Source organism: Nostoc sp. FACHB-110 (genome assembly GCF_014697425.1).
Classification (GTDB): domain Bacteria; phylum Cyanobacteriota; class Cyanobacteriia; order Cyanobacteriales; family Nostocaceae; genus Nostoc_B.
Window position 1 is genome coordinate 115,344 of record NZ_JACJRU010000004.1, and the last position, 115,343, is coordinate 230,686.

The 115,343-nt window shown below is 41.2% G+C and carries 111 protein-coding genes and 1 tRNA gene (2 of these 112 cut by a window edge); 53 read left to right on the top strand and 59 right to left on the bottom strand.

Annotated elements, in window-relative coordinates:
• On the top strand, positions 1-300 hold the 3' end of the coding sequence (locus H6G69_RS06245; RefSeq protein WP_190683260.1) for a glutamyl-tRNA reductase. It extends 987 nt beyond the left edge of the window; the window shows 300 of its 1,287 coding nt (coding positions 988-1,287); its start codon lies beyond the left edge, outside the window; it ends in the stop codon at positions 298-300.
• A gap of 86 nt (positions 301-386) precedes the next feature.
• Here H6G69_RS06245 and H6G69_RS06250 read toward each other — a convergent pair whose 3' ends face one another.
• Together H6G69_RS06250 and H6G69_RS06255 are read right to left on the bottom strand one after the other, a co-directional pair.
• Complete coding sequence (locus H6G69_RS06250) at positions 387-1,859, bottom strand: FG-GAP repeat protein (RefSeq protein ID WP_190683264.1); 1,473 nt, start codon at positions 1,857-1,859, stop codon at positions 387-389.
• 519 nt (positions 1,860-2,378) lie between these two features.
• Positions 2,379-2,699: a helix-turn-helix domain-containing protein gene (locus tag H6G69_RS06255; RefSeq protein ID WP_313950126.1), complete on the bottom strand. Its 321-nt coding sequence runs from the start codon at positions 2,697-2,699 to the stop codon at positions 2,379-2,381.
• A 70-nt stretch (positions 2,700-2,769) separates the two neighbouring features.
• Between H6G69_RS06255 and H6G69_RS06260 the strand changes: the two genes are divergently transcribed.
• Positions 2,770-3,369 (top strand): metalloregulator ArsR/SmtB family transcription factor, encoded by a 600-nt coding sequence (locus tag H6G69_RS06260; protein WP_190683271.1) that lies wholly within the window; start codon positions 2,770-2,772, stop codon positions 3,367-3,369.
• Between the two features lie 105 nt (positions 3,370-3,474).
• On the opposite strand, the gene H6G69_RS06265 is transcribed toward H6G69_RS06260, so the two are convergent.
• Positions 3,475-4,257, bottom strand: coding sequence for an ABC transporter ATP-binding protein (locus H6G69_RS06265; RefSeq protein WP_190683274.1), 783 nt, complete (start codon positions 4,255-4,257; stop codon positions 3,475-3,477).
• Complete coding sequence (locus H6G69_RS06270) at positions 4,247-5,380, bottom strand: branched-chain amino acid ABC transporter permease (protein ID WP_190683277.1); 1,134 nt, start codon at positions 5,378-5,380, stop codon at positions 4,247-4,249. Before H6G69_RS06270 ends, H6G69_RS06265 begins: the two co-directional genes overlap by 11 nt.
• Before the next feature lie 172 nt (positions 5,381-5,552).
• On the opposite strand from H6G69_RS06270, the gene H6G69_RS06275 reads away from it, so the two are divergent.
• The 3 genes from H6G69_RS06275 (at position 5,553) to H6G69_RS06285 (ending at position 7,874) form a co-directional block, all read left to right on the top strand.
• The gene (locus tag H6G69_RS06275) at positions 5,553-5,750 is read left to right on the top strand and encodes a hypothetical protein (protein ID WP_190683280.1); all 198 of its coding nucleotides are present in this window, start codon (positions 5,553-5,555) and stop codon (positions 5,748-5,750) included.
• A gap of 175 nt (positions 5,751-5,925) precedes the next feature.
• Positions 5,926-6,183, top strand: a complete 258-nt coding sequence (locus H6G69_RS06280; protein WP_313950127.1) for a cytotoxic translational repressor of toxin-antitoxin stability system — start codon at positions 5,926-5,928, stop codon at positions 6,181-6,183.
• 104 nt (positions 6,184-6,287) lie between these two features.
• Positions 6,288-7,874: a glucose-6-phosphate isomerase gene (locus H6G69_RS06285; RefSeq protein WP_190683282.1), complete on the top strand. Its 1,587-nt coding sequence runs from the start codon at positions 6,288-6,290 to the stop codon at positions 7,872-7,874.
• 118 nt (positions 7,875-7,992) lie between these two features.
• Here H6G69_RS06285 and H6G69_RS06290 read toward each other — a convergent pair whose 3' ends face one another.
• Positions 7,993-8,649, bottom strand: coding sequence for a Nif11-like leader peptide family natural product precursor (locus tag H6G69_RS06290; protein ID WP_190683285.1), 657 nt, complete (start codon positions 8,647-8,649; stop codon positions 7,993-7,995).
• A gap of 499 nt (positions 8,650-9,148) precedes the next feature.
• On the opposite strand from H6G69_RS06290, the gene H6G69_RS06295 reads away from it, so the two are divergent.
• The 4 genes from H6G69_RS06295 to H6G69_RS06310 all read left to right on the top strand — a co-directional run bounded on the left by H6G69_RS06295 (position 9,149) and on the right by H6G69_RS06310 (position 10,837).
• Positions 9,149-9,643, top strand: a complete 495-nt coding sequence (locus H6G69_RS06295; protein WP_190683288.1) for a hypothetical protein — start codon at positions 9,149-9,151, stop codon at positions 9,641-9,643.
• A gap of 30 nt (positions 9,644-9,673) precedes the next feature.
• On the top strand, positions 9,674-9,925 hold the full coding sequence (locus H6G69_RS06300; RefSeq protein WP_190683290.1) for a translation initiation factor: 252 nt from the start codon (positions 9,674-9,676) through the stop codon (positions 9,923-9,925).
• A 235-nt stretch (positions 9,926-10,160) separates the two neighbouring features.
• Positions 10,161-10,478, top strand: a complete 318-nt coding sequence (locus H6G69_RS06305) for a hypothetical protein (RefSeq protein ID WP_190683293.1) — start codon at positions 10,161-10,163, stop codon at positions 10,476-10,478.
• The gene (locus tag H6G69_RS06310) at positions 10,475-10,837 is read left to right on the top strand and encodes an aspartyl protease (protein ID WP_190683296.1); all 363 of its coding nucleotides are present in this window, start codon (positions 10,475-10,477) and stop codon (positions 10,835-10,837) included. The genes H6G69_RS06305 and H6G69_RS06310 overlap by 4 nt, the downstream gene beginning before the upstream one ends.
• Positions 10,838-10,930: 93 nt before the next feature.
• Here the strand turns inward: H6G69_RS06310 and H6G69_RS06315 are convergent, their stop codons facing one another.
• The 8 genes from H6G69_RS06315 to H6G69_RS06350 form a co-directional block, all read right to left on the bottom strand.
• Entirely contained in the window at positions 10,931-12,385 is a 1,455-nt protein-coding gene (locus tag H6G69_RS06315; protein WP_190683299.1) for a DUF1802 family protein, read from the bottom strand.
• 29 nt (positions 12,386-12,414) lie between these two features.
• Positions 12,415-14,277, bottom strand: a complete 1,863-nt coding sequence (locus H6G69_RS06320; RefSeq protein ID WP_190683300.1) for a hypothetical protein — start codon at positions 14,275-14,277, stop codon at positions 12,415-12,417.
• A 45-nt stretch (positions 14,278-14,322) separates the two neighbouring features.
• Positions 14,323-14,976, bottom strand: coding sequence for a hypothetical protein (locus H6G69_RS06325; RefSeq protein ID WP_190683303.1), 654 nt, complete (start codon positions 14,974-14,976; stop codon positions 14,323-14,325).
• Positions 14,977-15,200: 224 nt separating this feature from the next.
• Positions 15,201-16,163 carry a malate dehydrogenase gene (gene mdh / locus H6G69_RS06330; protein WP_190683306.1) on the bottom strand — a complete coding sequence of 321 codons (963 nt, stop codon included), beginning with the start codon at positions 16,161-16,163 and terminating at the stop codon, positions 15,201-15,203.
• A 190-nt stretch (positions 16,164-16,353) separates the two neighbouring features.
• Entirely contained in the window at positions 16,354-16,569 is a 216-nt protein-coding gene (locus tag H6G69_RS06335; RefSeq protein WP_190683309.1) for an NAD(P)H-quinone oxidoreductase subunit O, read from the bottom strand.
• A 140-nt stretch (positions 16,570-16,709) separates the two neighbouring features.
• Positions 16,710-17,546: a DNA-formamidopyrimidine glycosylase gene (locus H6G69_RS06340; RefSeq protein WP_190683312.1), complete on the bottom strand. Its 837-nt coding sequence runs from the start codon at positions 17,544-17,546 to the stop codon at positions 16,710-16,712.
• Between the two features lie 240 nt (positions 17,547-17,786).
• On the bottom strand, positions 17,787-17,999 hold the full coding sequence (locus H6G69_RS06345) for a photosystem I reaction center subunit IV (protein ID WP_190683315.1): 213 nt from the start codon (positions 17,997-17,999) through the stop codon (positions 17,787-17,789).
• Between the two features lie 325 nt (positions 18,000-18,324).
• Positions 18,325-18,909, bottom strand: coding sequence for a PAP/fibrillin family protein (locus tag H6G69_RS06350; protein WP_190683318.1), 585 nt, complete (start codon positions 18,907-18,909; stop codon positions 18,325-18,327).
• 251 nt (positions 18,910-19,160) lie between these two features.
• Between H6G69_RS06350 and H6G69_RS06355 the strand changes: the two genes are divergently transcribed.
• From H6G69_RS06355 to H6G69_RS06380, 6 genes are all read left to right on the top strand, one after another.
• Positions 19,161-19,403, top strand: coding sequence for a DUF3134 domain-containing protein (locus H6G69_RS06355; RefSeq protein WP_190683320.1), 243 nt, complete (start codon positions 19,161-19,163; stop codon positions 19,401-19,403).
• Between the two features lie 79 nt (positions 19,404-19,482).
• Complete coding sequence (gene mraY / locus H6G69_RS06360; protein WP_190683324.1) at positions 19,483-20,586, top strand: phospho-N-acetylmuramoyl-pentapeptide-transferase; 1,104 nt, start codon at positions 19,483-19,485, stop codon at positions 20,584-20,586.
• A gap of 131 nt (positions 20,587-20,717) precedes the next feature.
• Complete coding sequence (locus tag H6G69_RS06365) at positions 20,718-21,101, top strand: DUF433 domain-containing protein (protein WP_190683356.1); 384 nt, start codon at positions 20,718-20,720, stop codon at positions 21,099-21,101.
• Entirely contained in the window at positions 21,094-21,267 is a 174-nt protein-coding gene (locus H6G69_RS06370; protein WP_190683759.1) for a hypothetical protein, read from the top strand. Before H6G69_RS06365 ends, H6G69_RS06370 begins: the two co-directional genes overlap by 8 nt.
• A 19-nt stretch (positions 21,268-21,286) precedes the next feature.
• Complete coding sequence (locus tag H6G69_RS06375; RefSeq protein WP_190683359.1) at positions 21,287-21,478, top strand: DUF433 domain-containing protein; 192 nt, start codon at positions 21,287-21,289, stop codon at positions 21,476-21,478.
• Between the two features lie 48 nt (positions 21,479-21,526).
• On the top strand, positions 21,527-21,718 hold the full coding sequence (locus H6G69_RS06380; protein ID WP_190683362.1) for a DUF5615 family PIN-like protein: 192 nt from the start codon (positions 21,527-21,529) through the stop codon (positions 21,716-21,718).
• Positions 21,719-22,072: 354 nt separating this feature from the next.
• Here H6G69_RS06380 and H6G69_RS06385 read toward each other — a convergent pair whose 3' ends face one another.
• From H6G69_RS06385 to H6G69_RS06410, 6 genes are all read right to left on the bottom strand, one after another.
• Positions 22,073-24,775 (bottom strand): tetratricopeptide repeat protein, encoded by a 2,703-nt coding sequence (locus H6G69_RS06385; protein ID WP_397326891.1) that lies wholly within the window; start codon positions 24,773-24,775, stop codon positions 22,073-22,075.
• A 78-nt stretch (positions 24,776-24,853) separates the two neighbouring features.
• Entirely contained in the window at positions 24,854-25,249 is a 396-nt protein-coding gene (locus H6G69_RS06390) for a hypothetical protein (RefSeq protein ID WP_190683363.1), read from the bottom strand.
• Positions 25,250-25,300: 51 nt separating this feature from the next.
• On the bottom strand, positions 25,301-25,804 hold the full coding sequence (locus H6G69_RS06395; RefSeq protein ID WP_190683366.1) for a molybdenum cofactor biosynthesis protein B: 504 nt from the start codon (positions 25,802-25,804) through the stop codon (positions 25,301-25,303).
• A 158-nt stretch (positions 25,805-25,962) separates the two neighbouring features.
• Positions 25,963-26,298: a photosystem II reaction center protein Psb28 gene (gene psb28 / locus H6G69_RS06400; RefSeq protein ID WP_190683369.1), complete on the bottom strand. Its 336-nt coding sequence runs from the start codon at positions 26,296-26,298 to the stop codon at positions 25,963-25,965.
• Positions 26,299-26,496: 198 nt separating this feature from the next.
• A complete protein-coding gene (dtd, locus tag H6G69_RS06405; RefSeq protein WP_190683371.1) occupies positions 26,497-26,940 on the bottom strand; it encodes a D-aminoacyl-tRNA deacylase in 444 nt (147 codons plus the stop codon).
• Between the two features lie 69 nt (positions 26,941-27,009).
• Entirely contained in the window at positions 27,010-28,158 is a 1,149-nt protein-coding gene (locus H6G69_RS06410; RefSeq protein WP_190683374.1) for a GTP-binding protein, read from the bottom strand.
• Positions 28,159-28,434: 276 nt separating this feature from the next.
• Between H6G69_RS06410 and cysS the strand changes: the two genes are divergently transcribed.
• From cysS to H6G69_RS06425, 3 genes are all read left to right on the top strand, one after another.
• Positions 28,435-29,904, top strand: a complete 1,470-nt coding sequence (cysS, locus tag H6G69_RS06415) for a cysteine--tRNA ligase (RefSeq protein WP_190683376.1) — start codon at positions 28,435-28,437, stop codon at positions 29,902-29,904.
• 807 nt (positions 29,905-30,711) lie between these two features.
• On the top strand, positions 30,712-32,151 hold the full coding sequence (locus tag H6G69_RS06420) for a TldD/PmbA family protein (protein ID WP_190683379.1): 1,440 nt from the start codon (positions 30,712-30,714) through the stop codon (positions 32,149-32,151).
• 80 nt (positions 32,152-32,231) lie between these two features.
• A complete protein-coding gene (locus tag H6G69_RS06425; RefSeq protein WP_190683382.1) occupies positions 32,232-33,575 on the top strand; it encodes a TldD/PmbA family protein in 1,344 nt (447 codons plus the stop codon).
• Between the two features lie 135 nt (positions 33,576-33,710).
• On the opposite strand, the gene H6G69_RS06430 is transcribed toward H6G69_RS06425, so the two are convergent.
• Together H6G69_RS06430 and H6G69_RS06435 are read right to left on the bottom strand one after the other, a co-directional pair.
• Entirely contained in the window at positions 33,711-33,893 is a 183-nt protein-coding gene (locus H6G69_RS06430) for a DUF6887 family protein (RefSeq protein WP_190683384.1), read from the bottom strand.
• A 62-nt stretch (positions 33,894-33,955) separates the two neighbouring features.
• Positions 33,956-35,626: a DNA repair helicase XPB gene (locus H6G69_RS06435; protein WP_190683387.1), complete on the bottom strand. Its 1,671-nt coding sequence runs from the start codon at positions 35,624-35,626 to the stop codon at positions 33,956-33,958.
• A 156-nt stretch (positions 35,627-35,782) separates the two neighbouring features.
• Here H6G69_RS06435 and H6G69_RS06440 point away from each other — a divergent pair, with 156 nt between their 5' ends.
• Complete coding sequence (locus H6G69_RS06440) at positions 35,783-36,376, top strand: Uma2 family endonuclease (RefSeq protein WP_190683390.1); 594 nt, start codon at positions 35,783-35,785, stop codon at positions 36,374-36,376.
• Positions 36,377-36,390: 14 nt separating this feature from the next.
• On the opposite strand, the gene H6G69_RS06445 is transcribed toward H6G69_RS06440, so the two are convergent.
• The 5 genes from H6G69_RS06445 to H6G69_RS06465 all read right to left on the bottom strand — a co-directional run bounded on the left by H6G69_RS06445 (position 36,391) and on the right by H6G69_RS06465 (position 40,197).
• Complete coding sequence (locus H6G69_RS06445; protein ID WP_190683393.1) at positions 36,391-36,723, bottom strand: Ycf66 family protein; 333 nt, start codon at positions 36,721-36,723, stop codon at positions 36,391-36,393.
• 8 nt (positions 36,724-36,731) lie between these two features.
• Positions 36,732-38,570, bottom strand: a complete 1,839-nt coding sequence (locus tag H6G69_RS06450) for a helicase-associated domain-containing protein (RefSeq protein WP_190683396.1) — start codon at positions 38,568-38,570, stop codon at positions 36,732-36,734.
• Between the two features lie 164 nt (positions 38,571-38,734).
• Positions 38,735-39,418 (bottom strand): DivIVA domain-containing protein, encoded by a 684-nt coding sequence (locus H6G69_RS06455; protein WP_190683399.1) that lies wholly within the window; start codon positions 39,416-39,418, stop codon positions 38,735-38,737.
• The gene (coaD, locus tag H6G69_RS06460) at positions 39,307-39,879 is read right to left on the bottom strand and encodes a pantetheine-phosphate adenylyltransferase (RefSeq protein ID WP_190683402.1); all 573 of its coding nucleotides are present in this window, start codon (positions 39,877-39,879) and stop codon (positions 39,307-39,309) included. Before coaD ends, H6G69_RS06455 begins: the two co-directional genes overlap by 112 nt.
• Before the next feature lie 144 nt (positions 39,880-40,023).
• The gene (locus H6G69_RS06465) at positions 40,024-40,197 is read right to left on the bottom strand and encodes a hypothetical protein (RefSeq protein WP_190683407.1); all 174 of its coding nucleotides are present in this window, start codon (positions 40,195-40,197) and stop codon (positions 40,024-40,026) included.
• A 693-nt stretch (positions 40,198-40,890) separates the two neighbouring features.
• Here H6G69_RS06465 and H6G69_RS06470 point away from each other — a divergent pair.
• A complete protein-coding gene (locus tag H6G69_RS06470; RefSeq protein WP_242071994.1) occupies positions 40,891-42,975 on the top strand; it encodes a cytochrome-c peroxidase in 2,085 nt (694 codons plus the stop codon).
• Positions 42,976-43,276: 301 nt separating this feature from the next.
• Positions 43,277-43,465, top strand: coding sequence for a hypothetical protein (locus H6G69_RS06475; protein ID WP_190683414.1), 189 nt, complete (start codon positions 43,277-43,279; stop codon positions 43,463-43,465).
• A gap of 147 nt (positions 43,466-43,612) precedes the next feature.
• Here H6G69_RS06475 and H6G69_RS06480 read toward each other — a convergent pair whose 3' ends face one another.
• From H6G69_RS06480 to H6G69_RS06490, 3 genes are all read right to left on the bottom strand, one after another.
• Positions 43,613-44,824: a M20 family metallopeptidase gene (locus H6G69_RS06480; RefSeq protein WP_190683417.1), complete on the bottom strand. Its 1,212-nt coding sequence runs from the start codon at positions 44,822-44,824 to the stop codon at positions 43,613-43,615.
• Between the two features lie 61 nt (positions 44,825-44,885).
• The gene (gene bioD, locus H6G69_RS06485; RefSeq protein WP_190683737.1) at positions 44,886-45,563 is read right to left on the bottom strand and encodes a dethiobiotin synthase; all 678 of its coding nucleotides are present in this window, start codon (positions 45,561-45,563) and stop codon (positions 44,886-44,888) included.
• A 177-nt stretch (positions 45,564-45,740) separates the two neighbouring features.
• Entirely contained in the window at positions 45,741-47,441 is a 1,701-nt protein-coding gene (locus tag H6G69_RS06490) for a serine/threonine-protein kinase (protein WP_190683420.1), read from the bottom strand.
• 865 nt (positions 47,442-48,306) lie between these two features.
• On the opposite strand from H6G69_RS06490, the gene H6G69_RS06495 reads away from it, so the two are divergent.
• The 3 genes from H6G69_RS06495 (at position 48,307) to H6G69_RS06505 (ending at position 50,698) form a co-directional block, all read left to right on the top strand.
• Positions 48,307-49,323, top strand: coding sequence for a ribose-phosphate pyrophosphokinase (locus H6G69_RS06495; protein WP_190683423.1), 1,017 nt, complete (start codon positions 48,307-48,309; stop codon positions 49,321-49,323).
• 191 nt (positions 49,324-49,514) lie between these two features.
• On the top strand, positions 49,515-50,090 hold the full coding sequence (locus H6G69_RS06500; protein ID WP_190683425.1) for a Uma2 family endonuclease: 576 nt from the start codon (positions 49,515-49,517) through the stop codon (positions 50,088-50,090).
• 38 nt (positions 50,091-50,128) lie between these two features.
• Positions 50,129-50,698 (top strand): Uma2 family endonuclease, encoded by a 570-nt coding sequence (locus tag H6G69_RS06505; RefSeq protein ID WP_190683428.1) that lies wholly within the window; start codon positions 50,129-50,131, stop codon positions 50,696-50,698.
• A gap of 76 nt (positions 50,699-50,774) precedes the next feature.
• Here H6G69_RS06505 and H6G69_RS06510 read toward each other — a convergent pair whose 3' ends face one another.
• Positions 50,775-51,062, bottom strand: coding sequence for a protein kinase domain-containing protein (locus tag H6G69_RS06510; RefSeq protein ID WP_199335781.1), 288 nt, complete (start codon positions 51,060-51,062; stop codon positions 50,775-50,777).
• Between the two features lie 289 nt (positions 51,063-51,351).
• On the opposite strand from H6G69_RS06510, the gene typA reads away from it, so the two are divergent.
• From typA to H6G69_RS06530, 4 genes are all read left to right on the top strand, one after another.
• On the top strand, positions 51,352-53,142 hold the full coding sequence (gene typA, locus H6G69_RS06515) for a translational GTPase TypA (RefSeq protein ID WP_190683431.1): 1,791 nt from the start codon (positions 51,352-51,354) through the stop codon (positions 53,140-53,142).
• A 212-nt stretch (positions 53,143-53,354) separates the two neighbouring features.
• Entirely contained in the window at positions 53,355-54,044 is a 690-nt protein-coding gene (locus H6G69_RS06520; RefSeq protein ID WP_190683433.1) for a GIY-YIG nuclease family protein, read from the top strand.
• A gap of 42 nt (positions 54,045-54,086) precedes the next feature.
• Positions 54,087-54,362 (top strand): YgiT-type zinc finger protein, encoded by a 276-nt coding sequence (locus H6G69_RS06525; RefSeq protein ID WP_190683436.1) that lies wholly within the window; start codon positions 54,087-54,089, stop codon positions 54,360-54,362.
• Between the two features lie 28 nt (positions 54,363-54,390).
• Positions 54,391-54,612, top strand: a complete 222-nt coding sequence (locus tag H6G69_RS06530; protein ID WP_190683740.1) for a hypothetical protein — start codon at positions 54,391-54,393, stop codon at positions 54,610-54,612.
• A 181-nt stretch (positions 54,613-54,793) separates the two neighbouring features.
• Here H6G69_RS06530 and H6G69_RS06535 read toward each other — a convergent pair.
• The 4 genes from H6G69_RS06535 to H6G69_RS06550 all read right to left on the bottom strand — a co-directional run bounded on the left by H6G69_RS06535 (position 54,794) and on the right by H6G69_RS06550 (position 56,451).
• Positions 54,794-54,867 (bottom strand) — tRNA-Pro (locus tag H6G69_RS06535).
• A gap of 50 nt (positions 54,868-54,917) precedes the next feature.
• A complete protein-coding gene (locus H6G69_RS06540) occupies positions 54,918-55,283 on the bottom strand; it encodes a DUF1818 family protein (protein WP_190683438.1) in 366 nt (121 codons plus the stop codon).
• Between the two features lie 22 nt (positions 55,284-55,305).
• Complete coding sequence (locus H6G69_RS06545) at positions 55,306-55,860, bottom strand: hypothetical protein (RefSeq protein WP_190683441.1); 555 nt, start codon at positions 55,858-55,860, stop codon at positions 55,306-55,308.
• Between the two features lie 354 nt (positions 55,861-56,214).
• Positions 56,215-56,451 (bottom strand): DNA-directed RNA polymerase subunit omega, encoded by a 237-nt coding sequence (locus tag H6G69_RS06550; RefSeq protein ID WP_190683444.1) that lies wholly within the window; start codon positions 56,449-56,451, stop codon positions 56,215-56,217.
• A 233-nt stretch (positions 56,452-56,684) separates the two neighbouring features.
• Between H6G69_RS06550 and H6G69_RS06555 the strand changes: the two genes are divergently transcribed.
• Entirely contained in the window at positions 56,685-57,104 is a 420-nt protein-coding gene (locus tag H6G69_RS06555; RefSeq protein WP_190683447.1) for a fasciclin domain-containing protein, read from the top strand.
• Positions 57,105-57,413: 309 nt separating this feature from the next.
• Here H6G69_RS06555 and H6G69_RS06560 read toward each other — a convergent pair whose 3' ends face one another.
• Both H6G69_RS06560 and H6G69_RS06565 read right to left on the bottom strand, forming a co-directional pair.
• Positions 57,414-58,268: an amino acid ABC transporter substrate-binding protein gene (locus tag H6G69_RS06560; protein WP_242071998.1), complete on the bottom strand. Its 855-nt coding sequence runs from the start codon at positions 58,266-58,268 to the stop codon at positions 57,414-57,416.
• 590 nt (positions 58,269-58,858) lie between these two features.
• Positions 58,859-59,281, bottom strand: coding sequence for a BON domain-containing protein (locus H6G69_RS06565; RefSeq protein ID WP_190683453.1), 423 nt, complete (start codon positions 59,279-59,281; stop codon positions 58,859-58,861).
• Between the two features lie 561 nt (positions 59,282-59,842).
• On the opposite strand from H6G69_RS06565, the gene H6G69_RS06570 reads away from it, so the two are divergent.
• Entirely contained in the window at positions 59,843-60,187 is a 345-nt protein-coding gene (locus H6G69_RS06570) for a DUF760 domain-containing protein (protein WP_190683456.1), read from the top strand.
• A gap of 75 nt (positions 60,188-60,262) precedes the next feature.
• Here H6G69_RS06570 and H6G69_RS06575 read toward each other — a convergent pair whose 3' ends face one another.
• Positions 60,263-60,757 carry a pentapeptide repeat-containing protein gene (locus H6G69_RS06575; protein WP_190683458.1) on the bottom strand — a complete coding sequence of 165 codons (495 nt, stop codon included), beginning with the start codon at positions 60,755-60,757 and terminating at the stop codon, positions 60,263-60,265.
• A gap of 151 nt (positions 60,758-60,908) precedes the next feature.
• On the opposite strand from H6G69_RS06575, the gene gcvT reads away from it, so the two are divergent.
• The 9 genes from gcvT (at position 60,909) to H6G69_RS06620 (ending at position 73,587) form a co-directional block, all read left to right on the top strand.
• A complete protein-coding gene (gene gcvT / locus H6G69_RS06580; protein ID WP_190683461.1) occupies positions 60,909-62,024 on the top strand; it encodes a glycine cleavage system aminomethyltransferase GcvT in 1,116 nt (371 codons plus the stop codon).
• Positions 62,025-62,198: 174 nt separating this feature from the next.
• The gene (gene gcvH, locus H6G69_RS06585) at positions 62,199-62,585 is read left to right on the top strand and encodes a glycine cleavage system protein GcvH (protein WP_190683464.1); all 387 of its coding nucleotides are present in this window, start codon (positions 62,199-62,201) and stop codon (positions 62,583-62,585) included.
• Between the two features lie 128 nt (positions 62,586-62,713).
• Positions 62,714-65,632 carry an aminomethyl-transferring glycine dehydrogenase gene (gcvP, locus tag H6G69_RS06590; RefSeq protein WP_190683467.1) on the top strand — a complete coding sequence of 973 codons (2,919 nt, stop codon included), beginning with the start codon at positions 62,714-62,716 and terminating at the stop codon, positions 65,630-65,632.
• Between the two features lie 1,089 nt (positions 65,633-66,721).
• A complete protein-coding gene (locus tag H6G69_RS06595; RefSeq protein WP_190683470.1) occupies positions 66,722-67,222 on the top strand; it encodes a DUF2231 domain-containing protein in 501 nt (166 codons plus the stop codon).
• Entirely contained in the window at positions 67,219-67,824 is a 606-nt protein-coding gene (locus tag H6G69_RS06600; RefSeq protein ID WP_190683474.1) for a DUF2231 domain-containing protein, read from the top strand. The genes H6G69_RS06595 and H6G69_RS06600 overlap by 4 nt, the downstream gene beginning before the upstream one ends.
• A 73-nt stretch (positions 67,825-67,897) precedes the next feature.
• Positions 67,898-68,815 carry a cytochrome c oxidase subunit II gene (locus tag H6G69_RS06605; RefSeq protein WP_190683742.1) on the top strand — a complete coding sequence of 306 codons (918 nt, stop codon included), beginning with the start codon at positions 67,898-67,900 and terminating at the stop codon, positions 68,813-68,815.
• 53 nt (positions 68,816-68,868) lie between these two features.
• Positions 68,869-70,539, top strand: coding sequence for a cytochrome c oxidase subunit I (gene ctaD, locus H6G69_RS06610; RefSeq protein ID WP_190683476.1), 1,671 nt, complete (start codon positions 68,869-68,871; stop codon positions 70,537-70,539).
• Positions 70,540-70,656: 117 nt separating this feature from the next.
• Entirely contained in the window at positions 70,657-71,268 is a 612-nt protein-coding gene (locus H6G69_RS06615) for a heme-copper oxidase subunit III (protein WP_190683479.1), read from the top strand.
• Between the two features lie 240 nt (positions 71,269-71,508).
• On the top strand, positions 71,509-73,587 hold the full coding sequence (locus H6G69_RS06620; protein WP_190683481.1) for a cation:proton antiporter: 2,079 nt from the start codon (positions 71,509-71,511) through the stop codon (positions 73,585-73,587).
• A 74-nt stretch (positions 73,588-73,661) separates the two neighbouring features.
• Here H6G69_RS06620 and H6G69_RS06625 read toward each other — a convergent pair whose 3' ends face one another.
• Entirely contained in the window at positions 73,662-75,200 is a 1,539-nt protein-coding gene (locus H6G69_RS06625) for an NAD(P)/FAD-dependent oxidoreductase (RefSeq protein WP_190683484.1), read from the bottom strand.
• A gap of 35 nt (positions 75,201-75,235) precedes the next feature.
• On the opposite strand from H6G69_RS06625, the gene H6G69_RS06630 reads away from it, so the two are divergent.
• The 4 genes from H6G69_RS06630 (at position 75,236) to H6G69_RS33635 (ending at position 78,800) form a co-directional block, all read left to right on the top strand.
• Positions 75,236-76,018, top strand: a complete 783-nt coding sequence (locus H6G69_RS06630; RefSeq protein ID WP_190683488.1) for an ABC transporter ATP-binding protein — start codon at positions 75,236-75,238, stop codon at positions 76,016-76,018.
• Positions 76,019-76,032: 14 nt separating this feature from the next.
• Positions 76,033-77,469, top strand: coding sequence for an MlaD family protein (locus H6G69_RS06635; protein ID WP_190683490.1), 1,437 nt, complete (start codon positions 76,033-76,035; stop codon positions 77,467-77,469).
• Positions 77,470-77,946: 477 nt separating this feature from the next.
• Entirely contained in the window at positions 77,947-78,657 is a 711-nt protein-coding gene (locus tag H6G69_RS06640; protein ID WP_190683493.1) for a hypothetical protein, read from the top strand.
• Positions 78,654-78,800 (top strand): hypothetical protein, encoded by a 147-nt coding sequence (locus H6G69_RS33635; RefSeq protein WP_206757638.1) that lies wholly within the window; start codon positions 78,654-78,656, stop codon positions 78,798-78,800. Before H6G69_RS06640 ends, H6G69_RS33635 begins: the two co-directional genes overlap by 4 nt.
• A gap of 71 nt (positions 78,801-78,871) precedes the next feature.
• Here the strand turns inward: H6G69_RS33635 and recG are convergent, their stop codons facing one another.
• From recG to sufB, 9 genes are all read right to left on the bottom strand, one after another.
• A complete protein-coding gene (gene recG, locus H6G69_RS06645; protein ID WP_190683496.1) occupies positions 78,872-81,361 on the bottom strand; it encodes an ATP-dependent DNA helicase RecG in 2,490 nt (829 codons plus the stop codon).
• A gap of 3 nt (positions 81,362-81,364) precedes the next feature.
• Complete coding sequence (locus tag H6G69_RS06650; protein ID WP_190683499.1) at positions 81,365-82,213, bottom strand: hypothetical protein; 849 nt, start codon at positions 82,211-82,213, stop codon at positions 81,365-81,367.
• Between the two features lie 245 nt (positions 82,214-82,458).
• A complete protein-coding gene (gene tsf / locus H6G69_RS06655) occupies positions 82,459-83,403 on the bottom strand; it encodes a translation elongation factor Ts (RefSeq protein WP_190683502.1) in 945 nt (314 codons plus the stop codon).
• Positions 83,404-83,569: 166 nt separating this feature from the next.
• Positions 83,570-84,367, bottom strand: a complete 798-nt coding sequence (gene rpsB, locus H6G69_RS06660) for a 30S ribosomal protein S2 (RefSeq protein ID WP_190683505.1) — start codon at positions 84,365-84,367, stop codon at positions 83,570-83,572.
• A 216-nt stretch (positions 84,368-84,583) separates the two neighbouring features.
• Positions 84,584-85,543 (bottom strand): alpha/beta fold hydrolase, encoded by a 960-nt coding sequence (locus H6G69_RS06665; protein ID WP_199335782.1) that lies wholly within the window; start codon positions 85,541-85,543, stop codon positions 84,584-84,586.
• Positions 85,544-85,781: 238 nt separating this feature from the next.
• Positions 85,782-87,044 (bottom strand): cysteine desulfurase, encoded by a 1,263-nt coding sequence (locus H6G69_RS06670; protein WP_190683508.1) that lies wholly within the window; start codon positions 87,042-87,044, stop codon positions 85,782-85,784.
• A gap of 164 nt (positions 87,045-87,208) precedes the next feature.
• Positions 87,209-88,615: a Fe-S cluster assembly protein SufD gene (sufD, locus tag H6G69_RS06675; protein WP_190683511.1), complete on the bottom strand. Its 1,407-nt coding sequence runs from the start codon at positions 88,613-88,615 to the stop codon at positions 87,209-87,211.
• Positions 88,615-89,403, bottom strand: a complete 789-nt coding sequence (gene sufC / locus H6G69_RS06680) for a Fe-S cluster assembly ATPase SufC (protein WP_190683513.1) — start codon at positions 89,401-89,403, stop codon at positions 88,615-88,617. Before sufC ends, sufD begins: the two co-directional genes overlap by 1 nt.
• A 118-nt stretch (positions 89,404-89,521) precedes the next feature.
• Positions 89,522-90,961, bottom strand: a complete 1,440-nt coding sequence (gene sufB / locus H6G69_RS06685; RefSeq protein ID WP_190683516.1) for a Fe-S cluster assembly protein SufB — start codon at positions 90,959-90,961, stop codon at positions 89,522-89,524.
• A gap of 221 nt (positions 90,962-91,182) precedes the next feature.
• Here sufB and sufR point away from each other — a divergent pair, with 221 nt between their 5' ends.
• Both sufR and H6G69_RS06695 read left to right on the top strand, forming a co-directional pair.
• On the top strand, positions 91,183-91,899 hold the full coding sequence (gene sufR, locus H6G69_RS06690) for an iron-sulfur cluster biosynthesis transcriptional regulator SufR (RefSeq protein ID WP_190683519.1): 717 nt from the start codon (positions 91,183-91,185) through the stop codon (positions 91,897-91,899).
• 252 nt (positions 91,900-92,151) lie between these two features.
• On the top strand, positions 92,152-92,412 hold the full coding sequence (locus H6G69_RS06695) for a hypothetical protein (RefSeq protein ID WP_190683521.1): 261 nt from the start codon (positions 92,152-92,154) through the stop codon (positions 92,410-92,412).
• A 222-nt stretch (positions 92,413-92,634) separates the two neighbouring features.
• Here the strand turns inward: H6G69_RS06695 and H6G69_RS06700 are convergent, their stop codons facing one another.
• Entirely contained in the window at positions 92,635-93,627 is a 993-nt protein-coding gene (locus tag H6G69_RS06700; RefSeq protein ID WP_190683524.1) for a glycosyltransferase family 2 protein, read from the bottom strand.
• A 535-nt stretch (positions 93,628-94,162) separates the two neighbouring features.
• Between H6G69_RS06700 and H6G69_RS06705 the strand changes: the two genes are divergently transcribed.
• On the top strand, positions 94,163-94,615 hold the full coding sequence (locus H6G69_RS06705; protein ID WP_190683527.1) for a hypothetical protein: 453 nt from the start codon (positions 94,163-94,165) through the stop codon (positions 94,613-94,615).
• A 43-nt stretch (positions 94,616-94,658) separates the two neighbouring features.
• On the opposite strand, the gene H6G69_RS06710 is transcribed toward H6G69_RS06705, so the two are convergent.
• The 3 genes from H6G69_RS06710 to H6G69_RS06720 form a co-directional block, all read right to left on the bottom strand.
• Positions 94,659-95,057 carry a nuclear transport factor 2 family protein gene (locus H6G69_RS06710; RefSeq protein ID WP_190683530.1) on the bottom strand — a complete coding sequence of 133 codons (399 nt, stop codon included), beginning with the start codon at positions 95,055-95,057 and terminating at the stop codon, positions 94,659-94,661.
• 89 nt (positions 95,058-95,146) lie between these two features.
• Positions 95,147-97,822, bottom strand: coding sequence for a calcium-binding protein (locus H6G69_RS06715; protein ID WP_190683532.1), 2,676 nt, complete (start codon positions 97,820-97,822; stop codon positions 95,147-95,149).
• 1,078 nt (positions 97,823-98,900) lie between these two features.
• The gene (locus H6G69_RS06720) at positions 98,901-99,461 is read right to left on the bottom strand and encodes a DUF411 domain-containing protein (protein WP_190683535.1); all 561 of its coding nucleotides are present in this window, start codon (positions 99,459-99,461) and stop codon (positions 98,901-98,903) included.
• A 247-nt stretch (positions 99,462-99,708) separates the two neighbouring features.
• Here H6G69_RS06720 and H6G69_RS06725 point away from each other — a divergent pair, with 247 nt between their 5' ends.
• Positions 99,709-100,290 (top strand): HdeD family acid-resistance protein, encoded by a 582-nt coding sequence (locus H6G69_RS06725; RefSeq protein ID WP_190683538.1) that lies wholly within the window; start codon positions 99,709-99,711, stop codon positions 100,288-100,290.
• A 187-nt stretch (positions 100,291-100,477) separates the two neighbouring features.
• On the opposite strand, the gene ppsA is transcribed toward H6G69_RS06725, so the two are convergent.
• Both ppsA and H6G69_RS06735 read right to left on the bottom strand, forming a co-directional pair.
• Positions 100,478-103,006, bottom strand: coding sequence for a phosphoenolpyruvate synthase (gene ppsA / locus H6G69_RS06730; protein WP_190683541.1), 2,529 nt, complete (start codon positions 103,004-103,006; stop codon positions 100,478-100,480).
• A 427-nt stretch (positions 103,007-103,433) separates the two neighbouring features.
• The gene (locus tag H6G69_RS06735; RefSeq protein WP_190683544.1) at positions 103,434-103,775 is read right to left on the bottom strand and encodes a class I SAM-dependent methyltransferase; all 342 of its coding nucleotides are present in this window, start codon (positions 103,773-103,775) and stop codon (positions 103,434-103,436) included.
• Positions 103,776-103,940: 165 nt separating this feature from the next.
• On the opposite strand from H6G69_RS06735, the gene H6G69_RS06740 reads away from it, so the two are divergent.
• The gene (locus H6G69_RS06740; protein ID WP_190683548.1) at positions 103,941-104,396 is read left to right on the top strand and encodes a DUF29 domain-containing protein; all 456 of its coding nucleotides are present in this window, start codon (positions 103,941-103,943) and stop codon (positions 104,394-104,396) included.
• Positions 104,397-104,424: 28 nt separating this feature from the next.
• On the opposite strand, the gene H6G69_RS06745 is transcribed toward H6G69_RS06740, so the two are convergent.
• The 5 genes from H6G69_RS06745 to H6G69_RS06765 all read right to left on the bottom strand — a co-directional run bounded on the left by H6G69_RS06745 (position 104,425) and on the right by H6G69_RS06765 (position 109,968).
• Positions 104,425-104,580 carry a hypothetical protein gene (locus tag H6G69_RS06745; RefSeq protein WP_190683551.1) on the bottom strand — a complete coding sequence of 52 codons (156 nt, stop codon included), beginning with the start codon at positions 104,578-104,580 and terminating at the stop codon, positions 104,425-104,427.
• 348 nt (positions 104,581-104,928) lie between these two features.
• Positions 104,929-105,360, bottom strand: a complete 432-nt coding sequence (locus H6G69_RS06750) for a CAAD domain-containing protein (protein ID WP_190683554.1) — start codon at positions 105,358-105,360, stop codon at positions 104,929-104,931.
• Positions 105,361-105,533: 173 nt separating this feature from the next.
• Entirely contained in the window at positions 105,534-105,995 is a 462-nt protein-coding gene (locus H6G69_RS06755) for a BON domain-containing protein (RefSeq protein ID WP_190683556.1), read from the bottom strand.
• A gap of 84 nt (positions 105,996-106,079) precedes the next feature.
• Positions 106,080-107,312: a general stress protein gene (locus tag H6G69_RS06760; RefSeq protein WP_190683560.1), complete on the bottom strand. Its 1,233-nt coding sequence runs from the start codon at positions 107,310-107,312 to the stop codon at positions 106,080-106,082.
• A 292-nt stretch (positions 107,313-107,604) separates the two neighbouring features.
• Positions 107,605-109,968: a WD40 repeat domain-containing protein gene (locus tag H6G69_RS06765; RefSeq protein ID WP_190683564.1), complete on the bottom strand. Its 2,364-nt coding sequence runs from the start codon at positions 109,966-109,968 to the stop codon at positions 107,605-107,607.
• A 397-nt stretch (positions 109,969-110,365) separates the two neighbouring features.
• Here H6G69_RS06765 and H6G69_RS06770 point away from each other — a divergent pair, with 397 nt between their 5' ends.
• Entirely contained in the window at positions 110,366-111,358 is a 993-nt protein-coding gene (locus H6G69_RS06770; RefSeq protein WP_190683566.1) for a zinc-dependent alcohol dehydrogenase family protein, read from the top strand.
• 198 nt (positions 111,359-111,556) lie between these two features.
• On the opposite strand, the gene H6G69_RS06775 is transcribed toward H6G69_RS06770, so the two are convergent.
• Complete coding sequence (locus H6G69_RS06775) at positions 111,557-111,709, bottom strand: hypothetical protein (protein WP_190683569.1); 153 nt, start codon at positions 111,707-111,709, stop codon at positions 111,557-111,559.
• 407 nt (positions 111,710-112,116) lie between these two features.
• Between H6G69_RS06775 and H6G69_RS06780 the strand changes: the two genes are divergently transcribed.
• The 4 genes from H6G69_RS06780 to H6G69_RS06795 form a co-directional block, all read left to right on the top strand.
• The gene (locus H6G69_RS06780) at positions 112,117-113,541 is read left to right on the top strand and encodes a nicotinate phosphoribosyltransferase (protein WP_190683571.1); all 1,425 of its coding nucleotides are present in this window, start codon (positions 112,117-112,119) and stop codon (positions 113,539-113,541) included.
• A 3-nt stretch (positions 113,542-113,544) separates the two neighbouring features.
• Entirely contained in the window at positions 113,545-114,144 is a 600-nt protein-coding gene (locus tag H6G69_RS06785; RefSeq protein WP_190683573.1) for a nicotinate-nucleotide adenylyltransferase, read from the top strand.
• Entirely contained in the window at positions 114,105-114,851 is a 747-nt protein-coding gene (locus tag H6G69_RS06790) for an NrtR DNA-binding winged helix domain-containing protein (protein ID WP_190683576.1), read from the top strand. The genes H6G69_RS06785 and H6G69_RS06790 overlap by 40 nt, the downstream gene beginning before the upstream one ends.
• Before the next feature lie 164 nt (positions 114,852-115,015).
• Positions 115,016-115,343: the 5' portion of an NAD+ synthase gene (locus H6G69_RS06795; RefSeq protein WP_190683578.1), read on the top strand. 1,448 nt of this gene lie beyond the right edge of the window; the window shows 328 of its 1,776 coding nt (coding positions 1-328); the start codon lies at positions 115,016-115,018; the stop codon falls past the right edge of the window.

A 115,343-nucleotide genomic window follows, 5' to 3' on the forward strand; every position in this document is an offset into this window, starting at 1 on the left:
GTAGAAGCTTTTGATGTTTGGTGGCGCAGTTTAGAAACTGTCTCTACTATTAGTTGTCTGCGAAACAAAATCGAAACTATCCGCGAGCAAGAATTGGAAAAAGCTTTGTCGCGCTTGGGTTCGGAATTTGGTGACAAACATCAAGAAGTAATTGAGGCTTTAACAAGAGGCATTGTTAACAAAATTTTACACGATCCGATGGTGCAATTGCGAGCGCAACAGGATGTAGAGGCAAGACGACGTTGTATGCAGACGTTACAAATGTTGTTTAATCTGGATGTGGAACAGCAGTTTGGTTAATTGAGATTGTAGGGGTGTGTGATGCGATCGCATCACACACCACTGATAAGTGTTAGAGGTAAAATCCCCTTTTTTCAGCTAGATAATTAGGCTGTTAGTCCTATAGCTGAACCATAGAGAATATTGACTATACCTGCATTGCTAATTGAACCAACATCTTCACCAGGAACACCTATAGCTAAGTCAGCAAAGCCATCGTTATTAAAATCACCAACTGTCAAACTAGATCCAAAGTAATCAGAGGCTTCTGCCACATCCCCAATGCCAGGGCTGTCTTGATGCCAAATTTGGTTACCTATACTAGTTAGCCCAGTGTTTGAGCCGTAGATGACATTCACCGCGCCAGCACCGCTAATTGTACCAACTGTCTCATAAGGTACACCTATAGCCAAGTCATCCTTACCATCACCATTGAAATCACCCACTGCAAGACTGGTTCCAAAGCCATCAAATGCTTCTGCTGCACCCTGAATGCCTGGACTGTCTTGATGCCAAATTTGGTTACCTGTACTAGTCAGACCAGTATTTGAGCCGTAGATCACATTCACTGCACCAGCATTGATGATTGTACCAATATCTTCATAAAGTACACCTATAGCCAAGTCATCCTTACCATCACCATTGAAATCACCTACCGCCAAACTGTTACTAAAGTAATCAGATTTTTCTGCTACACCCTGAATGCCAGGGCTGTCTTGATGCCAAATTTGGTTCCCACTACTAGTTAGACCAGTATTTGAGCCGTAGATGACATTCACCGCACCAGCACCAATGATTGTACCAACTGTCTCAAAAAGGACACCTATAGCCAAGTCATCCTTACCATCACCATTGAAATCACCTACCGCCAAACTGTTACTAAAGTAATCAGATTTTTCTGCTACACCCTGAATTCCAGGGCTGTCTTGATGCCAAATTTGGTTACCTGTACTAGTCAGACCAGTATTTGAGCCGTAGATCACATTCACTGCACCAGCATTGATGATTGTACCAACATCTTCATAAAGGACACCTATAGCCAAGTCATCCTTACCATCACCATTGAAATCACCTACCGCTAAACTTCTACCAAAGCTATCGTATGCTTCTGCTACACCAGCAATGCCAGGGCTGTCTTGATGCCACAATTGGTTCTTAGTACTAGTCAGACCAGTATTTGAACCGTAGATGACATTCACCGCACCAGCATCGATGATTGTACCAACATCTTCATAAAGTACACCTATAGCCAAGTCATCTTTACCATCACCGTTAAAGTCTCCCACCGCTAAACTTTTACTAAAGTAATCAGATGTTTCTGCTACACCCTGAATGCCAGGGCTGTCCTGATGCCAAATTTGGTTCCCACTACTAGTCAGACCAATATTTGAGCCGTAGATCACATTTACTGCACCAGCATTTTTGACCGTACCAACTGTCTCAAAAAGGACACCTATAGCCAAGTCATCCTTACCATCACCATTGAAATCACCTACTGTAAGACTGGTTCCAAATTGATCATATGCTTCTGCTACGCCCTCAATGCCAGTAATGTTTTGATGCCAAATTTGGTTTTTCATCAATAGTCAACCTCTAAAAAATAGTGGTGGGATCTGCAAATTGCTGCTTTATATAGCACACGACTTACGCAAAAATGACGTAACTCCGTCATTACGAGCGATAGCGAAGTAATCCCCCCTGACGTTGGGATAGCTTCACTACAACTCCTTTCCGGTCGCCATGACAATATCGGCATTGCGTAAGTCCCATAGCAGAGTGAATACTTCATGAACACCTTTTGTTTTCTCTTTGTGCCTCCGTATTCACAAAGTTCTGATGCCCACAGCAAGCCAACCGTATTAAACACAGGCACTTACTTCGCTAAAGTAAGTCTCTGTAGCCTCCACGGCTGTAGCCGCATAGGATACTTCTCTGTATGGTTTGTTAAAAAATAAATTTTTACTGTTGAGATAAGATTGCTATGTCAGCAATTCTCTTCTGTAATTGGTAATTTTACGGAATTTTCTAGCTATATCTACGAAATTAACAATTTTTAACTGTAATAACCTGCAAAAAGGTATTTTTTTCGGGAAAATCCTTTATAAAAGAGGTCTAGTTCTTGCCTGATAATCCATTAACGCGCCTTGACTAATTACAGTCCGCCCATTCCTTCTGTAGGTGGGAATTTTTCCTTTTTGCAGAGCCAGATATAAAGTACTTTGGTCTACACCCAAGAATCGCGCAGCTTGTACTAGTGAAGTACCCTGCCTGAGCCTACTCCCTTTCCGTCTCTTTCTGCTTGATAAGGGTCGCATCATGGCTAAATGTAAAGAACAACTTAAGAAATCACGACTTGTTTTGAAACAAATCGCAAAATTAACAATAATTAAAAATGCACAGAAAAGTGACCTCTGCTGCATCACAGGAGGACAGCAATACTAATTTGATTTCGTTCTAATTAGATCGGGGTCGAATTAATTATAACAAATTATGAAAAAAGAGCAATTTCAGACTCTACTGCAATTTTTCAAAGTTTTGGCGGACGAAAGCCGATTGAAGATTGTAGGTATTCTGGCAAATCAGGAGTGTAGCGTGGAAGAATTAGCAGCACTCATGCAACTTAAAGAACCGACGGTATCTCATCATTTAGCGAAACTAAAAGAAGTAAATTTGGTGACTATGCGTCCTGATGGTAACAGCCGATTGTATCAGCTTGATAATAAAGCCTTAGAAAACATGAGCAAGGAGATTTTCACGCCCGAGAAGATAGCTTCGATAATTGAGCATATCGATACTGAAGCTTGGGAAAGCAAAGTTTTGCATAATTATCTAGAAATCAGCCCAAACAGTTTGGAGGTAGTTCCGCGCCTCAAGGAAATCCCCACTAATCGTAAAAAGCGTTTAGTAATTCTCAAATGGTTAGCGAGTAAATTTGAGCCAGGCGTTAAATACTCAGAACAGATGGTAAACGAAATTCTGGGTCGTTATCATCCTGACTACCTGACGTTGCAACGGGAATTAATTAGTTACAAATTAATTCGGCAAGAAGATAGGATTTATTTAAGTAATCGACAGACAGGAGAAAGATAACTTTTATGTCGTGTCTGTTGAGGCTAGGTGTAGGGATAAAAAAAGGTGTATAAACACCCTTTTACTCTTACCTAAACCCGCCGCAAAAATATGCTTATAGGTACTTCACTTTCCTAAATAAGCTTCTAGTACTTGGGAATTGGTTTGAATTTCGCTGGGAGTACCATCAGCTAAATTTTGACCTTCAGCCAGTACCCAAACGCGATCGCACAAGGACATAATCACGTCCATATTGTGTTCAATAATTAAAAAGGTGAGACCTTCTTGACGGTTCCAAGTGATAATGCGATCGCATATATCATCAATTAACCTGGGATTCACCCCGGCTGCTGGTTCATCTAACAAAATTAACTTGGGATTCGTCATCAACGCCCTACCCATTTCCAGCAGCTTGCGCTGTCCACCAGACAAACCCCCAGCGTATTCGTGGGCTTTATGCGCCAACCCCACAGACTCTAACAAAAACATTGCCCGTTCTTGCAATTCTTTTTCTTCTTTAGCGATGATGTGGGGTTGTAATTGCACTTGCCAAAAGCTTTCGCCTGTTTGCTTTTGCGCTGCCAATAGCATATTTTCTAACACCGACAACCGCGAAAGAGTTCGCGCTACTTGAAAAGTGCGGACTAATCCCTGCTGGGCAATTTGGTATGGCTGTAACTGCTGAATTTGTTCCCCGTCAAACATGACTCGTCCTTTATCTGGCCGAATGAAGTTGGAAAGTAAGTTAAATAAAGTCGTTTTACCCGCACCATTGGGGCCAATCAACCCAGTAATGCTACTTTTAGGAACTTCAATTTTTGCCTCATTGACTGCTTTGATACCGCCAAAACTTTTACAAAGTCCAGAGGCTGCTAATAAAGGAAGTGGCGATGATTGGTTATTTACCAAGGGTGAGTTCCTCCTTTTTCCCTAAGATACCTTGAGGTCGCCAAATCATTAGCACCATCAAAATCAAACCAATTACCATAATCCGAAATGCACCTAGACGCGCTGTATCGAGGGGAATAATTCTGGGTAGAACTTCTCTGGTAATAGCATCGTAAGCAAAGTAAATAACTGCACCTAAAATTGTGCCGATATTATTACCAGAACCGCCTAAAATTACCATAATCCAAGCATCGAATGTTAGCTGCGGTTGGAAGTTATCAGGATAAATTGCACTTAATTGCCAAGCAAAGAAAGCACCTGCCACACCTGCGATCGCACCTCCCAACATTAAAGATTGAATTTTGTACCAAAAAACATTTTTACCCAAAGCTTTTGGGATTTCTTCATCTTCGCGGATTGCTTTTAATACTCTTCCCCAAGGCGATCGCACTAATATTTCTAATCGCCAAAAAACAAATGCTAATACTAATAGCGACAACAACATAAAACCAGCTTTTGGGTTGTAATTATACAAACCAATTACGCCAGAAATATAAATAGCTGTCGTTAACAAACCAAAAATAATTCCCACACCAAAGCGTGATGCAAGTTCTTGCTTAGTCCTAGTTTTTTTAGATGTATCAGCAGCTAATAACCTTTGGGCTGTCCGAATCCATCGCCACAGAACGAAAAAAGTTAAAGCCGCCAACAAAGTCAGCAACCCAATCATCACCAAGCGAATTACTAAATTTGGTTCTGATGAAAAAGGAATGGTATAACTTTGTACTCCAAACGCCCCAGATTGCCAAGTATCACCTACAGGTAATTCTTGGTTATTCACCACCAAGCGAATTAGTTCACCTGTACCAATAGTCACGATCGCCAGATAATCTTCGCGGAGGCGTAAAGTAGCAAAACCAATGATCAAACCTAACAAAGCCGCTACCAACGCGCCAATAATGACTGCTATCAGTAACGGAACACCTTTTAAACTTAACAATACTGTTGTGTAAGCTCCCAAGGTCATAAAAGCAATATGACCAAAGTTAATTAACCCCGTAAAGCCCCACTGTAAATTCAGCCCTAAACCAAACAGGGCAAAAATAGCCGTCGAAATTGCCAAAAAAATTAAATAATCAACCATCTTTAATCAATACTCATAAGTCAATAGTCAAACAGCAGCAACTAATAACCTCACACTTCACACTTCATACTTCATACTTCACACTTTTCCCCAAGATACTACCTCTTCCCGTTCACCATTGCCAATTTTTGGGAACAATAGCCTTGACTTTTGGAACATAGTTTACTGATATATGAATTTGCTGCGGATAAGAATCCATCATTTAATCGAACAATTAGCTGATGAACAACTCCAAAGTGTTTGGGATGACATTCACGCTTTACATTGCGACTTTTATATGCTAGATGCCATTAAAAAAGTCAAGCGATCGCAGCAACCTTGGGATATTTTGACCCATGAAGAAGCGATACAAATCTTAATGTTTTACTGATGCAGCGATGGAAAAGGGGCTAGAGGCTAGAGGCTAGTATCTAAGTGACAAGCCTTTGTTTTGCACAAAGGAGTGAGCAATGGCTATCAAAACAACACAAAAATTATCATTTCTTACACCCTACACCCCTACACCCCTACACCCGTCAGCTAGTCCCTTATAGAGGTGATGCTGAGTGAGTTTAGAAATGCGCTATGCCAGGTCTTTTTTGGTAGACCTGAAGAGTTTAGAGCCTGCTGCCTATCAGAAGGTGTACGATTTTGTTTTTTTTGAGTTTGCAGAAAAATTGTCGCTACATCACCTGCCTGAATTGCGACAGCTTGATGGTGATGGCATTTTTCACCGTTTTACCCTCGATGAATATTTAATTGGCATAGAAATTAGAGGAGAAATTGTGAAGTTTCTCCGGGTCATACCTATGCCGGATGTGTAGATTGGGGATTAGTTGAACACTTAAAACTGTATAAGGCTAGGCAGGGATGGGTCTGTCCTTACATTAAACTTGTGTTGGAAGAACAATTTACTTGAGATTTCCCTATGGATGCAAAGGCACTTTGGCAACGATACCAAGATTGGTTATATTTCCACGAGGGATTAGGACTTTACTTAGATGTAAGTCGGATGCGCTTTGATGATGCCTTCGTGGAGACGTTGCAGCCGAAGTTTGACAAAGCGTTTGCGGATATGGCGGAATTGGAGAAGGGTGCGATCGCTAATCCCGACGAAAACCGCATGGTTGGACACTATTGGCTGCGAAACCCTGATTTAGCTCCCACTCCAGAACTGACACAAGAGATTGTCCAAACCCTGGAACAGATTGAAGCCTTTGCAGAAAAAGTCCAAACAGGTGCAATTCATCCTCCCCGAGCCAATCGCTTCACCGATATCATCTCTATTGGTATTGGTGGTTCTGCCCTTGGCCCTGAATTTGTCGCTGAAGCCCTGGCCCCTGACTTCCCTCCTCTCAAAATTCACTTTATTGACAATACCGATCCGGCTGGTATTGACCGCATTCTTAATCACTTACGTAACAACCTTGCCAGCACTTTAGTTGTCGTCATCTCCAAATCTGGAGGTACACCAGAGCCTCGCAATGGCATGATTGAAGTCAAGAAAGCCTACGCCGGGCAAAATCTTGACTTTGCTCAATATGCTGTAGCAATTACCAGCACTGGTAGCAACTTGGATAAAGTCGCCCAATCAGAAGGTTGGTTAGCTAGATTTCCTATGTATGACTGGGTGGGAGGTCGTACCTCAGAAATGTCTGCTGTTGGTTTAGTACCTGCAGCATTGCAAGGCATTGATGTGCGTGCCATGCTAGAAGGCGCAAAAGAAATGGATGATGCCACCCGCATTGCCAATATCAAAAATAACCCTGCCGCATTGTTAGCCTTATCTTGGTACTATGCTGGCAAAGGCAAGGGCGAAAAAGATATGGTTGTTCTGCCCTACAAAGACAGCTTGCTGTTATTCAGCCGCTATTTGCAACAGCTAGTTATGGAGTCTTTAGGTAAAGAACAAGACTTAGACGGCAATACAGTTTATCAAGGCATCGCTGTTTATGGCAACAAAGGTTCCACCGACCAACACGCCTATGTTCAACAGTTGCGTGAAGGTGTGCCGAACTTCTTTGCTACTCTCATCGAAGTTTTAGAAGACCGTCAAGGCCCATCTCCAGAAATCGATCCTGGTGTCACCTCTGGCGATTATCTCTCTGGTTTTCTGCAAGGAACCCGCAAAGCACTGTATGAAAATCAGCGTGACTCAATTACAGTCACTATTCCGCAAGTTAATGCCCGTACTGTCGGCGCGTTAATTGCTTTGTATGAACGTACTGTTGGTTTTTATGCCAGTTTAGTTAACATTAACGCCTACCACCAACCAGGGGTAGAAGCTGGTAAAAAAGCTGCTGCTGCCATTCTAGATTTGCAAACTAAAGTAATTGGTGTTCTGCAAGCAGAAAAAACACCTCTTTCCTTAGAAGAAATCGCTAATAAAGCTGGTGCTGCTGAAGAAGTAGAGTCAATTTACAAGATTTTGCGTCACTTATCTGCCAATCAGCGGGGAGTGATATTGCAAGGTAATCTTGGTCAACCAAGCAGTTTAAAAGTTTCTCTTAGTTGATTTCTTCTGAGTGTTTGTAATTGATCGCAACCAAAAATAAAGCATCCTGAAAATGGCAGGATGCTTTATTTTTAATTAATAAAACTTTTAATGCTGTCACCTGTCACCTATCACTGATTTACACCACACTCATCAATCTTTGGTTGAAGTAGCTTTTAGGTAAAAAGCATTGATCGAGTAAAAATGGATTGCGGATATTTTTGTTGGCTAAATTGCCTGTCTTATTCAAATGACAGAATGGTGGGACAATTCCCCAGTCTTCAGCCAACCAAATCCAATATCCTATTTCAATTCTGCCGTAATGGGATGCGGTGAGGATTTCTCCCACACTATTATTGATAGACACTAATTCTGGAGAAGATTTAACTTCAATCAGTAACCAAGCCAATTCATCTACAGTAAATTCATAGCCATAATCGGCAGCTATTTTAATAAACTGTTGTGGATTTTTAGATGCTAGTAATTTCTCTTTTAAATATGGTATTTTTTGTGCCATATCAAACAAATCCCAAATCTGCTTTCTTGTGACAACAAACCATGCAAATGCTTCTGGGGTTAATTTGTAACCCCTGGCATTGGCTAATTGAAAAAACGGTTCAATACTGTCTGTCTCTTCTAATTGTGCTTTGAGGAAAAAGTTCTGCTCTATTAGTGATAAAAAATCAATAATTTTTTGCCATGTATAATGGTCATATCTTTGGTTAAATTTAACTTTTTCTTGCCAATAGAAATACCTGTCTTCTTTTAAGAAGAAGTTCCAAAGTTGATAATACATAAGTTATGGGTTTTTAATTTTAATATTTGTAAGGATGATCACTAGTTTAGTAAGTATAAATCGAGATCATCGACAGTACAGAAGAGACTAATTAGTGTAAATGAAGTTACACAGTAATTAAGTATAAAATTTTTGTAAATTTTAGAACAAGTAAACTTTACCATTACTTAGCTTGTTAGCATTTTAGGCCAAGCGATCGCCCTAATTTCTGAATTAAAGTAACTTATCAGCAAAATACTGTAACTTCTGTATTTAAAACTTAGTAATTATCTTGACATATTTTTGTATATCAACATACAAGCAAAATAGCCGTATCTTTGCAGACTTACATCAATAGATACACAAAATATTCTTAACTCAGTTAACAGCATATTTCTAGAGAATGAATACTATTTCTCTCAAAGGCAAGATTAAATCTGGCAATGATTACTGCATGATTTTAATCATGAAAATTCCCAATAACACAGCATTTTTCAGATGCAAGGTGATGAGGAAATAAATGAAAACCATATATCAAAAGCATAAAAAAGCTCCATTATCTGTAGCTGTATTTCTTTCGGCTTTATTATCAATTCCTTTTTTAAGTAGCTGTGGCGATAACTCCCGCACAGCATCACCTCCACCGCCTGTAGATGACACTGTTGGTAGAAATGTCAATTATCCCACTGCTACCAACCAACCCCAAGCGAAAAGAGGATTATCAACAGGGCAGAAAGTTGCAATTTTAGCTGGAGCGGCTGCTCTTTATTACCTCTATCAACAGCGAAAAAATGCCCAAGGAGCAGGGCCAAACGGTAAGTATTATCTATCCAAAAATGGGCGGGTTTATTACCGCGATAGTCAAGGCCGCGCCCACTGGGTAACGCCACCCCAAGAAGGAATTCGAGTTCCCGAGTCGGAAGCACAGCAGTATCAAGACTTTCAAGGCTATAACGGGCGTTCTACAGGTCGTGATTTAACAGGTATCTCTCCCCAAGAAGCCCCAGCTTACTAGATTTAACCCAAAAATTTCCGGAGAAGAATTATGGTAGACGGATTTTTTCAAAAAGCAAAAGAGTTTTTCACTGGTTCAAATAATGACGAGTTTGACCAAGATTTAGACCGCGAGGTAAGTCCAGCCAGCGAAGATCCCTACGGCGACCCCGCAGATCAATATTCCGGCGATGTTACCCCCGCTAGTCAAGACCCCTACGGCGACCCTGCTGATGAGTACAGCAACATAGCTTCCGCAGACCAAGATCCTTACGGCGATCCTGCTGATGAATATGGTCGTTAGTAATAAATAATGTCGTGACGATAGATTAAACTGGTGTTGATTTAAGGTGGTGGTAATTTATATCACTGCCTTTTTTTTATTTTTATCGAACCACAGAGGCGCAGAGAAGCGAGTGCGATGGGCGGGTTCCCCAACTTGTAGCAACTGGCGCAACGCAGAGCTATTGGCTTAGGAATTAAGGAGCGATCGCAGCTATCTTTTTATAATAGGAAATGAATACATCTTCCTAATTAACATGGCTGAATCAACCGCAAAACAACCCGCACGCCGAGGCCGAATATTTCCAGAACGAACTTTATCACCGGAAGAACTTGCTAGACGCAAAGCTGAGGATGAAGCATTTTATCAGCGTTGTCTTACAATATTTGAGCGCGTGCGTCCTGAGTTAATCAAGGAACATTATGGTTGGTATATTGCCATTGAGCCAAATAGTGGCGATTACTTTATTGATACTGAAAATATGCAAGCTCACAAAAAAGCATTAGAAAAATATCCAAATACTGACCATTGTGTTTTCTGTATGAATGAAACGGGAACTACAGGCACAATATGATTCACGGTAGCTTTGGAGAAAATGGGCAACTGTTTTTTGCAATTGAATTAATTACTGACTATGGATTAAACTTGCCTGTGGATAGTATGTTAGATACTGGCTTCACAGGCTTTTTAGCTATTAACCAACAAGATATAGAGAGTCTAGGTTGGTCTTATATTGGTAGAGACACTTTGCGAACTGCACAAGGTGAAACCTTGTTCAAAATATATTTAGGAAAGTTAATCTTAAATGAACAAGAGTATGAAATTCCTGTGTATGCAGGGAATGAGATTACAGAAGTTTTGTTAGGTTCGGAGTGGTTAAAAATATTGCCGTTGTTGGTTAATTATGAGGCTGGTATTTTGACTTTGGGCTAATGGGATACTTAAATAAAACTTAAAATTATGCCTCTGTGTAATTAGTAAATAACAACAGAGGCGCAAATATTAAAACCAATAATAAAGACTTAGCTATCTTGAGTATATTTCTAAGTCTCGCAGAAAATAAAAGCGATCGCTCTTCCAATCAGTTCCTTTTTCTCTACCTAAATATCCTGTTAATGGTGAAGAAAGCTCTATCAATAAATCATGCACTACTTCATCAGTTAGTTTAGGATTATATTTGGCGTTATAATGCACACGAGTTTCTGTGACTGTAAACTTTTGATGTATAGCTTTTGAACTTTCATTATCTTGTTCAGCTAGTTCTTTTACTGCTTTGATAATATGCGATCGCAAATTTATGTCCGTATAAATTTGTTCGATATATTTTTCAACTTCTTCATCAGATTGACCAGGTTTTAGATATTGCCTGAGTTTAAATAAGTCTACTGAGTTGCGATAAGTGCTTTGGAGTTTGACAAGTTTTTCTAGTGTTTCTGGATTAATAATAGCCATACCATGTACTTTAGCAGCGTCTTTAAGTTGGTTTGTTGGTTCGCCAGGGCCAATGATTAATTTAACAGCTTGATTAAAAACATCTAAGCGATGTAAGCTGCCTAAGTTTAATAGTTGTACTGCTGTATCATTGGGAATTTTTTTTCCTGCTTTACATTCCCCAAAAAGTGGATATGGTTCAGAACAAAATAAATCTAAACCACCAGCACCACCTTTATGAGTATGATCAACGGTAAACCCTAGAAAATTGAGACTATCGCGCACCACATTTTCAAAATCTGTCCCTGCTTGATAGTTACTTTTACCTTCATCTTCTTGTTTACTACGATTACCCAATGCTGCAATATCATTAATCCATGCTAAAGCTGTTTCAGGTTGATAAATATTCTGAATACTGCTCCAACCTAAAAATACTTTAATATCATCATCTAAATTTTTAGCGTCTTGGTTAGTCATTGCAAGAGAAGCTAACGCATTCTGTAATTCTTGCAATTCAGGATGAAGTGGTGGTTCTAATTTCTCTAGTTGCTGTTTGCGTTGGGTAAAAGTTTGATCGCTTAATACTGCTAAGTCTTCAGTTACAGATATAGAAGGTTGTAAGCTTACAAATTTGCCTATTTTATCTTGAATGTTAGAGTTAGCTGTTAATTCTTGAGAATTAGATAAATTATAGACACGTAAGTAAGCTATAAAAATGTGCTGTTGTCGCTGAATTATTTCCTTTAAAGCTTCTAGTGAAAATATTGTTAGTTTAGACAAAATATCTAATGGTTTAGTTTCATCTAAAATTTGGCAAAGTTCACATTTAGCCCAAGCTTTAATGGTAGATGGTTGACCATTGAGATTTAAACGATAGTATTTATCGAATGGTAATGAACTCTGTAAACTTTGTGCTGGATAAAGAGCAAATCTCTGTCCAGGACGAATAAACATTTTGGGCATAGCTGCAATTGTCTGCCCCTGTATTAAAGCTTCAATCTCAGGGGCAGGTAAACACAATGCTGTCGGAATTGAAAACAGCTGACTCATGTATAGTTAGTGATCAGTTTAATAAAATACTATTCTGCGTTAACCATAGGCTGAGGAATGGCAATAGGGAATTCATTATCAATCCAATGATCATAAGAAGGAGGCTTCAAAATTTCTCTAATAAGAGGATTATTTACAGCTATTTTTTTCTCATCCATAAAATCTAAAACTTGATTTTGAAACTCTAAAATTTCATTTTCGCCTGTGATACCGTAATTCTCACTACCCCAGTAAACCCATGTGATAGCGATAAGGCTTTGAATATCTACACTCTGTAATGCTACCCACTTTCCACCCTTTCTCCTATCTAATAATAGTTTTAATTTCTCTTTAGCTACTGTTGCACCTGGCCTAATAACGTTTGAGCGAACTAAGCAACCACGAGTTAAGTTAAATGTTTCATAGTCAATAAGTCGTTTCAATGCTGCACCTATATTTGCACCGTCTTGCTGGACTACATCTACTCCAATTTTTTCTCTTCTTCTTCTGCCAACTAATTTTCCAATGATTTTGAAATCCATAAAGCCATTATTAGCTGCACTAGGTTCTATATCTTCAATTGATTCAATTGTAAATTCATCTATAGTTTGTCCAATTAAGCTAGAAAAAGATAACCAAAGGGCATTGGAAATTGTTTCTTCATCTTCTAATATTTCGTCAATATCTTCATTCACCTCTGCTAACTCCTGCTGATAGTAGCTTTCAATTTTTGTCTTTGGAGGTGGGGGATCACTAAAATTTTCTGCACACCATTTTAAAACTGACCTAACAGTAGGCCTTTCTTTACCCAGTTCTCGAAGTTGTTTTTCATCAAATGGATATAGAGGATGAGGAGGAGTTTGTTTATGTTCTTGATAAAAATCTTGTAACCATTGACGAGTTATTGCAACTACATCATCAGAGTTTAAAAAATTTAATCGTATAGGTAGTCTATCAACTTGATTACTAGCTAATCTATCCATCACAGCCTCAGCTTGGGGTAATAACTTAATTTGCTCCTCCCAAGTTTCGCGGTACATTGTCAAAACAAAAATTCCTTTTTTCAGACTGTTATACATATCCTTAACTAGGTTTGCTATAACCTGTGCTGTCGTAAAACCAGAGTCTGAAACTTCCAAATTGTCTAATTCATCAAAGCAAATAATAGGTATTTTGTAATCACTAGTTATATCCAAAATTTGGCGAACGAGATTTAATGCCTCAACTTCTCTATTCTCATTTTTATGATTTACTAGACCCATAAATTCAGCTTGTTTTGGATCTAATTCCAATCCTGATAACCAATGACTTGCGTAATTAACATGGTTTGGAGAAAGCGTCCACAAAATTGCTTTAATGATATAAGGATTAGTTATTTGAGGCTTAATTGGTTGAATAAGCTTCGTAAATTGTTCAATTAATTCATTTGAGTATTTGTTTAACCAAGCTGGATATTGGCTGATATAATATTCTGCTGTGTAATTCCATGATTTTAATTCGTTGATTAAAGCGGCTGCGATTTCTTGCCATTGCATTACTTGTTTGCTGCCAAAAGCTCTAAGACTTGAGGCAATACTTAGCAAAAATTGAGATTTAATTATATTTAAGTCATCATATTTACTCATGTAAATAAATAAACTATCATTTTGAGCTTGAAGACGGTGACGAATTCGACTAATAATATGGCTTTTACCAGCACCCCTCTCAGATGCAATTGTGATACCTACAGTTTCGCCTTGTCCCTTACGAATTTTTTCAATTGCGTTAAAAACGGCATCAGAAGCATGAGCATTAATTGAAGGCACATCAGGAAAACTTTTACCCCATATTTGTTGAGTTCTAACAACTATATTCCCAGCAAAAGGGTTGTGATTTCTAATCAGTTCGTCAATGGTAGATGTGTTTGCAAGCATATTTTTATGACATTAATGTTTGAAAGGTCGAAATCAAGTCTAAGCTTATAAACGTATGGCATAGCAGCGTAATCCATTCAGCCTGGTACTGATGGAATCTTCTATTTTGTCAGGTGCGTTATCTTCTATCGTTCCGCCTTGTAGTTGTAAAATATCGTCAGCTTGCATTTCTAGCAGCCAATCATTAAATTCTGTACGGCTTAAGCGATCGCCTACTTGTCTTCTAATCCGATAAATTGGTACTAGATGATTGAAGTTGTATTCATAATTCAATTTGTCGTAGACTTCTAGCATTGTTGACTTAAACTCTTCATAAGAAGCGATCGCACTCTTCCTACCATTATTTGATGCAGATGTACTAGCAACTGTGCCACTGATTCCACTAATCCATTTCACTAGTGCATTTGCAGCCCAAGTTCCAACAATAGTTCCATCAAACCTAAAGTCAGAACTTCTCAAACCTTCACCTAGTACCTCTAAACCTTTGGGATATGCCAGAGAGTACCCAGTTTTGGAAATTGCGATTGCTCCCTGGTTCCGTAATTCCTCAAACACACCCTGGTAATCTGCTGCTTTATTGCCTTTAGAAACTATCCGCTTGGTCAATTGACCTTTTTTAACTTCTTGCTGCGATCCTCCCAAATCCCACAAAGCTAAAAGAAGGCGAGTTTTCGTTTGAGCTAAATTGTTTGTTGGCATATTGAGTATTTTTATTGGCAAAAAACATCGTAGTGACTGTTTATTTTTAAATTATTGCAAGAGTAAAAAATAACCGCGTAATTGCTGAATATTCCAGAAAAATAGCTAATACAAAAAACGCCACTATGAGTACAGTGACGTTTGTATATATGTCAATCAAATTACATTTTGAGAAATGTCATGATTGAAAATTTGTTGATTACTAATATCTGTATAAAGTAAAATCACTTCACCACTAACATTTCTTGCGATCGCTCGATATTTTTCCGCACAGATTTAGCTGAAGTATGCAAAGCTTCTCTTTCGTTATCGCTGAGATTTAACTCTACAATACTTTCAATACCACTGTAACCCAAGCGGCAAGGCACACCAATCACGACATCTTCTAAACCATATTCACCTTGCAAATAAGTTGCAATTGGTAACAGCCGCGATTGATTTAATAATATTGATTCTACCATCACACTTGTCGCAGATGCAGGAGCAAAAAAAGCACCACCTGTCTGCATTAATTCCACAATTTCTGCGCCACCGTTGCGGGTTCTTTCTATTAAGCGATTAATTGTACTTTCATCTAATAATTCAGTAATCGGAACCCCATTAACTGTGGCATAACGAGATAATGGAACCATCAAATCGCCATGACTACCTAATACCATCGCCTTGACATCCGCAGGTAAAACTCCCAATTCTAAAGCAATGAAAGTTTCAAACCTGGCTGAGTCTAACACGCCAGCCATACCCATGATGCGATCGCGTGGTAAACCTGTAGCTTGCCAAGCTAAATAAGTCATCACATCTAAAGGGTTGGTGACAATAATAAAAATTGCATTAGGCGAATATGCGATCGCATTTTTCGCAGCTTCGACTACTATCTTGGCATTGGTTCTCAGCAAATCATCCCGACTCATTCCCGGTTTACGCGGAATTCCGGCGGTAATCACGACAATTTCCGAATTAGCCGTATCAGCATAATCATTCGTACCGATAATCTGACGATTATGCAGTTCAATTCCTCTAGCTTCTAATAAATCCAGTGCCAACCCTTGCGGTATACCCTCGACGATATCGAGTAACACAACATCCGCTAAATTTTTCTCAGCAATACGTTGGGCGAGAGTGCTACCAACTCTACCAGCACCAACAATAGTGACGCGCGGTAAATGGCAAGGTATAAAAGAAGCCATAAATTTAATTCCTAATTCTTAACTTAGGTTGTAGCACTCATTACACCAAAGAGAATTGGGGATCACTACTATATATATAGTGAAAAACTGCGATCGTAACTTTCAAACTAAAAAGGTGGGCATAACCCACCTAAAATTGTGATTTGTCTAAACTGCGTCAACCACAACCTTTCGTCAGAACATGGAAGCGTTACTTAGCTCCTGCTAATTGATCTAAGCGTAGCCAAATATTAGGTGTAGGTACTTGTCCAAACTTCACGAGGGCATAATCACCTTTGATATCTACAACTTCACCCTCAGTTTCAAATAAATAGGCAGGAAAACGAGTATCACTAGCCTTAGCTTCTAAACTATTTTCTAACTTCTCACGTACAGCACGAACTACATCGCCTCTTTTAACTGGCATAAATACCCCTCTCAAGTTTTCAGGTAGTCTCATAGAGGATTTTAGCTTGCTATAAGAAAGGGGTATAGGGGTAAGGGTGTAAGGGTGTAAGTTTTTTAATACCTACACCCTTACACCCTGACACCTAGCCGTAAGGCTGACTAACGCTGACACTGCGGGCAGAAATGACTAGAACGCCCACCTAATCTAATTCGCTGGATAACATTGCTACAAACCCGGCAAGGTTCCCCAGCACGGTTGTAAACCCAGGCGACACCACCATAGTTACCGTTTATCCCCTTAACGTTGAGAAAGTTGCTAAAGGTTGTACCACCAGCAGCAATACTGGTTTCTAATACTTCAATGATGACTTGGCGTAATTGCTGAATTTGCTCTAGTTGCAAATCTGTACACAGAGTTTCTGGTAACACGCCACATTTAAATAATGCTTCATCAGCGTAGATGTTACCTAACCCGGCGACGACAGATTGGTCTAGTAATGCGGTTTTAATCGGACGGCGGCGGTTTTTTAGTTTATCAGCGAGATACTCAACTGTGAACTCTGGTGAAAAGGGATCAGCCGCTAATTTGGCTAAACCAGTCATCACCTTTTCTACTGCAACTTGAGGGGGAACCCACCACATTTGACCAAAGGTGCGTTGGTCTACAAAGCGTAATTCCTGTTGATCCCCAAAAAATATTCTGACTCTTGTGTGCTTGTGCAGTGGTTCATCACGATGCAGCCACAACAATTGGCCTGTCATCCTCAGATGCACTCCAAGGTAGCCAGCAGAAGGGGAAAATTCAGCAAGTAGATATTTACCGCGACGATGCCATGTTGTGATGGCACTGTCTTTAATTCCGTGAATAAACTCATCAACAGAAAACGGGTAGGCGATGGTGCGATTTAGCAACACATCTCCACCCGCGATTGTTTGATTCAGGGTCAATTGATTAAGACCCCGACGGACTGTTTCAACTTCAGGCAGTTCAGGCATTCAAACTGATTAAGCAAGCAATTTATTTAGGGGTCAGGAAAGATGAAAGGAAGTGTTGTACACAACGATCGGTGGATATCTATCCTAAGATAAAGAAACCGTAAATACCCGCAGGGCAGTTTCTTTTACTTAGAGTAGGCTGAGATGAAGTATTGGAGAATCGAATCTTTATGCTTCGTTCTACATACTTAAAGCTTCCCTTCATCATCCCATTAAAGAATCCCCTTTTGGCTTTGCTGCTTATTTTTTAGGTTTAGCCTTGGGTGCTTCTGTTTCGACTAATTCATCTAAGGCAAAGTTATTGGTATTAATACCAGAGTAATTTACCTTTTCAAAACGGACAATTACTGGGTACTTGATGCCGCTTTGATCGATTGAAGCTACAGTTCCAACATCTTGGAACCAGTAGGATTCTGGGCGGAGAATACGAACTTTAGAACCACGTTGAACCATGATTATCTTCCCTTTTAGTTATCAATGGCCGATATATATGGCTAATTGATTTCACTCTACAACCTGAAGGTCGCTGCTAGAAGGTTTGTTAAGTTATTTATCTGATTTGTTATTGGTCAACAGGCAAGAGGCAGCACTCAGCAGGTAGAAGGCAGAAGGTAAAAGGATGAAATTCCATACTTCATCAGTTTTTTTTCCAGCTTGATATCTTCCTCATGTTAGGTTCTCTAAGAAGGGTTCATCTCTAAAATAGGGTTAGACCCTACTTGACAAAGCGCACATGATGGAATAACTTCGTTCGCAAATACACAATTTCACAAAAATGTTATGTTCTTCTCAAAACAAACACACTACCCTCGTTACCCCTGCCAATACGCAGGTTGTCATCTATATACGTAATGTCTAACCAACCTTGTTGGTTTTCGCTGCTGATGGGCAGATCGATTCCCGTAAACTTTTTACCTGATTCAATTTGGTGAATAAAATATTCGGGAGAATTGTAGTCAATTAGACGTTGCAAACTTATAATAGAGCGATTAAATTTTACCTGGACACGCCGACCTGATACTGGCTCAAATTTAGCTGCTACGCTGACTAATCCTTCGAGATAAGGTAAGCCATAAATTTCAGCAATATTGTAAACGCTAGTAGTTTCTGAGCGAATACATTGATAAATTTGACCAAGTTTACAAAAAGGTAAACGATCTAGGTTTAAAAGGGCTTTGCTAGTGGTATAAAGTAATTGCCAATTGCCATCAAGCAAATTAGCAGCCTCCACCGGACGTGGTGTAGGATTGAGGTCTTCTAAATTGGCGATCGCCGCTAAAATGGCTTGTCTTTGTAGCTCATTAGCCAGCAAACCGCGATTTGTTGGAGCGATCGCATCAATTAAAGCCGCCTTTCCCATCATTGTTTATTACCCCCAATCAAGAATGTGTGAAATTCATCCACCCTAGGTTTAATATTGATGCCCTATGTATAAAGCTAGAAAAATTTTTAAGAATTTATTTCTACCTGTATTACCACTATTAAATAAAATATTTTGGCTAGCTTACGGATTTAAGCTGCCACGACTTGAATTGATAAATAACTAAATTATTCCTTTTCAAGTGATAGACTGCTTAATGTCTGGTAACATAAACATTTTGTTTCTCCGTCGATATGTTGAATTCTCCCTTACGTGAAGAACCCCGCAATCAACGCGCTGCTGTTATTCCATTAAAACAAGAGTCCTCCCTTTTAGATTGGTTGCAATCAAATGGTCGTCTGATAGCGCGTGATATTCATGAACCTGATTTTTCTGAAGAAGAAAACGAAGAAATTTCAGATTTTCTCGGTGGAGAAGATGGCATTGCTGACTACCTTGATGATGATGATGACGATATAACTATTGACGAAGATTAGCCCCCTGCGGCTAGGGACTTGGTGATAGCTGTCGTCCCTGTATGGAAATTTATGTAGTGTGGAGTGAAGGGAAGATTCTGTGGACGCTAAAATATCTCCTAACCAAGGATTGAACATTTCTGGTATCGGTCTGGCTTCTACCTTAGCCACCGGGCTAGGTTTAGCAGCAGTGATTTTTGATTGGATGGGCGGTAGATTGCCTTGGCAAGGTACATCACTCACCATGCCTTTGTTGTTGTGTGCGGTGATTTCGGCGGCTGTGGGCTATGTAGTAGTGCCTTTATTACAAGCACTGAAAACTGGACAAATTATCCGCGAAGATGGCCCGCAAGCCCATTTGAAAAAAGCAGGCACACCAACAATGGGTGGAATCTTCTTCATCCCTGTTGCTGCGATCGTTGCTTGTGTAATGTCTAACTTTGCCACAGAGGTTGTTGCTGTCTCCGCATTAACCCTCAGCTACGGTTTTATCGGTTGGATTGATGACTGGCAAATTCTCCGCCGCAAATCAAATAAAGGTATTTCTCCTAAGATGAAGCTAGCTTTGCAAATTGGTTTTGCAGCGATGTTTTGTCTATGGTTAATGTTTAATCAACCTGCTAATGTTACAAGTATTGCTTTGCCTTGGGTGAGCTTTGCACTGCCTTTAAGTTTCCTGTTTTGGCCCTTGGCTGGTTTTGTTCTGGTGGCAGAGAGTAATGCTACTAATTTAACTGATGGTATTGATGGTCTTGCTGGTGGAACTGTAGCGATCGCACTTCTAGCTTTAGGTGCTATAGTTGCCCCAACTTCCCTACCATTGATGGTTTTCTGTGCAGCTTTAAGCGGCAGTTGCTTAGGTTTCTTGGCACACAACCGCAACCCAGCCCGCGTATTTATGGGTGATACTGGTTCCCTGGCTTTGGGTGGTGCGTTAGCGGCGGTGGCACTGTTAACTAACAGCTTGGTAGCGTTATTTATTCTTAGCGGTATCTTCTTTGTGGAAACCCTGTCTGTAATGGCCCAAGTAGCTTATTACAAAGCGACAAAAGGCCCAGATGGTAAAGGCAAGCGCTTGTTTAGAATGGCTCCTCTACATCATCATTTAGAGTTGGGTGGCTGGTCAGAATTACAAGTTGTGGCTGTATTTTATGTAGTAGCTGCGATTTTAGCGGTAATTTGTTTAGCGATCGCACCTTTCTAAATTCTTTAAAAAACTGATTTAACAAAAAGAACCCTCGAAGTTTTGGGGGTTCTTTTTTATTGATTTGAATAACAATCTTTTATCTAGATTTACAATATGATGTTTCTAGAGCCAGAAACTAGAGATTAAAAATGACAGTATATGCTCTAAATCTACCTGACCAATTGAAGTATGAAGTTGAGCAATTAGCGCAAAGTCAGGGCGTTTCCCTTGACCAATTTATTCTTTGGGCTGTAACAGAAAAAGTAAGTACCCTCAAAGCATCTTTTCCACAAATTGCTTATCGCCAGGGGACAGATGGACAACTTGTGCCAATTATTAAAGGAACAGGAATTAGGGTGCAGACTGTAGTCATCGCTTCCCAAAAATGGGGTATGAATCCCAGCGAAATTACTAATGAGTATGAACTTACCGAAGCACAGGTAAGAGAAGCTTTAAGTTTTTATGCAGTAAATAAAGAGCAGATTGACGCGGCGATCGCATCTGAGCAATCCTTAGAAATTGCGAATGGTTAAACTCAAGCTTCATCTAGATGCAGATACCTCAAGTAAATCGCTGCATTCAGCATTAGTAACTAGAGGGCATGATGTCACTCGCACTCCCAATGATTGGATGCCTTTGGATGCTAGTGATGAAACTCAATTATTACGCTCAACTGCTCAGGGAAGATGTATCTTTTAGAAAGAATTTAAGTAATTTTATGTTAAATCTGAGCAGAATTACATTTGACCGTAACATTATGGCAGGACAAGCTTGTATTCGTGGTATGCGGATTCCGGTTTCTCTTGTCGTTAATTTAGTAGCTAATGGCAAACCTGTAGAGGAAATTTTAGAAGAATATCCAGATTTAGAACCAGAGGATATCCGTGAATCTCTACTTTATGCAGCATAGTTGACTCAAGAGCAAGTTTATCCCTTCAAAAGTGCTTAGTAAGTCAGAATGAAGTTTTTAGCAGATATGGGAATTTCACTACGTACTGTATCTTGGTTGTGTAGTGGTGGTTATGATGTTGTGCATTTGCGCGATGAAGGTTTGCAAAGGCTACCAGATAACGAAATTTTAATTAAAGCTCGTGCAGAAGGGAGAATTTTATTAACTGTAGATTTAGATTTTGCCCCTCTAAACTCTTGAAGAGCGATCGCGCATCATTCTATAATTTAAGTTTGGATTTTACTGTTGTAAGTTGAGACGATCGCCCCCAGAACACCACCATTCCACCTGCGAACGAGAAACTTCGAGCTAAAAGGTAGAGAGATCGCCCTCATAACACCATCATTTCACCTCAGAACAAGAATATTCTCGTTTGGAACAAGAAGATTCTCGCTTGAAACAGGAACGTTCTCACTTGAAACAAGAACGTTCTCACTTGAAACAGGAATGTTCTCACTTGGAACAGGAACATTCTTGTTTAAAACATGAAACTTCGAGTTCGGAACGCGAACCTTAGAGATAAAAGCTTGATTGATGAGGCTGAGAACTTGAATTTTACTGTTCTGAGGTGAGGCGAGCGCGCAAATATGCTAAATTTCCACGCACAGCAACAGTATTTGGATGATTTGCGCCTAACCGTCGCTCAAAAATATCTAATGCTTGTATGTACAAAGGTTCGGCTTCGTTGTATTTTCTTTGGGAATCGTAGAGTAACGCGAGGCAGTTGAGGGTTTTTGCGACATCCGGATGTTCTTCGCCCAGAAGTTTGCGCCGCAGTGTCAAAGCTTGGATGTACAAGGGTTCGGCTTCGCTGTATTTGCCTTGGGAACCGTAGAGTCCCGCTAGGTTGTTGAGGCTAAGTGCAACATCAGGATGTTCTTCACCCAGGAGTTTGCGCCACAGTGCCAAAGCTTGGATGTACAAGGGTTCGGCTTCACTGTATTTCCCTTGGGAGTAGTAGAGATAGGCTAGGTTGTTGAGGCTAAGTGCGACAGATGGATGTTCTTCACCCAGGAGTTTGCGCCACAGTGCCAAAGCTTGGATGTACAAGGGTTCGGCTTCACTGTATTTCCCTTGGGAGTAGTAGAGTGTCGCTAGGTTGTTGAAGCTAGTGGCGACAGATGGATGTTCATCTCCCAGCAGCTTGCGCCTGAGTGCTAAAGCTTGGATGTAAAGGGGTTCGGCTTCGCTGTATCTGCCTTGGTAGTTGTAGAGTGCTGCTAGGTTGTTGAAGCTAGTGGCGACATCTGGATGTTCATCTCCCAGCAGCTTGCGCCTGAGTGCTAAAGCTTGGATGTAAAGGGGTTCGGCTTCGCTGTATCTGCCTTGGTAGTTGTAGAGTGCTGCTAGGTTGTTGAAGCTAGTGGCGACATCTGGATGTTCATCTCCCAGCAGTTTGCGCCACAGTGCCAAAGCTTGGATAAAAAGGGGTTCGGCTTCGCTGTATTTGCCTTGGGAACCGTAGAGTCCCGCTAGGTTGTTGAGGCTAAGTGCGACAGATGGATGTTCTTCTCCCAGCAGTTTGCGCCACAGTGCCAAAGCTTGGATAAAAAGGGGTTCGGCTTCGCTGTATTTGCCTTGGGACTTGTAGAGTGCTGCTAGGTGGTTGAGGCTAAGTGCGACAGATGGATGTTCTTCTCCCAGGAGTTTGCGCCTGAGTGCCAAAGCTTGGATGTAAAGGGATTCGGCTTCGCTGTATCTGCCTTGGGACTTGTAGAGTGTCGCTAGGTTGTTGAAGCTAGTGGCGACATCTGGATGTTCATCTCCCAGCAGCTTGCGCCAGAGTGCCAAAGCTTGGATGTAAAGGGATTCGGCTTCGCTGTATCTGCCTTGGTAGTTGTAGAGTAACGCTAGGTTGTTGAAGCTAGTGGCGACATCTGGATGTTCTTCTCCCAGCAGTTTGCGTGAGAGTGCCAAAGCTTGGATAAAAAGGGGTTCGGCTTCGCTGTATCTGCCTTGGGAGTTGTAGAGTAACGCTAGGTTGTTGAAGCTAGTGGCGACATCTGGATGTTCTTCTCCCAAGCGTTTTTTGATAACTTCTAGACACTGCTCATACCAAGGTGCTGCCTGCTCATACAATCCCTGACCACTGTAAAATCGAGCATTACCAATGAATGCCCAAGTTAAATCTTCATCGGCTATATATTGAATGAGATTGTTTGCTACCTCAGCTAAATGAGGTATTGCGAGGGTGGCGGCGGTGATTTGCTCAAGAATGGGAGTTTTAGGAATATCTTTAGCAACCTCTACCATTACGCCGCAGAGCAATCGCTTTAATTCCTCTACTTTATCTAACCCTGTACACTTATATTGGAAAAACTGCCGCAACAGTGGATGCAATTGGTAAACTCCCTCACCTTTGCGCTGGAGTAAATGTAGATTCAGCAAGCTATCGTCTCTAATCTCTTCTAAATCTTCGACATCTTCTTCTGGTAAACACTGTTCTACCAACTTCCAAGGTATGGGTGCGGCGGCAAATAAACTCAATAAACAGCCCAGTTGCTTATCGTCGTCTTCTAATTCTTGCCAACTCAATTCAAAGGCTGCTAACACACCTCGTTGTGCTGTCATATCGGCTTCCGACTTAGATTTAGACAGGGAACGCTCATCTAGTCGCTTGTTCTGCAACCGCCGCAACATTTCTGTTAGAGATAAATCCTGTTTCCGCGCCAGATAGCGCCCCACTAATTCCACACCCAAAGGTAAATATCCTAGCCATTCACACAACTGATTTGCTACAGCTAATTCTCGCTCAATTCGCTCTGGTGTTTCTTTGAGTAAAGACCTCAACAACTCTAGCGCCGCCTCTGGTTGCAGTACATCCAAAGATAACTGTGGGATGCGTCCCAAGTTCTGGCGTGTAGTCATCAACACTTTAAACCGAGAAGGTAGGGACTGAAAGTAAGGCTTAACTTCCTCGTAGTCGCTGACATCATCCAGCACTAGCAGCACATCACCTTCACGCCAACGCCGCCAGCAATATTGCACTTGGGCGAGTATATCAAAATCTTCTGGCGGCTTTAAGTCAAGCTGCGTTCTGGCAAACTGCACAACTTGAATGCCTATATCCCCAGTTTTTGCCAGCAACCAACAAAGCCCACCGTTATATGTTTCGCGTTGCTGAATGGCATATTGCAGGGCGAGTTCTGTTTTCCCAACTCCACCCATACCAGCAACAGTAGCAATGGCTACTTGTTTATTCTCCTGCAAAATTTGGTGGAGTTTTTGCAATTCTGCTTCACGTCCAACAAATTCCACCACCCCACTCAGGGGCAAATTTTGCGGTATTTCAGTAGAAGGATTTGACTTTACCCGTTCCTGTTCGGGCGGCTGTATTCAAATGTTAAAAGTTTGGGTTCGGTTGTCATTAGCAACGTTCCCAACATTCCCGCCATAATTTTTATCAACTGTGTTCGTAAAATTCTGAATAATAGAGGGTTGAGATTTAACAGCATTAGCCACCGTCTCAACAGCTTGAGCAATTTCTGGGTCTTTGTTTGCCGCTTCCTCTACCTGCTGCCCAATAAGATGAGCTTGACTATAATCTAAAGGTTGTGTTTTAGCCTGTTCGATAATCTCCGCCGTGCTAGGTTCCTTGCGTTTCAGCAGAACTAACAACTTTTCGCCTTCGTCCCAAGCCTTTTCGCCGATGATTTCACCAGTTTTTTCAAAAGCTTTAGTAATAACCAAGGTTGCGATCGCTGCTGCTGTCAGTGATACTACAGGCTCCATAGTTTTATCAATAATTGCGCGATTATACTTAGATATTCACCAGTCTAAACTCTATTTCCGCATTTGGCTGACTAAATGAGTCAGTTCAGGCAAAATCAGCTTTTCCATACCTAATCGCACAGCATTGCTGGAACCAGGGAGAGAAAAGATTAATTTATTTTGATAAACACCTGCAACGGCGCGAGATGCGATCGCCCGGGAACCTATTTCTTGATAACTTAAAAATCTAAATATCTCTCCGAATCCCGGTAGAGTTTTTTCTAATAATTTTTCAATAGCATCATAAGTGGTATCTCTTGGTGCAATACCAGTACCACCATTAAAAATTATTGCGTCTAAATTAGCAGTTTTACCCAGCGATTCTATCTGTGCTTGAATCTGCGTTGGTTCATCTTGAATAATTGCGTAGGCGGCAATGCTATGATTTGCTTCTAATAATAATTGCTTAATTAGTTGCCCACTTTTATCTGTTTCTGGGGTGCGTGTGTCGCTGACGGTAACTATAGCGCAAGTTACCGACATTGCATCTGTATCTGGATGGGGTTGTTGGGTCATCCGATTTAAAATTTTGACTTTTAGATGAGTTTTATCGATAAATATGGAATTTTTTACTATTCCCAAATTATGGTTTACGTTGCGAAAAAAAAGAAGGATGAAGGCTAAAGCGTTTATTTCAGACTTCACACTTCACACTTCATACTTCAGTAGTTTGCTTAAGATTTACTCAATCCCAAACCATTTTCTTCAGCATATCGCTCCATGAAGCGCATAAAGCGATCCCACTCATCAGAAGATTTCATAATGTAAGTAGCTTCTAAGGCTTCTGCTCTACCGTTGATGAATTTTACCTTAACTTCGCGGGTAACTATTTCGCCTTCTTCGTCCAGCATATACATCCCGGTGACTTCATCTGTATTGCCTTGGTCTAGAATTTTGGGATTTGTAAAAACAAATGTTGCTGTACCAGTATCTCCACTACGCGATCGAGTTAAACGTACATCTGGTACTACTTCTTCGTTAATACCTCTAGAAAACTGGATTTTTGCCATGATAAAAGAATTTAAAGTTTTGTGATCGTCGATTTAATATTCTCTCATCATTTAGAACTCAGTAGTCTATGAAGTATGAAGTGTGAAGTGTGAAGTCTGAAGTGTGAAGTCTGAAGTGTGAAGTCTGAAGTATGAAGTCTGAAGTATGAAATTTTGTCCTTCTGGCTTCTGCCTTTTGACTGTTGACCATTGACCAAGTTACCTTTCTAGTAATAAGGTTACAGGGCCGTCGTTTTCGATGGAAACTTGCATCGTTGCGCCAAATTTGCCTGTTTCGACTCTTAAACCACTGGCGCGTAACTTATTAACAAAGCTGTTGTATAAATCTTCTGCGGTTTGAGGCGGTGCGGAACGGTCAAAAGACGGACGGCGACCTTTGCGACAGTCACCATAAAGGGTGAATTGACTCACAACCAACAATTCACCGTTAATTTCTTGCACAGATTTTTGCCATCTGTCTCCACCTGCGTCATCGGGAAATAGGCGCAATTCTAAGCATTTACGCGCCATCCAGTCGAGTTCTGCATCTGTATCTGTATCAGCAATACCTACGAGTAAATTTAAGCCTCGGCCGATTTTGCCAATGATTTCACCGTTAACAGTGACTTGGGATGATTTCACTCGCTGGATGATAACGCGCATAAAAGTCTGAAGTATGAAGTATGAAGTCTAAAAACTAATATTTCATACTTCAGACTTCACACTTCATACTTACTTCCCAAAGCCTTTACCACGACTGACGGAAGGTAGACATATGCAGTTTTCTATTTGCTTGGTTAAAGTTTCGCGGTCGAGATTTTGACCAATTAGCACCAGCTGGTTTTTGGGTTCGCCTTTCCACTCGTCATCATCTAAGGTGAAGCGTTTACCGCAGAGGTGGAAAATGTGGCGTTTGGGACTTTCATCAAACCACATCACACCCTTAGCGCGGAAAATGCTGGTGGGTAGTTGGTTATCTAGGAAATATTGGAACTTCCTAATAGAAAATGGCTTGTCGCTTTGGAAGGAGATGGAAGTGAAGCCATCATTTTCTAAATGGTCGGAATGATGGTGGTGATGATGGTCGTGGTCGTGATGGTCGTGACCGCAGGTAGAATGGTCATGGTCATGGTGGTCATGACCGCAGGCTGAATGGTCATGGTCGTGGTCATGGTCGTGATGGTCATGATCATGATGATCATGCTCATCCACGGTGTCAAAATATTTGTCAGTCTCAAATAATCCTACACTGAGAATTAAAGCGAGTGGTACTTGCGATCGCTTGGTACGCAAAATTCTCGCACCTTCTTTGACTTCGTTGATTTTTGCTTCTAACTGAGTCAAAGTGGCTTCATCAACCAAATCTGTTTTATTCAACAAAATCACATCCCCGTAAGCAATTTGGCTATAAGCTGCTTGGGAGTTGAATAAATCTAAGCTGTAATTAGCTGCATCTACAACCGTGATAATCGAATCTAGGCGAGTTAAATCTCGCAGTTCTGTGCCTAAAAATGTTAAGGCTACTGGTAGCGGATCTGCTAGTCCGGTGGTTTCTACGACTAGATAATCTAGTTTTTCTTCCCGTTCTAATACTTTATAAACGGCATCCACTAAATCATTATTAATTGTGCAGCAGATACAACCGTTACTTAATTCCACCATATTGTTATTATCATCGGTGGCAATAATTAACTCGTTGTCAATGCCAATTTCACCAAATTCATTCACCAACACGGCAGTTTTTAAACCTTGTTGGTTTGTGAGAATATGGTTTAGTAAAGTCGTTTTGCCGCTACCAAGAAATCCAGTAATAATTGTGACTGGTAAACCTTGTTTTGGCGCATCCATTGATTGAGATTCAGAATTCACTGCTGATTGCATAACGCGATTATCAAACAAATCAAAAAATATCAAACTTCTCTAAGTTGCGGCTACCCGTTGGGGTCGGGTGTAAGGAAATCAGGGTGTCGGGATGTAGGTGTTTAAAATCATTACACCCTTATACGCCTTATCCAAACTCTTTTCACTCATATTTCTCTAACATTTACAAAAGGTAGCGCAGATAGGCCAGAAAACACTAGCATAGGGATGCTGGATAAACTTTCCAGCGACTTAACCCTATTATTGCGTATCCCTCTATTGCAGCATTACTCTGTTATGACCCTAACTGTTTACAATACCCTCACCCGTCGTCAAGAACCGTTTGAAACAGTCGAACCAGGCAAGGTTAAGATGTATTACTGCGGCGTGACGGTCTATGACTACTGTCATTTGGGTCATGCTAGAGCTTGCATTGTTTGGGATGTTGTGCGCCGCTATCTCCAGTTTATCGGTTATGAAGTGCGCTATGTGCAGAATTTTACTGATGTTGATGACAAAATTCTCAACCGCGCTCGACAAGAACATTCATCAATGGAAGCTGTAGCGGAACGGTTCATCAAGGCATATTTTGAAGATATGGCACGCTTAGGAATTAAAGAAGCTGATGAATATCCCCGCGCGACACATACAATGAACGGGATTCAGCGATTAATTCATGAGTTGGAAAATAAAGGTTTTGCTTACCCTGCTGATGGGGATGTTTACTATGCTGTGCGCCAGTTTGGTGAGTATGGTAAGCTTTCTGGTCGCAAGTTGGAAGATATGCAGGCGGGGAAAAGCGATCGCGTTAATATAGAAGACCCAGAGTATCAAAAGAAAAAAGACCCCTTTGATTTTGCCTTGTGGAAAGCCGCCAAACCCGGAGAACCTGCTTGGGAATCACCTTGGGGCGCTGGCCGTCCGGGATGGCATATTGAATGCTCGGCGATGGTGCGCGATCGCTTGGGTGAGACAATAGATATTCATGCTGGTGGTGCTGACTTAATTTTCCCTCACCACGAAAACGAAATTGCCCAATCAGAAGCCGTCACAGGTAAACCCTTAGCAAATTACTGGTTACACAACGGGATGGTCAAGGTTGATGGTGAAAAAATGTCCAAATCTTTGGGCAACTTTACCACCATCCGCGACTTACTTGATCGTGGTGTTCATCCAATGGCATTACGCCTGTTTGTCCTGATGGCACAATATCGTAAGCCTCTTGATTTTACCGATGATGCGATCGCTGCTGCCACCAACGGCTGGCACACTCTCAAAGAAGGTTTACTGTTTGGTTATCAATACGCCAAACAACTCGGCTGGGAAGATATTTCTATTAATCAACTCAGCACTCAGCACTCAAAACTCAGCACTCAATACATCGAACGTTTCAAAGAAGCTGTCAACGATGACTTTAATTTCCCTGGTGGGGTCTCGGTGTTGTTTGAATTAGCCAAAGAACTCCGTCGTGAAGGAAATATCCTGGTTCATGAAGGCAAAACTGACACACCCGCCGAAGAACTGCAAAAACAATGGCAAACACTCGTTACTCTAGCAGAGGTTTTAGGTTTAACCGCCCAGCCAGAAGCCGAAACTACTGTAAATGATGGTTTAAGTGATGCGGAAATTGAAGATTTAATTCAACAACGCCAAGCTGCTAGGAAAGCGCGGAATTTTGCCGAAGGCGATCGCATCCGCAATGAACTACAAGCCAAAGGTGTTACCTTAATTGATAGTCCTGAAGGTACGCGCTGGCATAGGAGTTAATTTAAGTGCTGAGTGCTGTTAGCGGTAGCGGGGCGTTTAGCCCGTGCTGAGTACTGAGTTGGAACTAGTGATCATCGATGTTTAGATTGCTATACCAATTCAAAAAAGTAGAGACGTTGTATACAAAGTCTCTACTGAGAATGGGAATAGTTTTCACGATGAAGGTTTTAATCTTAAAAAACCCGTACACCCCTACACCCAGTCTCAAGCAATAATTAATCAGCGCAATAGACTAATTAGATAGCAATCTATCTAGTAATTGTCACACAGAATTCAATTCTGAATTCTGACTCGCCAATTCTGTGTGATCAATTACTGTATTTTAGCTTTTATAAACCTCTCATTGCAATTTTTTGAGGAAAAAAATCAAATACAAAAGCTATTCTTTTGGTAAACTGTCATCACTAAAAATTTATGTTTCTGAGTAATGTTATGTTTCTATGACATTACTTACCAACCAATTTTTTATTGAATTTCCTAGTTTCTTAATTAATTACTGGTTTCTGCATTATTGCACTAAATTTATCTTTGAGACTGTATGGTCAGAACAGTCTTGAAAAAGCAGGTCAGGTCTGATAATTTACATCGATTAGGGTAAAAGTTAAAGGATACAAATTAGTATCAAATACAACCAATTTTGTTAAAAAACATCAAAATTTTCCGGCTTTAGAGAAAAGCAGAGTATATTACAGAACTTGCATAATATATGGTTAGTTGATAGCCAATATAGAATTTACAAAGCAGAAAAAGTTCATAAAAAACCGCAATTGTCAATTACAAAATCAGGAAATTTACCTTTAAATTATTATGTGGTCTGAATTAACAAAAGCGATCGCTAGTTTTCATATTCCGGCTGATTGGATTGGTATCAGAGCCGTCAGAGAAACAGCCGCAAACCGTTATGTGCGCGATGGTATACCCCAAGCGAACGGTAAATCTACCACGGAGGGAGCCATGATTGAAGTTTTGGTGAATGGCTGTCTGGGTTATGCGGCTACCAACTCTTTAGAACTAGAATCTTTAGAATCTGCGGCGAAAATCGCCTATAAACAAGCACTCGCCGCTAGTAAATGGTGGATATATCCATTTAAAGAAACCGAACGTCCGAAAGTTGTTGGTGAATACAACTCGCCATTTTTGGAACCCTTAGACACGCTAAGTCCCGGAGAAATCAATGATTTATTGGTGCGGATGTGCCGGACGCTAAAAGTACACGACAAAATTGTGCAAACTACAGCCAGTATCAGCACAAGTGAGCGAGAAAGCTGGTTTGTCAGCAGCAACGGTTCGGAAGTATATCAAAAGTTTATCTCTTTAGGAAACAACTATGGTGCGATCGCTCAAGACGGAGCAATTGTCCAACAACGTACAAACAACGGTTGGCAAGCACACTGCTATCAAGGTGGATGGGAACTTTTAAGACAAGAACATCTATGGCAACGAGTACAGCAAGTAGGAGAACAAGCCCTAGAACTGTTGACAGCAGAAGAATGTCCCAATACCTGCACTAACTTGGTCTTAGCCCCAGACCAAATGATGCTGCAAATTCATGAAAGCGTCGGGCATCCCCTAGAACTTGACCGGATTTTAGGCGATGAGCGCAACTATGCTGGCGGTAGCTTTGTCACCACCCAAGATTTTGGTCAGCTAGTCTACGGTTCGCCATTAATGAACATTACCTTTGACCCCACAGTGCCGGGTGAGTATGCCAGCTATGGTTTTGATGATACTGGCGCAGTTGCCACCAGGGAATATGTGATTAAAGAAGGCATATTACAAAGGGGTTTAGGCAGTTTAGAAAGTCAAGCGAGAGCCGGAGTGCCTGGAGTAGCTTGCGCTCGTGCTTGTTCCTGGAATCGACCAGCAATTGACCGCATGGCAAACTTAAACCTAGAGCCAGGAAACGCCACATTTCCAGAAATCATCAGCGATATAGAACACGGCGTTTACATGGAATCGAATCGTTCTTGGTCAATTGATGACCGACGTTATAAATTCCAATTTGGCTGCGAATATGCCAAATTAATTGAGAATGGCAAACTCACAAAAACCCTCCGCAACCCCAACTATCGTGCCACAACCCCAGAATTTTGGCGCAGCTTAATCAAAATCGGCAATCAAGATAGCTGGCAAATGTACGGCACTCCATACTGTGGTAAAGGTGAACCAAATCAAGCAATTTGGGTAGGACATGGTTCACCCGTTTGTGTATTTGCTAATGTTGAAGTCTTTGGGGGAGGGAGTTGAAGAAGTCAAAAGTTAAAAGTCAAAATTCAAAAGTGTGACTTTTGTAGCTTTATTCCGAATTACGAATTAATAATCTACCAATGAAACAAGAATTAACTGCTTTAGAATCTAGCTTTAATCAGTTGTTAGAAACTCTGCTCATTAAGAAATTAGAGCATGAGGCATTTACCCTGAAACTCAGCAGTGAACAAAGTCAATTTACGCGGTTTAATCATGCGAAAGTTAGACAAACTGGCTGTGTAGCTGATGGGTCGATTGAACTAACATTAATGGCAGAACAACGCAGTAGTTCTAGACAGTTTCCCTTTACCGGAAATTGGGAAAAAGATTGGCAAAAAGCACATCAAGCTTTACAAGAATTACGCGATGAAATAACTATATTACCAATTGACCCTTATTTAGTTTTGCCTTCCGGCAACAATACGAGTCGGGAAGTTCATCATAGTAATTTATTAGCGCAAGATGACGTAGTTTCTAGCATCTTAGCAGAAGTAGCAGAACTAGATTTTACAGGCATTTATGCGGGTGGAATAGTAATTAAAGCCTATGGTGATTCAAGTGGACAAAAACATTGGTTTGCAACTGATACTTTCACACTAGATTATTCCTTGTTTATTAGTTCTGGTAAAGCTGTTAAAGGTACATTTGCTGGTAATAATTGGGATGTAGCAAGTTACGCAACAAAAATCAAAGAAGCCAAAAAACAACTCAATTTGTTGTCGCATCCAGCCAAAGAATTACCTAGAGGGCAATATAAAACCTATTTTGCACCTGCGGCTGTGGCTGATTTATTACAAATGCTTTCTTGGGGTGCTGTTAGTGAAGCAGATATCCAACAAGGAAACAGTGCTTTAGCAGCTTTATCTCGCAAAGAAAAACAGTTATCTGCCAAATTTAGCTTAAAAGAAAACTTTCAATTAGGCTTAGTACCGCGCTTTAATGAACTAGGAGAAATGGCAGCACCAGAGCTAGCAATTATTGAAAATGGCATCTTAGTAAATAGCTTAGTTAGCTCGCGGACTGCCAAAGAATATCAAAAAACTGCTAATGGTGCTAACAGTTGGGAAACCTTACGCACGCCAGAAATCAGTCCCGGAAATTTGAAATTTGAGCAGATTTTATCTAACTTATATACAGGTTTATATGTCTCGAATTTACATTATTTAAATTGGAGCGATCGCCCTACAGGTAGAATTACAGGTATGACTCGTTACGCCTGTTTTTGGGTGGAAAACGGCGAAATCATTGCACCCATCGAAAATCTCCGCTTTGACGACAGCCTCTATCGTTTTTGGGGAGAAAATTTAGTCGATTTCACTAATTTCCAAGAATTTATTCCCGAAGTTGACACTTATGAAACCCGTAAATTAGGCGGAAGTCTAGTTCCTGGGATGTTAGTTAATGATTTCACCTACACTTTGTAGATTAATCATGGTTGAATTTATAAGCGGTTAGTATTAGTAATTATAGTAGGTTGGGTGTAACGTAGACATCCGAAGGGTGGCTTCCCACAGGGTAGTGGAACCCAACAATTACTCTAACAAACAGGTATGATTGACTCATTGTTGAATTTCTAAGCGTTGTTTTACTATTTCAATAAACTCATCAGTATTTACTGTTGTACCATTTTGTTGAATGCGTAAAACAGCTTCGTGTACAGCATCGTCATCATCACGATGTTCTAAAATATACTGTCTTAACTCCTCTGGCGACATTGCTTTATAATCAGGCTTGCTGTTCATAAATACCTCAATTTATAAATTATTTTTGACATATTTAGCTATCTGTAATTCTTGATTTTTCCTTAATCCATAATTTCAATTTGATAACTATAGCCCTGCTCAGTTAAAAATAACTGACGATGACGGGCAAAATCTTCTTCGCAAGTACGCAGCGAAACTAAAGTATAAAATTGCGCGGGACGACCATCAGATTTTGGGCGTAAAACTCTACCTAGACGCTGGGCTTCTTCTTGGCGAGAACCATATTTACCAGATACTTGAATCAGAATATCTGCATCTGGTAAATCAATGGCAAAGTTACCAACTCTGGATAAAACAAGTCCGCCTAATTCCCCTTCTCGAAAGCTTTGATATAGTTTTTCTCGTTCTTTTTCGGGGGTTTTACCAGTAATTAACGGTAGTTGGGTAACTTGGGCGATCGCTTCCAATTGCGACAAAAATTCGCCAATAATTAAAATGCGGTGTCCTGACTCTTTTGCTAACAAGTCTTTGATAACTTGCACCTTGCGCGGATTTTCGGCGGCGACACGAAACTGATTGCGCCTCGGTGCTAAAGCATATTCCATTTGGCGTTCTTTCTCTTGAGAAACGCGAATTTCCGTGCAACTCGCCGTGGCGATAAAACCTTCACCTTCCAATTCTCGCCAGGGAACATCATACCGTTTCGGCCCAATCAGAGCGAAAACATCACCTTCTCTACCATCTTCCCGAATCAAGGTGGCGGTTAGTCCCAAGCGGCGACGGGCTTGCAGTTCAGCAGTGATGCGGAAAACTGGCGCGGGAAGCAGATGAACTTCGTCGTAAATGATTAAACCCCAAGAACGCGCACTAAATAAATCAAAGTGGGGAAAATCACCGTCGCGTTGATGGCGATAGGTCAGTATTTGATAAGTTGATAGGGTAATCGGCCCTGTATTTTTGACTTCACCACTGTATTCTGCGATCGCATCTTCTGGTAAATCTGTTTTATCCAACAATTCCCGCCGCCACTGTCGCACGGATGTTAAACTAGTTGTTAGTACAAGCGTACTCTCTTGCACGGCGGCAATTGCAGTCATACCGACAATTGTCTTACCTGCACCGCAGGGTAGCACAATTACGCCACTGCCACCTTGTACTCTTCCCGACTGATAAAATGCTTCTGCTGCTTGACTTTGGTAGTCCCGCAGCAGAAATTTTTTGCCTGTACGTGTCTCTTCGCGCAATTGAATTGCTAAAGCATCGCCTGTGACATAACCTGCAATATCTTCCGCCGGATAACCAGCCGCTAACAAAGCCTGTTTGAGTACACCGCGCAAACTCGCCGCGACTTGAAAGCAAACTTCAGAAAGACGCTTACCTAATAATGGGGCGACTTGCTTATCCCGTGACAGCAACTCCGCTAAAGGCTGGTCACTCATTCGCAGCAGTAAACTATCTCCATCCCGTTCAATTACCGTTAAGCCATAGCGACTACCCAAAGTGCTGATTTCTTGGGCGACTGCTTCCGGGATAGGATATTTCGCATAGTCTCGCAACGCCCCTACCATCGCCTCAACCTGCATCCCCGCCGCCCGCGCATTCCAAATACTTAGCGGTGTAATTTGGTAAGTGTGGATATGTTCGGGACTTTTGATTAGTTCAGCGAAAGGTGCGATCGCTTCTCTGGCTTTAGCTGCTGTGGGAGAATGTACTTCTAAAAGAATAGTGCGATCGCTCTGCACAATCAGCGCATTTTCTGGGATGTAAGACATGATTTTGTCAGCTAAATCCTACGAAATATAATAAAGTAATAAATGGTAATGAAAAAGTAAAATCATCATAGTTGTTGAGTTTCGCTGGCGCTGCACCCAACCTACAACACCTAAAAGATACAGAAGATGTTTAAAAAGCAGAAGTGAGGTAAACTTGTGCAAATACTAGAACCACAATATTTTACCATCCAAGAATATTTAAACTTAGAAGAAAAAGCTGATTTTAAAAGTGAGTATATTGACGGAAGAATTATTCCAATGGCTGGTGGAACTGCAAACCATAATCGAATTTCTGGTAATTTTTATGCTATTTTGAATTTTGCTTTTAGGCAACAAGATTATGAAGTATTTAACAGTGATATGCGTTTGTGGATAGCTAAACAACGTATTTATACATATCCCGATATTTCTATTGTTGCAGGGAAAATTGAATTTTTGGAAAATCGGACAGATACCATTACGAATCCAAAATTAATTGTTGAGGTATTATCAAAGTCTACCGAAAGTTATGATAAAGAAGGGAAATTTAAAGCATATCGCACCATACCATCCTTTGAAGAATATTTACTAGTTGAGCAGGATAGAATTTTTGTAGAACATTTTTATAAGACTGCTAATAAACGATGGTCTTTGCAAGAATATGATGCCGAAGATGAGTTTATTAATTTAGTTACTATTTCCTTGGAAATTAAATTACAAGATTTATACAACAAGGTCGAATTTGATGTTAAATCTGATGTTGAACAATGATCGCTCAACTTAAACTACCGATTTCTATAACCACCATTAATCACAATATCTTTAATACATAAATAAATAATTAACACAGTGAGTAAGAATTGCATAAATTGTAAAATAGGGTCTAATCGCCAACCTTGAAAAACCAGAATCAACCCAGAAGTTAGCAGAAAAATAGGAATAATTAGGGTTTGAAAAACATAAGTAATTAAAGATAAACTCTCTAGTCTTCTTGCACGTTGAATCAGCAGAATTATCATAGCCAGTATGTAAGCTACAGCAAAAATAATCTGCACAAACCCAATCAAACTGGCTACATTCAAACCGAAATTTACTTGCATTAAAATTAATTCATTCATGAGGAATTTTAACCACTCAACGCAATACTATAACCCAACTTTTTCACGGCATTACGGAATTTAGTTTCTGACTCGCTAGGCACAACTAAATGCTTTTCTCCGGCTAAGAAACACAGCTTTTTCGTGCGCGAATCGTTGGCGATTAATACAGCTAAAGCAGCATCAGTGCATTCTATCAACCGGGCTTGACCGCGATCGCGCAAACTATTGCCTCGCGCTTCAATATCTGCTAAAAATTGATTGACGGTTTCTGGCAATTCATGACCACTGCGGGCTTGCAGAAATTCTCGTAATTGGGTGATGCTTTGCCCTGCTTCTATCGCACCCAATAACTTAGCCGTCTCTAACCGCCACACCGCATCCGAAATTTTTTGGGCGTAAACATCCAGTACCAGAGTATCAGCAGGGGTAAGTGGTTCGCCAGTCGCGGCTATTTCTAAGTTTGGTAATACGCGAAATACCGCCCGTACTTCTAACGGTGGCGGTGTATAGTCGTTTTGCAAACCCAAGCAATATGCACCCAAGGGTGTTAATTGCAAACACATCAAACCATCGTAACGGCTGAGAAACGGTAAGTCATCGGTTCCCCATAAGTCGGTATAATCAGGACGAACGCCGCCGGGGTTAACATAGGCGATATTAATCATTCCCAAGGTGGCAACATATTCAAATAACAGACATAAAGCATATCTGCCTTGCAAAATTTCCCAATCATCGCCACCATTACCTAAGCTACCGTAATGGGAGTCGCTAATATACAAGTTCCAAAGATTGCGGGTAACTTCAAAATTGTAGCCTTTGGCGAGAATGCAGCGAAACAGTTCATTAACGCCCATCCATCGCCCCACAGGACACTCGGCTAAGGCTTTGGTAATGGCTTCGCGGCGTTTGTCTGGGGCGGTTAAACCTTGCTTACCTTTGCCTGTTTGTCCTTTAATAGAATCTATGCGGCGTAATTCGTCTAATACCTTATTTTTTAGCCATTTTTTCCAAATATTGCGGATGGTGGCTGCGGGTGGGTTTGTCAGGGCTTTTTGTCCCGTTTTGGTTAAGACTAGACGTTTGCTAGAAAGTTCGGCTAAACCTGCGGCTTGGACTAGCATTGCCCAGGCGAAGGGCTTAATAAAACCGATTTTTTCGTATGATGGTGTAGATGGGTCGTCGTTGTAATAATCGCCACCAGTCAACACAGAGGCGATCGCACTCATACTACTATTATTTGGATATCCCGTTTTATCGCTAACACTGAGTTTTCCGGCGTTAATTAACCGCAGTACCGCGAGTAAATCTTGTTGTGCAGCAGTTTCCATTTCACACTGCTTGACGACAATTTCTTTTTCATGGGTTTCTCGTTCGCGGGTTTTCCAGTTCCATTGTTGCCACTGCAAACGAAAAACCTCTGGACATTTATCTAAGCTAGTAATCGAAAATTCTGCTGGTGGCGAAACAAATGCTTTTAAGCGTGTTTGTAAATCTTGAGGAATAATATTGCTGTAGATAAATAAACACAATAACGATGGTTGACGCTTGTAACCGTATACGTCAGATGTTCCCCAATTAGGTTCTTCCAGATATTTAGCGTAGAAACTTGTAGCGTTAAACAAACCATCTGTGTTGTAAATTGTTTCCGCTACTGCCTTTTGTTGCAGATGATCTAATTCTCGCCACAATTGTTGCAGATTTTCCCCCACAAGATAACGGTGAATCACTGCAATAATTTCGGCTTTGCGCGTGGGTTTGCTATTAGTATTCAGTAATGCAGCTAGCTTTTTTAGTTCATCAACAGATAACTGTTGTAGAGCTTCATCAACAGTGGTAATGCTTAACTGATCCTGATAGTAAGGCATGGCAATGCACTGGAAATAACCTGTGATTTTCGACCTATAAGCAAGATAGGTTTAGGAAAATCTTACAATATTAAGTGCTGAGTGCTGAGTGCTAAGTGCTGAGTCCAGAAAATATACTAACCTCTAGTCTCTAACCTCTAGTCCCTAACCTCTAACCTCTCACCTCATTTCTTTTTTGAAGAATAATTTTGAGATTGATTTTCTTGGCGTAATTGTTGTCTGCCATTGGTGATAATTCTTAACATATCTTTGAGGTCTTGCTCGATATTTTCGAGGACACTATCGGCATATTGATCAGCACCATCTTCAATTTCTTGAGCTTGAGCGATCGCAGTTTGACGCATTTGTTCTAATTCTTCCATACAAGCTTGCTGCCTGCGTTCAATTTCCGCACGAGTTTCCTGCATCATTGCTTCGCATTCTTGCTGGGTTTTGCGCCGTAGTTGTTCTGCTTCGCGTTCTGCGTGTCTTAATATATCGCTTTCTGCCAAAATTTGCGCTCTTTTGGCTTGGGCTGCGTCAACTATTTGCTGTCCATATTCTTCTGCTTCTAACATCACTTCTTGCTTGTGTTGCAGAATAGCAGCAGCTTCCTGAAATACCGAAGGTAAAGAAACGCGAATAAAATCTAGCTGTTCAAATAATTTTTCTTCGTCTATTAATGTGCGCCCAGTCAGAGGAACTCGCCAACCAGAAAGAATCAAATCTTCTAAGCGGTTGAGTTCCTGCTGAATGTCTACGCTTCCTGGTTGGGAATTGTCCCCGTTGACTGCTCCATTGGGATACTCTGGAGGGGGGTAATTGCCGTTGTGGTTGGGTTCGCTATTGGATAGTTGTGGTTGTAGCATTTGTATATATCTAAAGCAATGTGGGGGGGAACAAGATGATCGACAGAACCACCGAATCTTGCGATCTCTTTTACCACACTACTACTTAAAAAACTATATTCATTTGATGTTGCGAGAAAAACTGTTTCAATTTGAGTAGACAGTGTTTTATTGGTATGTGCCATCTGTAATTCTACTTCAAAATCTGAAATCGCTCGTAAACCTCGTAACAACACTTGCGCTTGGCGTTGTTGAGCATAATTTACAGTTAGTCCGTCAAAACTATCCGCTTCGACATTCGGTAGATGTTGCGTAGCTATGCGAATTTGCTCTAGTCGTTGTTCCACAGTAAATAAAGGAACTTTATTTGGGTTACGCAACACCGCAACAATTACTTTGTTAAACAGCCGACTACCACGTTGGATAATATCGAGGTGGCCTAAGGTGATGGGGTCAAAGCTGCCAGGATAGATAGCAATCACAATATTGGGCGGATCAAAGTTATTGAGGTGATTATACCTAATTACTGTCTGGTGGAGGCAGAAGGCTGGAGGCAGTTGAAAAAGTCAAAAGTCAAAAGTTAAAAGTCAAAAGTATATTTTTTTTATATTTTCCTTAATTCTCAATTACTGCCAATGTTCGGGATATTGTAGATAGTCTGGCAGAATAGTTGTGCGATTATCGCCCTTTGCTTGGTCAATCTGCCGTTGTTCTAAGTTTTTGGTTCCTGTTAAATCTTCTCCTTTCAAGTTGGCATAAGGAATTAATGTGTTTTTGAGATTGGCCTTTATAGAACCCATTTGACATCTAAGAAGATGCTGCAAGTCTTTTAATCATCAGTCGAATAAAACAAAGATTTAATTTTGGCAGTGGCATTAACTAGAGTTCTCTCAAAGTTCTTGACGAGAATTTTGCATCTCTCCATCCAAGCATTGGAACGTTCTCTTCCCCCACCTCGCAGCAACCGGAACAAACCCTGAGTGTCCTAATTCTTTCTTTTGTTGTTCTGAGGCAGTAAGGGTTCGAGGATGATCCACTCTTCATCTGTGAGGCTGCTAGAGTATGGCATAACTGCTGGATACGACTTTTGCCGTCACTTTAATTCAACACAGTAAAAGATGTCAAATTGGTTCTATAAGGATTTTTATAGTAGAATACCTGATGAAATTAAATCTAGCAACTTTACGTAAAAGAGTCTTAACCCCATTTTAGCTACTACAAAACAGTACTGCTATCGGCGTGAATAATTGGCTGGCCAACACTGCTCAGGTAAAAATTATTTCACCGAAATTGGATTTATAAGACCATACAAATATCCCTTAATTATTCGGCTAGAGCGAAATTTTTTGGCGGATGCAACAAAAAATTTCACAGTTAACAATGGGTTAGTAATGCTCTGACCTGAAAAATCGCTAACAGTCAACACTCATCAAAACATGAGCAAAATTTCCATAGGTGTCATCTATAAGGGTTTCAGAGACATACTGAGAAGCATGGCATCGAAAGTATCAAAGAAAATTAAAAGCAGTGTGATTGTTGCACTGATAGCAACTATTGGCATATTAGGCGGACACATCGTTTCAGCGCAGTTAGTAAATCCAGGGCCTTCTCAGCCTTTGGCATCATTAAAAACTGTAGCCATTCCAGAGCCTAGTAATTTGGGAGAATTTGTCAAAGACAAGAAAGCAGCGATCGCTTTAGGAAAAGCACTGTTTTGGGATATGCAGGTTGGTAGCGATGGCATCACATCATGTGCTACTTGCCATTTTCATGCAGGTGCTGACAACAGAGCAAAAAACCAACTTAGTCCTGGTCTTTTGCGTGTAGATGCAAATAGCCTTCCCAATCCTGACACTACCTTTAGTATTGGTCAGCCAAACTACACCCTCAAGCCTGGAGACTTCCCATTCCACAAACTAGCAAATCCAAATGACCGCAACTCTGCCGTTCTATCTGATAGTAACGATGTAGCATCATCTCAAGGGGTGTTCAATTCCGACTTCATCAGTACAAATCCTGGGAATGCTCAAGATAATGTCACTCAACTAGACGATGCCGTATTTAACGTCGGTGGTACAGAAGTCCGGCGAGTTGAGCCACGTAATACACCAACCGTCATCAATGCGGTGTTCAACTTCCGCAACTTCTGGGATGGACGCGCTCAAAACATTTTCAATGGAGTTAACCCATTTGGGTTAAGAGACCCCAACGCTAAACTTTTTAAAGCAACTCCTGGTCTCTTAGTTACCTTATTCCCGCCACAAGCTGTCAGCGTCAAACTCAATAACTCTTCTCTAGCTTCCCAAGCAGTCGGCCCACCACTGAGTTCCTTCGAGATGTCAGCTGACGGGCGCACCTTCCAAGAAGTTGGTGATAAATTCGGGACATCTGGACTACCAAGTCTGAGTGACCTTCTCAAAGGATTAACAAACCTTTCTAGCGGTACAAAGTCCCTGAGAGACCTTGGTAACAAATTAATGGGTCTGAGACCACTAGGAAAGCAAATCGTACGTTCTGATGACAGCGTCTTAGGTAGCTACGCACAATTGTTTGGTAAAGGTCTGACATTTACGAATTATCAGCAGATGATCCAGGCTAGTTTCAAGCAGGAGTGGTGGGATCCTACTTGGTCAATACAAGTTGATAAACGAGATGGTAGCCGTAAAGCCGTACTTTTGGGATTAGCAAGTGTGATTGATCCCAACTATAAGACTTATAGTCTGATGGAGTACAATTTCTCCTTGTTCTTCGGGTTAGCGGTGCAACTGTACGAATCTACATTAGTCTCGAATAATGCCCCCATTGACCAATACTTAGAAGGTAACTCTGGTGCTTTAACCGCCCAACAAATCCGAGGTAAAAACCTATTTGAAGGGAAAGCCAAGTGTATTAACTGTCATGGTGGCGGAGAATTTACCAACGCTTCTGTGAAAAATGTCCAAAACCAACGACTAGAGCGCATGATTATGGGCGATGGTCAAGAAGCTATTTACGACAATGGCTTTTATAACATTGGTGTCAGACCCACTAACGAAGACTTGGGAGTAGGAGGTAAAGACCCCTTTGGTAATCCACTCTCCGAAACCCGACTAGCACAACAAGGAAAATTCCAGCAACTTTTGGGAGTAGCGCCCAATATTACAGTGAGCGCCAACCAAAGAGTAGCTGTAGATGGAGCCTTTAAAACACCAACACTGCGGAACATAGAACTCACTGCTCCCTACTTCCACAACGGCGGACAGTTGACTCTTAGACAAGTAGTTGAGTTTTACAATCGGGGTGGAGATTTTCACGAACAGAATATCAACAACCTAGATGCAGATATTGAAAACCTCAACTTGAGTGAGCCAGAAAAAGATGATTTGGTGGCTTTTCTCAAAGCACTGACAGATGAACGAGTCCGTTACGAAAAAGCACCGTTTGATCACCCGCAGTTGTTCATTCCCAATGGACACCCAATTGATGACAAGTCTGTGGTTAACGATGGTACTGGGAAAGCTAAGGATGCTTTGATCGAGATTCCTGCTGTTGGTCGTAATGGTGGTAATAGCATTGTCAACTTTCTAGCAACTCCCTAAAGCGTAGAAATAACTTCTACACCTTGTATTAAAAGTTCAAGTGAGCTTTCAACGACACGGTTCGTTGGAAGCTCATTTTTCCAGTTTGTTCCCTGTTATTTGATTGGAATTGCTTCTGATAACAAGTTGTGAAAGATAGTATTGTTACATTCTGTTATATTGAACAGAGCTAAGAAAATCCGACTTCTCCCTTAACAGTCATGGGATTATTCATCAACCCGGATTTCTCACAAATAGATAAAAAAAGGGGGCAAAAACTGCGAAAATTTATATATAGTAAGCATTTCAGCAGTTTTAAAGTATGATTCCAGCTTCGACAGATCGTATACCTCACATCTTGCACCTAGCCCCAGCGAATGGAATTCGCGGCTATACAAACGTAGACGCGCAAGCGGCTTCCCGCAGGGTAGTCCGCCTATCGCGCTTGCGCTGCGCTTGGCGCACCACGCGGACTAGTCTAAACTCCAGTAAAGACTCCTGCCATCGCTAACCAAGGGTTTTTCTGATCAAGAGACGGCAATTTTACAGGATTATTTTGGCTACTTGGAGATTTAGCTGAGGAAAAGGAGTTCATCATAATTTTGGATGCTTTTTATCTTTGATTGTAAATGAGTCCAAATCAATCTCGTAGACAATCTCAACTAAAAAATTTCTCTACACAACGAGCAAATATTTCCACACCCATTGGTAAAACAGTTTCATCAAAATCAAATCGCGGGTGATGATGGGGATAAGCTAAATCTTTGTCTGGATTAGCAGAACCAAGAAAGAAGTAACAACCGGGAACTTCTTGTAAGAAGAAAGACATATCTTCGCCGCCCATTGTTTGGCACTCTGGCACAATTCCTACAGGAGTTTCTACCACTTCTTCAGCAATCGATCGCACTAATTCTGCAATTCCAGTATCATTAATTACTGGCGGATATAAGCTTGTATATTCTAATTCATATTTAGCACCGTGACTCTGGCAAATTCCGCCGATGATTTGCTCGATGCGCTGTTGAAAATAGCCGGCAAATGCTGGGTTAAAATACCGGACTGTGCCTTTCATGTTGGCTGTATCAGCAATGACATTATGTGCTGTACCTGCGTGAAGTGCGCCCACAGTCACGACAGCAGAATCGATAGGGTTAACATTCCGGGCGACGATGGTTTGTAAGGCGTTGACAATTTGGGCTGCAACAACAATCGAATCGATTGTTTGATGGGGTATTGCGCCGTGTCCACCTTTGCCTAATATTGTGCAGTTAAATAACTCTACAGCGGCCATTAATGCGCCAGCACGAACACCAACAGTTCCCAAGGGGAGATTATTCCACAGGTGTAAACCAATAATGGCATCGACATCAGGGTTTTTTAATACCCCCGCCTCTATCATCGGTTTTGCGCCTCCTGGCCCTTCTTCAGCTGGCTGGAAGATGATTTTGACTGTACCTGCAAAGTCTTCTCGATGCTGGTGGAGATAGTATGCTGTACCTAGTGCGATCGCAGTATGTCCATCATGACCACAAGCGTGCATGATGCCATCATGTTGCGATTTATAGGGTACTTCGTTCAATTCTTGAATGGGCAACGCATCCATATCTGCCCGAATTGCTAAGACTTTACCGGGTTTTGTTCCCTGAATCGTTGCGACAATACCAGTTTTCGCTATACCAGTTTGATGTTCAATTCCCCATGCTTGCAATTGACTAGAAACAAACTCAGCCGTCAATTTTTCTTGAAAGCCTAATTCTGGATGCTGATGTAACCGCCGCCGCCATTCTACCAATTGTGGTTGCAATGAGCGAATTGAGAGGCGCACACGCGATAAATCAACAGAATAGGAACTGGGGAATGTGGAAACCATTATGAAAATAAACTGGTAGAAGACAACTGAGATGGGGTTCTGTTCTCAGTTTAATATTTTCTTAAATATTTAGTGCCTCTAAATTTAAATTAGATGCAATTTCGGCCAGCTTATCTAAGTCTGCGGGGTTCTCCAAATAAGGCAAGCAGCCTAAAACAGGGATGTGTGTAAATGATTCAATCACTTCTGGTGGAGTCCAGTCGCTAATCTCTGCATCAGTTCTTGGTTGTATGCAATTGAGCACAATGCCTGTGATATCTACCCGTGACTGTCTGGCTAATGCCACATTCGCTACTGCTTGCGATATTGCACCTAATCTGACTGGGACGACTAAAACTGTAGGTAAATGCCATTCGCCAGCGATATCAGCCACTGTTAACTCATTTGTAACTGGTGAACCTAAGCCACCTGCTGATTCTACCAAAAGAAATTCGTAGCGCGATCGCAACTCACACAATGTTTTCCAAACCACAGCCAAATCAACTTGGCGATTTTCTCTGGCGGCGGCGATGGGTGGGGCTAAAGGTGCTTGAAAATATAAAGGTGTAATTTCTTCGGGTGATTGTTTTAAGTTAAACAGATTTTGATACCACTCGCGATCGCCAATTCCCGATTGAATTGGCTTCATAATTCCCCAATGACGCTGCGGATAATATTTTTGCCAATAAGCTGCTAGGGCTGTTGTTAACACAGTTTTGCCAGCTTCGGTATCAGTTCCAGTAATTAGTAGTGTATTCAACAATCTGCTTTGAGATAATTCAATATTGATCAATGGCATCAGGCAGGAGCCAGAAGGTAAGAGAATTTTAGCTTAATTAGTCTTAATTAACATAGTTTTCTGTCCATTAACTTTTAGGGAAATGTAGATACAATTCCTGCTTCTGCTTTATCTACCTGCCTGAATTGCTCAAAGATATTATGGTGTGCTTTGGGTTTCAGGGGTGGCTGGAATTGGACTATCTACAGGTGGTGAATCATTACCGCCTGTAGAAGAGGGAAACGTAGATGTTGGTGTGGGTGTCGGTGTTGGCGTTGGCGTTGGTGTTGGCGTTGGCGTGGGTGTCGGTGTGGGCGTTGGTGTTGGCGTTAGTGTCGGTGTTGATGTCGGTGTAAATGTAGGTGTTGGTTCTAGAGGATTGTCTACTGTAACTATCAGGTTATAGTCACTTGCATTCGCTCCCGGGGCTAATCCTACTTGAATAGTGTATCTACCACTATTTGGCAATACGCCAGTATAGGATGTTACTTGTTGGGCGTTACTATCAATTGGTTGGCGGTTAGGATTTAAGACAGTCAGTGTTACGCCGTTACTTTGTTCTAATGTTGTAGTTAACTTAGCATCAGCTTTCGCAAAAAATGTATATTGAATCACTTGATTAGCTTGCAAAGAATCTTCGACTGTGGCTGTGTTATTTGCTCCCAAGTTGAGACGCTTTCTAGTAATTGTCGGTTCAATATTAGTTGGTGTAGCGAAGGTTGTTCCGCCAGTAATGACTGGTGAAGGAAAAGTTTGCGGTGCTGGTGGTGTAGTTGGCGTTGGTGTAGTTGGCTGACTGCGAATAGAACTCACCAACGCCCAAGAACCAAAGCCCGCTAAAATAACTACAGCACTACCAATTGCACCTAAAGCTAAGGGATTATCTAAAACAGAATTAGCACTGCTGGGTGAAATGACGGGATCAGGTCGATGAGATGGCTGTGGTGGAATTGCATCGGGACGGCGACCAACTGCAATAGTTTGAAAGTTGGAAAGCTCAGGTGCTAAATTAACATTGGGTTGATCGAGTAACTTTAATGCTTGAATGACATCAGCCGCGCTTTGATAGCGATCGCTAGGACTAGGGTGTAACATCCGATTAATTACTTGAGCCAATTGTGGACTTACCCTCACCCATCTTTGCCAGTTCCAAGTTAGTTGCGTTTCATCGAATAATTCAGCAGGTTCTTTGCCAGTTAATAAAACTATAGATGTCACCGCCAAAGCATATAAATCACTGCTAGGATAAGCGCGTCCAGTTTGCATTTGTTCACTAGGAGAGTAACCCAACTTACCCACACTCGTCACATTAATATTGCTATCCGTCGTTTGTAATCGTGTTGCTAATTCTTTAACTACGCCAAAATCAATTAATACAGGTAGGCGATCGCGATCTCGTAAAATAATATTTTCTGGAGAAATATCACGGTGAATAATACCGCGACTGTGAATATGCTCTAATACAGGTAATAATGATGGCAATAATTGTAATATTTCCGGTTCACTGAACGCTTGCCCAACTGCTTGACGTTCAACCAACAAAGCTCGATAAGTCTTACCTGCGACATAATCTTCCACCAAAAACAAGCGGTGTTCTTGCTCAAATCTTTCTCGAAACTTCGGAACCTGGGGATGTTCAATCTGATATAAAGTAGTCGCTTCTCGTTGAAAAAGCTCCTGCGCCTTTTCCCAAGCAGCAGCCCCCGTAGTTATCGGAATTAATTCTTTAATCGCACAAAGCTCATTAAAGCGGCGTTGGTCTTCAGCCAAATAAGTTCTACCAAACCCTCCTTGTCCGAGAACTTGAATGATTCGGTAACGATTTTGCAAGACAGTGCCAATTGTAATTGGTGGTTGCATGACAAATAAATTGAAATGTAAGGATAACTCGAGAAAAAATCTGAAAAAGATGAGTCAGAAGATAACTTAAATATGACTTACACAAAAAATATTCTTTGAGATAGGGTATAGGGGTATGTGAATTGGAAAGTATGATTGGCGTTTAAGCGTTTTGAATAACTAAACGCTTAAATTTATTTACTCTCATAGTCACATACCTGTAAACTCCTAACTTATACCATTGATTTTTCATTTTCATGTCTAAGTTCCTAGCCAGCTACCTGCGGCGATATTCTATCCTAAGAAATGGTGCGATCGTCTTTGATTTAAGACCAATCACAAAAACCATAGAATAGCTTGCAGAGATAGCCAAATATCCCTAAATATATTTCTCACCTGCTAGCTCTGACTAATTTGCCCAAGTTGCAAACCAAAATTTTGCTGATTTGAAAATTTTTTCTTCAATTGATAATCCAAAAATTTAGTTTGTCAGTTTATAATTTTGTAGCTGGTATCATAAAATATTCTTCTACCCCAGAAGAATTTATTTTTGGGTATTTCTACTGTCTGAGTTCCGGTTCGACTTCATTTAAGCTGAAAAGAGTTGGCCTCAGTTATCCATACAATTGGTAGAAGCATTACTCTACCAGACAAAATCTAGAGGAAATTTGGGTTGTTGAGAACAACTCAACTTAGGGGCTAACTTACACACTATATGTCAGTTATAAATTCAATGGTTTGTTTACCACTAAAAACTGAACAATGGACTGATAGTAGCTCTATTGAGAAATGTTGAAAGTCTTTATGAAAGCTTAAATAAAGCTCACAGATGTTTATTTAGCCTATTCCGGTTAAATCTGGTCAATATCTAAATGATAATCTCGCCATGAATGCACTTCGAGGATCTGCTTTGCTCAGTTCTGCCGCTTTAAAAGTGCAGCCAGTTGCAACAGGACTAACTGAAAACCACCGCCTGCGGCTATTTTCTGGCTCTGCCAACATCAAACTGTCTCAAGAAGTCGCTCGTTATCTGGGGATGGACTTGGGGCCGATGATTCGTAAAAGATTCGCGGATGGAGAACTTTATGTTCAAATCCAAGAATCAATTCGAGGATGTGATGTCTATTTAATCCAACCATCTTGTCAACCAGTTAACGACCACTTGATGGAATTGCTGATTATGATTGATGCCTGTCGTCGGGCTTCGGCCAGACAGGTAACAGCAGTAATTCCATACTATGGCTATGCTCGTGCCGATCGCAAAACTGCCGGACGAGAATCAATCACAGCCAAGCTGGTTGCCAACCTCATTACCCAAGCAGGCGCAGACCGTGTTCTGGCAATGGATTTGCACGCCGCTCAGATTCAGGGTTACTTCGATATACCCTTTGATCATGTTTATGGTTCGCCAGTGATACTCGACTATCTTACCAGCAAACAACTGCATGATATTGTTGTTGTTTCTCCTGATGTTGGTGGTGTAGCCCGGGCCAGAGCATTTGCCAAAAAACTGAATGATGCTCCACTTGCCATTATAGACAAACGCCGCCAAGCTCATAATGTAGCGGAAGTTTTGAACGTAATTGGCGATGTCAAAGGCAAAACAGCCGTTTTGGTAGACGACATGATTGATACAGGCGGAACCATCGCCGAAGGTGCGAGGTTGCTGCGTGAAGAAGGTGCGCGTCAAGTATATGCCTGTGCTACTCATGCAGTCTTCTCCCCTCCAGCAGTTGAGCGGCTATCAAGTGGCTTGTTTGAAGAAGTCATCGTCACAAACACCATCCCCCTACCAGAAGACAAACGCTTTCCACAATTAGTAGTGCTTTCCGTGGCAAATCTTTTAGGAGAAACCATCTGGCGGATTCACGAAGATACCTCAGTAAGTAGTATGTTCCGTTAGCCAAAAAAAGACTGTCGCTCAGGTTACAGTCTGGTCTAAATAAACATTAAATTTTGAAGTATGAAGTTAAGAAACTATTCTCCTTCATGCTTCAATTTTTATTTTTAGGGCATTTTTACGAACCGCTCTAGACGCAGAGTGAAGAGAGGAAAAGCTTAAAATGGAAGTGTCCATCCAGCTTACACAGCATCATGAACAGCGAAAAAGCCACAGTGCAGCCTTGGTACACTGTTACTGATGAAGAACTAATGCTCTGGAGTTCGCAAAACCCAGAACTGCGATTTGAACGTAACGCTGATGGAACAATAGAAACTATGCCACCAACTGGGGGAATTTCAGGAAATCGGGTGGCGAAAGCGGTTGCTTATTTGCTGGCTTGGGTAGAAAGTCATGATTTAGGGGAAGTGTTTGGGTCAAGCACAGGGTTTAAATTAGCAAATACAGCCGTGAAATCACCTGATGCTGCTTTCGTTGCGAAAGGACGCTTACCAGAAAATTGGGATCAGCAAGAAGATGCGTTTATTAACCTAGCACCAGACTTTGTAATCGAAATTCGTTCTAAAAATGACAGCTTGCCCAAACTCAAAGCCAAGATGGCAGAATACATTGCCAATAGTGTGCAGTTAGGCTGGTTAATCGACCGTCAAAATCAGCAAGCTTTCGTTTATCGTCGAGACGGTTCAATTACCCAGTACCCAGCGACAGCAATTTTGGATGGTGAAGATGTTGTCCCAGGATTTACATTAGCGTTGGCAAAATTATTGTGATTAATCATGGTTTGGAATTAGACAGGGAGTCATTGCTGATGTCGCTATCAAATCAAATATCTTCCAACCTTTCTTTAGAACAATTTCTCAACTTACCAGAAACTAAACCAGCGAGTGAATATATTGACGGACGCATCTACCAAAAACCAATGCCCCAAGGGAAACATAGTATTCTGCAAACTCGATTATCAACTAATATTAATCAGGTTGGCGAAACTCAACAAAAAGCTTTAGCCTTAACCGAGTTACGCTGTACTTTTGGGGGACATTCCTTAGTTCCAGATATTGCTGTATTTGCATGGTCACGCATTCCCATCGATGAAAACGGAGACATTGCCAATAAATTTGAAAGCTACCCAGATTGGACTATTGAAATCCTATCACCCGATCAATCACCCAACAGAGTAATTAATAAAATTATTTTCTGTATTAACTACGGGACTAAATTAGGTTGGTTTATTGACCCTAATGATAAATCTGTGATGGTATTTCAACCGAACAAATTACCAGAAGTGAAATATGATGCGGATATTTTACCTGTCCTGGATGTGTTAGGTGATTGGCAAGTAACAGCAGCCGATATTTTTAATTTGTTGAAAGTGAAATAATTTTGGCGATCGCAAAATAAATTCAACCATTCATCCCAAAAGTATCTGATTTGATTTTAGGCTATGAGCGATCGCATTATAGTAAGGTTTTTTGAAAAAAGAGCGTAAAACCATAAATAACCTCATAAATTTGCACAATATGGGGATGGCTACATTTAGCTAATTTGAGTGCTTCATTAAGAAAGTCTTGCTGAAACTTGGCAAAGTCTGGGCGACGTTGCACTTGCTTGTTCAGGGTTTTGATCACCACATACCGTCCATGATTATCTTTCGCACGGTAGGTTATACCAAAACCGCCTTCGCCTAATTCTTTCTCAATAGTATATTTGCTACCTTGTAATTGCTGCCCTGACACCCAAGTCATTGTTATTTTGCCACTAAATTCAGTGTTAATCTTGGCACTTTCAATACATAAATGCCCTGAGAGAAATTGACGATCTGTTTTGTGTAAAGCAAAAATTACTGAGTTCTTCAGACGGCCTGATTTTTTGATTGCTGACACATTTACAAAGTCACCCTAGAATTGTGTCAATTACGCTAGAATTGTTAAAGGTTCTTTACAGAATTTGCAGAACATCCCCGATTCTGTTAAAACAGCCTAGCAAACTTAAATGTAAATCTACAAAACCCCTCTAGAGTTAACACTAGCTTCTATGACGCTCCCAATTCGTAACGTCGCCATTATCGCCCACGTAGACCACGGCAAAACCACCTTGGTTGATGCACTCCTGAGACAGTCCGGCATTTTCCGAGAAGGTGAAGACGTTCCGGATTGCGTCATGGACTCCAACGACCTAGAACGGGAACGTGGAATTACGATTCTGGCTAAGAATACAGCCGTTCGCTACAAAGAAACACTCATCAATATTATTGATACCCCCGGACACGCTGACTTCGGTGGCGAAGTCGAACGCGTACTGGGTATGGTGGATGGCTGCATCCTCATTGTTGATGCTAACGAAGGCCCCATGCCACAAACACGCTTTGTGTTGAAAAAGGCATTGGAAAAAGGACTACGCCCCATCGTTGTAGTTAACAAAATCGATCGCCCCCAAGCCGAACCCCACGGTGCTATAGATAAGGTACTGGATCTTTTCTTGGAACTAGGCGCAGATGATGACCAGTGCGACTTCCCTTATCTATTCGCTTCTGGTTTGTCTGGTTATGCGAAAGAAACCTTGGAAGAAGAACCCAAGGATATGCAGCCATTGTTTGATGCCATCTTGCGTCATGTTCCACCCCCAGTAGGTGATGCAACCAAGCCTCTGCAATTGCAAGTCACAACCCTAGATTATTCAGAATATCTAGGACGGATTGTCATTGGCAGAATCCACAACGGTACTATTCGCGGTGGTCAGCAAGCAGCTTTAGTAACAGAAACAGGCTCAATTGTCAAGGCTAAAATTAGCAAATTGCTAGGTTTTGAAGGCTTGAAGCGGGTGGAATTAGAAGAAGCTTCCGCCGGTCATATTGTGGCGGTTGCTGGTTTTGCTGATGCAAACATTGGTGAAACAATTACCGACCCCAACGAACCCCAAGCTTTACCACTAATTAAAGTCGATGAACCCACCTTACAGATGACCTTCTGGGTGAATGATTCACCGTTTGCTGGTCAAGAAGGTAAGCTGGTAACATCAAGACAAGTACGCGATCGCTTATTCCGCGAATTAGAAACCAACGTTGCATTACGTGTGGAAGAAACCGACTCCCCTGATAAATTCCTCGTATCTGGTCGTGGTGAATTGCACTTGGGTATCTTAATCGAAACCATGCGCCGCGAAGGTTATGAGTTCCAAGTGTCTCAGCCACAGGTAATTTACCGCGAAGTTAACGGTCAACCTTGCGAACCTTATGAATTGTTAGTGTTAGACGTTCCCTCTGATGCAGTTGGTAGCTGTATCGAACGCCTCGGACAACGCAAAGGCGAAATGCAAGATATGCAGCCCGGTGTTAGCAACCGTACCCAGCTAGAATTCATTATTCCCGCCCGTGGTTTGATTGGTTTCCGTGGTGAATTCATGCGGATGACCCGTGGCGAAGGCATCATGAACCACAGTTTCTTAGATTATCGTCCTATCTGTGGCGAAATTGAAGCCCGTAACAAAGGTGTATTGATTGCTTTTGAAGAAGGCGTTTCCACCTTCTACGCTATGAAGAACGCCGAAGATAGAGGCTCATTCTTTATCACTCCTGGTACTAAAGTCTACAAGGGCATGATTGTCGGTGAACACAACCGTCCCCAAGACTTAGACTTGAATGTCTGCAAAACCAAGCAGCTAACCAACCACCGTGCTGCGGGTGGCGATGAACTAGTCCAATTGCAAGCACCTATCGATATGAGTTTAGAGCGTGCATTGGAGTACATCGGCCCCGATGAATTGGTGGAAGTTACACCCCAATCTATCCGCCTACGGAAGATGTCGAAGAAGTTAGCGAAAAGATAAGTAAAGTAATAACTGAATTGATTTATTTAGAAAGCCCGCTTGTGCGGGCTTTTTGTTATGGATTTTCGACACACCAGACCCTGATCAGCTTTTACACAAGTTATTCCAAAGACTAATTTCTAGAAAAAAGCTGGATATCAATAAAGTAAACTTGTACTACAGGTTACAATTGGAGTATATATTACAATACTTATATTATCTGTATCACTTTTATGTCTAAAGAAGGGTACGTATATATTTTCATCAATCCACTAATCGATGGTGTTGTGAAAATTGGTAAAACAACTCGTTCATCTGAGAGTCGAGCCGCAGAGATATCAAAAAGCACAGGTGTTCCAGTTGCTTATAAAGTTGTTCATGAGGAATTTGTGTCTGATTGCGTTGCAGTTGAGAAAAGACTCCACAAAATGTTTTCAGACTATCGTATTAACCCTAATCGGGAGTTTTTTCGCATACCATTAAAGGAAGCTGTACGTGCATTACAACAAGTAGCTAACGTTTATCGTGTAGCTAACAATCAACCAATAGAGTATAACTCTGTTCAGGCAGTAGAGATTTTACCGAGACTTCAACATCTTTATCCAAAGTACCTAAAGCCTGAAATAAAATCAGTTCAAATGATACAACGTGATGATATTTGTTTTTTAGAGATCACAAGTCAAGCTCATCCCAATATACGAGACGAAAAGGTAGAACGAATAGATTTGGAATTTATTGCAGAAGAAGATGGAACTATGTTTCCAATTAATCGTTCTGTACAGGAAAATGCTAATAAATTTGTTAACAAACTCGATCCTTATTCAATTATTATGTGTACCCCCTTATTTACAGAAGCAGCGTGTAGGAAAATAGCTGATGAATACGAAAATAATACAGTTTTGCAAGCAGAGGACTTTATCTAATCATAACTGTTTATGAAGTTACTGAGCTTGAGGGCTAGGCTTATGTATGGATATAGATGTGAATATTGTGAAGGAACTGTACAACCTCGAACAGTTAAGCGTGAAGCATTTAAACATAGGGATGGTTTTGTCATTCTTGAAGATGTGACCATAGGCGTTTGTGATACCTGTGGAAATCGCTACTATTCAGCCGATATTCTTCATACGGTTCATGCTGTAGCAACTGGAACAAAACCCCCTGAAAGAACCGAACAAATTCCGGTTGCTCATCTAGAATCAGCATACTCAAGACTGCGTAACTTTAGTGAGTCAAGTTAACAGTAAACATAAAGAAATTGAACCCAAAATGGAAGATGAATTACGTCCTGAGTATGATTTTGCTCAAATGAAAGGAGGGGTTAGAGGTAAATATATTGAGCGATATCGTACCAAAACAAATCTAGTGCGTTTAGATCCTGATGTTGCTGAAGCTTTTCCTAATGATGAAGCGGTGAATAACGCATTAAGATTACTAATTCAGATTACCCAGCGTCAGCAAGCTCAAACTAATGTACAGCCAACAGAATAAAAGTTGTGTTTAGTGAAGTTTTTTGTTGGTGGATTGAGGTTATGATGATGAGCGATCGCTTTCACACATAATTAATGATAAAGCAGGTTTCAGTTTAAGACTTTTAGTGAAGTTTTTTGTTTGCAATGATTAAAAAACCTGCTAACCTTACATCAAGATTAGCAGGATGGGATTTTATCAATCGGAGCGGCGGGATTCGAACCCACGACCTCCACTACCCCAAAGTGGCGCGCTACCAAGCTGCGCTACGCCCCGGTCAGAATTCTTATCTTAGCGCAAAGCTTCTAGAGAATCAAGGGGTAAGTCTAAAAAACTTTGAGTGTCTCAGCAGCTTGCAATAGACCAGGTAAAGCAGGAGCATTCCATTTACCTTCTACACCGCGTCCTGTATTGAGGATAAAGCGCAGACTGTATTCATGGGGATAACCTTCTACTTCCATCCATAATAAATCGCTTTCGGCCTCACAGGCAATCTTTTCTTCATCCATTAATTCGGCGGTGAGTTGTTTCATTGTGTCTGCTAGCTGGGCTAACAAACGGCAAAATTCGTTTAACTCTGCTTCTGTTAACTCAATCGCCCAATCATCCGTACCTACTAAGCCTTTAAATTCATGTGCGTTAGGGTTCCAGCCAATACGCCAGCCAGAACCTGTTTTGATTAGACGTTCCATCTGCTTAGATTTGAATTCAAAATTACTTTAGTAGTTCTGCACCGCCTGTTTGGGGCTGCTGGGGCGTTGTGGAAGTGGGAGGTGTAGGCTGATTTTGTAAATCTGGGCTAAAGATGTTGACTAAGGCTTGAACTAAAGCATCTCTTTGACTGCGGCTGAGGCTAGCAATGGCAGCGCGATCGCCATCTAGAGGATTTTGCCGTAGAATATCACTACCTGGATATGTCGTGTCATACATAGTTTCATTCGCGCCCAGGTAATCAGCCAAAGTTAGCTTCCAGTCAAAACGATAAATCGGCGATCGCTCTTTGATATAAATGTGATAACGGATGAGGCGACTAACTAGGGTGTTAGTTTCCGCAACTTTCCCAGTTTCTTTACTGATATACTTGTTTTCTTTGGGAAAGTCAGGCAATTTTTGATACACTTGCTGCCAAACATCAGATGGACTGACTCTTTGAGCTACAGCGGACGGAATGCCAAATAAAACAGGCTTGGTTTGACTGATATTTAAACTCACAACCAGCCCACTCACTATGCAAGCAATTATAAATACTGACTTAAACTTCACAAGCATCAACTGAAAATTGAATGGTTTTACACATAACATTTAGACAGCTTTTGTTGCTATTTCCTATTTCCCATCCCCGATAAAAAGTCTGAAATGAAAATGCAACACGAATACTCCTTGTGCTTGGCACTTTCATCTCATACCAATTTTTTATAAAGCTGCATAGAATTCTCTCCCCTTGAGCTTCCCCTGAAAAAGGCTACAGTTTACAAGCAAGTCTTACTCAGGTTGTCTATTAGCATTTAGATCCCCCCTAGCCTTAAAAAGGGGGGAATAAGATTCAAAGTCCCCCTTTTTAAGGGGGATTTAGGGGGATCAGGATATGTGCAACTTCACATTAAATTGGTATCAGCAGTAATTTTATAATTCGCCAATAATTTCTGGCTGAGTTAATTCATCAGACATTTCGATGATTGCCCGTAATACAGGCTTCATCATAATATCTTCAGAGCTTTCAAAGTCTTCGTAGCGCCGACGCTTGGCGCGATTTGCCACCTGAACCGTAATGCGATAGCGATTCGAGGCTGCACTAATTAAATCCTCGGCACGGTGCATAATTTGAGTTTGGGTTGTCTCGAACTTGGAACGCTTAAGCATAATTAATGGTTCTTGGGGACATTTCCCAGTTTAGCAGCACTGAACTAGATCAGCCCGTGTATGTAATTGTCAGCTACTAATAACGCTCTCATGGTAAAAACCCCCAGAGATTCCCGAAGTGAAATCAATCCAAAATCCAAATTCTAAAATAAAATTGTTTGACCTCTCCGTTGATAGAGGTAGATAACTTTGTATCAATTTATAACTAATCTGTAATCTACCTCAATATCATCATGGCTAATCTTTTAGAAACTGCGGTGAATGCAGGCAATTTCAACACTCTAATAGAAGCAGCTAAGGCTGCACAAATAGTAGATACTCTTGAAAGCCCGAATTTTTTTACAGTCTTTGCACCTACGGATGAGGCTTTTACCCAACTACCAGAAGGAACATTAGATGAACTGCTGCAAGACACTGCCAAGCTAAAAAAGATTGTGAGCTATCATGTCGCTTATGGTGATGTCAGGTCTGATGACTTGGTGCAAATTGATGAAGCAGAGACTTTGGAAGGATCTGTTTTAGCAATTGAATCTGTTAATGGGGATATTAAAGTGAATGATGCCCATATCTTAAAAACAGATATCCTCGCAGATAATGGCGTAATTCATGTTATTGATGCAGTACTTATGCCTGCAATGGTGGCTGGACATTGAGAAATTAGGGAGTCGGGAGTAGGTTTTTTTAGGGTGTAGGGGTGTATGCAATACATTTCGGTTAACGTTTCTATCTTGTTTAGCTCCCCCCAACCCTTTTGAAGGGGAGCCAGCACCGTGGGCGGGTTTCCCAACTTGAGGCGACTGGCGTGGATTTAGGGGGATCGAAATATGTGCAACTTCACATTAAATTGGTATTAGGAAAGTGTTGATAGCTTAAAAGCATGATATTACTGTGTTTTTACTCAGCACGCTGCTCAACTCCTGCTACTGCTAACAGCACTTTGCTATACAACCTTGCACCCTTAATTAAAGTTCTCTTTTAGGAATTTCTTCGCGGAATTCGATAACCAATTGCATAGTTTCTACAGTCAAATCACGCAAATCTCGATTGAGAAAAACTGCACCTTGCGGCCCGAACCAACGGTCAAAAATTGTGACATATTTACTGTCGCCATTGACAAAGCCTTGCATAAACTTGACCAGCGAATAATTTACGGTGTCCAGAAATTTAGAATTATTCTCTGGAACCATGCAAGCAATACCTTCTCGTGAATAAGGTCTATCAGGTGCGATCGCAAAATTATCAGGATTTTTTGACTTTTGCAACCATCCTTCCAACAAAATACTATCAGATGCAAAAGCATCAATTTTGCCTTGTTCTAAAGCAGTGTAACCTTCTGCACGAGTTTTCAAATAAACCAACTTAGCTTGAGGTTGTACTCGTTTAATTGCCAGTTCATTTGTAGTTTGTGCCAAAACACCAATTCGTTTCCCAATTAACGATTCCGGCGAACCAAGATCACTTCCTGACTTCACCAATAATTGCGTACCAGTGACACCATAACTCACTGAAAAATCAACTTGTTTATCTCGTTCCCAAGTAAAGCTACTAGCATCGCAAACAATATCAACTTCGTGATTTACGATTTTCGGAATTCTCTGTGCAGGAGTTAAACCGACTAATTTTAATTCAATTTTTTTACCTAATTGTTTTTCTAACTGTTGTTTAATCAAATTCAACATATCCACAGAATAACCAGTTAATTTACCTTGGTTATCTGCATAAGCAAAAGGCAAGGCATCCTTACTAGTACCAGCAGTAAGTACCCCTGTACGGGCCACTTTTTGCATCACAGTCTCGGCAGCTACTACGCTAGGCATAATTGCTGCCCAACTCAGACTCAGAACAGGAATTGTAATTTTAGTATATTTAATAATACTTCTAAATGTAGATAAGCAATTTAAATTAGAACTTCTATTCATCACACCCTCACCTTTGACTGTTACAGAAAACTACTTCAGCTATTAACAATAAGTTTTAATATATGACTCCTATTTTTCAGAAATCAAATATGATTCCCATAGCTCAAAATATAGTAATTTTCTCAGGCAAATCCAAACTACTTACATCTGGTAATGATTCTTTACCTTAGCTACAAAGATATACTTTTTATGTTATAAAGCCAATTTCAAGTAAACGAAGTACATAATTTATTTATCAAAGCCAGCTAGAAAACCAATTCAGGAATCTTGAAAGAACCTCTCCCCTTACCCCTCTCCTACGAGGAGAGGGGAGTTTAGCTCCTCCTTCCCTCGTAGGGAAGGGGTCTGGGGGGTTAGGTTTTTGATTACTGAATCGATGCTTTAGAGAGCCTATTTTCACCCCTGAATTATGAATACTTTTCAACTTACCAATAAAAAACAGGACTTACATAAAATAAGTCCTGAAACATTACAGCTTGATAGTAGGTTTAAATTTTATTGGGGGGTTGAACTTTAGCTTCTACTTTTACACCTTTTACGCCTTTGACTTCTTTAACTAATTTTTCGGCTTTCTGCAATTCTGCTTGCGAAGTTGCTGTGCCTTTAATTACCACTTCACCCGATTTAAATTCAAATTCTAGTTTATTGTTGGGTAAGCTTTCTTTGAGTTTTTTGCTGACTTCAGATTTTAAAGCAGCATCAGATTTTGTAGTGACAGTAGTATTTTTTGTTGCTGCTGCTTTTTCAGTTTTACTTGGAATTTGAGTAGTTTGAGTAGCTGGTTTGACTGGTAATGGAGAAGCTGCACTGGGATTTTGAGGAGCTTGAGAAGCATTATTATGAGTTTCTTGACAACCAAAAGCACCAACTACCAAAACGCCACTGATGAGAAGTGGAATTAACTTTTTCATTTCTGTCTCCGAATTGAATACTTGAAGCGGTCAATTGAGATAGATGCTATGCTGAGGAGTCAAACAATTTTAGATTTATGAATGCCAATTCTCGATTAACTGCACTTACAACTGAAATCTAAAATTGGCAAGCAAAATTGCTAGTTTTTGAAGAGGGTAGATGCCAAGCTATTTTTTCATGGCTATGTCGTGCGATTTCACAACAGTTTTACAATGTTATCAAATGAGTTGAATATTTGACTAGCTTTTGTCAAAAATTTATATTATTCAAAATGATTTTTAAACATTACTGATAATATTTTAAGTATAAAAAATACATTTAAAGACCAATAAGTAATATAGATTACAAAATAATCATGTATAAATTCTCAAGGACGCATATTTAATTTAAAAAAAATCAGTATAACCTATTACCTATCTACACAAGTAGATAATGCTCTCCATTTAACAAAGTCGCATATTGTAGAAAAAACCAGATTTAGGATGTTCGGTTAATTAGAATCTATGCTGATAAAAAACCTGATAAATTCAATATAGTTCAGCGTAGTCAAACATCTTTATATGAGTAATCTTTCTCCTCAACAACCAGAGCATTTTGCACCAGAAGAACCAAACAAAAACCAGTTTTTCCAATATATCCAATCTCTCAATCGAGAAACTATTCTCCAACTATCTAAACCAGATTCACCAGATGTCTTACAATTAATTCAGCAGTCTATTGTAGCGATGTTGGGTAATTTACCTGACAACCAATTTAATACTATGATTACGACCAGCCACGAAGAGTTAGGTAGATTATTAGGTGCGGCTATGGTAGATGGCTATTTTTTACGTAATGCAGAACAAAGACTGCAAATAGAAAAAACTTTTCATTTAGCAGATGATAACTCTACAAATCCTGAGTAATTATTCTGTTGCTCAATATTCAAATTTTCCTCAATTAAAACCCTCCCACTATTTGAGAGGGTTATTTTGATCAATTTACCTACAACCTAAAGACTCGCGCGTATCTACACCTGTTTTAGAATTGACACCACTAGCTTTGGCACAGAGTTTTTTCACCTGCGTCCCGTCTAACACAGCATTCGTAAAATCTGCACCTGTAATCTCAACATTATCAAAGGTCGATCGCAGCATCATCGCGTCGGTCAAAATTGCATCAGTCAAATCAGCATTTTTGAACCTAGCTAAGTAAGCTATACCTTCACTAAAATCTATACCATGCAGATTTACACCTTCCAAGACAGTACCGTTAAACACGCCACCGCGTAAGTCAGCATTGCTAAAGTTCGCATTCTCTAAATCAACATTGGTAAATTCTCTACCAATTAAACTTTGTCCAGAAAAATCCTTTGCTATCAATTCATCCCCAGCCGAACGAGTAATACTCGAAGAACTAGCAGCCTCCGCCGATAAGGGGAATAACAATAAAGCCATTGCTAAAACAAAACTCGCCAGTATGCGCCAATATTTCATAACTTATTCTTAACAAATCTCAACACTCCTACAAATAACATTACTAGGTTAAAGTCTGAAGGGTGAAGTATGAAGTCGGAATTTTTATACTTCAGACTTCACACTTCATCCTTGACTTAGGATATATAGAAGTTGAAGAGCATAAATACCTGTGGCTAATCAAGAAAACATCGCCGCATCCTTGGCGCGAACTCCTTTATATCAACTGGGTGTAGAACTCAAAGCCCGCTTCACCAGCTTTGGCGGTTGGGAAATGCCTGTACAATATAGCGGTATTACCAGCGAACATGAAGCTGTAAGAAATGCTGCGGGGATGTTTGATATATCCCACATGGGCAAATTCACCTTGGAAGGAAAAAAAGTTATTGACCAACTCCAGGGTTTAGTCCCTTCTGACTTGAGTCGCTTACAAGCGGGTCAAGCGCAGTATACAGTATTGTTAAATCCCCAAGGGGGAATCATTGACGATATTATTGTTTATTATCAAAGTGAAGAGAAAGTAGCGATCGTTGTTAATGCTGCAACTACAGCCAAAGATAAAACCTGGCTATTGCAAAACCTCAACTTAGATGAAATTCAATTTCAAGACCTCTCACCCGAAAAAGCCTTAATTGCCTTGCAAGGGCCACAAGCCGAGAAATATCTCCAGCCATTTGTAGAACAAGAGCTACAACCAATTAAAGCCTTTGGTCATTTACAAGCGAATATACTCGGTCAACCAGCCTTCATCGCCCGTACAGGTTACACCGGCGAAGATGGCTTTGAAATTATGGTAGACCCAGAAGTAGGGATAGAATTATGGCGTAATTTCTACAACGCTGGTGTCGTTCCCGCAGGACTAGGTGCAAGAGATACCTTGCGCCTCGAAGCCGCGATGGCACTTTACGGCCAAGATATCGACGATAATACCACACCCCTAGAAGCAGGTCTAGGCTGGTTAGTTCACCTCGATACCAAAGGTGACTTTATCGGTCGGTCAGTCTTAGAACAGCAAAAAGCCAACGGAGTGCAACGCCGACTCGTAGGTTTACAAATGCAAGGACGTAACATCGCCCGTCATGGCTACCAAGTGTTATCCGCAGGTCAAGTTGTTGGAGAAGTTACCAGTGGTACGATATCTCCCACACTGGGTTATCCTGTTGCTTTAGCCTACGTTCCCAGCAAACTAGCAAAGGTTGGTCAACAGTTAGAAGTCGAAATTCGCGGTAAAGCCTACCCAGCAGTGGTAGTCAAACGTCCCTTTTATCAGTCAAAAACAAAAAAATGAAGTATAAAGGCTGAAATTTAATACTTCATACTTCACACTTCATACTTCACACTTCACACTTCTTTTAAGGAATAATGTGTTGTGAACTACTCAATCTACAGTAAAGCTCATGATCAATGATGACCAGCATTACTGTTGGGGCAATAATTTTTTTGATATTGGAGGGTAAATGATATGTATGGATATCCTGAAGATTTAAAATACACAGATACTCATGAATACGTACTGCTAGATGATGAAATTGCTACCATTGGTATTACTCAATTTGCCGTAAATCAATTAGGTGATATCGTGTTTTTAGAATTGCCAGAAGTTGGTGCTGATGTTGTCAAGGGTAATGAAATTGGCACAGTTGAATCAGTCAAAGCTGTGGAAACACTATATTCACCTGTAACAGGCAAAGTGGTAGAACGTAATGATGCAGTAATTGATGATCCCGAAGCAGTATCGCAAGACCCCTATGGTGAAGGGTGGTTTTTGAAAGTGCGCGTTGATGACCCCAGTGAACTTGATAATGCTTTAAGTGCAAGTCAGTATAGTGCTTTAGTAGAAGGCAAGTGAGCAGTATGAAGTTTGAAGGGTGAAATGTGAAATTTTATGCTTCATCCTTCAACTTTTGCTTTGGTGTTGGCTTGTTAATAGTATTTTTTGTTGCAAAATATGAAATAGTTGCGTCCGGAGTTCAATTTGTGGTATTTAATGCACCTCAAGCCAAGTCTACCATCCCAGCAAATTTACAGCCGTCCTCTAGTTTTGTTCAACGACATATAGGCCCTAATACCCATGACATTCAGCAAATGTTAGAAGTTCTGGGTTTTGCCAGCCTCGACAACCTGATCGATCGCACAGTACCACAAGCCATCCGATCGCAGCAAACACTACAATTACCCGACGCACAAAGCGAATACGCCGCCTTAGCAAAGTTAAAAAATATTGCGGCTAAAAATCAAGTGTGTCGCTCATACATCGGTATAGGATATTATGACTGCGTTACCCCGCCTGTAATTGGGCGTAATATCTTAGAAAATCCTGGTTGGTACACTGCATACACACCCTATCAGCCAGAAATTGCCCAAGGACGGTTAGAAGCCCTGCTGAATTTCCAAACCATGATTATTGACTTAACAGGTTTGGAAATTGCCAACGCTTCCTTACTTGATGAAGCCACCGCCGCCGCCGAAGCTATGAGTATGAGTTATGGTGTCAGCAAAACCAAAGCCCATAACTATTTTGTTTCCCGTGACTGTCATCCCCAAACCATTGATGTGTTGCAAACACGGGCAAAACCTCTAGGAATTAATATTATTATCGGCGACCATCAAACCTTTGATTTTGCTGAACCGATTTTTGGTGCAGTCTTGCAATACCCCGCCACCGATGGCACTATCTACGACTATCGCGCCTTTATTGAAAAAGCCCATGCAGTCGGCGCGTTAGTCACAGTCGCCGCAGACCCCCTCAGCTTAACTTTACTCACCCCGCCCGGTGAATTTGGTGCGGATATCGCCGTAGGTAGCACTCAACGCTTTGGTATTCCCTTAGGGTTTGGGGGGCCTCATGCAGCGTATTTTGCCACCAAAGAAGAGTATAAACGCCAAGTTCCAGGGCGCATTGTCGGTATATCCAAAGATGTCAACGGTAAGCCTGCATTACGTCTAGCACTGCAAACCCGCGAACAACACATCCGCAGAGAAAAAGCCACCAGTAACATCTGTACCGCCCAGGTACTACTGGCGGTGATGGCGGGTATGTACGCCGTGTATCATGGGCCAGAAGGACTGAAGAATATTGCCGAAAATATTCACCAGTTAACTGTAATTTTGGCAGCAGGCTTAAAGCGTCTGGGTTACAAAATTAGTTCGGAAAATGTCTTTGATACGCTACGCGTAGAGTTAGGTACACAAAACCTCGAAACTATTCTTGCAGGTTGCCAAGGTAGGAATATCAACTTACGAATTTTTGATGAGACTGCTGTTGGTATCTCTTTAGATGAAACAACTACAGCAGCAGATTTAATTGACTTGTGGCAGATTTTCGCACTTAAAGATGAATTACCTTTCACCATAGAAGAATTAACCAATTCCTCTGCCGATATTTTGCCACGCCGTCAAAGCAGCTACCTCACCCATCCTGTATTTAACCGCTATCACTCCGAAACAGAGTTGTTGCGTTATCTGCACAAACTAGAAACCAAGGATTTATCCCTAACAACATCGATGATTCCTTTGGGTTCTTGTACGATGAAACTAAACGCAACCGCCGAAATGATTCCGGTGAGTTGGGAGGAATTTGGCAAGATACACCCCTTTGCACCACCATCACAAACACGCGGTTATCAAATTCTCTTCCAGCAACTTGAAGCGTGGTTAGCGGAAATTACTGGGTTTGCGGGAATTTCTCTACAACCAAATGCCGGTTCCCAAGGGGAATACGCCGGACTGTTGGTCATTCACGAATATCACGCTAGTCGCGGCGAAGCACACCGCAACATCTGTTTAATTCCCACATCCGCGCATGGAACCAACCCAGCCAGTGCGGTAATGTGTGGAATGAAGGTTGTACCAGTTGCCTGCGATGCTGATGGTAATATTGATGTAACAGACCTCAAAGCCAAAGCCGAAAAGTATGGTAGTGAACTGGCGGCGTTGATGGTGACATATCCTTCAACTCACGGTGTATTTGAGGAAGCCATTCAAGAAATTTGTGAAGTGATACACCGTCACGGTGGACAAGTATACATGGATGGGGCAAATATGAACGCCCAAGTCGGGTTGTGTCGTCCCGGCGATATTGGTGCAGATGTTTGTCACTTGAATTTGCACAAAACTTTCTGTATTCCTCACGGTGGCGGCGGCCCTGGGATGGGGCCAATTGGTGTCGCATCCCATCTTGTACCCTTCCTCCCAGGACACGCCGTAGTTCCCATCAATAAAACTCAGCACTCAGCACTCAGCACTCAGCACTCAACAAACGCAGTCGCCGCCGCACCTTGGGGTAGTGCCAGCATCTTGGTAATTTCTTGGATGTATATTGCCATGATGGGGGCGGCTGGGTTGACCCAAGCTACGAAAGTGGCAATTCTCAATGCTAACTACATTGCCAAGCGACTAGAAAACTACTATCCAGTGTTGTACAAAGGCAAAAATAACTTAGTTGCCCATGAATGTATTTTAGATTTGCGATCGCTCAAAAAATCCGCCAACATCGATATCGATGATGTTGCTAAACGGTTAATGGACTATGGTTTCCATGCACCGACAGTCTCTTGGCCTGTGGCGGGAACTATCATGGTAGAACCCACAGAAAGCGAATCAAAAGCAGAATTAGACCGTTTTTGTGATGCCTTGATTGCTATTCGTCAAGAAATTGCCGAAATCGAATCAGGCAAAACAGATATTGAAGATAATCTTTTGAAAAACGCACCCCACACCGCCGAAAGTCTCATCGCTGGTGAATGGACTCATCCCTATTCCCGCGAACAAGCCGCCTACCCCGCACCTTGGACAAGGGACGCAAAATTCTGGCCTAATGTTGGTCGTATTGATGCTGCTTTTGGCGACAGGAATTTCGTCTGTTCTTGTCTCCCAATGGAAGCTTACGCATCTTAGACAAAAGAATTAGGTTTTATAAATAGGGTGTAAGGGTATAGGGGTCTATTTATCCAAAACCCTTACACCCCTAAACTCATTTCTTGCACGAGGGCGACTGAAGTCGCGGCTACACAGACAAAACCCCTGACGCTCCTGCGTCGCTAACGCTGTGCTAACGGGTTCGGGGGTGACGCTCCTTCTCCCAAAGGGAGACACTACGCGAACGTCGCTCTAAGCGAAGCCATGCCGTCAGGCTTTACGCTGCGCTAACGCAATCGACGGGAACCGCCAAGACTGCGACCCCCTCACCGCCTGCGCGGGTTCCAAACCCTTGATTTTGCCTTAGTCCCCGTGGTGCGCCAAGCGGGCGGACGCGCGTTTGTATAGCTACGAATTCCATTCGCTGAGGCTAGGTGCAAGATGTGAATAAACTAGTCTTTACAGATAAACTTTGTGCCTAAGTCCTGAAACCCTAATTATGTATCTCTGCATTTGATATTCTTTCGCATCAAAATGCTATAAGTTTTAGCTATTGTTTAGATAATTGCGTTTAGCTTTTGCAGATTTATTTCATCTTAATATACTATTAATTTATTTTTAGTTAATATTCGACTTATCCTTGCATAAGATTTGTAATTTTAACTACAAATACATATTTCCAAACTGTACAAAACTGCATATACAAATCTTTTCTTATGTGTAATAGCGATAAATAAAAGGTAGATAAGCTACATCATCATAATACTTTTTCTGTTAGCAGCATTAATTTTGCAACTTTAGCTTATTTTCTTTTGACAACTACTAAAAAAATCCTTAAGCTAATAGATAAGGTACAAACATTCAAACTCAAAACTACGATTTTGTGAGGTAAATTCAAAATCGTTGTTCTAAAGTATCAACATGAACAAATGAATTGAACTCAATCATTAACCATAAATAGTAGCTTCAACAAATTTAGCTAGAAAGTACCTAATACCTGAACTAATGGGATTCGCCACGCAGTTTACCATCATCCAGTCAGGTATGAATGCTTGTTGGGATTTTATGTCTTGTCTGTTAATTCTTTAACTTTGACCCAGGTGTAGTAACAATGTCCAGGAGAATAATATGTTTGACATTTTTACCTCATTGAATGACCATAATTTGCCATATCCAGATACGCTACATCCTATCGTTGTTCACTTCGTAATAGCGATGGTATTGTTTGCATTTGCTTGTGATTTAGTAGGTTTTTTGACTGGCAAAACTCGCTTATTTGAAGTGAGTTGGTGGAATATGTTTGTCGCTACGATCGCAATTTTTGTAGCAATCATCTTTGGGCAATTTGAAGCTGGTTTAGCGAAACCTTACGACGTAGCAAAATCAGTGCTAAATGTTCATACATTGATTGGCTGGTCACTTTCGGGCATCATCGCTGCCATTACAGCGTGGCGCTATGTCCTTCGTTCGCGCAACCCCCAAAAATTGCCGATTCATTATATCGCCGCCGGAATTGTTTTAGTCGCAATAGTTGGCGTGCAAGTATTTCTGGGTGATGAATTGGTGTGGATATATGGACTGCATACAGTACCAGTTGTTGAAGCCGTAAAGGATGGGATGTTGCCATGAATTCAGAATTGATTAACCAATTAAACGTGCAATTAGGTGCTAACGGTCTACCTTACACTCTGCCTATTCACCCAAATTTAGTGCATCTCACCATCGGTTTATTTATCATTGGCATCACCTTTGATATTGTTGGTGTTTTGTTCCCCATCCAAAAATGGGTGTTCAAATTTTTGGCAATTACTGTTGAACGAGCCAACTTCTTTGATGTCGGTTGGTACAACATGGTTGGCTCAACAATTATCACTTTTTTCACCGTTGCGGCTGGCTTTTATGAAATGCTGCTAGCAACTCCACCCACCGAAGTCAAAAGTGCTTGGGGAATGCAAGCAATGGAGACAATGCTGTGGCATGGCATTGGTGGTGTAGTTTTACTTGGTTTATTTGTTGGCATGACCATGTGGCGAGGCTGGCAGCGTTACTCCTGGAGTAAAGACGCAGATGTAGAAGTGCAATGGAGCTATTTATTGGCGGGAGTATCAATCATGTTTTTGATGTTCCTCCACGGCACATTAGGAGCGCAACTAGCAGCCGAATTTGGTGTACACAACACCGCAGATAGTTTACTGCGATTGGGTGAAGACCTCAACACCATACTCAAATAACTGTCCAGGGTCAAACGTCCAAAGTAACTAATTTTGACTATTGACTATTGACCATTGACTCTTGACCAAAACCATGAAACTCCAGAAGATTTTAAACATTTTGACATTAATTACTGGTGCGATCGCCATCAGCATCACCAGTATATGGATAGGTAAACAATCCTATTCCTGGCTACCGCCTCAAGCAGCTGCCGAATCTCATTTAATTGATGATTTGATTAGCTTCTTAGTTACATTAGGTGCGTTTATCTTCCTGGGTGTAACTAGCACCATTGTGTATTCTGTGATTTTCCATCGTGCTAAGAAAAACGACCTTAGCGATGGCCCCCATATTGAGGGTAACGTAGCTTTAGAAGTTGTCTGGACAGCTATCCCCATTATGTTAGTACTGTGGATTGCTGGCTATAGCTCCCAAGTTTACGAGCAAATGGGCATTCAAGGCCCCTCCCAGCTAGTGCATTTGCATAATCCAATGGGTATGGAATCAGCTTATGCAGCCTCAAAAGATGAAGCTATGGCTGAACCCGTCGAAAAAATTGATGTCATTGCCAAGCAGTGGGCGTGGGTATTTCATTATCCTGAGAAAAATGTTACCAGTACCGAACTGCATTTACCAAGCGATCGCCGCGTGCGTTTAGCACTGCAATCAGAAGACGTACTGCACGGCTTTTATATCCCTGCATTCCGCCTCAAACAAGACATTATCCCCAGCCACACCATCGACTTTGAATTTACACCTATTCGCCAGGGTGAATATCGCCTCACCGACTCTCAATATAGCGGCACTTACTTTGCCACCATGCAGGCAAACGTAGTTGTTGAATCTCCCGAAGACTATCACCGATGGCTGGCCAAAGTAGCCACCCACAAACCCTTCTTTGCCAAAAACCAAGCTGTTAATGAATACGCCGAAACAGCTAGCGAACCCGTGAAAAATGGCTGGGATACCGTAGTCCCTGCCGCCCCACCCTTAGTTAATTACTCCGGTTGACACCCTGACACCCTACACCCCCACACCCTTATTTCTCATAAGGAAACTCCTCAATGACTAACATCCCTATTGAGAGTCTCAGCCTGCCGGTTGGGCAACCTCAACACGAAACCCCAGGTGGCTGGAAGCAATACTTCAGCTTCAGCACCGACCACAAAGTCATCGGTATTCAATACCTCGTTACCTCATTTATTTTCTTTCTCGTCGGCGGTATCTTTGCCATGATCCTGCGGGGAGAACTCATCACCCCCGAAGCCGACTTAGTAGACCGCACCGTATATAACGGAATGTTCACCATGCACGGCACAGTCATGCTGTTCTTGTGGACATTTCCCTCACTCGTTGGTTTAGCTAACTATCTTGTACCCCTAATGATAGGGGCGCGAGATATGGCTTTCCCCCGCCTTAACGCCGTCGCCTTTTGGATGGTTCCTGTCGTCGGGATTTTGTTAATGGGGAGTTTCTTTGTGCCTGGTGGCCCAGCGCAGGCGGGTTGGTGGGCTTATCCGCCAGTGAGCCTGCAAAACCCCACAGGTAATTTGATTAATGGTCAAGTGCTGTGGTTATTGGCAGTGGCAATTTCTGGTGTCTCCTCAATTATGGGGGCAGTCAACTTTGTTACCACCATCGTCAAAATGCGCGCCCCAGGCATGACCTTCTTTAGAATGCCGTTGTTTGTCTGGGCAGTATTAAGCGCGCAAATCATTCAATTGTTTGGACTCCCGGCATTGACAGCTGGTGCAGTCATGCTGCTACTTGACCTCACCGTTGGCACTGGCTTTTTCAACCCCAGCAACGGCGGCAACCCAGTCATGTTCCAGCATTACTTCTGGTTTTACTCCCACCCTGCTGTTTATGTGATTATTCTGCCAGTTTTTGGCATCTTCTCCGAAATTTTCCCTGTCTACTCCCGCAAACCTTTATTCGGCTACAAAGTAGTGGCAATTTCATCACTATTAATTGCCGTAGTTAGTGCCATTGTCTGGGTACACCATATGTATGTTAGCGGCACTCCTGGTTGGATGCGGTTAATTTTCATGTTGACAACTATGTTTGTGTCTGTACCAACTGGCATTAAGGTGTTTGCTTGGGTAGCAACCATTTGGGGCGGTAAATTGCGGTTGAATACAGCCATGTTATTTGCCCTTGGTGGATTAATTTTGTTTGTATTTGCAGGCATCACAGGCATCATGCTGTCTTCTGTACCTGTGGATGTTCACGTTAACAATACTTATTTTGTCGTGGGACACTTCCACTACGTTTTGTTTGGCACAGTGACAATGGGCTTGTATGCCGCTATTTATCACTGGTTCCCCAAAATGACCGGGCGGATGTACTACGAAGGTTGGGGTAAGTTGCATTTCTGGTTATCTTTCATTGGTACTAACCTCAACTTCTTCCCCATGCACCCCTTAGGCTTGCAAGGTATGTTGCGGCGGGTGTCTTCCTACGCACCAGAATACGAATATTGGAACATCATTGCTAGTCTGGGTGCATTCTTGTTAGGTATGTCTACTTTGCCCTTCATCTTCAACATGGTGATTTCTTGGATGCAAGGTGAAAAAGCACCGGGTAATCCTTGGCGGGCAATTGGTTTAGAGTGGTTGGTTTCTTCTCCACCACCTGTTGAAAACTTTGAAGAAATTCCGGTTGTTATTTCGGAACCTTACGGTTACGGCAAATCAGAACCTCTAGTAGCAGAGACTCACAGCCAACATCCGTAACATTTTAGGCTTTACTCCTGCGCTCTTCTCTGCGTGAGACAAAAAGTAATTCAACGCAGAGGGACGCTAAGGTAAACGCAAAGTTACGCGGAGTATACACAATTCAAAATTTTACCAATGGACAGCTATATCGTTTCAGAAGAGTTGAAAAATCACTCTCATCATTCTGGTGAGCATGGGCATGATGAAGAAGGCAATAAGATGTTTGGCTTCATTGTCTTCTTATTGTCGGAAAGTGTCATTTTCTTGAGCTTTTTCGCTGGTTATATTGTCTACAAGCTCACTATTCCTAATTGGCTACCAGCTGGTGTTGAAGGATTAGAAGTGAAAGATCCTGCTATCAATACCGTTGTTTTGGTTGCTAGTAGCTTTGTGATTTATTTAGCAGAACGCGCTCTGCAACGTCACAACCTGTTTGGTTTTCGCTTGTTTCTCTTAGCCACAATGGCAATGGGTAGCTACTTCTTGGTAGGACAAGCAATTGAATGGAGTCACTTGGCTTTTGGTTTCACCACTGGCACATTTGGCGGGATGTTCTATTTGTTAACAGGTTTCCACGGTTTGCACGTTTTCACTGGTATCTTGTTGCAATTGATTATTTTGATTCGCTCTTTCATTCCTGGTAACTACGACTCAGGACACTTTGGTGTAAATGCCACTTCACTGTTTTGGCACTTTGTCGATGTCATCTGGATTGTTTTGTTTATCTTGATTTACGTTTGGCAGTAAAACTCAGGCTTTGTGCATAAATTAAAGCAAAGTTTTAGGGGAGGTAAGGTAATTTACTTCCCTATTTTTATTAATTATATATTTAGAATAATTTGTCACTATATCCTTGTATAGATGTTTAAAAATTATGCTTAAGGTAAAAATGTTAAGACCGAAAATAAATAAATTTATTTTTTGTGCAAATCCAAAGGGCAAAAAATAAATTCTTAATTGACTAAGATACCTTTTTATTGATTACAAATGTCACTTGAATCTTTTGTTAGCAGCCCGATCATCCAATTTACTATTCTTCTAATAGTAATTTTTACTATACCGCCAATATTTGAACGGATTAAGTTACCAGGATTAGTAGGTTTATTAGTAGCAGGTGTCATCCTAGGACAAAATGGACTCAAACTCCTCAATTCTGAATCGGAAACTATCAGTCTGCTTTCGGAGATTGGCAAAATTTATTTGATGTTTGTTGCAGGGTTAGAAATAGATTTAGACCAATTTCGCAAAACAAAATACCGCTCAATGGGCTTTGGCAGTTTAACTTTTTTAGTCCCGTTAATTGCCGGAATTGCTGTCGGGCGTTTATTTAACTTTGGTTGGAATGCTTCTTTTTTAATTGGCTCTTTACTAGCATCTCATACTCTGTTAGCTTACCCCATTGTCAGCCGTTTAGGAGTTGTGACTAATGAGGCGGTAACGGTTACTATTGGAGCCACAATTTTTACTGATACAGGTGCTTTGCTAGTTTTGGCAATTTGTGTGGGAATTCACAAAGGAGAATTTTCGCCACTTAGTTTAGCTACGTTGTTGGGTGGACTGGCAATTTATTCTGTAGTTGTATTGTTTGGTTTTGACAGGGCTGGTAAAGAATTTTTTAAACGTACTGGGGATGAACAGAGTAATCAATTTTTGTTTATCTTACTGGCATTATTTTTAGCCTCGGTCGGGGCGCAAGTAATTGGGGTTGAAAAAATTGTCGGGGCATTTTTAGCAGGTTTAGCAGTTAATGATGTTTTAGGACGTAGCCCAGTTAAAGAAAAAATCGAGTTTATTGGGAGTGTGTTATTTATCCCATGTTTCTTTGTAGATATGGGATTATTGATTAATATTCCCGCATTTTTAAAGACACTCAGTTCTGTTTGGTTAGCGGTGGCAATTGTAGGGGCTTTGATTGGGAGTAAATTTATAGCTGCATTTTTAGCTAAATTAATTTATCGCTACAACACACCAGAATTGCTAACAATGTGGTCTTTGTCTTTACCACAGGTGGCAGCTACATTAGCAGCAGCATTAGTCGCTTATCAAACTGTTAACCCGGCAGGACAAAGATTAATCAATGAAGGAGTATTAAATAGTATAATTTTGCTGATGCTGGTAACTGCTATTTTAGGGCCTGTAATTACAGCTAGGTTTGCTACTGCTTTACAGCAAACAGAGCCAGATTTTGCCACAGATAGTCTGACAAATTGGTGGGATAATTCTGATATTCAGCATTTAGAGTTACAAGAGCCATTCACTGTTTTGGTTCCAATCTATAATCCCCAAACCCAGCGATATCTAATAGAAATGGCAGCACTTTTAGCACGTCACGAGTCTGGACAAATTGTGCCATTAGCTATTACTAAAGCTTCAATTCAAATGGATGATCCCCAGGTGATTACGGGGCTTGAGCAAAGCCAAAAAAGGTTGAAGTTAGCTCAAGAAATTAGTCAAGAATTTGATGTGGAAGTTGCACCTGCAATTCGCATTGATGATGATGCCGCTTTGGGTATTAGTCGCGCTAGCCGCGAACGCAATGCTAATTTAATTGTCATGGGTTGGTCACAGACTACGGGTTTCCGCGCTCGTGTGTTTGGGAGTGTAATTGATAGTGTTTTTTGGTCTTCCCACTGTCCAGTTGCGGTTACACGACTTTTGAGTAGTCCCACAACAATACAAAGAATTCTTGTACCTGTGGGGGATTTAACAAGGCAAACAATAGGTGCAGTGCGCTTTGCTCAAATTTTAGCTGATGTTAATCAAGCAGAGGTGGTATTGTTACACGTAAGCGATCGCAAAACTCCCCTAGCTTTAGTCCAAAAATTCACCTCACAAATATCTGATATCGCCGCTAAAAGTCAGTTGCAGGTGACAACCAATATCCAAACTGTTAAAGGCGATGATATTGCGAGAACTATTATTAGAGAGTCCCAAGGATTTGATTTAGCGGTGTTGCGTTCTGTCCGCTATCGCACAGCAGGTGGTTTATCAGTTAGTCAAGTTACCACCCAAATACTTAAAGAGTTGAAATGCTCAATTGTGATGTTGGGCGAACCTCATTCTTAAATAAGGGGTGTGAGGGGGTAAGAGTGTAGGGGTGTAAGGGAAAGAATTAAATACCAACTAATCATACTGAAAAATCAACGCTCTTCCCCTACACCCTGTTTCAATAATTCTATTGTTTGCGATCGCTCTACCAAACTATTCGCGCATAAAATAGCAGAAGCGGCAACTGCTGGCACACCAATACCGGGCATAGTGCTATCGCCAACCCGATATAAATCCCTAATTGGTGTGTGTGTACTCGGAAACATCCCCTTACCCGCAGCAATGGCAGGGCCATAAGTTCCTTGATGCCGCCTGAGATAATCAGCATGGGTTAGTGGTGTACCGATAAGTTCCAACACCACCCGTTCTCGAATATCCGGGATAATCTTTTCCAAAGCGCGATATAAAGATTGGGCTTTGGCTTTTTTGTGCTGTTCATAATTATCGTTGCGTTCCCAGCCAGCAAAAGGCTCAAGGGTATAAACATGAACTACATGATGTCCTACTGGTGCGAGCGTTGCATCCCACACGCTAGGTATAGATATCATGCAAGTATTTCCTGGGGTGGTAATATCTTGATTGGAATCATGAACTACTACATGATGCCCTGTTAAATCTTCTAACCCATCGGCTTTAATGCCTAAATGCAAATGTATAAAGCTATCAACAGCAGGTGTCTGCAATGCCGTTTGACGGTAATTTGTCGGTAAATCTTCAGGACGCAAAAGCTGAGTGTAGGTGTCCCAAATTGTCGCGTTAGAAATCACAATAGATGCTGGCAAAATTTCCCCATTTTTCAACCTCACCCCAACAGCTTTACCAGACTCCACCAAAATTTGTTCAACATGACAGCCTAAACGTAACTTGCCACCCCAACGTTCTAAACCCCGCACTAAAGCCTTAACAATTGCCGCACTACCACCCACAGGATATTCAACCCCAGCCCGAGAACGTTCACCCAACATAAAAGCCACTTCAGGCGCAATGGTTCCGTGGGCTTTTAACCCAGACAGCAGAAAACACTCTAAATCTATTAGTCTGCGTACCCAAGGGTCTTTGACTGTGGCATCCATCACACTACCTACAGAAGATTGCACCAAGGGCAGGTAAGGTAGCATTTTTCCTAAAGATGGCAAATAATTCAGCAACATCAACATTACCTGCCAGTCTGAGCGTAAAGCTAGTGTGGGAATACCTTTCATTGCTTCGTATAAACCCAGCAACCGTTGGGCAAAACGTTGAAGTTCTTGCGCGCCTTGAGGTGTAACTTTTGCTATCTCCTGATAGTATTTTGGAGAATTGCTATAAACAGCCACACTAGCTTCGGGAAAATGGTAATGTCCTAAAGGATCGTAAGCTATAACTTGAAGAGATTCCCCTAAAACATCTAGAACTTGTTTGAGAGGGTTTAAACTCAAGCTGCCTGAGAGTCCACAATAAAAAGAGGGGCCAGAATCAAATTCCCATCCTTGTCGTCTAAAACTATGGGCTGCACCTCCAGGAATTGTATGACTTTCACATACAGTTACCTGCTTGCCATAACGCGCAAGTAACGCCGCAGCGCATAAACCACCAATACCGCTACCAATAACTATGACGTTAGAGTGCTGAGTTAAGAGTGATGAGTTCATAATTCTATTGACCCTTGACTATTGACTAATGACCAATGACAGAACCATTAATTGAACTAAAAGGCGTTTCTAAGGCTTTTGGCAGCAATAAGGTTTTAGATAATATCGATTTGACCATTTACCGAGGAGAAGCACTAGGAATTATCGGCCCTTCTGGTACTGGAAAATCAACAATTTTGAGAGTAATAGCGGGGTTAACCAACCCTGACGATGGTGAAATCTATGTACAAGGAATCAGAAGAGAAGGGTTGATAGAAGATGGTGGTGATGCTGTTGGTATTGGTATGGTATTTCAACAAGCAGCGTTATTTGATTCGTTGACAGTAGAAGAGAACGTGGGATTTTTACTGTATCAAAATTCCAAATTACCGCGATCGCAAATTCGAGAACTAGTCAAAGAAAAATTAGACATGGTTGGCTTACCTGGAATTAGCCATCTCTACCCCTCGGAGCTTTCAGGCGGGATGCGTAAACGAGTAAGTTTTGCCCGTGCAATTATGTCTAACCCAGAAAATCCCAAAGAAGGGCCAGAAGTTTTACTATATGATGAACCAACCGCCGGACTTGACCCCATTGCTTCTACTGTCATTGAAGATTTAATTCGTTCCCTCCAATGTACGCAAGGAGTCTGTAGCACCTATGCCATTGTCACCCATCAAGATAGCACCATACGCCGCACAGCTGATAGACTAGTGTTTCTCTATCAAGGTAGAGTGCAGTGGCAAGGTACAGTTGATGAATTGGATAGCACTGACCACCCATTAATTAGACAATTTATGAGTGGGAATGTGCAAGGGCCGATTCAGGTTGTTGGTTAGGTGGTGGATAAAAAATGCGAGATTTTATTACAAACCGCGTCACATCTCGACGAACACTCAGAGAAGGTTCCGTAGGATTATTAATCTTGCTGGGGCTTGGTTCTTTCGCAGTGATTTTGCTGTGGTTGAATGGAGTGAATGCTGGACGCAACTCTTATAAATTCATTGTTGAATTTGCTAATGCTGGCGGAATGCAAAGAGGTGCAACAGTTCGTTATCGTGGCGTAAAAGTTGGTAGAATTTCTGAGATTAGGCCAAGAGCTAATGCGATCGAAGTGGAAGTTGAAATTAGCCCTTCTGACTTAATAATTCCTGGCGATGTTATTGTGGAAGCTAACCAAAGTGGATTGATTAGTGAAAGTATTATTGATATCAGACCGAAAACAACATTAGTTGCCCAAGTCAAAGCTAGACCTTTAGATAAAAATTGCGACCCTAGCATCATCGTTTGTAGTGGTTCGCGGTTAAAAGGTCAAATTGGTATTAGTATTGATGACTTAATTCGCAGCACCACAGAATTATCTAACTTATACAACGACCCAAAATTTTATCAAAGAGTTAATCGACTTTTAGAAAGTTCTTCCGCCGCCGCCACCAGCGTTGCATTACTCAGCCAAGATTTGCGAGGTTTAAGTAAAAGCTTTCAAGGACAAGTAGGGACATTTGCTGCCACAGCTAATTCTGTGCAACGAGCCACTACTCAGTTGACTACAACTACGACAAAAACAGCCAATCAATTAGGAGTAACTGCCAGTCAATTTGGTGCAACAGCACAGCAATTTGGAGCCACCGCTAACACAGCAAATCGCTTATTAACTAACTTAGATGAGCTAGTTACTAATAATCGTTCATCCTTAGTTAGTGCGTTAAATAATATTACTGAAACTAGCAATCAATTACGTGTTGCCTTTAGTACTTTATCACCATCGCTCAATCGTTTAACTCAAGGCGAAGTCATTAAAAATTTAGAAACCCTATCAGCAAATGCCGCCCAAGCTTCAGCTAACTTACGCAACGCTACCCAAACCTTAAGTGACCCGAAAAACGCCTTACTATTACAACAAACTCTAGACTCCGCCCGTGTAACTTTTGAAAATACTCAAAAAATTACCTCCGATTTAGATGAATTAACAGGTGATCCCGCTTTTAGACAAAATCTCCGACAATTAGTCAATGGCTTGAGTGGTTTAGTTTCTTCCACACAACAAATGCAGCAACAAGTAGAATTTGCCGCAACTTTAGATACTCTTAAACTAGCATCTCAAAAACCAAATGTAGTATTTCCTAGCCCTCTTGCAACCGAATCAACTAACACTATTAATCCGGCAACCACTACCATCAAAAGTATCGAAAAAGAACCTCAACCTATTCCTTCACCTACTCTCAATGCTGCACAAGAAAAGCTATTGCAACAATTACGAGAACATAGCCAACAGCAAAAGCAGAATTGACACAAAACCTGTTCAACCCACATTACACCAATTACTACTGCATAGGTGAATGCGGTGTTGCATACATATGGGATGAAATCATAAAATTCTACTCTTAAAACTCTTGCTCTTTGCGTGTTAGCATTAGCGGGGCGTAGCCCGACAAAATTCATCCCATTAATCCAATAAGGTTCAATTAAGAGAATAGTAGGTTGGGTGTAGCGATAGCGTAACCCAACAAAGTATGCGTGAATGTTGGGTTCCGTTCCTCCACCCAACCTACACCAGTCTAAGTTGTTGCCTTAACTGAACTGTATTGCCCATCAATCAGCAACGCCGTGAATGCAATTTATTACCTTGTATTTGCTCACAAGTTCCTCAAAAATTATTGCTAAACTCCATCGTTGGAATCTATCAATAGCTCTGATTTTTCACAGGAACTGGAAAATGCCATTTTGAGTTGTTCTCAAGCCCTGTAAAAAGTCAGATTTAAATAAGTTGAAAATTATTTTAACTATTTGCAGAGGACTTGATTTTATGGCGAAAACTCATCATTACAAAATTACAGTCAAAACTGACAATCACTCGTTTGCTGGGACGCATACAAACGTTGAAATTACGATTTGCTGTGACGAAGAAAAACACGTTAAGCAGCAACTTCAAATCGCTCATAATTCTATCGAATATGAGCGACTCGAAACCTACCCCCCGGATAATGAAGAGCAGGATAATCTTTTTAAAGACCTTGATTCTGATTGGTTTACTGGAGTTGAACCTGTAGTTAAACCTGACCGTAAAATTGCCTTGCAAGCTCATAATGGTCAGTATGTCTGTGCTGAAAATTCTGAGGGAAGGTGGTTAGTTGCTAATGGTAGTCAGATTAATGATTGGGAGACTTTTAAACTGATTGATCTGGGCAATGGCAAGATTGCATTGCAAGCTCATAATGGTCAGTATGTTTGTGCTGAAAATGGTGGGGGAAGGTGGTTAGCTGCCAATCGCGGTAAGATTAATGATTGGGAGACTTTTAAACTGATTGATCTGGGCGATGGCAAGATTGCTTTGAAAGCTCATAATGGTCAGTATGTCTGTGCTGAAAATGGTGGGGGAAGTTGCTTAGTTGCCAATCGCAGTAAGATTGATGATTGGGAGACTTTTAAACTGAGTATGGCGGTTCTCAGTTGGGTGCAATATAGTAACAACCAGTGAACCATCCAATAATGAATGTCTTGTTTAGTAATTGTATTGAGAGCATAGCAGCTTGCGATCGCACTAAGTCAGAGAGCATTCGCTTACTGTTGCTGCATCTCCAGCATTCTGATAAATTAATGCCAAAGTTTGGATATCGCTAGCCTATTAGGAGGTTTCTTGCTTATAAGCAAGATATCCCAAACAGGCACTAATTCCTCTGCGTGAAATAAATTCAAGTTAAAATTGCGCCCCCCATCAACCGTTCATACCGATAATTCAACTCTTGCTTCATCCCATACCAACGCTCTAGCGTCACATCTATCTCTATCACCTTCTCTGCTGCTTGCCGTGCTAACAGCAGAACTTCCTCGTCTTCAACCAAACTGGCTAAAGTAAAATCTGGCACGCCCGACTGTCTGGTTCCCAACACTTCCCCAGGGCCGCGAAAACGCATATCCATCTCCGAAATGAAAAAGCCATCCTGAGACTGTTCTAATACCTTCAGCCGTTGTTGAGCATCAGGACTTCGAGAACTACTCATCAATAGACAGAAAGACTGCGCCGCACCCCGCCCAACACGCCCGCGCAATTGATGGAGTTGCGATAAGCCAAACCGCTCTGCATTTTCAATGAGCATAACTGTAGCATTAGGTACATCAACTCCCACTTCAACCACAGTTGTAGATACTAAAATCTGCGTTTGATTATCCCGGAATTTGGTAATTGCTTCGTCTTTTTCGGCTGAACTCATCCGCCCGTGCAGCAACCCGACTTGAAATTCGGGAAATACGCTTTCTTGTAACTTTTGATGCTCTTCTACAGCCGATCGCAAGTCTAATTTCTCAGATTCTTCTACCAAAGGCAACACTACATAAGTTTGCCGACCTTGAGCAACTTCCCGGCGAATGAGGTCATAAGCATGACTGCGCTGCTGGCTAGTTAATGCCGTGGTTTGAATTTTCTGCCTTCCGGGTGGTAATTCATCAATTTGGCTAACATCCAAATCGCCGTGAATTGTCAATGCTAATGTCCGAGGAATAGGAGTGGCGGTCATCGTTAATACATGGGGTTGTTCGCCTTTTTGTTGTAAGAGCGCTCGTTGCTTCACGCCAAAGCGATGTTGTTCATCTATTACCACCAACCCCAAGCGATGAAAGTTTACGGGGTCTTGAATTAAGGCGTGAGTTCCCACTAATAAAGGCAATTGCCCTGTTTCTAGCAGTGCGTGAATTTCTCGCCGTTTAGCTGTCCTGGTGGAACCTGTGAGTAATTCCACTGGTAAATGTAATAAATTAAACCAGCTAACTAACTTGCGGTAATGTTGTTCTGCCAAGACTTCTGTCGGAGCCATCAATGCTGCTTGGTAGCCAGATTGAATCGCGGCTAAAATTGCTACCACAGCCACGACTGTTTTACCGGAACCGACATCACCCTGTACCAAACGATTCATCGGCGTGGTTTTTTGCAAGTCATTCAAAATATCATTCAGAACTCTTTGCTGTGCGCCAGTTAGTTGAAAAGGTAAAATTTCGGAGAATTTTTCAATTAACTGACCTTTAGGCGCAAGAATAGCACTAGTTTGAATGGCTTTGGCTTGTTGCTGACGTTGGAGTAAACCGAGTTGCAGGTAGAAAAATTCGTCAAAAACAAGACGACGACGGGCAGCTTGTAAAGTATCGCTATCCGAGGGAAAGTGAATATTAGCGATCGCATCTTTCAATTCCATCAAATTATACTTTTCCCGCAAACCTTTGGGTAGAGGGTCTTTAATCGCCGCCGCCGCAGGTAAAGCAGCAATCACCGCTTGACGCACCATATTCGCCATCACACCCTCAGTTAGGGCATAAATCGGCACTACCCGCCCAATAGTCAACGACTCAATAGTATCTCCCGGATGGGCTAAAACTTCTAGTTCTGGGTTATCCAGTGTCAAACCGTATTTACTTTCTTTCACCAACCCACAAGCGGCTACCACACTCCCCACCGGATAGCGGCGTTTCATACTTTCTTGCCAACCACGGCTAGTAAACCGCGCCCCCGCCGAAAAGCGACCAACTTTAATTTGTCCGGTATTATCTTTGAGTATCAGTTCTAAAATCGATAATTTTTGATTTTTTGGACTAGTAAAGCAATTACAACGCTTGACACTAGCCACAATAGTCACTGTCTCACCTGCCTGCAACTCGCGGATATTTACTTGTCGCGCATAGTCAATATGGTCACGAGGATAGTAAAACAGCAAATCCCGTACAGTATACAAACCTAAAGCTGCTAATTTGTCGGCTTTACGGATACCTATTTCTGGTAAATCGCTGAGTTTTTGGTCAATTTTCGGGGCTAATCTCCGGCTGACCTCATTCACAACAGGCGTAGCCTTGGGAACTTTAGATTTATAACTTCTCCCTTGCTCCCCTGCTATCTTACTTTCCTGCTCTTCTGGATCTTCTAGTTGCTTTTGCAGTTGGTCAAGATACCGACGAGTTGTAGCAATTAAATGTTGTCTTTCTTTGACTGCCAAATTGGGATAGCTGGCAAATTTTGATGCTAATTCTTGCCAGCGACGACGCTCCAGCGCAGGCAAAGCCATCGGGAATTTCCCAAAAGTCAAGCTGAGAAATTCACTAAAGCGGTATTGTCTGCCCATCAAGTCTGTAAAGCCATTGTCTGCTTCTATTGCCAAGGCTTTATGTAAGCGTATCCAATCTGGTGTGTCATTAGTCATGGACTAATCCTCATACCAACTTGCGCGCCAAGCTGCTTCGGCTTCGGCAATGGCACGTTCCCGTTGCTTTTTTTGATACTCCCGTCCTAGTTTTTGGAGTTGTACTAAGATATTCCGAATTTGCTTGCGGCTGGAGGCTAGGTTCACATCAGCAAATTCGATTTCTCCCAGTCGCAAGTTAATTGCCATGATTTGTGTCAAGCTCGATTCTTCGTCATCTTGCTCATTTTCAATTTCAATGACCAAGTTTAAAAGATTTGGCGGCCCTGGCATAATTTCGGCGGCGGCTTCTGAGGCGGCGGCGGCGGCTTCTAAAATTGGCTCTGGTATTTTTTTAGGTAAGATGCCGGCTTGCTGTACTATGACATTCGCATCATGAGAAACTTTTTTGAGGGCTTGCTGTGTGATTTCTTCCAAGCGATTTTGCCATTTTGCCAGTTCCAGAGGATTTGATGAATCAGGGTTTTGCAGTCCTGAATCTTCTTGAGCAATGGCTTGTTTGTCTGCTTCCGCTTCTGTGCTTGGGGAAGCTGAGTGAGGTGGTTCTACATCAGCTTTAACTTCTGCTACTTCGCCATTAACCGGAACAAGTAATTGTTGAGATACCTGTTTACCTAGTTTGCGAATGGCTTGTTGTAATTTCTGGCGTTGATTCAGTGACAATTTTAAGAAGCTTTCGGGATACCCCTGAGTACACAGGTGGTAACTTGCTAGAATCAACTGCTTCCGCACAGCTTCACCTAAGAGGGTGAGATAAATAGTATAAGCACTTTGAAGTTCTGCTGCGATCGCCCGTATCGCATCTTCCAGCATTGCCAAATCCCGATCAATTCGCTCAATTGCTCTCGCCATATCTTTTTTTAATTGCCCATCATCCGATTTTAGATTTTAAATTTTGGATTGAGAATCGCTCTTTTCGTCTAGCTTGTTTAAATCAGTTGTGCAATTGGCATCTAACTGATTTTGGTACAAATGTACGCACTTATCTATTAATAATAAAATACAGGTCAGCTGCTTAGTGTAACTGACCTGTCTTCAAAAAGTCATTTGTCATTTGCCCTTAGTCATTAGCCTATGACCAATGACTACCAACCAAATTACTTAGCTCCTATTTGAGCCGCAACTTCTTCAGCAAAGTTACTTTCTTGCTTCTCAATACCTTCGCCTAGGATGTAGCGCACAAAGCGGTTGACTTGAACCTCTTCACCGACTTTCGCCTTAACTTGCTTGACCAGTTCTTCTACAGAAATACTTTGGTCGCGGATATAAGGCTGATCTAGCAAAGTCATTTCTTTGAGACGTTTCTCAATCCGTCCTTGAACAATCTTTTCTCTGATGTTCTCAGGTTTATTTGCCAAATCTTCTTTGCCCATTTCGATGTTCTTTTCTTTTTGGACAACTTCGGCTGGGATTTGGTCTACGCTGACATACTCAACGTTGGGGCAAGCGGCAACTTGCATTGCCGCATTTCGCGCCAAAGCTTGAAATTCTTCATTACCAGCAGCTGCCTCGGAAGCAGATTTGATTTCAACTAGTACACCAACACGACCACCAGTGTGGATGTAGCTGTCTACTAGTCCTGTTGTACCGTCTGCTACGGCAAAGTTGACAAAGCGGCGTACTTGGATGTTTTCACCAAGGTTAGCAATGTTTTGCTTGATGAATTCATCTACTGTAATGCTGTTATCTTCGATATAAGGTTGAGCCAGCAAAGACTCAATAGTATCAGCAGTTGCAGCTTGCTGCGCTAAGTTCTTCACCAGAGATTTAAAAGCCTCATTTCGGGCAACGAAATCAGTTTGGCAGTTAACTTCTATCAGTACGCCTACTTTGCCGCCTGGCTGAATGTAGGTTTCTACTAGACCTTCAGCTGCGATGCGATCGCTTTTTTTACCCGCAGAAGCGATGCCCTTTTTCCGTAACCAATCTATCGCTTGTTCAATGTCGCCATCAGTTTCTTTTAGCGCCTTTTTGCAGTCCATCATGCCGGCACCAGTTTTTTGGCGTAGCTCTTGGACGAGTTTTGCAGATATTTCCGCCATGTTGCCTCAATTCCTAACTTGACCTAGAGTTTTTATCGCTTACGGGCGTTGAGTATTTCTATCTTACTCAGAAGTGAGGAAAGTCTGAAGTCTAAGAAAGTATGAAGTCTGAAGTATGAAGTGTGAAGTTTTATATTTCAGACTTCATACTTCATAACTTCATGCTTTATTCGTCTTCGTCTTCGTCATCGGGAATTAATGAGTCAGAGTAATCACTTTCGTCGTAATCGTAATCTTCCTCAGCACCTTCGTAATCTTCGTATTCTTCTTCTACATCTAGTTGACCATGACGGCCTTCATAAATCGCATCCGCCAATTTGCCAACTATCAGCTTAATGGATCTAATAGCGTCATCATTTGCTGGAATGGGAATATCAACCACATCAGGGTCGCAGTTGGTATCCAACATAGACACAATGGGAATTGACAGTTTTTGGCATTCTTGCACTGCGTTGTATTCCCGGCGTTGGTCAACAATTACTACCACATCAGGAACTTTCCGCATGGTTTTAATCCCACCCAAATACTTTTGCAGCTTGGCCATTTCTCGGCGCAGCATCGAAGCTTCTTTTTTGGGTAATAAATCCAATGCGCCACTTTCTTCGCGGCGTTCTAAGTCTTTGAGGCGGTCTACTCTGGTTTTGATGGTTGCCCAGTTGGTGAGCATTCCACCCAACCAACGCTGGTTAATGTAGTGAGCGCCACAACGAGATGCTTCTTGAGCAATAATTCCGGCTGCTTGGCGTTTTGTGCCGACAAACAAGAATTTTTTCCCTTGCTCCGCTTGGGTTCTCATATAGTTGTACGCATTATCCATCAACTGGGCTGTTTGCACCAAGTCGATAATATGTACACCGTTGCGGGCAGTATAAATGTACGGGGACATTTTTGGGTTCCAGCGACGGGTCTGATGCCCAAAGTGAACCCCTGACTCCATCATTTGAGCCAATGAAACGACTGGCATATATTTTTAACTCCTATTCGGGTTAAACCTCCACCCAGGTGGATTTTCATCAGAAAACACCCGAACTCCTGGATGTGCGGAATTTAGACAACTCTACTAGGTTAACACATAGGGTTGACATCTAGTAAAACTGAAGTAGCCTTGTCGCGCTACTACGATTATTACTTTGAATAAATTAGTGTGTAATTCATTAGACTGGGAAACGCTATCAGAATATTAGTTAGCAAAGTCCTTGAGAAAAGAAAGCAGTGCTGCGCTAACTTTTTCTGGACTTTCTGTGGGAACCCAATGACCAGCATCAGGAACTATCACTTGTGCTTTCAAGTTAGGAACCATCTTGGCCATTCCATCTAGACTCATACCTGGAAACTTTAATACTAAGTCTTTTTCACCACATATAAATAGTGCTGGTTGAGATATCTTTTTCCCTTCTAATTGCGGTGTAATTTCCACATTCCGGTCGAGATTACGATACCAGTTCAGATTGCCACGAAAGCCACTGTTTTTGTATTGTTCATAATAATAGTCTGCATCTTCTTGAGTCATACCTTTTGGTAACTCTTCAGTATCAATCATTCCGTCTAGAAAGCCAGCAGTGGCGGGTTTTGGTTCTAAGAAAAGTCCGTCAGGCGCGGAACCACTGCCACTGTAATGCATCATACGTAGAGAACGGCGGATGTCTTTTTCTAATTCAGCTTCGGCAACTCCCGGCTGTTGAAAATATACCATGTACCAAAATTTGTCGCCAAAATTCTCTTGCTTGGTTAATGCACCTATAGGTACACGGAAGTAAGGTACACTCATACCAACAACAGCATTCACTCGTTCTTCATATAACAGTGCGGTATGCCAAGCTACGATCGCACCCCAATCATGACCCACAACGATAAACTTTTCGTAGCCAAGAGCATCAGCAATTCCGGCAACATCGGCTGTTAAGTTGAGGATGTCGTAAGCTTCAATCTCCTGTGGCGCATCACTACCGTCGTATCCTCTTTGATTTGGCACAGCCACTTGAAAGCCTGCTGCTACAAGGGAATCAATTTGATTCCGCCAGAGATACCAACACTGCGGCCATCCATGCAGCAAAATTACCAAAGGGCCTTGTCCCTCAACTACTATATTTAAACGAACTCCGTTCGTTTCGATAGTACGAAAGTTGCGTTGTTTAATCATAAGTAGCGATCGCTTGACGGTAGATGTTAGGCTTAATCTTCAAAAGACTATAACAACCTAATTCATAACCTTGGCTGTAATCAACAAAAGTGTAATATTACTTACTAATATGTTTTTATTTATTACAAATGTAGTTATACAATTTCACATTTCTCAAGGTACACATAAACAAATTGTGCCAATTATTTAGCCTTGAGACTAATAGTTGACACAATTATGCTGAAAATATGTGTAACTTTTAACCGAAAATCCCTGCAAAAAAGTCAAGAGTTTCCTTCAATGCTTTGATAAAAACATCAATTTCTTCACGAGTATTGTAGAAAGAAAAACTTACCCTTGCAGTTCCTGGCAAATCTAAATAGCGGTGTAATGGTTGGGTGCAATGATGTCCAGAACGGATGGCAACGCCTTCTTGATCTAATAATGTAGATAAGTCGTTCGGGTGGACTTCTGCGGCTGTGAATGCTGCTAACGCGGCTCTCCCTTCTCCATTCGCATCGGGTTTGGGGCCATAAATCCGAATTTGGGGAATTTTCGCTAATTGTTGGAATAAATAAGCGGTTAATTCGGCTTCGTAGGCATGAATTTTATCCATACCAATACTTGATAGATAGTCTATCGCAGCACCGAGGGCGATCGCTTCTCCAATAGCAGGTGTTCCGGCTTCAAATTTATGGGGTAATTCGGCATAAGTAGAATGATCTAAATATACCTCGGCAATCATTTCACCACCGCCAAAAAATGGTGGCATTGCTTCTAACAATTCCAGCTTGCCATATAAAAAGCCGATGCCAGTGGGAGCGCACATTTTATGTCCTGAAGCCACTAACCAATCACAGCCTATTTCCTGCACATCCACAGGCATATGAGGCACACTTTGACAAGCATCAACTAAGAATTTCGCGCCGTATCTGTGAGTAATATCAGCAATTTCTTTCACTGGGTTTATACAACCCAAAGTGTTAGAAACATGAACAATTGACACCAGTTTTGTTTTCTCAGAAATCAGTTGTTTAAACTGTTCTAAATCAAAGGTTTCTTCTGGTGTTAGTCCAACAAATTTGAGAACTGCACCCGTTTTTTGTGCCACAAATTGCCAAGGTACAATATTACTGTGGTGTTCCATCACCGACAGAATAATTTCATCGCCTGGATGTAAATTATTCATTCCCCAACTGTAAGCAACTAAGTTAATTGCTTCGCTGGCGTTGCGGGTGTAAACAATTTCTTGACGAGATGCAGCATTAATAAATTTGGCAATTTTATCGCGTGTTGCTTCGTAGGCATCTGTCGCTTTTGCACTCAAGGTATGAGCGCCACGATGTACATTGGCATTGTACTGCTCATAATAATTTTGCAGAGCATTTAATACCAGCAAAGGTTTTTGCGATGTCGCCGCATTATCGAGATAAACCAAGGGTTTACCGTTGACTTCCTGATGTAATATTGGGAAGTCAGCGCGGACTTTATCGGCGAGGGTTTTGGTAGCTGTAAAAGTCATTGGTTAAGAAAAAGTATGAAGTGTGAAGTATGAAGTATGAAGTATGAAGTATGAAGTGTGAAATGTATAAATTTTGTCCTTAAGTTTTTACCCTTCGGATTTTCAGCTTTCATTGTTCATGCTGCAAATTTTTTCAGACTTCAGACTTCAAAATTCAGACTTTTTTATTCATTTTTTAGGGACTTAAAGCTAGTGACTATGTTTAGCAATATGTCTCTAAGAGAAGAAACAGTAACTTTGTTGATGATTTCGGCGGCAAAGGCGTTAATTAATAAATTACGTGCTGCACTTTCATCAATTCCTCGGCTTTGTAAATAGAAGATTTCATCATCTTCTAACTGACTCACAGTTGCACCGTGAGCGCATTTGACGTTATCGGCGGTAATTTCTAATTGGGGCTTGGTATCTACTCGCGCTTTGGAGGATAGTAGTAAATTGCGATTTAATTGGGCTGCGTCAGTTAACTGGGCAGGCTTAGGTACAAATACTTTACCATTGAAAATTGCATGAGCGCGATCGCCAACAATACATTTGTGTAATTGTTCACTTTTACCATAAGGATAATTCAGAGCGATCGCACTATGAGTATCCGCCACCTGTTTCCCAGAAATCATCGCCAAACCGTTGAGCGTAGTTTCTGTTTGCTCACCAGTTTGCAAAATCTCCAAATTGTGCCGCGATAACTTTGCGCCTAAACTAAAAGCATTACAGGTATAGCGACTATAACGAGCTTGGTTTACCGCAGTCTTACCAATGTGAAACGCCTCAGTGCCTTCTAGCTCAACCCTAGTATGCTTCACCTCAGCATTCTCACCAACCCAAACCTCCGTCACCGCATTGGTAAAATAACTCTTACCCTCCGCGCCCTCTGCGCCCACCGAAGTTTGCTCAACGGGGGGAACCCCCGCACGCAACTTCTCTCTGCGGTTCGTAAACTCTTCTATTACAGTCACCTGAGAACCAGTTTCCGCCACCACCAAACAACGCGGCTGAGAAATAGTCGCCGTCTCACCAGCCACCGAAATAAACAGCAGATGAATAGGTGTGTCAACCACGACATTTTTACCCACCCATACAACTGCTGCATCCGTTAAACCAGCAGTATTGAGAGCCGTGAATACTTCCAAAGCGCCCTCAGCTTGAGCGAGGTATTTGCGGATGCGATCGCTTTCAATTGTTAAACCAGCTAAATTACCAACTACAATACCATCAGGTAAATTAACAGCAGATAACTCCGGCGCATAAACACCGTTCACAAACACCAACCGATTATCAGTCAGCAATTGTACATTTAACTTCTCTACATTATTAACTGACTGCGCCTTGCGAAACTCCACACCCCGCAAATCAGACAAATCAGTAAACCGCCATTCTTCCTCGCGGGTGGTGGGGATAGTTGAGTGACGTACCCAATTTGCAGCTTGCTGACGTAATTCCTCTAACCCATCAGCTTGAGATACAGCGACTTGATTTAACAACTGGGTTAAATAAGCATCTCTATCCAACAGAGAAGACACCAAACTGACTGCATCCGAGTTAGGAATAGCACTAGGAGAAACTTGAATAGACATTACACACCCACCTCAACAGCAGTTTCCTCCAAAATCCAGTCATAACCGCGAGACTCCAATTCCAGAGCCAGTTCCTTACCACCACTGGTGAGAATTTTGCCCCGCGCCATCACATGCACAAAATCCGGCACAATATAATTCAACAAGCGTTGATAGTGAGTAATCATAATCGTCGCATTCTCTGAATTAGTCAGTTGATTCACCCCATTAGCGACAATTTTCAGCGCATCAATATCTAAACCTGAGTCTGTCTCATCCAAAATTGCCAAAGTTGGCTCTAACAAAGCCATTTGCAGAATTTCATTGCGCTTTTTCTCACCACCAGAAAACCCTTCATTGACACTGCGGTTGAGGAAAGCTGCATTCATCTTCACAACTTCCAACTTTTCCTCAATCAAATCATCAAAATCAAATGCGTCTACCTCTTCCAAACCTTGCGCCTTCCGCCGAGAATTGTAAGCTACCCGCAAGAAATCCAAATTACTCACACCAGGAATTTCTAGCGGATATTGAAACGCCAAAAACACCCCAGCCCTAGCGCGTTCTTCCGGTTCCAATTCCAACAAATTTTGTCCTTGGAAAATCACCTCACCGCCAGTCACCGTATACGCCGGATGTCCCGACAACACCTTAGATAAAGTACTCTTACCAGAACCATTCGGCCCCATGATGGCATGAATTTCACCAGCCCGAACTTCCAAATTTACACCCTTAAGAATCGGCGTACCATCAACCTCAGCCGTCAAATCTCTCACCGACAGCACAACTGCACTATTTTCAATAATCATGTTCTCTCTCTTCTCTCTCTTCTCTTTCTTCTCTCTTCTTGGCGTACTTGGCGCACTTTGGCGGTTCGTTTAAAAGCAGTCTTTTCACTCAGCACTCAGCACTCAGCACTCAGCACTTTTAACCAACACTACCTTCCAACTTCAGACTCAACAACTTATCAGCCTCCACCGCAAACTCCATAGGTAGCTGATTAAACACATCCTTACAGAAGCCGCTAATCATCATCGAAATCGCATCTTCCGCAGAAATGCCACGTTGAGCAAAGAAAAATAGCTGATCTTCCCCAATTTTAGAAGTTGAAGCTTCATGCTCCACTTTCGCCGTATTATTTTGTACTTGAATATAAGGGAAAGTATTGGCGTGGGCATTATCCCCAATTAACATCGAGTCGCACTGAGAATAATTTCTTGCGCCTTCAGCCTTGGGATTTACCTTCACCAAACCGCGATAACTGTTACTAGACTTACCTGCGGAGATTCCTTTAGAAATAATCGTACTGCGAGTATTCTTACCGACATGAATCATCTTCGTCCCGGTGTCGGCTTGCTGCATATTGTTGGTTAACGCCACCGAGTAAAATTCACCCACAGAATTATCGCCAACTAATACACAGCTAGGATACTTCCAAGTAATTGCAGAACCAGTTTCTACCTGAGTCCAAGAAATTTTAGAATTTACGCCTTGACACAAACCGCGCTTAGTCACGAAATTGTAAATACCGCCTTTACCGTTAACATCACCGGCGTACCAGTTCTGCACAGTAGAGTATTTAATTTCCGCGTTATCCAAAGCCACAAGTTCGACAACTGCGGCGTGGAGTTGGTTGCTGTCATACATTGGCGCGGTGCAACCTTCCAAGTAGGAAACATAGCTACCTTCTTCAGCCACAATCAAAGTCCGTTCAAATTGTCCCGTATCGCCAGAGTTGATGCGGAAGTAGGTAGACAATTCCATTGGACATTTCACACCTTTGGGAATGTAGACAAAGGAACCATCGCTGAACACAGCAGCGTTTAAAGCCGCAAAATAATTGTCAGCAATGGGGACAACGCTACCCAAATATTTCTTGATTAATTCTGGATGTTCCCGCAGGGCTTCAGAAATGGAACAGAAGATAACGCCATCTTTAGCTAATTTTTCTTTGAAGGTTGTAGCTACAGAAACGCTATCAAAAATCGCATCCACAGCGACATTTGCCAGTCGCTTTTGTTCAGAAAGGGGAATACCCAGTTTCTCGAAGGTTTCCAGGAGGGTAGGATCTACTTCTTCCAAGCTGTTGAGTTTTTCTTTCTTTTGCTTGGGCGCAGAATAGTAAATGATATCCTGATAATTAATTGGTGGATATTTGACGTTCGGCCATGTTGGTTCGGTCATTTTTAGCCACTGGCGATAGGCTCTCAGACGAAATTCCAGCATGAATTCCGGCTCGTTCTTCTTCGCGGAAATCAAGCGGATAACGTCTTCATTGAGTCCACGCGGGATGGTATCGGCTTCAATTTCGGTGACGAAGCCGTACTTGTAAGGTTGGTTAACTAGGGATTTGACAGTGGCACTCATCTGTAATAATCTCTTGTGTTCCGAGGGATCTCTTGAAGGATGGAAGACGGGCTGGGTTTCGCCGATGCCGGTCTTGTTTTACCGAGTGGTTTACACGGCTGTTACAATAAGGATGAAGATTAAAACAACATCCATGTTGTTTAACGTATCTTCATTTTACGCTAGATTAACAACAATGATGTTGTTAAAGTCAAATTTTCTCAAAAAAATTTAGGACGACGATGGCGACTACCCAGCAGTCCTCAACCAAGCAAGAGATCCTCGAATATCTGCTCAAACACTCACAAGCAACTGCTTTTGAGCTTTCTGATGTTTTGAATGTGAGCAAGCAAGCAATTCGTCGCCATCTGAAGGATTTAGAGGCGGAAGAGTTGATTGTCTACGCTTCAACAACGCAGGCGGGAATGGGGCGGCCACAGCATATTTATCAGTTAAGTCGTCAGGGACGCGATCGCCTGCATCGCACAACCAGCGATCGCTTCGGTGATGGTTACGGCGAATTTGCAGTTTCGCTGTTGGATACCCTAGCCGAAACCGTCGGTCATGACAAAATGAAGACGATTTTACAAAAACAATGGGAACGTAAAGCTCAAGAGTACCGCGATCGCGTGGGTAAAGGTTCCTTAAAAGAACGGGTGGAAACTTTAGTTGAGTTACGCAAAGCCGAAGGATTCATGGCAGAGTATCACTCGGTGGAAGCAGATGATTCGCCCTTGGGCAAAATTTCTCAGTATACACCAGGCGATCGCTTTGTTTTAATAGAACATAATTGTGCAATTTCCAACGTCGCCGAGTCCTTTCCCACTGTCTGCGGTCATGAACTAGAAATGTTTGCAGCTGTACTGCCAGACTGTATAGTAGAGCGTACCCATTGGATTATTAACGGTGAACATCGTTGTGGCTATTTAGTTCAAGCTCGCAAGCCAGAACAGAATTAATTTATAAAGTTTGAAGGCTGAAGTCTGAAATATTCAGAAAAATACTGACTCAACACTAATGAAGAGGCTAAAAGATAAAACACACTTAAGCAGATAAAACCAAGAGACTGTAAGTCTAGGGCTTAAAAACAAAGCCTTCCTAGCTTATCAGCAAAGGCAAAACTGAACGCAGGCTAGTTGTATGATGATTTGGTATAAGATGATTCCAAACTTTATACTTCATACTTCATACTTCACACTTCATACTTTTCTATGGATTTACCATCTCAGCAACCATCAACACAATTTTTAACCCTGGAAGAATCAGCACAAGTTGACGCGGCTTTACTATCTTCCCCAGAAAAGTTTTTAACAAGATTGACAATTTCATCACAAAAACTCTTGAAACAAATTGCTCAAGAATACAATATGAGTGTTGAAGATTTAACAACAAAGCAAATAATTAATTGGTTTGAGAAAGACAGCAAAATTAGACGAGAGCAAGGAATTGAAGCTTCATTTTTGAAGTGGTAGTGCAGCTAAAAATAAAGGCATTGCTGATTAGTGGGATGTTTTTTGTTTCGCGCAAAGGCGCAAAGGCGCGAAGAATCAATATTTTATTTTTGTTAAACATCTCAATTCATCCCGCATTTATGCAACGCCAAAATAAAAAAGGGTATAGAAGTGTAAGAGCAAAATTTTATCTACCACTCTCACACCACTACACCCTTAACCCCTAAAGAACACTTAAAAGACTTAACTTAGCTGGCTTTTATTCTTCATAAACAATCGAGTTAAGATACCTTCTATAAATCCTCTAAAATTAAGGTAAAGCTCAGATTTTTCGCGCCAAGGTAATAGATTTAACAATAACTCTTGCATAGGCTCCAGTGGCAAAAGTCTATGGCGATTTGCCCATTTATAACCAACAGTTACAAATCGGCTATCTTCAGAAATTCCCCATTTCTGCTGGAAATAATATATAGAAGATTTATTCCAAGTATCGCTCCAACGTAACAAGAAATAAGATAAGTCATACCATTGTAACGGCACTGGAAATACATAAATTACCCTGCTATCTGGCTCAAAATAAATTGTTCCACCTGCATTCCGGACTGTTAAGCAAAAATCAGATTCTTCAGCCATCCCCATGATGTTTTCATCGAAGTAGCCTATCTGTTGAAAAATAGCCGTACGCGCTAAAACGCAGTGAAATTCTATTAGTTCTGTAGCTTCTCTTTTTAAGAGTGAACTAACTGTAGGTAAAGGATTTTTAGCAAAGCGTCTTTGTTCGTATAAATCTTTTTTACCTTCTTTTTCTTGAAATTCACAATAGCCACCAGCCATGTGAATATTTTGCTTTTCTAGTTTGCCATAGACACCATCTAAATATAGTGGCCCCACAACCCAAGCTTTAGTTTCATCAGCACACTCTACGATTTTGCGTAACCAACCGGGTGTTACTTGTACATCATTATCAATAAATACTACATATTCAGTATCTACCTCAGATAATGCCAAGTTACGTGCTTGATTAGGCGACAAATATTGTTCTGAACGAATTAGGCGAAAACCTTTTGCTTGTGATTGTTCAGCTAAATAACGTTTGATTGGCTGTGGTGAATTGCCATCTACGTAAATTAAATTAAAAGGAATATCAGTATGTTTATAAATACCTTCTAAAGAAAGTTGTGTATAACTAAAACGTTCCCGTGGAACCACTACTACTGTAACCTGAGGCTTTAACATCTATCTTAAGTAGTAAATAATTTATGTGATTCTCCGAGTATATGCCGATTTTCTAATTGAAAATGTGAATTTGTTTTGTAGTTCTACTAGTTTTTATTTAAAAAAAAGATATAGTTTATCTTGATAAAAATTTTACAAATCAAGCATTTTTTAAAGATATATAAAACCAACTAGAGACATTGCATTCTCAAGCCTCTGCTACAAAGGGTTTCTACAGAAAATTTTTTGATATCAACTTTATAAAAAAAGGTGAATACTGACATTCACAAAAAAATGATACAAATTCAGGGGTTTTCATTCTTGACCCTTACACCCTGCGCTCTGCCCCCCCTACGGTCTATTTGTATCAATCTTAAAGTGAAACGGTATGAGGACTTGACAGGCGTTGCAGAGGCTCTCTTTGAGCCAAGCAACCAACTCACCAGAAAGTTACTCATCTACAGAAGTATGTCAATCTAAACATTATTGACTTAACATTAAATTCAGAGACTGAAAGTGTAAAATGTGATGGTTGGCATTTTAATTCCCTTTGTAGATGAATAAAGCATTAGATGAAAAGCTTTCGCTCAAGATTGCTCAAAACATCAAAAGCAAGTCAAATAAACCTTTTGATAATGCTTATAAAGCAGCATTAGCAACAGAGGGAGCATTTTATGTTCAAGGATTTTTAGTTTTTGCTGGTAAGCCTTATCGACCTATCGAACACGGTTGGATTGAGTTAGATAATGTAATTATTGATCCCTCCTTTCCGCAGCTACATAAAACACCCGAAGAAATTTGGTATTTTCCTGCACAAAGTTTGAGTGTGAAAAAACTCAAAGCCATTATTGAAGAATCAAAAGAAGACTATCCCGAAGATGATCCGCTACCAATTTATGGCTCTGCACCTTATGAGTATTATGGTGATGTGATGTTAGGTGGCAAAGAATATCTAGCAGCCTATCAAGCTGCCGAAGCTAAGTGTAAGGAGCTAAAAGAACTAAATTAATAATTACGCAATAATTAACTCTTGACTGAATGAATTTTCATCTTCAGTAAGATTTACCATCGCTACCAAAATATTCGCGGTAGCTACAAATTTTATCGTCACAGACATCAAAAGAAATTGCTATACGATTTTTATAAGGTTCTCCTTGCAATAGTCCTTCATCTCGAAATTCAAAGACAACAGTTGTTTCATTACTCGTAACATGGTCAAGAGAAGTTAGGTTTAGTCCAGAATTAAAAGATTCAGAAACATATTGCAAAAATTCTTTAACTCTTGGTTTGCCAACATTTTGTCCGTGATATTTGCCCATTGGAAACCAAAAAGTGACATCATCGCTCAAGATATCGAGAAATGCTTGCCATTCTCCGGTTGCTAGACCATGTATCAAGTATTCAAATGCTTGATGTGCAACTTTTAAAGTATTTTCTGATGTTTGTGCCATTGCAGTTATTTGTAATTTACACAAGTAACTATATCAGTAATAAAATGCGAGATATGTTTTTTCACATCTCGCATTTTTATTAGCAAATGTTAAACAACTGTAAAATTGTTGTTACTTAATGTCACTCCCGGAGATAGTTGAGCAAATTGTACTTGAGTAAAGGCACTACCACTACCATCTTGGTCAAAGTATAATGCACCTGTACCCAGATTATAGATAAATCTTTGATCGCTGTTGGTTGCAGATGAGCCACTGATAAATTGGCTAGCCGATAGTTCTGGGGCTACAAATTGAATGCCAAATCCCGCAGAAGATATCTGAATGCGATCGCTAGTAGCATTAAAATCTTTTAATAAATCTAGACCTTGATTGTAACTATCAAAAACAAAGGTATCCTTACCCTTACCGCCAACGAGAACATCATCGCCGTTACCACCGTTGAGAATATTATTCCCAGACGCACCAGCAGCAGACAGATAGTCATCGCCTTCGCCACCTTCTAGGCGGTTATTGCCTGATGAATAGTCAACAATTAATTTGTCGTTGCCATTTCCACCTTGGAGCGTGTTGTTACCAGTGACAGAATAAACTCCGTAATAGGTGTAAAAATCTTGCCCAGAAGCAGACAGATAATCATTGCCATCACCACCTTCTAGGCTGTTATCACCTGATGTATAGTTGGCAATTAATTTATCGTTACCAGTGCCACCTTGGAGTGTGTTATTTCCCTCAAGATAACTAATAGAAACTTCGCCGCGATATTCAAAAACATCCCCAGAGGCAGAGAGATTATCATTGCCACTACCGCCGTCGAGGAGGTTATTACCATTGGAATAGTCAGCAATTAAATTATCATCACCTGCACCGCCAAATATCTTGTCACTACCACCACCGCCACCGTTGAGTGTATCGTTGCCATCAGTACCTACGATATTGTCATCGTAGTATGTACCTCTAATATCTAAGCGTTCGATATTTTGATAGTTGGCTAGATATGTACCAGCTTGAATTGTGCCTTGGTTAGTAGCTGCATCAAAAGTGGAAATAACTCCTTGATTACCCTGGTAGTTCAAAAAGGATAATAAGTCGTCACCTGCACCGCCATCTATGGTGTCATGACCATCAGTATCAATTCCACCATCAAAGGAATCATTACCATTGCTACCAATAATTTGGTCGTTGTAGCGTGTACCAGAGATGGACAAGTGTTCAATATTGCTGTAACTAACCTGATAGGAACCAGTTTTAATCGTGCCTTGATTCGTACTGGCATTGAAAGTTGAGGTGATACCTGCGGTAGCCTGGTAATTGTAAAAGGATAATAAGTCGTCACCTGCGCCACCATCTATTGTGTCGTAGCCATCACTGCCACCATCCAACGAATCATCACCACTACTACCGACAATAGAATCATTTTGGGCTGTGCCAGATAGCTCTAATTTTTCAATATTTTTGTAGTTGATGAGAATGTTACCAGCAGTAATTGACCCTTGGTTAGTTGCAGTATCAAAAGTAGCAGTGATTCCGCCAGTGGGATAGGCATATAGCACATTTAAGATGTCTTGCCCATCTCCACCATCTACTGTTTGAGTTTTTAAAGCAGCAGGAGAAGAGTAAAGGACAAAAGAAATAGAATCGTTGCCTTTGCCGCCATAGACGGTGTTATTGCCAAAGCCACCTGCGTTTTGACCTGAGTAGTCGTAGTAACTGGAAAGATGAATATCGTCATTGCCATTACCGCCATTTAACAAATTATCTCCAGTGGTAAAGGCGGCAATTAATTGATCATCCCCATCCCCACCAATGAGGGTGTTATTACCAGAATTGGCAAATCCATAGTAATCAGCATAGCTACCCACAAAGAGATAATCATTGCCCTCGCCGCCATCTAATAAATTATCTCCGGTTGAATAGGTAGCAGTTAATTTATCGTCACCAACACCACCAAGAAGTGTATTATTGCCAGAGATGGCATTAGTAAATCCTGAGTAGTCGTCGTGATAACCAGACGCAGAAAGGCGATCATTACCATAGCCTCCATCCAGTAAATTATCTCCTGTTGAAGAATCTGCACTTAAATTATCGTTGCCAAGACCACCAATAAGGGTATTATTGCCAGTGGAATACTCAACAGTTAAATAATCGTTACCAGCACCACCAATAATTGTGTTATCTCCATTGCCACCGACAATATAATCATCGTAGGCTGTACCGATAATCTTGATTTTTTCAATATTTTGGTATTTTACTTGATTGTTACCAGCAGTAATTACGCTTTCATTAGTGATTGAGTTAAAGGTGGAAGTAATTTTCTTATTAGCTTGGCTGTAATCTACATACAAATAATCGTAATTTTTACCTCCATCTACAGTTTGAGTTTTTAAGGAAGCAGGTGCAGTCTTGGGGGCAAAAATATAAAAAGAATCATTACCTTCTCCACCATTAAAGATGTTAGAGCCTTTAACTTTATAGGCATAAAAAGTATCGTTACCAGCACCGCCAAACAGCTTATTGTTACCAGTTGAGTAATTAATAATTAAGGTGTCATTGCCTGTACCACCTTGCAGTTCGTTGTTACCTTGCCAATCAACGAGTTTGTCATCGCCTGCGCCGCCAATGAGGGTATCATTACCCTGACCACCAAAGAGTAAATCATTTCCTGCTTTACCTTCTAGACGATCACTACCTGCTTTACCATAAATCTGATCTGCATAGTCAGTACCTATTAAAGTTTCGTTATTGTTAGTGCCTATAATCTTTGCCATGACTTTTGCCTTCCTAGAGCTTTTCTGCTGTAATTAAGTCGCAATGAATGTTGTTTTAGACGATAAGACAATAGCCAAAATTAAAGCTTTTTCGTCCGAGAGACATCTACCCACAAAGGGGAATATTCTGAGGAGGGATTAACCCTATTGATGAACTTCTGGCTACACCGAGCTATCAAATCTGTGTAACCGCTGATAGATGACCGAAGTAAATATGAGTGTTTATATTCAGAAATAAAGTACTTAGCTTCATCCTTTTTCAAGTATGCTTTGATGAGTGCAGATGTTTAAGTAGTACTGCCCTCATTGAAAAAGTAGATAAATACTAAGTTTAGGTGGCTGAAATTGCACTTCACATTAGGCTTTTATTAATGGGAGAAATTTACTGTTTTGAAACAAGCAAACAGTTAATAGAAGATAGTAATTTGTGTAACTGCGCTGTAGGCGATCGCCTTTAGCTCTCTAGCTTCAAAATAGGAAACATTTGATAACACAATAATAACTAGATACTAGCTTTTATACGTAGATGTCTATACTTAGACATACATCTTTGCTTACTCTTTACATTATGCAACAACGTATTTATATTGATTTTACTTTACCTACGGAAATTGGCACAATACAGCGATTTTGAAGTTAAACTTTTCACTTCAAAATCGCTAAAATTTTAATTACACCATATTCATAGATTTTGAAGTGAGTTAGATCACTATTGGCAATTTTTTTATCAGAAAACAGCAAATAACAAGCAACTAGTATATTCAATGATTTTCGCAAACAATTGGTAGTGAGAGGATAATTGATTGACTGAAATATTACTGAGTCAGGACTAACGCACAAAGGGTAAAGTAGAGACAAAATAAAAAGCGATCGCAGTTCCATGAAGCAATCGCTTTAGTCAATACCTGATAAAAACCCTAACCTTGGTATTGTTGACTTAAATTGTACTTTGTTTAAGTTAATTGAAATTGCAGTGTTAGACCCCTCATTTTGTATCTAGCAGATTCAACATCTGTGCTTGTGTTCCCTATTCCCTACCTTACGAGTCAGTTCACACATCAAATCGGATGGCTATTTATCATGAAGCAGGATACTGATTAAATATTTTGGCTGTACCTTGGGAATCAAAAGAAACCACGTTAAACGGATCTTTTTGATTACCCATTTCCATTCCTGGAGTTCCTACAGGCATTTGTGGCACAGATAAACCAGCTACGTTTGGTTGTTCTTGCAGCAGCCGTTTGATATCTTGTGCTGGGACGTGGCCTTCAACAACATATCCATTCACAACTGCTGTATGACAAGAAGCTAAATTATCAGGCACATGATAGTTTTGTTTAATTGCTTCAATGTCATTTGTAGAAACATCTGTCACCTGAAATCCTTGGGATTTTAAATGGTCAATCCATCCATGACAACAACTACACTCAGGACTGCGATATACAGTAGCTTTAGGCAGTGAAGTATTAACTGCCACCTCGATAGGTAAACTTTGAGCAGAACTAACAGGTGCTTTACTTCCCAAAATGCCTAAGACACCTACTGTTAGACCAACAATTATCAATACTTTAACAGCAATACGCACTAAGTTAAATTGTAATAATTCTTGCCACCGAGGCATCAACTTTAGTTGTGACATCTAACTACTTCCTATCAATTCGGCAAATAAATAATATTAAGAAACTCCACATTTTCCGAGAATTCAGACAAATTAATCTTTTATTCCATACTCTAACCTCTAGTCGGTGAATAATACTGAAGTCGTAGATTTTAGCAACGGGTGGGATTAATTTAATCCTAACGTGTCTATCTTAAGGCTCTGTTTAATCGTTGAAAAACTTTTTAACCTAATCTTAGAGTTCACGGAAGATTAAGGAAAAGTTTGTATGACAAACGATGTTTCTACTAATATCAATAAGTCTAGCGATATTAACAAGCAAATTAATACTTCAGTTGTAATTGGCACTCTGTTAATTATTTTAGGAATTGTAGCGATCGCTTTACCTGTAGTCTCAACCATATTTGCAGAAACTTGGGTGGCGTTAATTCTCATCTCTGCGGGGTTTGCCAAGTTAGTATATGCTACTCAAACCCGCCATGAAGGAGGTTTCCTCTGGAAAATTCTCTTAAGCGGACTGTATATTGCCACAGGTGTGATGCTATTTGTCTATCCTTTGACAGGCGTTCTCACACTCACCTTGTTACTGGGTAGCTTCTTGTTAACAGAAGGAACATTCGAGTTAATTCTCGCATTCCGCTTACGTCCACAACAAAACTGGACATGGGTGCTAGGTAACGGCATTATCACCCTATTCTTAGGCGCGCTGATTTGGTTCCAATTTCCTACCAATGCACCTTGGCTTCTTGGCACATTAGTTGGTGCTAGCATTGTGGTAACAGGCATTTCTCGCGTCATGCTGTCTTTAAATGCACGTTCTAGCTTGAGTGAATCTAATCAAGCCGTATAAATAGGAATTACAAAGATTGGCTGTTGAAACTGGGTGTAGGGGTTTTGGAGTGATACACCCTGACACTCTTGCCCAAACACTTAATTTTTCGTTTTTGAAGTAGAGACGTTGCATTGCAACGTCTCTACAGATTATATTATCTGAACTGTATTGGTCTTTGGTGTTATTCCTAAAACTATCAGACTGTTCACAGAATAGTTTGAGAATCAGCAGCTTCGACTTTGGCAACTTCTAGCATTGTTTTTAATACCGAATCAGGATTCAAACTGATAGAGTCAATTCCCTGTTCGACTAAAAACTGGGCAAATTCTGGGTAGTCGCTGGGTGCTTGTCCACAAATGCCGATTTTGCGGTGGCGTTTTTTGGCAGCTTCAATAGCCATTTTCACCATTTGTTTAACGGCGGGGCTACGTTCGTCAAATAAACGCGATACTAAAGCTGAGTCTCTGTCTAATCCCAAGGTTAGCTGAGTTAGGTCATTAGAACCGATAGAAAAACCGTCAAAGACATCAGCAAATTCTTCTGCCAAAATCACGTTACTGGGTAACTCGCACATTACATATACTTGCAAGTCGTTAAAACCTTGTTTCAAACCATTTTTTGCCATCTCTGCTAAGACTAAACGCCCTTCATCGGGAGTGCGGCAAAATGGAATCATCGGGATAACGTTTGTTAAACCCATCTCATCCCGGACTCGCTTGATAGCTTGACACTCTAAGGCAAAGGCAGCTTTGTAACCCTCATCATAGTAACGTGCTGCACCTCGCCAACCCAGCATCGGATTTTCTTCACTAGGTTCAAATTGTTTACCACCTAATAAATTGGCGTATTCATTACTCTTAAAATCCGACATTCGTACAATCACAGGTTTGGGATAAAATGCTGCGGCAATTCTGGCTATACCTTGGGCTAATTTATCGACAAAATACTGCGGCTTATCATCATAAAGGGCGGTGATTTCTGCTATTTCTGCTTTGACTTTTTCATTTTGTAATTGGTCATAGTGCAGCAACGCCATTGGATGAATTTGAATTTGATTGGCAATAATAAATTCTGTCCGCGCTAAACCTACGCCATCGTTGGGAATTGCCGATAAACTAAAAGCCTCTTGAGGATTCCCGACATTCATGAGAATTTGCGTATGGGTGCGAGGTAAGTTTTCTAAGGGGACTTCTTTGACTTCAAAAGGTAATAAACCCGGATAAACTTTGCCGTCTTCCCCTTCAGCACAGGAAACGGTGATTTCTTGATTATCTTTGAGAACTTGGGTAGCGTTGCCGCAACCAACGATCGCCGGCACACCCAATTCTCGTGCAATAATCGCTGCATGACAGGTACGCCCACCAGCATTGGTAATAATGGCACTGGCGCGTTTCATAATTGGTTCCCAGTCGGGGTCAGTTCTCTCGGTAACTAACACATCCCCTGGCTGGAATTTGTCAATATTGTGGACATCTAAAATTAGCCGGACTTTGCCTTGAGAGATAGCTTCGCCAATGGCGCGTCCAGTCACAAGGGGCAGTGGGGTGGAATCTTTATGTTTAATCAAACGATAGCTGCGTAAGACATTGCCTTTTTTCTGCGACTGCACAGTTTCTGGACGCGCTTGCACGATAAATAATTGATTGCTGATGCCATCTTTTGCCCACTCAATATCCATAGGGGTGTAATTACCGTGGACTTGAGAGTAATGGTCTTCAATTACGCACGCCCATCGTCCTAGTTGCAAAATTTCTTCATCACTCAGGGCGAATTTGTGGCGATCGCTTTCCGAAACGGGTACATTTTTGGTTAACTTACAATTATCATCTGACCTAACTGTTAATTTCCGATTGCTATCAGCTGCACACGCCACTAAATCGATTTCTGAAACAGGCACATACACCATTTTGATTGCTTTAGTGCCTAATTTCTTATCTATAATTGGGCGATAACCTGTTTTTAATGTTGGTTTAAATACAACATATTCATCAGGATTAACTGCACCTTGCACAACGTTTTCACCTAAACCGTAGGCGGCGGTAATTAAAGCCGCATCTTTAAACCCGGTTTCGGTATCAATCGAAAACATTACTCCCGAAGTTGCTAAATCAGAACGCACCATTTTTTGGACGCCAACAGATAAAGCCACATCAAAGTGATTGAATCCTTTTGTATGACGATAAGAAATAGCGCGGTCAGTAAATATAGAAGCAAAACATTTGTGACAAGCTGTGATTACTTCGTCAACACCAACAATATTTAAATAAGTTTCTTGCTGTCCGGCAAAACTAGCGTCGGGGAGGTCTTCAGCCGTCGCACTAGAACGAACTGCAACATCAGTTTCACCTTGATATATATCACATAAACTTTGATAGGCTTTAGCGATCGCAGCGCGCAAATCTTCAGGGAATGGTGTATGCAATAATAGCGATCGCGCTTTTTCGCCGCAGGCGCGTAAATTGTTCACATCTTCAACATTTAAATCAGCAAAAAGTTGGCGCAACTGCGTTTCTAATCCGGCTGATTGAATAAAGTAACGATAAGCATAAGCGGTAGTTGCAAACCCCGTTGGTACATTCACACCTTTGGGGGTTAATTGTTGAATCATCTCTCCCAAGGAGGCATTTTTTCCACCCACTAGGTGTATATCTTTAATGCCTACCTCATCAAACCAGAGAATCAGCGATCGCTCTTTAGAAAATGAAGACAAAGTTTGATGAGATACTGTAACCATAGATGTTATCTCCCAAATAAATGCTCTAAGAGCTTTAAATTTATTGAATAATTTGCTATCTCGCACCTAACAGCTATTTTGCCGCTCAATGAGCGCGTAAAAATTTGTTATAGGTGTTTAATAATTACTTTAGGATCACGATAACAAATAAATTGAGATTTTGGGGGTAAGATGCAGCATTCCTTAAAATAGTACATTTAATATCTACAATTTCTTAATCATTAAGTAGGTCGCTCAAAATCAAGCTAACTCCATGAAATATATTGTTCTTCATTGGTCATTCGTCTAGGGTCAGTTTTTTTGCTATGTTTACGTTTCTTAACTTGTTTACCTTGATCCCTGCTGACTTACACTAGAAAATAGGTCGTAATGACAACATCTTTAATCTGCTGTGTAATCAAGACGTTGCCCAGCAAATTCTTCAGTTTTAACTAGGGAAAGGTTGGCGAGCGATGAAGGCTACATTGCCTTTTGGGAGATGATAACTGCCGTAACATCGTGTGGTTTGGACGCGAAACCCTGCTTTGGGAACTCTTTGTTTAGCGATCGCAATCATCGAATCGGAAATATCAACACCGAATACTTGATAATTAGCTTGGGTAAGTTTTTCTGCCCATAATCCACTACCGCAACCCAAATCTACAACTAAACCTGAGTTGATTTGATTTTCTGTGAGAATGTTCATCATACCTGGTGCAGATTTAAGCGCAAAATCACGAAAACCCTCATAGTGAATAAAAGCCAGGTCTTGTTTATACCACTCGTTCATATTGATATTAGAACCTCAGTTAGCTCATCGGCAAAAGCTATCTTCCTAAATCGGTGATGAAAATGAGGGATAATTTTTTTAGAGATGCCTAGACGCGTAAGATATTTGTCATCAAACATCACTTCCATGTTTCATAAAATTCAAACTCATCACTAATGTATCGAGATGTACACATCCTCTCTGTATGAAACCGATTTTTACGCTTGGACTCAAGAACAGGTGAGTTTACTGAAAGCCCAGCAGTGGGAGCGACTAGATACAACTAACATTATTGAAGAAATTGAGACTTTGGGTAGGAAAGAACGCCAAGAATTGCGAAATCGTCTAGGAGTATTGTTAGGTCATTTATTAAAATGGCAATATCAATCTCAAAAACGTAGTAGCAGCTGGTTAAGTACAATTCGAGAACAGCGTATTCAGATTAAATTGCTTTTAGAAGATAGCCCAAGTTTAAAATCATATTTCAACGAAATTTTTCTAACTGCTTATCAACTGGGTTTGGCGTTGGCAATTCGAGAAACGCAATTAGGTGAACAAGTTTTTCCTGAAGAATGCCCTTATAATCCAGAACAAATTATGAACTCTGATTTTTTTCCCGAACCAGATGAATTTGAGCCTTAGAGGATGTTTGAAAAGTCTAAATTATGACTCAGGCGATGGGAAATCGCGCGCCACTGAGGGAGTCGGGGAACCAGCCCAACGCAGTGGCTTGGCTACACAGACGAAACCCACCTCCGTGAGTTAAAGTTGTGTTAGTCCACGCAGTTAGACTTTGCTTGTGTAGTAGCGAATTCTCTTCGCCCAATACTTTTCAAACATCCTCTAAATAAAAATATCCCCGACTCCTTAAAAAAGTCAGGGATATGAGGCTTGGGATTGTTAAAAATCAAATAAGATTGCTATACAGCAATACAGTTCAGTTAAGGCAACAACTTAGACTGGTGTAGGTTGGGTGGAGGAACGGAACCCAACATTCACGCATACTTTGTTGGGTTACGCTATCGCTACACCCAACCTACTATTCTCTTAACTCAACCGTATTGTGCTATACAGGACTTACATATAAAAACGAAAAATCAAGGGTGTAGGGGTGTAGGGGTGGATGTATCCAAAACCCATTAACCCGACACCCTCAGCTAACTTAGCAATTTTACTATCCTAAAATTTGCGCTTTTATAGAGTCAATCTCTGCTGTCAATTCCTGGCGAGTAGATGCTTTGATAAGGTAGCGAAATGCAAACCAACTAGAGTAGACAATTCCAATCACTTCAAAAGTAGGTTCTAACAGTGGCAGATCATTAATAGCATCCAGTAATGCTATGACAACTTTTAAAGTGACAACTGCTGCTAAAACTATACCAAGACTAATTAAAGGTAAGGTATATGCTGCTAAAAACCTATTAAAGTAGTCAGGAAATTGCTCTAAAAATTGAGATACTTTATCACTAATTTGCTGCCATTGATTTTCTGGCTGGCTAGCTGGGAGTAACTTTGGTAAGTTTTCAGTATCTACACCTGTAAGAGCAGTTGTATCCTTTGCAGTAGTGACATTCACCGACGCTAATTCTTGTTGTTCGAGTGCCATATTTCTACAATTTTACGAATCACAAAAATTTTACTAAGGGGACACAAAAAACAAAATCTGGAAGCTAGGTCAGTAGTCAGGATGAAAATTTAATCATCCTGACTACTGACTATGATAACTTGTTCTAAGTTGATTTCAGCCCGTTGATTAATTTAGATTTTGTGCGAACTCTACTATTGTTGTGGTTTAGCTACAACTGCTTTGTTGACTACATTTTTCACGCCTTTAATTTCTTTGGCTAAAGGCTGAATTTTATTGTACTGATCTTGATTATTCACCGTACCATTGACGGTTACATTACCTTGTTGGTCAGCTGCAACTGTTAGCTGTCCATCAGGAATGTTGGCTTCTAACTTAGAGCGAACTTCGCTGGCTAGGTCTCCTGTGGCTCTGTCCGCATCACCACCAGTAGTATTGTTGCGTTGTTCGCGGGCGCGAATATCTTGATTGAGTTGTCTTCTGCGAAGTTCACTTTGAGCATCTTGCTTGGCTTCTTGAGTTGTTTGTGCAGCTGGTGATGCTGGATTTTGACTGACATTATCTGGTGCAGACTCAGCAGTTTTAGAAGCGTCGTTACAAGCAGCAGCACCAACTAATAGTAAGCAACTAATAAAGAAGGGAGCTAGTTTTTTCATGTCTTTAATTAATGATAGATAAATGGGCAATGGAGATGAGCAAGGTTTGGATCATCTTGCTCTGATTAATTAACAAAGAGTTGATTAGAGGGTTTCATCCCGACGATCAATGATGGTGACAGCAGGCTCTTCACGATCGCCTAGAGGATAGTTATTGCCACTTTCTATAACTGGAGTTTCTTCGTGTTGTACCCAGTCATTATTGTGGCGGTGTTCGCCAATATCGGTAGCGTCAAAAATATCAAAGTCTTCAATACCGCGACGTTTGAGGATAGTTTCGGCTTGGCGAATTTCGGCTTCTGTACCATCAACGATGACTAGATAATGACCGCGTTGGAAGCGATTGTCATAAACTCTAGCGCGGTCTTCAGGAATGCCTAAACCAACTAATGCACCCACTAAACCACCTGCGGCTGCACCAATCGCGCCACCTGCTACAGTTGTAGCTATTGCTGTTGCTACTGCACCACCCGCAATCACAGGCCCAATACCAGGAATTGCTAAAGCACCAAGACCAACTAATAAACCACCCAAGCCACCTAATGCACCACCTGTAGCGGCTCCAGCTTTAGCTCCTTCATCAGCTTTATTGCCTACACCAGCTACACCATGATTGTCTGTGTCTTTGGCGATGAGAGAGACTCGACTGAGGGGAAAACCAGCGTCACGCAAATCATTGAGTGCGGCTTCTGCATCTCGACGATGGGAAAATACACCTATAGCGCGGCGGTTAGTGTGAACCGCATCAGTCGTATGAGTACCGTGAGCAGCATCGGGATGGTTGTAAATACCATACTCTTCAATTCCCCGACGTTGCAGGATAGCTTCTGCTCTGGCGATTTCGGCATCCGTGCCATCAACGATAATTAAATAGCCACCCCGTTGTACTCGTTCGTTATAAACTCTGGCGCGTTCTTCGGGGATGCCTAAACCAATCAATGCACCTAATAAACTACCAGCAACCGCACCAATCCCCGCACCTGCTAGAGTTGTGGCTAAAGCTGTGGCTGTGGCTCCTGCTAACATAATTGGCCCAATACCAGGAATTGCGAGAGTCCCCAGACCAACCAATAGACCTGTCAAACCACCTAAAGCACCACCTGTAACTGCACCAACTTTGGCTCCTTCGTCAGATTGATCACCAACGCGATCAGTTACTTGAGTGCCAGCAATATCATCTCTACCATCTGATTCTCTGGCAATTACAGAAACTCTATCCATCGGGAAGCCGGAATTTTTTAATTCATGTAATGCTTCTTCAGCATCCCTACGATTAGAAAATACACCTACAGAACGTCTACGTATACCAACTACCATCCTAACTTCTCCTATTAATTAACATTTTGGGTTTACAAATTTATTGAATTCAATAATCCTATTCGTAGCTTTTCTAGGATGGTTTTACATCAATCCCTCGGAATAAATTACAAATATGCCGAGAGATATAGTAGGTATATTTAAGTTATAAATTCCTGGATAATTTTAAGAATAGATTGTTAATTATGATGATAAATATAAATGTAATTAAGTACATAAAAATCAAAAGACGCAGAATTAATATCAAATCTAGCGTCAGATAAAGAAGTATTTAATTAAAAATTAATTGGATTTAATTTGGCGTTATTTGCCAAATTTTAATTGTTTTATCAGAGCTACCACTAACCAGAAACTTAGCATCTGGGCTAAGGGCAAGAGAATTGATTGTATCTGCATGACCAGTTAGTGTGTAGAGTATTTCATTAGAAGAAATACGCCAAATATTAATTGTGCGATCGCCACTACCACTAAATAACATTTGTCCATTAGGACTAATGGCAATTGCTTTTACTTCGTCTGTATGACCGTTGAGAGTATGCAAGAGTTTGCCTGTAATTAAATGCCAAATTTTAATAGTTGTGTCAGTACTACCGCTAAATAGTAGTTGTCCATCAGGACTAATGGCAATTGATTTTACTTCGCCTGTATGACCTGCCAGGGTACGGATCGGATCGCCGTTACGCGGGTTCCACAATCTAATTTTGCTATCGGAACTACCACTAGCGAGAATATTCCCATCAGGGCTGATGGCTACAGCATCAACCGCCGCAGAATGCCAAAGTGTACAAATGCGATCGCCTTTTTGCAAGTTCCATATTTTAATTTTATTACTGCCACTGGCCAAAATCTGGCCATCGGGACTAATATTCACAACGTTGACTGGTTTTTGATGTCCTAAAAGGGTGTGAATTAATTGACCAGTTTTCAAATGCCAAACTGTGACATTACTTTTAGGATGTTGACAACTACCAACCGCTAAAAAATTACCATCAGGACTAATAGCAACTGAGGAAACTTCTCCTAAGTTACCAGAAAGTGTCCGAATATGTTTGCCGTTGGGTAAATCCCAAATATTAATAGTTTGGTCAGCACAACCACTCACTAAAATTTCGCCATTAGGACTAATAGCAACTGATGTCACTTTGCCGGAATGACCTGTTAAATTATGGATGAGTTCAGGTGATTCTAGATTGCGTTTGTGTTTGAGAGTGGCAATAGTTGTTAACAGGTGATCTACAACAAGAATATTTTGGCGATCGCCCACTGCGGTAAAATACTCTTTTAACTTAAAAATATATTCTTCATCTTCAATTTTGATTGCAGATTGCATCGCCTCTAACGGGTGAATAAATTCACTCTTGGCGACTTGACGCAATTCTAACCATGTACTGATGGAATAATTTGCTTGTTCTTGCGCCCACGAGCGATCGCGCAAATGAGTTAAACTCTGTGCTAATTGCAAAGCTAACTCAGGAACCCAGTAGCGACGCTCTTTTTCCAGAGCTTGATAAACTTGTTGATAGCCTGTGGCATATATCCGCAGTAAATTTTCATCAGAAATTTTGTAGGTTGATGATAAATCTAATGTATCTTTTAGCAGACTAGGCAACAATTTTGGTAATAACGGTGCTACATCATGATGAACTAAGTGATAAGCATCGGCTACCCAAGCAGCTACTAAACAGTAACATGTAATTAATACTTGGCAAAATTGAGTAATATCTTGATGATTTATTTGGTATTTTAAGGATAACTTACTAACATCAATACCTTTAGCTTGCCATTTTTCAAACTTTTCTAAAATCGCTAAATTTTGGACATTATCGCCACCTAGCCGATTGATTTCTTCTCGGTCTTCTCCTAAAGTTATTAGTTCATCTCGAATGCTTCGCCACTCCAAGGCACGGCTTTTGGCAAACTCCTGTATAATTTCTTTATAAGGTAGACGCGAGATTGTCTTATAAAAGTAATTTTCTTGTCCTAAACCCCAATAAGCAATGCGAAAATTTAAATAATCACCATCATGTTCGGACTCTAACACTAAAATAGGCTCTGTTTTTAACATACTAAACAAAGCCTTGATACTAGATTCACTATGAAAACGGTTACTATCCCAAGCCCCAGCTAAAAATTCTGTTGGTCGAATTGGATCGTGTAAAGAGTAATTACTATTAATAAATTCACGTAATCCTTCAGCTAAAATTCTCTCGATTTGGGCAACATCTTCTTGATTACATTCAAATTGCTCAAATTTAATTTGTGGTGGAGCTAGAAAAATTTTTAGTGGTGTATGTTTGTGGTATTTGTGAGTCTCTAAAAGTTGTGAAGGATACAATCTTAAAGGCCAACTATCAAGAACTTTATTAATTTCTGGTAATTGTAGAGATGTATTTCTCTGTTGCTGTGCTACTTGTAATTGGGTTTCTCTTTGATAAACTGCTAATTGCTGTTGTAGCAGTTTTTCTTGCTGGAATATTTCTTCAGAACTTTTATTAGTGGCTGTATCACTGACAAATTCAATTACCTCTTCAATAAGTTTCGGAAATTGATAAGTAGTTGTAACTAGTCCTTCTTCCGTTCTTTTTTGTACTAGGCTTACCACTACAGGTGCAAACTCTAGGACTAATTGAATTAATAATTTTAACCCTTGTTCCATAAAGGGGTTCCTGTTAGATAATTAACCTTAAGTGTTGGTAGAAAATACGTTTGTGTAACAGCTTGGTATGAAACACACAGAGAATTCGGCATCTAAATTAATAACTATAGCCACCTAATATGAATTTTATCCTATAGGACTAATATTTGATTTCTGAAATGTACGTAGGATGTGTTAGCGACAGCGTAACGCATCTACCGCAAAGTTTTCGGTGCGTTACGGCTTACGCCTAACACGCCACTACACATACTGAGATTTTTTCAGAAATCAAATCGGATTCCTATATAGATTAAGCTGCTTATAGGAGAAATAGCCACAATAGAGCTAAATCCACAGAATTTTGTAGTCCGAGCTAAATGAATAGTAATCTTTAATCAGTAAACTTATATCTGTGCTTATGCGTGCAATGCTTTTAGATGCAGCGCAGCAACCTCTACGCTTAGTTGAGTTACCGATACCTCAACCCAGTAATGAACAAGTTTTGATTCGGGTTCATGCTTGTGCTGTGTGTCGTACAGATTTACATATAGTAGACGGAGAATTAACCCATCCCAAACTACCTTTAATCCCTGGGCATCAAATTGTGGGTACTATCGCGGCGATGGGTAAAGGTGTTGATAAATTTTATGTCGGTCAACGGGTGGGAGTGCCTTGGTTGGGGCATACTTGCGATCGCTGCCGTTATTGTCGCTCCGGCAGAGAAAATCTCTGCGATTTTGCTGAATTTACTGGCTATAACTTAGATGGCGGCTATGCAGAATATACTGTAGCTGACCATCGCTTTTGCTTTGCTTTAGATCCTAGCTTTGCTGATTTGCAAGCCGCGCCTTTATTATGTGGCGGTTTAATTGGTTATCGCGCCTACAGTATGACAGGCGATGCCGAAAAAATTGGTTTTTATGGATTTGGTTCGGCTGCCCACATTTTAATTCAACTAGCACGCTATCAAGGCCGCCAAGTTTTTGCGTTTACTCGTTCCGGCGACATTCAAGGGCAAGAATTTGCCCGTCAATTAGGTGCAAATTGGGCAGGTGACTCTGACACATTGCCACCAGAACCTTTAGATGCTGCAATCATTTTCGCGCCTATTGGTAAGTTAGTCCCAGCTGCTTTACGTGCAGTTGCTAAAGGTGGAATTGTCGTGTGTGCTGGCATTCATATGAGTGATATTCCCGCATTTCCCTATGAAATTCTTTGGCAAGAAAGAATGTTGCGGTCTGTTGCCAATTTAACTCGCAAAGATGGCGAAGAATTTCTGTCCCTAGCACCTAAAGTTCCTATTCAAACACAAGTCAATCCTTTTGGTCTCACCCAAGCAAATGAAGCTTTGAATGCCCTGCGTAGCGGTGAAATTGAAGGTTCTGCTGTGTTGATTATTGACTCAAAATAATCAACTTGCTAATTAAAAAATTGAGATTTTTAAAGCTATCAATCAACTGACGTTTAAATCAAGCCTAGAGACTGACAAATAAAAAAGCAGAGACTTGGAATTTTCAAGTCTCTGCTTTTTGCTCTGATGATTCTTGCGTTGAGACCAAAGTCATTTAATGCCAAAGGTTCCTTCACTCATACCTAAACATACAACGATCTACCAATTATCGGCTGTACCTTTTTTATAAGGTTCACCTGTAAAAGGTTGCACCCCAATATTCGGATATTGATCGTCATTCGGCCCAAAAATCCGCATTGCGGCTTCAGAAATATACTGGGTAATGCTAGCAAGGATATTGGAGATAGCCATAATTTTAGACTCCTTATTTTTGAGTCCGTCAAATAGTTATTTTTCTACTTTAATTCGATATTCTCCAATCGCTCATACTCTCAATATATTGAGAATTTATGCAATAGTTTTTCAGATAGCTTTGCAATACTTTAGATTGACAAAAAAGTTTAAAGTTTCGCTGCAATTTTTATAATAGCAGAAATTTGAATTAGCCCGTTGATTACATCAACACAGGCATTTTTTTGTGGTTAATTATTAATAAATAAACTATTAAAAAATATTAAATATTAGCGCGAATTATGATTAATATGGCATTTTTGTGTTGATTTAATGAAGTAAACAGGCGAAACTTTTCACCTAGTTGACAATATTTATGGTAAAATCTACCATAATAGAAAGCAGCATTCTTGTAAGGACACTCTTACATGGCAACTATCCCAGACTTGGACAGCGACCAGCACCAAGACCTGACAATCTCTGCGGCTGATTACAGCTTGCTAACAGACCTTTATCAGCTAACAATGGCGGCTTGTTATGTCGGTGAAGGATTAGAACAAAAACAAGCTAGTTTTGAATTATTTGTGAGGCGATCGCCAGAAAATTTTGGCTATCTCATTGCAATGGGTTTAGAGCAAGTTCTGGCATATTTAGAAAAGTTAAGTTTTAATCATTCTCAAATTGCCGCACTCCAGGCGACGGGAATTTTCGCCCACGCCAGCGAGAGCTTTTGGTCGTTATTGGCTAAAGCGAAATTTACTGGTGATGTTTGGGCAGTTCCCGAAGGCACAGCCGTATTTGCTAACGAGCCATTTTTGCGAATTGAAGCACCACTGTGGCAAGCCCAACTAATAGAAACTTACCTCTTAAATACCATCAATTATCAAACTTTAATTGCCACCAGAGCCGCCCGTCTGCGTGATGTGGCCGGGGAAAAAGCCAAACTTTTAGAGTTCGGCACAAGGCGGGCATTTAGTCCCCAAGGGGCATTGTGGGCAGCAAGGGCAGCCTTAGCCGGGGGATTAGATGCGACTTCCAATGTGTTAGCCGCACTACAACTAGGTCAACAGCCAAGTGGTACGATGGCTCACGCCTTGGTCATGGCGTTGTCAGCGATGGAAGGCAGTGAAGCAGAAGCTTTTACCGCATTTCATCGCTATTTTCCCGGTGCGCCCTTGTTAATTGATACTTACGATACCATTGCGGCGGCGGAAAATTTGGCAGCAAAGGTCAATGCAGGGGAAATGGAATTATCAGGAGTCAGGCTAGATTCTGGGGATTTGGTGAATTTATCTAAACAAGTGCGATCGCTGTTACCAAATGTGCCAATTGTTGCCAGTGGTGATTTAGATGAATGGGAAATTGCCAGACTTAAAACAGCTGGGGCGGTAATTGATGGTTATGGTTTAGGAACCCGACTCGTTACAGGTCAGCCTGTAAATGGGGTTTATAAGCTGGTAGAAATTGATGGTATTCCCGTCATGAAGCAGTCCAGTGGTAAGGGGACTTACCCCGGACGCAAGCAGATTTTTCGGTCATTTGTCGGCGGTAAGGTAAAAGCTGATAGGTTGGGTTTAATTACAGAAACACCGCAATCAGAAACACCTTTATTGCAATTAGTCATGAAGCAAGGCGAAAGAGTGCAATTACCAGAAACTTTAGCCGACATTCGCCAACGAACTGCGATAACAGTCGCCAGTTTGCCAGAACAAACAAGGCAAATATCAAACCCTGTGGCTTTGCAGGTGGATATTTCGGCTGGGTTGCAAAAGTTAACTGAAGAGACTAAGGAACGTAGACGCGATAGCGGCTTGCCGCAGGCTACCACAGAGGCGCAGAGGACACAGAGGTAAATCATGAGAATTGCTTTATTTGGTACGAGTGCTGATCCGCCAACGGCTGGGCATCAAGAGATTTTAAGGTGGTTATCGGAACGTTATGATTGGGTGGCAGTTTGGGCAGCAGATAATCCGTTTAAGTCGCATCAAACACAATTAGAACATCGGGCGGCGATGCTGCGGTTATTAATTGCCGATATGGATGCGCCCAGGCATAACGTCGCAGTGACGCAGGATTTAAGTAGCTGGCGCACCCTAGAAACCGTGGAAAAAGCTAAACAGCATTGGGGTGAAGAAGCAGAATATACCTTAGTAATTGGTTCAGATTTGATCAATCAACTACCACGCTGGTATAAAATTGAAGATTTACTACAGCAAGTGCAACTATTGATTGTGCCACGACCAGGATATGCGCTAGAAAAATCTAGCTTAGAGACTATCGAAAAACTGGGAGGGAAAATTGCGATCGCTACCCTCACAGGTTTAAATGTATCCTCAACAGCATATCGTGAGCATGGAGATACTGAAGCCCTCATAGCTCCCATTGTTGCCTATATTCATCAACAGCATTTGTACAAATGCCAGGACGCAACCACAAAAAGATTCCAACTGCGCTAAATCAACAACCTTTGGCTGATTTTAAAGTAGGTGTGGATAATGTAATTTTTTCTGTAGACACTGTTCAAAATCGACTTTTGGTTCTCTTAGTCATGCGACAGCAAGAACCATTTTTAAATTCTTGGAGTCTTCCTGGGACGTTAGTGCGTCAAGGCGAATCTTTAGAAGATGCGGCCTATCGCATCATGGCAGAGAAAATCAGAGTCAACAATCTTTATTTAGAACAGTTGTATACCTTTGGCGGGCCAAATCGTGACCCCAGAGAAGCAACCGATAGTTATGGTGTGCGTTATTTATCAGTGAGTTATTTTGCCCTCGTCAGGTTTGAAGAAGCTGAATTAATTGCTGATAAAGTTGCGGGAATTGCTTGGTATCCCGTCAAGCAAGTACCACAGTTAGCTTTTGACCATAATGAAGTTTTAGCGTATGGTCACAGACGACTGCGGAATAAATTAGAATACAGCCCGGTTGCGTTTGAAGTTTTACCAGAAGTATTTACTTTAAACGACTTGTACCAACTATACACAACCGTTTTAGGAGAAAACTTTTCTGATTACTCTAATTTTCGGGCGCGACTACTCAAGTTAGGTTTTTTGTGCGATACCGGAGTAAAGGTATCCAAAGGTGCAGGCCGCCCAGCGAGTTTGTATAAATTCAACGCTGAGGCTTTTGCACCTTTTAAAGATAAACCTTTAGTGTTTATTTAAAGTGTGTAGACGCGCAGCGGCTTGCCGCAGGCTAGTCTGAAGTCTGAAGTCTGAAAAAAGTTTGCCGGATGAAAGTCCAAAAACTGAACATAAAAAACTAAAGCATAAAATTGCTACTTCACACTTCACACTTCACACTTCATACTTCATACTTCATACTTCTTATGAAAATTGCGATCGCTCAACTTAATCCAACCATTGGTGATATCCCAGGAAACGCCCAGAAGATTTTAGCAGCTGCCCAACAGGCTGTACAATCAGGCGCACGTTTATTATTAACCCCAGAACTTTCTTTATGTGGTTATCCACCACGGGATTTATTATTAAATCCTAGTTTTGTCTCGGCGATGAGTCTGGCATTACAACAATTAGCCAAAGATTTACCACCTAATCTGGCTGTCTTAGTTGGCACTGTTGAACCGAATACCAAATCACATATTACTGGCGGTAAAAGTTTATTTAATAGTATTGCTTTATTAGAAGCTGGCAAAA

What these genes read in the sequence shown, in the direction of transcription:
- H6G69_RS06305 (WP_190683293.1), top strand. Translation starts at nt 10,161, where the DNA reads ATGGCTGAATCAACCGCAAAACAACCCGCACGCCGAGGCCGAATATTT.
- H6G69_RS06720 (WP_190683535.1), bottom strand. Translation starts at nt 99,461, where the DNA reads ATGTCACAACTAAAGTTGATGCCTCGGTGGCAAGAATTATTACAATTT.
- H6G69_RS06600 (WP_190683474.1), top strand. Translation starts at nt 67,219, where the DNA reads ATGAATTCAGAATTGATTAACCAATTAAACGTGCAATTAGGTGCTAAC.
- H6G69_RS06420 (WP_190683379.1), top strand. Translation starts at nt 30,712, where the DNA reads ATGTGGTCTGAATTAACAAAAGCGATCGCTAGTTTTCATATTCCGGCT.
- sufD (WP_190683511.1), bottom strand. Translation starts at nt 88,615, where the DNA reads ATGTCTATTCAAGTTTCTCCTAGTGCTATTCCTAACTCGGATGCAGTC.
- H6G69_RS06295 (WP_190683288.1), top strand. Translation starts at nt 9,149, where the DNA reads ATGAAAACCATATATCAAAAGCATAAAAAAGCTCCATTATCTGTAGCT.
- H6G69_RS06430 (WP_190683384.1), bottom strand. Translation starts at nt 33,893, where the DNA reads ATGAACAGCAAGCCTGATTATAAAGCAATGTCGCCAGAGGAGTTAAGA.
- H6G69_RS06620 (WP_190683481.1), top strand. Translation starts at nt 71,509, where the DNA reads ATGTCACTTGAATCTTTTGTTAGCAGCCCGATCATCCAATTTACTATT.
- H6G69_RS06470 (WP_242071994.1), top strand. Translation starts at nt 40,891, where the DNA reads ATGGCATCGAAAGTATCAAAGAAAATTAAAAGCAGTGTGATTGTTGCA.
- H6G69_RS06700 (WP_190683524.1), bottom strand. Translation starts at nt 93,627, where the DNA reads ATGTTAAAGCCTCAGGTTACAGTAGTAGTGGTTCCACGGGAACGTTTT.
- H6G69_RS06525 (WP_190683436.1), top strand. Translation starts at nt 54,087, where the DNA reads ATGTATGGATATAGATGTGAATATTGTGAAGGAACTGTACAACCTCGA.
- H6G69_RS06500 (WP_190683425.1), top strand. Translation starts at nt 49,515, where the DNA reads ATGAACAGCGAAAAAGCCACAGTGCAGCCTTGGTACACTGTTACTGAT.
- ppsA (WP_190683541.1), bottom strand. Translation starts at nt 103,006, where the DNA reads ATGGTTACAGTATCTCATCAAACTTTGTCTTCATTTTCTAAAGAGCGA.
- sufR (WP_190683519.1), top strand. Translation starts at nt 91,183, where the DNA reads ATGGCGACTACCCAGCAGTCCTCAACCAAGCAAGAGATCCTCGAATAT.
- H6G69_RS06495 (WP_190683423.1), top strand. Translation starts at nt 48,307, where the DNA reads ATGAATGCACTTCGAGGATCTGCTTTGCTCAGTTCTGCCGCTTTAAAA.
- H6G69_RS06575 (WP_190683458.1), bottom strand. Translation starts at nt 60,757, where the DNA reads ATGAAATATTGGCGCATACTGGCGAGTTTTGTTTTAGCAATGGCTTTA.
- H6G69_RS06635 (WP_190683490.1), top strand. Translation starts at nt 76,033, where the DNA reads ATGCGAGATTTTATTACAAACCGCGTCACATCTCGACGAACACTCAGA.
- H6G69_RS06505 (WP_190683428.1), top strand. Translation starts at nt 50,129, where the DNA reads ATGTCGCTATCAAATCAAATATCTTCCAACCTTTCTTTAGAACAATTT.
- H6G69_RS06545 (WP_190683441.1), bottom strand. Translation starts at nt 55,860, where the DNA reads ATGCTTGTGAAGTTTAAGTCAGTATTTATAATTGCTTGCATAGTGAGT.
- H6G69_RS06735 (WP_190683544.1), bottom strand. Translation starts at nt 103,775, where the DNA reads ATGAACGAGTGGTATAAACAAGACCTGGCTTTTATTCACTATGAGGGT.
- H6G69_RS06425 (WP_190683382.1), top strand. Translation starts at nt 32,232, where the DNA reads ATGAAACAAGAATTAACTGCTTTAGAATCTAGCTTTAATCAGTTGTTA.
- H6G69_RS06315 (WP_190683299.1), bottom strand. Translation starts at nt 12,385, where the DNA reads ATGAGTCAGCTGTTTTCAATTCCGACAGCATTGTGTTTACCTGCCCCT.
- H6G69_RS06570 (WP_190683456.1), top strand. Translation starts at nt 59,843, where the DNA reads ATGAGTAATCTTTCTCCTCAACAACCAGAGCATTTTGCACCAGAAGAA.
- H6G69_RS06345 (WP_190683315.1), bottom strand. Translation starts at nt 17,999, where the DNA reads ATGGTTCAACGTGGTTCTAAAGTTCGTATTCTCCGCCCAGAATCCTAC.
- H6G69_RS06285 (WP_190683282.1), top strand. Translation starts at nt 6,288, where the DNA reads ATGGATGCAAAGGCACTTTGGCAACGATACCAAGATTGGTTATATTTC.
- sufB (WP_190683516.1), bottom strand. Translation starts at nt 90,961, where the DNA reads ATGAGTGCCACTGTCAAATCCCTAGTTAACCAACCTTACAAGTACGGC.
- H6G69_RS06760 (WP_190683560.1), bottom strand. Translation starts at nt 107,312, where the DNA reads ATGGTAGTTGGTATACGTAGACGTTCTGTAGGTGTATTTTCTAATCGT.
- H6G69_RS06290 (WP_190683285.1), bottom strand. Translation starts at nt 8,649, where the DNA reads ATGTATTATCAACTTTGGAACTTCTTCTTAAAAGAAGACAGGTATTTC.
- dtd (WP_190683371.1), bottom strand. Translation starts at nt 26,940, where the DNA reads ATGCGCGTTATCATCCAGCGAGTGAAATCATCCCAAGTCACTGTTAAC.
- H6G69_RS06555 (WP_190683447.1), top strand. Translation starts at nt 56,685, where the DNA reads ATGGCTAATCTTTTAGAAACTGCGGTGAATGCAGGCAATTTCAACACT.
- H6G69_RS06475 (WP_190683414.1), top strand. Translation starts at nt 43,277, where the DNA reads ATGATTCCAGCTTCGACAGATCGTATACCTCACATCTTGCACCTAGCC.
- cysS (WP_190683376.1), top strand. Translation starts at nt 28,435, where the DNA reads ATGACCCTAACTGTTTACAATACCCTCACCCGTCGTCAAGAACCGTTT.
- H6G69_RS06260 (WP_190683271.1), top strand. Translation starts at nt 2,770, where the DNA reads ATGAAAAAAGAGCAATTTCAGACTCTACTGCAATTTTTCAAAGTTTTG.
- H6G69_RS06770 (WP_190683566.1), top strand. Translation starts at nt 110,366, where the DNA reads ATGCGTGCAATGCTTTTAGATGCAGCGCAGCAACCTCTACGCTTAGTT.
- H6G69_RS06340 (WP_190683312.1), bottom strand. Translation starts at nt 17,546, where the DNA reads ATGCCTGAACTGCCTGAAGTTGAAACAGTCCGTCGGGGTCTTAATCAA.
- H6G69_RS06785 (WP_190683573.1), top strand. Translation starts at nt 113,545, where the DNA reads ATGAGAATTGCTTTATTTGGTACGAGTGCTGATCCGCCAACGGCTGGG.
- H6G69_RS06665 (WP_199335782.1), bottom strand. Translation starts at nt 85,543, where the DNA reads ATGATTAAACAACGCAACTTTCGTACTATCGAAACGAACGGAGTTCGT.
- H6G69_RS06335 (WP_190683309.1), bottom strand. Translation starts at nt 16,569, where the DNA reads ATGCCAGTTAAAAGAGGCGATGTAGTTCGTGCTGTACGTGAGAAGTTA.
- H6G69_RS06275 (WP_190683280.1), top strand. Translation starts at nt 5,553, where the DNA reads ATGAATTTGCTGCGGATAAGAATCCATCATTTAATCGAACAATTAGCT.
- H6G69_RS06370 (WP_190683759.1), top strand. Translation starts at nt 21,094, where the DNA reads ATGGTTAAACTCAAGCTTCATCTAGATGCAGATACCTCAAGTAAATCG.
- H6G69_RS06395 (WP_190683366.1), bottom strand. Translation starts at nt 25,804, where the DNA reads ATGACCCAACAACCCCATCCAGATACAGATGCAATGTCGGTAACTTGC.
- H6G69_RS06670 (WP_190683508.1), bottom strand. Translation starts at nt 87,044, where the DNA reads ATGACTTTTACAGCTACCAAAACCCTCGCCGATAAAGTCCGCGCTGAC.
- H6G69_RS06695 (WP_190683521.1), top strand. Translation starts at nt 92,152, where the DNA reads ATGGATTTACCATCTCAGCAACCATCAACACAATTTTTAACCCTGGAA.
- mdh (WP_190683306.1), bottom strand. Translation starts at nt 16,163, where the DNA reads ATGGCTTCTTTTATACCTTGCCATTTACCGCGCGTCACTATTGTTGGT.
- H6G69_RS06705 (WP_190683527.1), top strand. Translation starts at nt 94,163, where the DNA reads ATGAATAAAGCATTAGATGAAAAGCTTTCGCTCAAGATTGCTCAAAAC.
- H6G69_RS06750 (WP_190683554.1), bottom strand. Translation starts at nt 105,360, where the DNA reads ATGGCACTCGAACAACAAGAATTAGCGTCGGTGAATGTCACTACTGCA.
- H6G69_RS06375 (WP_190683359.1), top strand. Translation starts at nt 21,287, where the DNA reads ATGTTAAATCTGAGCAGAATTACATTTGACCGTAACATTATGGCAGGA.
- recG (WP_190683496.1), bottom strand. Translation starts at nt 81,361, where the DNA reads ATGACTAATGACACACCAGATTGGATACGCTTACATAAAGCCTTGGCA.
- H6G69_RS06755 (WP_190683556.1), bottom strand. Translation starts at nt 105,995, where the DNA reads ATGAAAAAACTAGCTCCCTTCTTTATTAGTTGCTTACTATTAGTTGGT.
- H6G69_RS06780 (WP_190683571.1), top strand. Translation starts at nt 112,117, where the DNA reads ATGGCAACTATCCCAGACTTGGACAGCGACCAGCACCAAGACCTGACA.
- H6G69_RS06390 (WP_190683363.1), bottom strand. Translation starts at nt 25,249, where the DNA reads ATGGAGCCTGTAGTATCACTGACAGCAGCAGCGATCGCAACCTTGGTT.
- H6G69_RS06250 (WP_190683264.1), bottom strand. Translation starts at nt 1,859, where the DNA reads ATGAAAAACCAAATTTGGCATCAAAACATTACTGGCATTGAGGGCGTA.
- H6G69_RS06480 (WP_190683417.1), bottom strand. Translation starts at nt 44,824, where the DNA reads ATGGTTTCCACATTCCCCAGTTCCTATTCTGTTGATTTATCGCGTGTG.
- H6G69_RS06710 (WP_190683530.1), bottom strand. Translation starts at nt 95,057, where the DNA reads ATGGCACAAACATCAGAAAATACTTTAAAAGTTGCACATCAAGCATTT.
- H6G69_RS06775 (WP_190683569.1), bottom strand. Translation starts at nt 111,709, where the DNA reads ATGGCTATCTCCAATATCCTTGCTAGCATTACCCAGTATATTTCTGAA.
- H6G69_RS06765 (WP_190683564.1), bottom strand. Translation starts at nt 109,968, where the DNA reads ATGGAACAAGGGTTAAAATTATTAATTCAATTAGTCCTAGAGTTTGCA.
- H6G69_RS06565 (WP_190683453.1), bottom strand. Translation starts at nt 59,281, where the DNA reads ATGAAAAAGTTAATTCCACTTCTCATCAGTGGCGTTTTGGTAGTTGGT.
- H6G69_RS06550 (WP_190683444.1), bottom strand. Translation starts at nt 56,451, where the DNA reads ATGCTTAAGCGTTCCAAGTTCGAGACAACCCAAACTCAAATTATGCAC.
- H6G69_RS06465 (WP_190683407.1), bottom strand. Translation starts at nt 40,197, where the DNA reads ATGGGTTCTATAAAGGCCAATCTCAAAAACACATTAATTCCTTATGCC.
- H6G69_RS06595 (WP_190683470.1), top strand. Translation starts at nt 66,722, where the DNA reads ATGTTTGACATTTTTACCTCATTGAATGACCATAATTTGCCATATCCA.
- H6G69_RS06325 (WP_190683303.1), bottom strand. Translation starts at nt 14,976, where the DNA reads ATGCCAACAAACAATTTAGCTCAAACGAAAACTCGCCTTCTTTTAGCT.
- H6G69_RS06715 (WP_190683532.1), bottom strand. Translation starts at nt 97,822, where the DNA reads ATGGCAAAGATTATAGGCACTAACAATAACGAAACTTTAATAGGTACT.
- H6G69_RS06455 (WP_190683399.1), bottom strand. Translation starts at nt 39,418, where the DNA reads ATGCTACAACCACAACTATCCAATAGCGAACCCAACCACAACGGCAAT.
- H6G69_RS06510 (WP_199335781.1), bottom strand. Translation starts at nt 51,062, where the DNA reads ATGACTTGGGTGTCAGGGCAGCAATTACAAGGTAGCAAATATACTATT.
- H6G69_RS06355 (WP_190683320.1), top strand. Translation starts at nt 19,161, where the DNA reads ATGTTGAATTCTCCCTTACGTGAAGAACCCCGCAATCAACGCGCTGCT.
- H6G69_RS06450 (WP_190683396.1), bottom strand. Translation starts at nt 38,570, where the DNA reads ATGCCTTACTATCAGGATCAGTTAAGCATTACCACTGTTGATGAAGCT.
- H6G69_RS06300 (WP_190683290.1), top strand. Translation starts at nt 9,674, where the DNA reads ATGGTAGACGGATTTTTTCAAAAAGCAAAAGAGTTTTTCACTGGTTCA.
- H6G69_RS06605 (WP_190683742.1), top strand. Translation starts at nt 67,898, where the DNA reads ATGAAACTCCAGAAGATTTTAAACATTTTGACATTAATTACTGGTGCG.
- H6G69_RS06380 (WP_190683362.1), top strand. Translation starts at nt 21,527, where the DNA reads ATGAAGTTTTTAGCAGATATGGGAATTTCACTACGTACTGTATCTTGG.
- H6G69_RS06435 (WP_190683387.1), bottom strand. Translation starts at nt 35,626, where the DNA reads ATGTCTTACATCCCAGAAAATGCGCTGATTGTGCAGAGCGATCGCACT.
- H6G69_RS06255 (WP_313950126.1), bottom strand. Translation starts at nt 2,699, where the DNA reads ATGCAGCAGAGGTCACTTTTCTGTGCATTTTTAATTATTGTTAATTTT.
- H6G69_RS06350 (WP_190683318.1), bottom strand. Translation starts at nt 18,909, where the DNA reads ATGATGGGAAAGGCGGCTTTAATTGATGCGATCGCTCCAACAAATCGC.
- H6G69_RS06560 (WP_242071998.1), bottom strand. Translation starts at nt 58,268, where the DNA reads ATGCCTAGCGTAGTAGCTGCCGAGACTGTGATGCAAAAAGTGGCCCGT.
- H6G69_RS06740 (WP_190683548.1), top strand. Translation starts at nt 103,941, where the DNA reads ATGTACACATCCTCTCTGTATGAAACCGATTTTTACGCTTGGACTCAA.
- H6G69_RS06530 (WP_190683740.1), top strand. Translation starts at nt 54,391, where the DNA reads ATGGAAGATGAATTACGTCCTGAGTATGATTTTGCTCAAATGAAAGGA.
- H6G69_RS06540 (WP_190683438.1), bottom strand. Translation starts at nt 55,283, where the DNA reads ATGGAACGTCTAATCAAAACAGGTTCTGGCTGGCGTATTGGCTGGAAC.
- H6G69_RS06365 (WP_190683356.1), top strand. Translation starts at nt 20,718, where the DNA reads ATGACAGTATATGCTCTAAATCTACCTGACCAATTGAAGTATGAAGTT.
- H6G69_RS06490 (WP_190683420.1), bottom strand. Translation starts at nt 47,441, where the DNA reads ATGCAACCACCAATTACAATTGGCACTGTCTTGCAAAATCGTTACCGA.
- H6G69_RS06410 (WP_190683374.1), bottom strand. Translation starts at nt 28,158, where the DNA reads ATGCAATCAGCAGTGAATTCTGAATCTCAATCAATGGATGCGCCAAAA.
- H6G69_RS06445 (WP_190683393.1), bottom strand. Translation starts at nt 36,723, where the DNA reads ATGAATGAATTAATTTTAATGCAAGTAAATTTCGGTTTGAATGTAGCC.
- H6G69_RS06270 (WP_190683277.1), bottom strand. Translation starts at nt 5,380, where the DNA reads ATGGTTGATTATTTAATTTTTTTGGCAATTTCGACGGCTATTTTTGCC.
- typA (WP_190683431.1), top strand. Translation starts at nt 51,352, where the DNA reads ATGACGCTCCCAATTCGTAACGTCGCCATTATCGCCCACGTAGACCAC.
- gcvH (WP_190683464.1), top strand. Translation starts at nt 62,199, where the DNA reads ATGTATGGATATCCTGAAGATTTAAAATACACAGATACTCATGAATAC.
- H6G69_RS06615 (WP_190683479.1), top strand. Translation starts at nt 70,657, where the DNA reads ATGGACAGCTATATCGTTTCAGAAGAGTTGAAAAATCACTCTCATCAT.
- ctaD (WP_190683476.1), top strand. Translation starts at nt 68,869, where the DNA reads ATGACTAACATCCCTATTGAGAGTCTCAGCCTGCCGGTTGGGCAACCT.
- sufC (WP_190683513.1), bottom strand. Translation starts at nt 89,403, where the DNA reads ATGATTATTGAAAATAGTGCAGTTGTGCTGTCGGTGAGAGATTTGACG.
- H6G69_RS06320 (WP_190683300.1), bottom strand. Translation starts at nt 14,277, where the DNA reads ATGCTTGCAAACACATCTACCATTGACGAACTGATTAGAAATCACAAC.
- H6G69_RS06520 (WP_190683433.1), top strand. Translation starts at nt 53,355, where the DNA reads ATGTCTAAAGAAGGGTACGTATATATTTTCATCAATCCACTAATCGAT.
- tsf (WP_190683502.1), bottom strand. Translation starts at nt 83,403, where the DNA reads ATGGCGGAAATATCTGCAAAACTCGTCCAAGAGCTACGCCAAAAAACT.
- rpsB (WP_190683505.1), bottom strand. Translation starts at nt 84,367, where the DNA reads ATGCCAGTCGTTTCATTGGCTCAAATGATGGAGTCAGGGGTTCACTTT.
- H6G69_RS06625 (WP_190683484.1), bottom strand. Translation starts at nt 75,200, where the DNA reads ATGAACTCATCACTCTTAACTCAGCACTCTAACGTCATAGTTATTGGT.
- psb28 (WP_190683369.1), bottom strand. Translation starts at nt 26,298, where the DNA reads ATGGCAAAAATCCAGTTTTCTAGAGGTATTAACGAAGAAGTAGTACCA.
- H6G69_RS06650 (WP_190683499.1), bottom strand. Translation starts at nt 82,213, where the DNA reads ATGGCGAGAGCAATTGAGCGAATTGATCGGGATTTGGCAATGCTGGAA.
- H6G69_RS06630 (WP_190683488.1), top strand. Translation starts at nt 75,236, where the DNA reads ATGACAGAACCATTAATTGAACTAAAAGGCGTTTCTAAGGCTTTTGGC.
- H6G69_RS06725 (WP_190683538.1), top strand. Translation starts at nt 99,709, where the DNA reads ATGACAAACGATGTTTCTACTAATATCAATAAGTCTAGCGATATTAAC.
- H6G69_RS06790 (WP_190683576.1), top strand. Translation starts at nt 114,105, where the DNA reads ATGCCAGGACGCAACCACAAAAAGATTCCAACTGCGCTAAATCAACAA.
- H6G69_RS06310 (WP_190683296.1), top strand. Translation starts at nt 10,475, where the DNA reads ATGATTCACGGTAGCTTTGGAGAAAATGGGCAACTGTTTTTTGCAATT.